Consider the following 104,715-nt stretch of genomic DNA (forward strand, 5'->3'; position numbering starts at 1 on the left):
GCACGACCTTGCCAAGGTCGGGGTCGCGAGTTCGAGTCTCGTTTCCCGCTCCAAATTTTCTTCCATCTCTTATTTATCCACAGTGCAATCCAGCGCCGGGGATGATTTTCGTTTGGTCTGCAGAAATACTGTAAACAGAGTTATCCACAGGTTGTCGTTTCGCTTCTGACGGCGTAAATGCTTCGCTTTGTAAATAATATCTTTATATCTAATTGAAATTTAACAATTAAATTTCATTTCGAAATGTTAATCCGATCACTTGACCTCGGTCTGCGCCTTGAAACTCAATGTGTTTTAGATTTTATTCACAGCCTGTGAATGAATCAGGCGTCGCGCGGCAGGCCTTTCTCTACCACCCTGACCAGACGTAATTTTTTCGGCAGCTGTACTTCGACGGCGTCGACGCTGCGCTTTTTCAGTTGCTGGGCAATCGCCCACTCAATGTGCTCGTCGAGAAGCGGGTGCTCGCCCAGGCGACTCTCCAGTGCGCGAAGATGGGCTTCATCCCAGGGCGCATTGCCCAGCGCGACGGCGATATTACGCAGCCAGCGCAGATGACCAATGCGACGAATCGCCGACCCTTCGGTCACCTTCAGAAACCACGCTTCGCTCCAGGCGAACAGCTCCACCAGCGGCGGGGCATGCAGCGCCTGGCGCGGGCTGAAATCCTCTTCATCGGTGAGCTGTGAGAAACGGTTCCACGGGCAGATAAGCTGGCAGTCGTCGCAGCCATAGATCCGGTTGCCGATGAGCGGACGGAACTCCTCCGGAATAGCGCCTTCCAGTTCGATGGTGAGATAGGAGATGCAGCGGCGGGCGTCGACGGTATAGGGCTCAACGATGGCCCCGGTGGGGCAGATAGTCATGCAGGCGACACAGCGTCCACACTCCTCCGCGACAGGGCTGTCGACCGGCAGGGGCAGGTCAATCAGCAGTTCGCCGAGAAAAAAGAATGATCCGGCGTCGCGGCTTAAGATAAGTGAGTGCTTACCTGTCCAGCCAAGGCCCGCTTTTTCTGCAATGGGCCGTTCCAGGATAGGCGCGGAATCGACAAAAGGTCTAAAATTGAGCGAAGCACACTGTTCCTGAATCTTCTCACCCAGTTTTTTCAGGCGATTACGTAGCAGCTTATGATAATCACGCCCGAGGGCATAACGGCTGACGTAACCCAGCGCGGGATCTTTCAGGGTGCGGGCAAAGGCGGCGTTGGCGGGCAGATAATTCATCCGCACGCTGATGACGCGTAACGTACCGGGCAGCAGTTCGTGGGGGCGGGCGCGCATCATACCGTGACGGGCCATCCACTCCATTTCGCCGTGGTATTGTTTATCCAGCCATGCCTGCAGTTTGGGTTCACTGGCGCTGAGGTCGGTATCGGCGATACCGACCTGCTGGAACCCGAGCTCTGTGCCCCATTGTTTGATTTGTTGCGCTAACTGAACGAGATCGAGGGGCTGTGACATGATGGACCATACAATGACGAAAAACCCTGACAGTATACCATACAACATTTGGCCTGCGGAGGCGCTGCGCCTGGCCGAACGAGAGGCGGCGGACAGCCTGGGACTGACGCTGTTTGAACTGATGCAGCGCGCGGGCGAGGCGGCGTTCCAACTGGCCAGCCGCGCTTTTCCTGACAGCGCGCACTGGCTGATCCTCTGCGGGCATGGCAACAACGGCGGTGACGGATATGTCGTCGCGCGTCTGGCCCAGGCCGCCGGGCGGAGGGTGACGCTGCTGGCGGTAGAGAGTGACAGCCCGCTGCCGGAAGAGGCGCAGGCGGCGCGGGAGGCATGGCTTAACGCCGGCGGCGTGATCCATGCGGCCACTGTCCCCTGGCCAGACGATATCTCACTGATTATTGATGGCCTGCTCGGCACCGGGTTGCGCAGTGCGCCGCGTGAATCCGTCGCGGTGCTCATTCACCAGGCGAACCACCATCCTGCGCCGGTGCTGGCTCTGGATATCCCTTCCGGCCTGAACGCGCAGACCGGCGCGACGCCGGGGGCGGTCATTCAGGCCGACCATACGCTGACGTTTATCGCGCTCAAACCGGGGCTGCTGACCGGCAAGGCGCGGGATGTCGTCGGGCAGCTCCACCATCATGCGCTGGGGCTTGAGCGCTGGCTCGCCGGGCAAAGTACCCCCCTGACGCGGTTTTGCGCCGCCCACCTTGCCGACTGGCTGCCGCCGCGCCGGGCCACCTCCCATAAGGGCGATCACGGCAAGCTGGCGATCGTCGGCGGCGATCGCGGCACGGCAGGCGCGATTCGCATGTGCGGTGAAGCGGCTTTACGCGCCGGCGCAGGGCTGGTGCGAGTACTTACTCACCCGGAGAACGTGGCGCCTATTATCACCGCCCGGCCGGAATTAATGGTGGATGAGCTGACGCCGCAGACCCTGAAAGCCGCGCTGGAATGGGCGGAGGTGGTGGCGATTGGCCCAGGTCTGGGGCAGAACGAGTGGGGACGCAGCGCCCTGCGCATGGTGGAAAGGGTTAACAAACCGATGGTCTGGGACGCCGATGCGCTGAACCTGCTGGCATTCAATCCCGATAAACGTCACAATCGCGTGCTGACGCCGCACCCCGGCGAAGCGGCCCGTCTGCTGAATATCAGCGTGGCAGAAATTGAAAGCGATCGCTTACTTTCTGCGCAGCGTCTGGTAAAACGGTATGGCGGCGTGGTCGTGCTGAAAGGCGCGGGCACGGTGGTGGCCAGTGAAAGCGGGGCGATGGGCATTATCGACGCCGGCAATGCCGGGATGGCCAGCGGCGGCATGGGCGATGTGCTCACTGGCATCATCGCCGCATTGTTAGGACAGCACCTGACGCCGTATGATGCTGCCTGTGCTGGGTGCGTCGCTCATGGCGATGCCGCCGACCGACTGGCCGCCCGCGAGGGCACCCGCGGCATGCTGGCGACCGATCTCTTTTCCACGCTCAAGCGTGTTGTTAACCCGGATGTGATTGACGTAGACCATGATTAACCGAGTGATTCCTTTACCCGATGAGCAGGCCACGCTGGCCCTGGGCGACCGTATTGCGCAGGCCTGTACCGGCGCCACCGTGATTTACCTTTATGGTGACTTAGGCGCGGGAAAAACCACCTTTAGCCGCGGCTTTTTACAGGCGCTCGGTCACTGCGGCAATGTCAAAAGCCCAACTTATACCCTGGTGGAACCGTATACCCTCGACAAGCTGATGGTGTATCACTTCGATCTCTACCGCCTGGCGGATCCTGAGGAGCTGGAATTTATGGGGATCCGCGATTATTTTGCCGACGATGCCATCTGCCTGGTGGAATGGCCGCAGCAAGGCGCAGGTGTCCTGCCTGACCCGGACGTTGAAATTCACCTTGATTACCAGGCACAAGGGCGTGAGGCGCGCATTACCGCGATCTCCTCACGGGGTGAGTCTTTACTGGCACGTTTAGCCATTTAGCCTGAAGGATGACGGGATGAAGTATCGCATAACCACCTGGCTTGCCGCTGCGCTGATGCTGTCGAGTCTTCACGCCACTGCGGCGAGTTTATCCGATATCCAGGTCTCTAACGGAGACCAGCAGGCCCGTATTACTCTTAGCTTTGTCGGTGAACCGGAGTACTCCTTTACCCCGCAGGGCAAACGACTGGTGGCGCTGGATATCAAACAGACCGGCGTATTGCAGGGACTGCCGCTGAAATTTAGCGGCAGCAACCTGGTGAAGAGCATTCGTGCCGGTACGCCGCAGGATTCGCAGACGCTGCGTCTGTTGGTGGATCTGACGGAAGATGGCAAAACCCGGGCGGTGAAGCAGCAGAACGGGGCGAATTACACGGTGGTCTTTACCATCAACGCCGACGCGCCGCCGCCGCCGCCGCCACCTCCTGTGGTGGTGAAACGGGCCGACCCGCCGCCGGTGATGCCTTCCCGGACGGTGACGGCGGGACGCAATCCGTTCAGCTCGTCGGGCCACGATCGGCAGACGGTGATGACCCCCTCTCAGCCGGCGATGACCAACAATCAAACCGGGACCCGTCCGGCGGCCCGCACCGTGTCGGCGCAGGATAAAGTGATTATCGCCATCGATGCCGGGCACGGCGGTCAGGATCCTGGCGCGATTGGCCCGAATGGCACCAAAGAGAAGAACGTGACTATCGCCATCGCGCGCAAGCTGCGTGCGCTGCTGAACGCCGATCCGCAGTTTAAACCGGTGCTGACCCGTGACGGGGATTACTTTATTTCGGTAATGGGACGCTCGGATGTGGCGCGTAAGCAAAATGCCAACTTCCTCGTCTCAATCCATGCTGACGCCGCGCCAAACCGCGACGCCACCGGCGCCTCGGTATGGGTGCTTTCTAACCGTCGCGCCAACAGTGAAATGGCCGGCTGGCTGGAACAGCATGAGAAACAGTCTGAACTGCTCGGCGGCGCGGGCGATGTGCTGGCGAACAGCCAGGCCGATCCCTACCTGAGCCAGGCGGTGTTGGATCTGCAGTTCGGTCACTCCCAACGCGTCGGCTACGATGTCGCGACCAACGTGCTCAGCCAGCTGCAGCGGATTGGCAATCTGCATAAACGCCGTCCGGAGCATGCCAGCCTCGGCGTACTGCGCTCGCCGGACATTCCGTCGATCCTCGTGGAAACGGGCTTCATCAGTAACAACGGGGAAGAACGGCTGCTGGGCAGCGATGATTACCAGGAGCAGATTGCGGAGGCGATTTATAACGGTCTGCGCAACTACTTTATGCAGCATCCGCTGCAGTCGGCGCCTCGCGGCGAGGCGGCGCAGACCGCCAGCGCCGCCTCGCCGGGCGGGATGTTGATTAACTAAGGAGCAGGGGATGCCGATTCAGGTTCTGCCGCCGCAGCTCGCCAACCAGATTGCCGCCGGCGAGGTGGTGGAACGGCCCGCGTCGGTGGTGAAAGAGCTGGTTGAAAACAGCCTTGATGCGGGCGCCACGCGGATTGATATTGATATCGAACGCGGCGGCGCGAAGCTTATTCGCATTCGCGATAACGGCTGCGGCATCAAAAAAGACGAGCTGGCGCTGGCCCTGGCTCGCCACGCGACCAGCAAGATCGCCTCGCTCGACGATCTCGAAGCCATTATCAGCCTCGGTTTTCGCGGCGAAGCGCTGGCCAGTATCAGTTCGGTGGCGCGCCTGACGCTCACTTCGCGGACGGCGGAACAGCAGGAAGCCTGGCAGGCGTATGCCGAAGGCCGCGAGCAGGCGGTGACGGTGAAGCCGGCGGCGCACCCGGTCGGTACGACCCTTGAAGTCCTCGATCTGTTCTACAACACCCCGGCGCGGCGCAAATTTATGCGCACCGAAAAGACCGAGTTCGGCCACATTGACGAGGTGGTCCGCCGCATTGCGCTGGCGCGCTTCGACGTCACCATCAACCTCAGCCATAACGGCAAGGTGATGCGCCAGTATCGGGCAGTCGCTCAGGATGGCCAGCGGGAGCGGCGGTTGGGAACCATCTGTGGCGCCGCCTTTCTTGAACATGCCCTGGCGATCGAGTGGCAGCATGGCGATCTGACCCTGCGCGGCTGGGTCGCCGATCCGCTGCATACTAACTCTGCACTGGCGGAAATTCAGTATTGCTACGTTAACGGGCGGATGATGCGGGACCGGTTGATCAACCACGCTATCCGCCAGGCCTGTGAAGACAAACTGGGGGCCGATCAGCAGCCGGCGTTTGTACTGTATCTGGAGATCGATCCCCATCAGGTGGATGTGAACGTCCATCCGGCCAAGCATGAGGTGCGTTTCCATCAGTCGCGCCTGGTGCATGACTTTATCTACCAGGGCGTCCTGAGCGTGCTGCAGCAGCAGCTTGACGCGCCGCTGGCGGAAAAAGACGACCTGCCGGCGCCCCGTGCGATGCCGGAGAACCGGATCGCGGCGGGCGGCAACCAGTTTGCGCGGCCGTCAGAAGCGCGTGAACCGGCAGCCCGTTTCAGCATCACGCCATCGCGTGAGCCTGCGGCCCCCAGCGGCAGGCCGGGCGGCGCGAGCTGGCCGCACGCGCAACCGGGTTACCAGAAGCAGCAAGGGGCGCTTTATCGTCAGTTGCTCGACACGCCGACGGCGCCAAAGCCCGCGTTACAGACCCCGGGCGCGGCGGAACTGGCCGGGCACAGTCAGAGCTTTGGCAGAGTGCTGACGATTGTTAGCCGCGACTGCGCGCTGCTGGAGCGCGAGGGCGGCCTGGCGCTGCTGTCGTTGACCGTTGCCGAACGCTGGCTGCGCCAGGCGCAGTTGACCCCGGGAGCAGAGGCCGTCTGTGCCCAGCCACTGTTGATCCCCCTGCGGTTAAAAGTTACGGAAGGGGAAAAGCAGGCGCTGGTCGCCGCGCAGTCGGCGCTGACGCAGTTGGGGATCGATATGCATACCGATGCCCTGCACGTGACGGTGCGCGCGGTCCCTTTACCCTTAAGACAACAAAATTTACAAATCTTGATTCCTGAACTGATAGGCTACCTGGCGCAGCAAAACGCATTCGACGTCGGCAATATCGCCCAATGGATGGCGCGTAATCTGACGAGCGAACAGACGTCATGGAATATGGCGCAGGCGATTGCGCTGCTGGCGGACGTTGAGCGTCTTTGCCCGCAGCTGGTGAGAACGCCGCCGGGTGGCCTGTTACAACCTGTAGATCTCCATTCGGCGATGAATGCCCTGAAAGATGAATGATGTAACCGAGGCGAGCCTGCCCAAGGCAATTTTTTTAATGGGCCCGACGGCCTCCGGCAAAACCGCGCTGGCGATAGCCTTACGTAAAGTTTTGCCAGTAGAGTTGATTAGCGTTGATTCCGCCCTCATTTATCGGGGAATGGATATTGGCACCGCCAAACCGGATGCCGCAGAGCTTAGCGCTGCGCCACACCGACTGCTGGATATTTTGGATCCGGCAGAGGCCTATTCCGCGGCGGATTTTCGCCGCGATGCGCTGGCGGCGATGGCGGAAATTGTCGCCGCCGGGCGAATTCCGCTGTTAGTCGGCGGGACGATGTTGTATTTCAAAGCGTTGTTGGAAGGATTGTCGCCCTTACCGTCCGCTGACCCAGAGGTCAGAGCGCGGATTGAGCAACAGGCCGCAGAGCAGGGGTGGAACGCGTTACATCAGCAGTTACAGGAGATCGATCCCGTAGCGGCTGCGCGTATTCATCCAAATGATCCGCAAAGGCTTTCCCGGGCACTGGAAGTTTTTTTCATTTCGGGTAAAACTTTAACGGAACTGACGCAAACGTCAGGAGACGCTCTGCCATATCAGGTGCATCAGTTCGCCATCGCCCCGGCGAGCCGTGAACTGCTCCATCAACGCATAGAACAGCGTTTTCATCAGATGTTAGCTTCAGGTTTTGAAGCAGAAGTACGGGCGCTTTTTGCCCGCGGAGATTTGCATACGGATATGCCTTCCATCCGTTGTGTCGGATACCGCCAGATGTGGTCATATCTCAATGGCGAGATCCCATATGATGAGATGGTTTATCGAGGTGTTTGCGCCACGAGACAGTTAGCCAAACGTCAGGTCACCTGGCTGCGCGGTTGGGAAGGTGTGCATTGGTTAGACAGTGAACAACCTGAACAAGCGCTCAACAAAGTATTACAGGTTGTTGGTGCGAGCCAGAACTGAACGTGTACAATTAAACGGTATCGTGCGTAATTTTTTTTGAGAATCGTAAGGTTCTGAGTACAAAACAAGCATACATATAAGGAAAAGAGAGAATGGCTAAGGGGCAATCTTTACAAGATCCGTTCCTGAACGCTTTGCGTCGGGAACGCGTTCCGGTTTCTATTTATTTGGTGAATGGTATCAAGCTGCAAGGGCAAATTGAGTCTTTCGATCAGTTCGTGATCCTGTTGAAGAACACGGTCAGCCAGATGGTCTATAAGCACGCAATTTCTACTGTTGTCCCGTCTCGCCCGGTGTCTCACCACAGCAACAATGCTGGCGGCGGTTCCAGTAACTATCACCACGGTGGTAGCGCGCAGGGCTCTTCTGCGCCGCAACAAGACAGCGACGACGCCGAATAAGGCTAGTGCTGTTTTTCCACGCCGGGGAGCCAGGTTTTCTGCGTTCCCCGCTGGTATTTTATAAGGGGTTTACGCTTGTTTGACCGTTATGACGCCGGTGAGCAGGCGGTACTGGTACACATCTATTTTTCGCAAGACAAAGATATGGAAGACCTCCAGGAGTTTGAAACTCTGGCCTCTTCCGCCGGTGTCGAAGCAATGCAGGTGATTACCGGTAGCCGTAAAGCACCGCACCCGAAGTATTTTGTTGGTGAAGGTAAGGCAGTCGAAATTGCGGAAGCCGTTAAAGCGACCGGCGCTTCGGTCGTGCTCTTCGATCATGCCCTGAGTCCGGCGCAAGAACGCAACCTGGAACGCCTGTGCGAATGCCGGGTTATCGATCGTACCGGTCTTATTTTAGATATTTTCGCTCAGCGCGCGCGCACCCATGAAGGGAAACTGCAGGTCGAGCTGGCGCAGCTGCGCCATATGGCGACCCGCCTTGTCCGCGGCTGGACCCACCTTGAAAGACAAAAGGGCGGGATCGGTTTGCGTGGCCCGGGTGAAACCCAGCTCGAAACTGACCGTCGTTTATTGCGTAACCGCATCATGCAGATCCTGTCGCGGCTGGAAAAAGTCGAGAAACAGCGTGAGCAGGGGCGGCGGTCGCGCGCGAAAGCCGATATTCCAACCGTGTCGCTGGTGGGCTACACCAACGCCGGAAAATCAACGCTCTTTAACCAGATCACCGCCGCCGAGGTCTATGCCGCGAACCAGCTGTTCGCCACTCTGGACCCGACGCTGCGCCGCATTGACGTCCCTGACGTCGGCGAAACGGTGCTGGCCGATACCGTGGGCTTTATTCGCCACTTGCCGCACGATCTGGTGGCCGCGTTTAAAGCGACGTTGCAGGAGACGCGTCAGGCGACGCTGCTGCTGCATGTGATTGACGCTGCGGATGTCCGCGTGCAGGAAAACATTGATGCGGTAAATACGGTTCTCGCTGAAATTGAGGCCGATGAGATCCCGGCGCTGCTGGTGATGAACAAAATCGACATGCTGGACGATTTTGAACCGCGCATCGATCGCGACGATGAAAATAAACCGATTCGGGTCTGGCTTTCCGCTCAGACCGGGGTTGGCGTACCACTGCTTTTTCAGGCGTTAACGGAGCGCCTTTCCGGTGAAGTGGCCCAGCATACGCTGCGCTTACCGCCGAAAGAAGGGCGACTGAGAAGCCGTTTCTATCAGCTTCAGGCGATAGAAAAAGAGTGGATGGAGGATGACGGCAGCGTGAGTCTGCAGGTGCGCATGCCGATCGTTGACTGGCGGCGCCTCTGTAAGCAAGAGCCAACGCTTGTTGACTATGTGGTTTGACCTTGCAGCTTGCCTGAAGATATTGACCCCTGTGGGGATATCAAAAACAAATATGGAGCATATACATGGCGTGGAATCAGCCCGGTAATAACGGACAGGACCGCGACCCGTGGGGGAGCAGCAAACCTGGCGGCAACTCTGAGGGAAATGGCAACAAAGGCGGTCGCGAGCAGGGGCCGCCGGATCTGGATGATATCTTCCGCAAGTTAAGTAAAAAACTTGGCGGGCTCGGCGGCGGCAAGGGCGGACTGGGCGGCGGCAATAGCGCGCAGGGACCTCGCGGACCGATGGGCGGGCGTATTGTCGGCATCGTTGCCGCGGCGGCAGTGATTATCTGGGCGGCCAGCGGTTTCTATACTATTAAAGAAGCCGAACGCGGCGTGGTCACCCGCTTTGGTAAGTTCAGCCATCTGGTTGAGCCGGGCCTGAACTGGAAGCCGACCTTTATCGATAACGTGCAGGCGGTGAACGTGGAGTCAGTACGCGAACTGGCGGCGTCCGGCGTCATGCTGACCTCTGACGAAAACGTGGTACGCGTTGAGATGAACGTGCAGTACCGCGTCACCGATCCGGAGCGCTACCTGTTTAGCGTCACCAGCGCGGATGACAGCCTGCGTCAGGCTACCGACAGCGCGCTGCGCGGGGTGATCGGTAAATACACCATGGATCGCATTCTGACCGAAGGCCGTACCGTGATCCGTAGCGATACCCAGCGTGAGCTGGAAGAGACGATTCGCCCGTACAACATGGGTATCACTCTGCTGGACGTCAACTTCCAGACGGCGCGTCCGCCGGAAGAGGTGAAGGCCGCGTTTGACGATGCCATTGCCGCGCGTGAGAACGAGCAGCAGTACATTCGTGAAGCGGAAGCGTATACCAACGAAGTCCAGCCGCGGGCGAATGGTCAGGCGCAGCGTATCCTCGAAGAGGCACGCGCCTATAAGACCCAGACCGTTCTGGAAGCCCAGGGTGAAGTGGCTCGCTTTGCGAAGATCCTGCCGGAATACAAAGCCGCGCCGGAAATTACCCGCGAGCGTCTGTATATCGAAACCATGGAAAAAGTGCTGAGCCACACCCGTAAAGTGCTGGTCAATGACAGCAAAAACGGCAATCTGATGGTTCTGCCGCTGGACCAGATGCTGAAAGGCGCCGCTGCGCCGGCTGCAAAGAGCGATAGCAGTGACGCCAGCGATCTGCTGCGCCTGCCGCCTGCATCCAGCACTGGCAGCGCCAGCACCTCATCAACCTCGAGCTCAACCGGGGGTAGCATTATGGACCAACGCCGCGCTAACGCGCAGCGTAACGACTACCAGCGTCAGGGGGAATAACGATGCGTAAATCTGTTATCGCGATCATTGTCATCGTGCTGGTAGTGCTCTACATGTCAGTCTTTGTCGTGAAGGAAGGCGAGCGCGGTATCACGCTGCGTTTCGGTAAAGTTCTGCGCGACGACGAAAATAAGCCGCTGGTGTATGCGCCAGGCCTGCACTTCAAGATCCCGTTTATCGAATCGGTGAAGATGCTGGATGCGCGTATTCAGACCATGGACAACCAGGCTGACCGTTTCGTTACTAAAGAGAAGAAAGACCTGATCGTCGACTCCTATATCAAGTGGCGTATCAGCGACTTCAGCCGTTACTACCTGGCCACCGGCGGCGGCGACGTCTCCCAGGCCGAGGTGCTGCTGAAGCGTAAATTCTCGGACCGTCTGCGTTCTGAAATTGGTCGTCTGGATGTGAAAGACATCGTCACCGATTCCCGTGGCCGCCTGACGCTGGAAGTGCGTGATGCGCTGAACTCAGGGTCGGCCGGTACGGAAGACGAGGTTAGCACGCCGGCGGCTGACGATGCGATTGCCAAAGCGGCAGAGCGCGTGGAAGCGGAAACCAACGGCAAAGTGCAGGTGATCAACCCGAACAGTATGGCGGCGCTGGGTATTGAAGTGGTCGACGTGCGTATCAAACAGATCAACCTGCCGGCGGAAGTGTCGGAAGCGATCTATAACCGTATGCGCGCGGAGCGTGAAGCGGTTGCCCGTCGTCACCGTTCACAGGGCCAGGAAGAGGCAGAAAAACTGCGCGCGACCGCGGACTATGAAGTCACCAAGACGCTGGCGGAAGCCGAGCGGCAGGGTCGTATCCTGCGTGGTGAAGGCGATGCGGAATCGGCAAAACTGTTTGCCGACGCGTTCAGTCAGGATCCGGGCTTCTATTCCTTTATTCGTAGCCTGCGCGCCTATGAGAAGAGCTTCCAGAGCAATCAGGATGTCATGGTCCTGAGCCCGGATAGCGATTTCTTCCGCTATATGCGTTCACCGGATTCGGTGCGTAAATAAGTCGAAGATGACAGTAACCTACAGTGGTTAATGCAAAAAGGCGCCTGAGACAGGCGCCTTTTTTTATGCTACGACGGCGTGAATTAGTTGCCGAGCAGCTTGTTTAGCAGGCCACCGATCACCGGCAGGCTCGCCAGCGTACTCTCGATGGTGCCGCCGATAGATGAGCCAACGCTTTCGCCCAGGGTTTTGCCCAGGTCCGGCGCCAGATCGGCCAGATTAATGGTGCCAATCAGCGGCAGGTTGATGCTCAGGGCATCGGTGCCCATCGTCCATACGGCGGCACCAACCTTACTGCCTAAGGTTGCCAGGCCATCCTGTAACCAGCCAGCGCCGCTCACATTTTCGATTTCAACTGCGGTTAATTCTCTCATGATAATCTTCCTGATTATGTAGACGTACCGGGTTGTAGTACGCGACGGCATAGTTGCAATTTAAAAAATAGACAGCAATACAACTGGTTATGAATTTTGTTTCACCTTTCCGGTTCATAATGAAGAGGAAATACGGGACAATGTGAATTGAGTGAATGCATTCACTATGCTGGCCGATGACGCCTGCGAAGGCGGCGATAATAATTTTCAATTAGGGTTGACGATGAACTCCACCATTTGGCTGGCGCTGGCGCTGGTTTTAGTACTCGAAGGGCTTGGCCCGCTACTTTATCCGCGAGCCTGGCGCAAGATGGTCGCCAGCCTGAGCCAGCTTCCGGATAATTTATTGCGGCGCTTTGGCGGCGGACTTGTGGTTGCCGGGATTGTGATCTACTACATGTTGAGGAAATCGATTGGCTGATCAAAAAGTGGTCGGATTTGCCTTATTTTGGATGCAAAAAGTGCTGTAACTCTGAAAAAGCGATGGTAGAATCCATTTTTAAGCAAACGGTGATTTTGAAAAATGGGTAACAACGTCGTCGTACTGGGCACCCAATGGGGTGACGAAGGTAAAGGGAAGATCGTCGATCTCCTGACAGAACGGGCTAAATATGTTGTGCGCTACCAGGGTGGTCACAACGCCGGCCATACTCTCGTAATCAACGGTGAAAAAACCGTTCTCCATCTTATTCCATCAGGCATTCTGCGTGAAAACGTCACCAGCATCATCGGTAACGGCGTCGTGCTGTCTCCGGCTGCGCTGATGAAAGAGATGAAGGGCCTGGAAGACCGTGGTATCCCGGTTCGCGAGCGTCTGCTGCTCTCTGAAGCCTGCCCGCTTATCCTTGACTATCACGTGGCGCTGGACGTGGCGCGTGAAAAAGCGCGCGGCGCGAAGGCGATCGGCACCACCGGTCGCGGCATCGGCCCGGCTTACGAAGATAAAGTCGCTCGTCGCGGTCTGCGCGTTGGCGATCTGTTCGATAAAGCAACCTTCGCCGATAAACTGAAAGAAGTGATGGAATATCACAACTTCCAGCTGGTGAACTTCTACAAAGCAGAAGCGGTTGACTACCAGAAAGTGCTGGACGATGTGATGGCGATTGCCGACATCCTGACCGGCATGGTGGTGGACGTTTCCGACCTGCTGGATCAGGCGCGTAAACGTGGCGACTTCGTAATGTTCGAAGGCGCACAGGGCACGCTGCTGGATATCGACCACGGTACCTATCCGTACGTAACCTCTTCCAATACCACCGCGGGTGGCGTGGCGACCGGCTCCGGCCTGGGCCCGCGTTATGTGGATTACGTTCTGGGTATCATCAAAGCTTACTCGACTCGCGTCGGCGCGGGTCCGTTCCCGACTGAGCTGTTTGATGAGACCGGCGAGTTCCTCTGCAAGCAGGGTAACGAATTCGGCGCCACCACCGGTCGTCGTCGTCGTACCGGCTGGCTGGACGCTGTCGCGGTTCGTCGCGCGGTGCAGATTAACTCCCTGTCCGGCTTCTGCCTGACTAAACTGGACGTCCTCGACGGCCTGAAAGAAGTGAAAATCTGCGTCGGCTACCGTATGCCGGATGGCCGCGAAGTGACCACCACTCCGCTGGCAGCCGACAACTGGGAAGGTATCGAGCCTATCTACGAAACCATGCCGGGCTGGTCTGAAACCACCTTCGGCGTGAAAGAGCGCAGCGGCCTGCCGCAGGCAGCGCTGAACTACATCCAGCGTATTGAAGAGCTGACCGGCGTTCCGGTTGATATCATCTCTACCGGTCCAGACCGTACCGAGACCATGATTCTGCGCGACCCGTTCGACGCATAATCACTCGCAAGGGGCGCCGTTCTGGCGCCCTTGTTTTTGCTGTTCGCCCGCCCCATTTTAAATAAATTAGCGGCCTGAGCGCTGGCTGGTTTATCATCAATAATAATGATGTCGCTCGACATACCCTGTTTTCTTTTCCCTGAGGTTTATGTGCAGTTAACGAGTTTCACCGATTACGGACTACGGGCGCTGATTTATATGGCGTCGCTGCCGGAAGGACGGATGACCAGTATCTCGGAAGTGACCGAGGTCTATGGCGTCTCCCGTAATCATATGGTTAAAATAATCAATCAGTTAAGTCGCATGGGCTACGTAACTGCCGTGCGGGGGAAGAACGGGGGCATTCGCCTCGGCAAACCAGCAGGACAGATCCGCGTCGGTGACGTGGTGCGCGACCTTGAACCCTTATCGCTGGTCAACTGCAGCAGCGAGTTTTGTCACATTACACCAGCCTGTCGTTTGAAACAGGCGCTAGCTGAAGCCGCGCAGAGTTTTCTCAAGGAACTGGATAACTATACGCTGGCTGATTTGGTTGAGAAGAATCAACCGCTTTATAAATTATTGCTGGTGGAGTGACGCCACTCTGCCGGAGATGACAACGGAGGAACCGATATGTCACAAGATCCATTCCAGGAACGCGAAGCTGAGAAGTACGCGAACCCAATCCCGAGCCGGGAATTTATCCTCGAACATTTAACCAAACGGGAAAAGCCTGCCAGCCGCGATGAGCTGGCCATCGAGTTAAATATCGAGGGCGAAGAGCAAACCGAAGCGCTGCGCCGCCGCCTGCGCGCGATGGAGCGCGACGGTCAGCTGGTCTTCACCCGCCGTCAGTGCTATGCGCTGCCGGAGCGCCTTGATCTCCTCAAAGGAACCGTTATCGGCCACCGTGATGGCTATGGTTTCCTGCGCGTTGAAGGGCGCAAAGACGATCTCTACCTGTCGTCAGAGCAGATGAAAACCTGTATTCATGGCGACCAGGTGCTGGCCCAACCGCTGGGCGCGGACCGCAAGGGCCGCCGCGAAGCGCGCATTGTCCGCGTCCTGGTGCCGAAAACCAGCCAGATTGTTGGCCGCTACTTTACCGACGCTGGCGTCGGTTTCGTCGTCCCGGACGACAGTCGCCTGAGCTTCGATATCCTGATCCCGCCGGAAGAGATTATGGGCGCGCGGATGGGCTACGTGGTGGTGGTCGAGCTGACCCAGCGCCCGACCCGTCGCACCAAAGCCGTGGGGAAAATCGTCGAAGTGCTGGGCGACAACATGGGTACCGGCATGGCCGTCGATATGGCGCTGCGCACCCATGAAATTCCATACGTCTGGCCGCCGGCGGTAGAAAACCAGGTTTCCGGCCTGAAAGAGCAGGTGCCGGAAGAGGCGAAAGCCGGGCGCGTCGATCTGCGCTCCCTGCCGCTGGTCACCATTGACGGCGAAGATGCCCGCGACTTCGATGACGCGGTGTACTGCGAGAAGAAACGCGGCGGCGGCTGGCGCCTGTGGGTAGCCATTGCCGACGTCAGCTACTACGTGCGTCCGGGGACGCCGCTGGACGCTGAAGCGCGCAGCCGCGGAACCTCGGTCTACTTCCCGTCGCAGGTGGTGCCGATGCTGCCGGAAGTGCTGTCTAACGGTCTGTGCTCGCTGAACCCGCAGGTCGATCGCCTGTGCATGGTATGCGAGATGACGATTTCGTCAAAAGGCCGTCTGACCGGTTATAAATTCTATGAAGCGGTGATGAGTTCACATGCTCGCCTGACCTATACCAAGGTGTGGCATATGCTGCAGGGTGACCAGGAGCTGCGTGAGCACTACGCGCCGCTGGTGAAGCATATTGAAGAACTGCATAACCTCTACAAGGTGCTGGATGGCGCCCGCGAAGAGCGTGGCGGTATCTCATTTGAAAGTGAAGAAGCTAAATTCATCTTCAACGCCGAGCGCCGTATCGAGCGTATCGAACAGACCCAGCGTAACGATGCGCACAAGCTGATTGAAGAGTGCATGATCCTGGCGAACATCTCCGCTGCGCGCTTCGTTGAGAAGGCGCAGGAGCCGGCGCTGTTCCGTATTCACGATAAGCCGAGCACCGAGGCGATTACCGCGTTCCGCAGCGTGCTGGCGGAGCTGGGTCTGGAACTGCCGGGCGGCAACAAGCCGGAGCCGCGCGATTACGCCGAACTGCTGACCTCCATCGCCGATCGCCCGGATGCGGAAATGCTGCAGACGATGCTCCTGCGGTCGATGAAGCAGGCGGTCTACGATCCGGAAAACCGCGGCCACTTTGGCCTCGCGCTGCAGTCCTATGCCCACTTCACCTCGCCGATCCGTCGTTACCCGGATCTGTCGCTGCACCGCGCCATCAAATATCTGCTGGCCAAAGAGCAGGGGCATAAAGGCAATAGCACGGAGACCGGCGGCTGGCACTACAGCATGGAAGAGATGCTGCAGCTGGGCGAGCACTGCTCGATGACCGAACGTCGCGCCGATGAAGCGACGCGCGAAGTCTCCGACTGGCTGAAGTGTGACTTCATGCAGGATCAGGTAGGCAATATCTTCTCCGGGGTTATCGCCAGCGTGACCGGCTTTGGCTTCTTCGTTCGTCTCAACGATCTGTTTATCGACGGCCTGGTGCATGTTTCCTCCCTGGATAACGACTACTATCGTTTCGACCAGGTGGGGCAGCGTCTGATCGGCGAGTCCGGCGGGCAGACCTATCGCCTGGGCGACCGCGTGGAAGTCCGTGTGGAAGCGGTCAACATGGACGAGCGTAAAATCGACTTTACCCTGATCTCCAGCGAGCGCGCGCCGCGTAATGTCGGCAAAACCGCCCGTGAGAAAGCGAAAAAGAGCACCTCCGGCAAACCGGGCGGCCGTCGTCGTCAGGTTGGTAAGCAGGTGAACTTCGAGCCGGACAGCGCGTTCCGCAAAGAAAAAGACCAGGCGAAAGCGAAGCCGAAAGGCGAGAAGAAAGCGAAAAAACCGTCGGCGAAAACGCAGAAAATCGCCGCCGCGACCAAAGCCAAGCGCGCGGCAAAGAAGAAGAGCGCCGAGTGATTGACCACCCTTCACTCTGAAGTCTGCTGACGCAGAACGGGGTGAAGGGCGGATAACAGAACCTAAAACGAGTACATCAATGAGTGAAATGATTTACGGCATCCATGCGGTGCAGGCACTGCTGGAGCGCGCACCTGAGCGTTTTCAGGAAGTTTATATTCTGAAAGGCCGTGAGGATAAGCGCCTGCTGCCGCTGATCCACGCTCTGGAAGCGCAGGGCGTGGTGATTCAGCTGGCCAACCGCCAGTTCCTCGATGAGAAGAGCGAAGGCGCGGTACACCAGGGGATCATTGCCCGCGTGAAGCCGGGGCGTCAGTATCAGGAGAACGATCTGCCGGATCTGCTGGCGCAGCTCGATCAGCCGTTCCTGTTGATCCTTGATGGCGTGACCGATCCGCATAACCTCGGCGCCTGCCTGCGCAGCGCCGATGCTGCCGGCGTGCATGCGGTGATTGTGCCGAAAGATCGTTCCGCGCAGCTGAATGCGACGGCGAAGAAAGTGGCCTGCGGCGCGGCGGAGAACGTCCCGCTGATCCGCGTCACCAACCTGGCGCGCACCATGCGCCTGCTGCAGGAGGAGAACGTCTGGATCGTCGGAACCGCAGGTGAAGCCGACCATACGCTGTTCCAGAGCAAAATGACCGGGCCGATGGCGCTGGTGATGGGCGCGGAAGGCGAAGGTATGCGCCGCCTGACCCGCGAGCACTGTGATGAGCTGATCAGCATCCCGATGGCGGGCAGCGTCTCCTCGCTGAACGTCTCGGTGGCCACTGGCATCTGCCTGTTTGAGGCGGTACGCCAGCGCAGCTAAGCTGATCCGCTGACGGAACTGAAAAGCCATCCTCCGGGATGGCTTTTTTGTGACCGTTCTCGCGGGCGAGTATCTCCCTGGATAACCATACTTATGGTTATCGCCATTGATGGAGGGAGACACGATGCACTGGCAAACGCACACCGTTTTTAATCAACCGACCCCGCTGAATAACAGCAATCTGTTCCTGTCCGATACCGCCCTGCGTGAAGCGGTGGTCCGTGAAGGCGCCGGCTGGGATGGCGATCTGCTCGCCAGCATTGGCCAGCAGCTGGGGACCGCAGAATCGCTGGAGCTGGGACGCCTGGCCAACAGCAACCCGCCGGAGCTGCTGCGCTATGACGCCACCGGCGCCCGACTGGACGACGTTCGCTTCCACCCCGCCTGGCACCTGCTGATGCAGGGGCTGTGCGCGAACCGGGTGCATAATCTCGCCTGGCAGGAGGAGGCCCGTGAAGGCGCGTTTGTCGCGCGCGCCGCTCGCTTTCTGCTCCACGCCCAGGTAGAGGCCGGAACGCTGTGTCCGATTACCATGACCTTCGCCGCGACGCCTCTGCTGCAGCGCGCCCTGCCTGCGCCTTTTGGCGACTGGCTGTCGCCGCTGCTGAGCGACCGTTACGATCCCCACCTCGCGCCGGGCGGCCAGAAGCGCGGCCTGCTGATTGGCATGGGGATGACCGAGAAGCAAGGGGGCTCCGATGTGCTGAGCAATACCACCCGCGCGGAGAAAACGGCGGAAGGGTTTTACCGGCTGGTGGGACACAAATGGTTCTTCTCGGTGCCGCAGAGCGATGCCCACCTGGTGCTGGCCCAGGCGCCTGCGGGCCTGTCGTGCTTCTTTGTGCCGCGCCTGCTGCCCGACGGACAGCGCAACGGCGTGCGGCTGGAGCGCTTAAAAGAAAAGCTCGGCAACCGCTCCAATGCCAGTAGCGAAGTGGAGTTTTATGACGCCTGCGGCTGGCTGGTGGGCGACGAGGGCGACGGCGTGCGGCAGATCCTCAGGATGGGCGGCCTGACCCGCTTTGACTGCGCGCTGGGTAGCCATGCCCTGATGCGCCGGGCCTTCTCGGTGGCGCTGTATCATGCGTTACAGCGCCAGGCGTTCGGTAAAAATCTGGTCGATCAACCGATGATGCGCCAGCTGCTGGGGCAAATGGCGCTCCGTCTTGAAGGACAAACCGCGTTCCTGTTTCGTCTGGCGCGGGCCTGGGACCGTCGGGATGATGCCCGGGAAAGCGCCTGGGCGCGTCTGTTTACGCCTGCGGCCAAGTTTGCCATCTGCAAGGCAGGCATCCCGTTCGTCGCTGAGGCGATGGAAGTCCTGGGAGGGATCGGTTATTGCGAGGAGAGTGAGCTGCCGCGGTTGTATCGCGAGATGCCGGTCAACAGCATCTGGGAAGGCTCCGGCAATATTATGTGCCTCGATGTGATGCGGGTGCTGAGCAAGCAGCCGGCGGCGATGGAGCTGCTGGCCGCGGAGTGTGCGGAGGTGAAAGGACAGAACCGCCATCTCGACCGCGCATGGCGTCAGCTGCAGCAATTGCTGAAACGACCCGCCGAAGAGCAGGGCAGAGAGATTGCCCGGCTGGTCTATCGTCTGGGGGCGGGAGCGCAGATGCTGCGTTTCGCTTCGCCGCCGCTGGCCGAAGCCTGGTGCCGGATGATGCTCGACACGCGCGGCGGCATACGTCTTGACGCGCCGACCCTCGACGACCTGCTGCTGCGGGCCATGGGGCGGGGGCGCCAGGCGCCTCAGGCGTAGAGAATGGCCTGCACGCGCCAGCTGTCCGGCTGTTGTTCCTCGTACATCTGAATAATGCGATACCAGGAGGCGCCTTGCTCGTCCGCTTTGCGGGCAATGGCGTGCTCCACATCCTGTTGGCTGCCGGAAAGATTAGCGACGGAGATCAGACCGATTTCATTCAGGCCGGTGACGCAATCCGCGCTGGCGAATTCGGCTGACTGCGCGGAGGTGTTGGCCGTCGCAGTGGTTAACAGCAGGCTGGATAGGGTAAAAGATCGTTTCATCGTCAGCTCCATTTCACGTAGTCCCAAGGGCAGTCCGTTGCTAACGTCCTGCCAGGTGGCTGGCCGAACGTTATTATGCACAGGAGAACGTGAATGGACGCAAAGCTGTGTAAAGCAGATTTAAAGACGCCGCCTCGTCATCGACGATAGAGGATCGCCTGCGAATACCACTGGCCGGGTACCATGGTGTCATCGATCATGATGATGACGTAGTAATCGGCTTTGGCCGCTTCTGCTTTGGCCTTCAGCGCCGCTTCGACATCCATCGGCGAACCGTACATCAGTACGCTCACCGTGGCCATTTTCTGCAGGCCAGCCGTCTGGTTGCGCTGGATCTCCTGCGGATGGTCGGTGGCGGGCGGCGGGGCTTCCGGCGTTCCCTGCAGAGCGCTACACCCGCTGAGGACGATAGCCAGTAACCACGGACAAAACCTGCGCATAACCATATCTCGTTTCCTGATAGTGATAGTGTAGTGGTAGCCTTAACAGGATTTCCGGGGAATGTTCCCGAACTGTTATCTCTGACGCGATTTTCGAATGAAAATGTTGTGAAAGCGTAACCGGGTTCTCAACATTATGAATCGTAGCAAACGGGGTTGCCTGGTGAATGCATTTTCCCATGCCGCCTAACCACAATAGAGAAGGGAGACGATAAATGATTGCACTCGAAATGCGCAACCTCGGTGGTGGGGAAATTTTGCATGCCTGCCCGCAGGAAAGTCTGGATAAGCCACTGCCCTGTATCGTCTTTTATCATGGCTTTACCTCGTCAAAACTGGTTTACAGCTACTTTGCAGTGGCGCTGGCCCAGGCGGGTTTCCGGGTGATTATGCCGGACGCGCCGGAGCATGGCGCGCGCTATCACGGTGATGAGACCGGGCGGATGCAGCGCTTCTGGCCGATCCTGCAGCAGAATTTCAGAGAGTTTCCCGCGCTGCGCGAGGCGATTATCGCCGAAGGCTGGCTGGAAGGAGAGCGACTGGCGGTGGCGGGGGCGTCGATGGGGGGAATGACGGCTCTGGGTATCATGACGCATCATCCCGAGCTGAACAGCGTCGCCTGCCTGATGGGGTCGGGTTATTTTCGTTCGCTGTCGCAAACCCTGTTTCCCTCGCCTGGCTTTGATGGCGACAGCCTCAGCGAGTGGGATGTCAGTCATCAGCTGGCGTCGCTCGCCCGGCGGCCGCTGCTGCTCTGGCATGGCGATGCCGACGACGTGGTGCCGCCGGCAGAGACCTTCCGGCTTGAGCAGGCGCTCAGGCAGAGCGATCTTGCCGCCAGGCTGACCTGCGTCTGGCAGAAAGGCGTCCGCCATCGCATCACCCCGGAGGCGCTGGCCACGACGGTCGCCTTTTTCCAGCAGCATCTTTAAACGCGGATCACGCTGACGTCCCTCCTCTGATACCGCTACCCATCTGGCGCTCTATCGCCGTTATCCCGGCCTTGGCGGGGTAGTGCATACCCATTCGACGCACGCTACCGCCTGGGCACAGGCGGGGCTGGCGGTCCCGGCGCTCGGCACCACCCATGCGGACTACTTTTTCGGCGATATCCCTTGCACCCGGGCGCTTAGCGCGCAGGAGGTGGATGAGGCCTACGAGCTGAACACCGGAAAGGTGATTATCGAAACGCTGGGCGAGGCAAACCCGTTGCATACGCCGGGGATCGTCGTCTATCAGCACGGGCCGTTCTCCTGGGGGAAAGACGCCCACGAGGGGGTGCACAACGCGGTGGTGATGGAAGAGGTGGCGCGCATGGCGTGGATTGCCCGCGGCATTAATCCGCGGCTGCAGCCGATTGACAGCTGGCTGATGGAAAAACATTTTCTGCGTAAACACGGGCCGAACGCCTACTACGGGCAGAAGTAAACGACGCGCTCCGGGGCTTTCACCGTCACGGTAAAGCAACTGGTCTGGCCCCGGAGCCGTTTTTAGCCCTGACGATAAGCCGACGGCATAGCGCGCATGCCGATGAGCGTGACCACGCAAATTATCGCGCCAGCGTAAAACGTCGAAGCGGCACCGAAGGTTTCCCACAGCACGCCTGCGCCGGTACTGGCCAGCAACAGCGCCAGGCCGCTCATCAGGTTGAACATACCGAACGCCGTGCCGCGTAGCGCCGGCGGCGCCGTATGGGCGACCATCGCCGCCAGCAGCCCCTGGGTCATCCCCATATGAATTCCCCACAGCGCGACCCCGACCAGCAGCGTGCTCCAGTGGGCGCTGAGGGCCAGCACGATATCGGCGAGGATCAGCACCAGCAGTCCCCACTGCAGCAGTTTGCTGTGGCTCATGCTGTCAGAGAGCTTGCCGAACGGGTAGGCCGTAACGCTGTAGACCAGGTTCATCGCCACCATTACCAGCGGAATGGTAAACAGCGGGATCTCCATCTGCTGGGCGCGCAGCACCAGAAAGGCTTCGCTGAAGCGGGCGAGGGTGAAGATGCTGCCGATGGCGACCACCCACCAGTAGGCGGCGGAGAGCTTTTGCAGATTTTCGCGCTTCAGCGGATTACTGCGTTGATGGTCGATGGCGGATTTTGGCTCCTGCAGGCCAAAACCCAGCAGGAGAATAGAGAGCACGGCGGGAATAACCGCCACCCAGAATATAGCGTGAAAATCGTTGGCCCAGATAAACATCAGCAGCACCGCCAGCAGCGGGCCGAGAAAGGCGCCAACGGTATCCAGCGCCTGACGTAGCCCGTAGGCGGCGCCGCGGATCTCCGGTGGGGTGACGTCGGCGACCAGCGCGTCGCGCGGCGCGCCGCGAATGCCTTTGCCTACGCGGTCGATCATGCGGGCGCTAAACACCACGCCGGCGGTCGGGGCGATGGCAAACAGCGGCTTGCTGAGCGCGCCCAGGCCGTAGCCCAGCAGCGCCAGCCCTTTGCGCTTACCGACGTAGTCGCTAATCGCGCCGGAGAAGATTTTCAGGATCAGGGCGGTGGCTTCCGCCAGCCCCTCGATAAGACCGATGATAATCACGCTGGCGCCGAGGGTGGTGGCCATAAACAGCGGTAAGAGACTGTGGATCATCTCGGACGACACATCCATCAGCAGGCTGACGCCGCCGAGTACCCAAACGCCTTTGGGGATGCGGCCTAAGGTGGCGAAACGCGGAACCATCAATCACTCCTGAATATCAAATGGCGAGTGGCTGATTAAATCAGGTTGCGATGACGCTGATAAGTTGATTTATAAAATTATTCTCAATTGCGTTTAGCCGCTGGCCTTGCTTCGCCCCTCGCGAGGAGAGGCGAAGAATGGACCCGACATTAGCGGTAAATCACCGCGCTGGCGCGAAGCGGGCCGTTGGTTTCTGGTTCGTGCATCAGGATGGGCTGAAAATATTTCGCCCCCTGCGCATCGCTCAGCTGGCTAAGGGCCTGTTCGGCCTCGTGCTCAGTGGCCATATTGTGATTGATATAGATAACGCCGAGGCTCTGCACATCGTCCATGTTGCGGGCCTGTCGTTCGGTGATTTGGATAGCTGCCAACGCGTTGGCGCTGAAGAAAAGCGCAGCCATCATGGCGATGATTTTCAGTTTCATATACTACGCTCCTGACTGACAGTCCTGACGCTGACTCGGGGCTCTCCTGTGGTCATTGGGTTTCTGATTTAAGTGTAATCGCTGATTGAACGGCGTATCGCGACCTTTTCTGATGCAGTTGTTCAAAAAAATGCCGCTTCCTTTGCTGGTTAATTTTAAATCACCCACTTAGCGCCACTTGGCGCTTAGTGCGAATTATTTGTGCAAATGCGCTTGTGTTCCTGGGGGGCCGCCATTAGAATGACGCGTCAATTTTTCAGCCGCCCTTTAACACGTTCCTTGCCTCCATGGGCCGCGGCTGACCCAGACAGGAGGCTGAATAATCCGTAAGGAGCAATTCGATGCGTCATTACGAAATCGTTTTTATGGTCCATCCTGACCAGAGCGAACAGGTTCCGGGCATGATCGAACGTTACACTGGTGCAATCACTGCAGCAGCAGGTACGATCCACCGTCTGGAAGACTGGGGCCGCCGTCAGCTGGCTTATCCGATCAACAAACTGCACAAAGCTCACTACGTTCTGCTGAACGTTGAAGCGCCGCAGGAAGCGATCGATGAGCTGGAAACTAACTTCCGCTTCAACGACGCCGTTATCCGCAGCATGGTAATGCGTACTAAGCACGCTGTTACCGAAGCATCTCCGATGGTTAAAGCGAAAGACGAGCGCCGTGAGCGTCGCGAAGATTTCGCCAACGAAACCGCAGATGATTCTGAAGCTGGGGATTCTGAAGAGTAATCCTGATGACCAACCGTCTGGAGCTGTCCGGCATTATTTGCAGGACTCCACTTCGTAAGGTCAGCCCGTCAGGAATTCCTCACTGCCAGTTCGTGCTTGAGCATCGTTCAGTGCAGGAGGAAGCCGGTTTTCACCGGCAGGCATGGTGTCAAATGCCCGTTATTATTAGCGGTCACGAGAACCAGGCCATTACTCACAGTATAACGGTCGGTAGCGCAGTAACCGTTCGAGGGTTCATCTCTTGCCATAAGGCAAAGAACGGCTTGAGCAAAATGGTTCTGCATGCCGAGCAGATTGAATTGATAGATTCTGGAGACTAGCCATATGGCACGTTATTTCCGTCGTCGCAAGTTCTGCCGTTTCACCGCGGAAGGCGTTCAAGAGATCGACTATAAAGATATCGCTACGCTGAAAAACTACATCACCGAAAGCGGTAAGATTGTCCCGAGCCGTATCACCGGTACCCGTGCAAAATACCAGCGTCAGCTGGCTCGCGCTATCAAACGCGCTCGCTACCTGTCCCTGCTGCCGTACACTGATCGTCATCAGTAATCGGTCACGGTCCATTAATACGACTTTGAGAGGATAAGGTAATGCAAGTTATTCTGCTTGATAAAGTAGCAAACCTGGGTAGCCTGGGTGATCAGGTTAACGTTAAAGCGGGCTATGCTCGTAACTTCCTGGTCCCGCAGGGTAAAGCTGTTCCTGCTACCAAGAAAAACGTTGAATTCTTCGAAGCACGTCGCGCTGAACTGGAAGCCAAACTGGCTGACGTTCTGGCAGCTGCTGAAGCTCGTGCTGCGCAGATCAACGCCCTGGAATCCGTAACCATCGCGTCTAAAGCTGGCGACGAAGGTAAACTGTTCGGTTCCATCGGTACTCGCGACATCGCTGACGCTGTCACTGCAGCAGGCGTTAAAGTTGCTAAGAGCGAAGTTCGCCTGCCGAACGGCGTTCTGCGTAACGTTGGCGAGCACGAAGTGGACTTCCAGGTTCACAGCGAAGTTTTCGCTAAAGTTATCATCAACGTGGTTGCTGAGTAATCGGCCTCTGACGTTCTGGTAACAACAAATCGCCGGCCTTGTGCCGGCGTTTTGCTTTTTAGCGTCTTTCATTTTGCGGCGGCGTAACGCTCGCTGTCGTCTTCGCTGCTAGCGCGCACGCACAAAGCTGCCGTTCGACTGGCGGGTAAACAGCACCTGCTGGCCGTTGCCGGTATCAATAGTGAGCCCGGTGACCACGCCGTTGGCGTTCTGCCGAATCTGCACCGTCTGTCCGCTCTGCAACGTGCTTAATGGTTTACCTGCGCCTTCAACCTGCGCCATGGCGTAAACGTCGGTGGCCGGCAGCCCATGATCGCGGAACAGCTGGGCCAGGGTTTTGCCTGACTCGATGCGATAGGTCCGCCATTGCTGCTCAATGCCCGGCGCGGACTGCTGCGATGAGGATTGATAGGGCTGGGAGGCGGCGGGCTGCTGCGTCTGCGCCTGATCCGGCTGCTCATCCTGAATCGGCTCCGGGGCGACCGGCGCCATCTGGTCGGCATCGCTCACGGTAGGCGTATTGGTGATCGGCGGCAGCGGAACGGCCTGATTGCCGCCAGCTTGCGGTTGGGACTGCGACTGCAGATTCAGGTTTGCTTCACGGCTGGTGGACGCCGGGTTTTGGCTATCGTCTGAGGGAAGCAGAATGCCGATAATCACCAACAGGAAGCCAGCGATAATTCCCCGGCGGTGCATCGGGGGCAGTGGGTCCAGGAGGCGAAAATGATCCGGGGCGTGCCAGATTTTCGCCAGGGTAGATGTCAGTTCAAAGCGCCCGGGCATGGCTTTCCTCCTGCTCCGCATATTTTTATCCTGCCTATGAGTATAGATGGCTAACGTCCTGATGACCGGAACAAAGTGAAGTTAACCTGATGCCGCCTATTGTTTCTTTTTCGCTGAGATTTGTCATCATCCGCCGACAAAGTTTTACCCATTTCGCTATGGCTGTTATGCTTCCGGACGCTTTTCTCTTGATGTTTATCACCCAAAAAAGGAACAAAGATGGCAACCCCAACTTTTGACACTATCGAAGCGCAGGCAAGTTACGGTATCGGCTTGCAGGTTGGACAACAGCTGAGCGAATCCGGCCTGCAGGGGCTGCTGCCGGAAGCGTTGGTGGCGGGTATCGCCGATGCGCTGGAAGGTAACCAGCCGCAGGTGCCGGTAGAAGCCGTCCACCGTGCGCTGCGTGAAATCCACGAGCGCGCCGACGCCGTGCGTCGCGAGCGTTTCCAGGCGATGGCCGCTGACGGCCAGAAATACCTTGATGAAAACCGCGAGAAAGAGGGTGTGAACAGCACCGAGTCCGGTCTGCAGTTCCGCGTGCTGACCCAGGGCGAAGGCCCGATCCCGGCCCGTACCGACCGCGTACGCGTGCACTACACCGGTAAACTGATCGACGGCACCGTCTTCGACAGCTCCGTCGCCCGCGGCGAACCGGCAGAGTTCCCGGTGACCGGCGTAATCGGCGGCTGGATTGAAGCGCTGACCCTGATGCCGGTAGGTTCCAAATGGGAACTGACCATCCCGCACAACCTCGCCTACGGCGAGCGCGGCGCTGGCGCGTCGATTCCTCCGTTCAGCACTCTGATCTTCGAAGTTGAACTGCTGGATATTATCTAAACAGCAGAGGCTTCCTCTTCCCCGGCGGCGGGGGAAGCCACAAAAATAGCGTAAAATCCTTAAGTTAAAAATTAATTGGAATTATGTTTTGCATTCATCGCGTATGGGTGTATTTTTGTGAGCTATTTCGCGTTAGATGAGTGATATAACACTCACTTTAAACATAAAATTAACATTATATCTAAATCATAGTATTCATCCCTCCGATTCTTACCTAATATCGACTAGCCCTTGCTGGGGTTAATGACAGACGACAGGCCATCAGAGCCTGAACAACACAGACAGGTACAACAGGAAGAAATCACATGGTAGATCAGGTTAAAGTCGCTGCTGTCGAGCAGGAGCCGACTGAACAATCGCTACGGCGAAATCTCACAAACCGACATATTCAGCTGATTGCAATTGGCGGGGCGATCGGCACTGGATTATTTATGGGTTCTGGCAAAACCATCAGCCTTGCCGGGCCATCCATTATTTTTGTTTATATGATTATCGGTTTTATGCTGTTTTTCGTTATGCGAGCCATGGGCGAATTACTGCTGTCGAACCTCGAATATAAATCCTTCAGCGACTTCGCGGCCGATCTGCTGGGCCCCTGGGCGGGCTACTTTACCGGCTGGACCTATTGGTTCTGCTGGGTGGTGACGGGGATGGCGGACGTGGTGGCGATCACTGCCTACGCGCAGTTCTGGTTTCCCGGACTCTCCGACTGGGTCGCGTCGCTGGCGGTGATCCTGCTGCTGCTGGGCCTGAACCTTGCCACCGTCAAAATGTTTGGCGAAATGGAGTTCTGGTTCGCGATGATCAAAATCGTCGCCATCGTGGCGCTGATCGTGGTCGGCCTGGTGATGGTCATGATGCATTTTAAATCGCCGACCGGCGTCGAAGCCTCTTTCGCGCATCTGTGGAATGACGGCGGCTGGTTCCCGAAAGGGCTGAGCGGCTTCTTCGCCGGCTTCCAGATTGCGGTATTCGCCTTCGTGGGGATTGAGCTGGTCGGTACCACCGCGGCCGAAACCAAAGACCCGGAAAAATCCCTGCCGCGGGCGATTAACTCCATCCCGCTGCGTATCATTATGTTCTACGTCTTCGCGCTGATTGTGATTATGTCGGTGACGCCATGGAGCTCCGTGGTGCCGAGCAAGAGCCCGTTCGTTGAGCTGTTCGTGCTGGTCGGTCTGCCGGCGGCGGCGAGCCTGATTAACTTCGTGGTGCTGACTTCCGCAGCCTCCTCAGCCAACAGCGGCGTCTTCTCCACCAGCCGTATGCTGTTCGGTCTGGCGCAGGATGGTCAGGCGCCGAAGATGTTCGCCAAGCTGTCGAAGCGTGCGGTGCCGGCGAAGGGCTTAACCTTCTCCTGCATGTGCCTGCTGGGCGGTGTGGTGATGCTGATGGTCAACCCGAGCGTGATCGCCGCGTTCACCATGATCACCACGGTGTCGGCGATCCTGTTCATGTTCGTCTGGACCATCATCCTTTGCTCTTATCTGGTCTACCGTAAAAAGCGTCCGCAGCTGCACGAGAAGTCCAAATATAAGATGCCGCTGGGCAAATTAATGTGCTGGGTGTGCATGGCCTTCTTCGTCTTCGTACTGGTGCTGTTGACCCTCGAAGATGACACCCGTGAAGCGCTGATGGTCACCCCGCTGTGGTTCGTTCTGCTGGGTGCGGGCTGGCTGTTTGCCGGCAAAAAACGTCTGGCGAAATAAAAGAGCATTTTAACGTTGCTTGCAACGGACCGTCATAAAAAAGGCCACCCGGAGTGGCCAAATAAGACGGACAATGTCGAGGGCGCCTGCGGGCGCCTTTTTCGTTATTCTCCTGCGAGGGCACGCGGGAACAGCACGTTATTTTCCAGGCTGATGTGCTCCATCAGATCGTCAATCATCTCGTTGATACCGTTATACATCGCTTTCCAGGTGGTGCACGCTTCCGGCGGCGGCGTCACGTTATGGGTGATATGTTTGATCACCTCCAGCAGTTCACCCGCTTCGTCATGCTCGCTTTCCATCACGCTGATGGGGCCCCCGGCCTGGGCGCCCATCCCCTGTTTGATCATCGGGAACAGGATCTGCTCCTCTTTCATCATGTGGCTGGAGAGCTCCTGCTGCAGCATGGTCAGGTACTTCGTCAGCCCTTTCGGCACGTTCGGTTTATCGGCATGGACCCGTTCCACCTTGGTGGCCTGCAGGATCAGCTCCGGCAGCTGTTCGCGGTGCCGATCATGATAGCGAACGATGATATGATCGATAATCTCCGCAAGAGGCGCCGCGCGCCAGTCGTGGGTGACGGGCTGCTCGGCCAGTTTCGCCAGCTCGGCTTCGATCACCGCGACATCCAGCGCTTTACGCGATGCGGCGCGCGCCAGCGTCTGTTTGCCGCCGCAGCAGTAGTCCATATCGTATTGACGGAACAGGGCGGAGGCGCGCGGGATGGTCAGCGCCAGCTCGCCTAAAGGTTGGTCACGGAAAGCCATAGCAGTTACCTCGTCATCAGGAATATAAGATGCATTTTAAATGCATCTTTATGGCGAGGGAATACCCCTTAAGAGGGCCCGGCTACTTTTTTTCGTGCGTCAGCGGTTGCAACGTCGGTTTGTCCGGCCTGGCGCGTACGGCGGAGACCACGCCGAGCACCAGCAGCAGGATACCGCTCAGGGTCAGCAGCGGCGGTAAGCTTTGTCGCAGCAGAAAGGTATACAGGAGCCCGGCCAGGGTTTCGAAAACGATAAGCGGCCCGAGGATCACCGTCGGCAACCGTTGACTGGCAATATTCCAGCACAGCGCGCCGACCCATGAGCAGAGCACCGCGATGGCCAGCATCAGCGTAATGAACACCGCCGGGCGCGGGCCGAAGGGCAGGGGGAACCCGGCCTGCTGACCGTGCAGCCAGGCGCAGGCGGCGAGATAACCGGCCAGCGAAACCGGAAGCGTCACCAGCGCCTGAGCGGTAGCCCACATCATCGGCGGTTGATGCGGATTCTCCCGCAGCCAGCGGGCGTTGCGCAGCGCATACCAGGCCCAGCAGACCACCGACCCCAGCGCCAGCGCAATGCCGGAGCCGTAGCGCCACGGACTAAAATCAGGCAACCCCTGGCGCAGTTCCGCGACGTTAACGCAGATCAGGCCGACGGCGATGCAGACCAGCGCCGGAAACAGGCGCCGCCACGGCAGCTTTCCGTCGCGCTGGCTGTAGAGCAGATTGGCGAAGACCGGCAATACCACCGGCAGCGTGCCGATAATCATGGTGGAAACCGGCGCCCCGGTGCGCTGAATGGCGCTGGCCAGACAGACGTAATAGATAAGATTTCCCATCATCGTCAGACCCAGCGCGGTCCACCAGTCGTTCCGGCTCAGCTGGCGCAAACGCGCACGCCCGAGCCATGCCAGCGGCAGGGCGATCAGACCCAGCGCCAGATAGCGTCCCATCGACTGGAGCATCGCCGGATACTCGGGCACCAGCAAAGGCCCGACAAAGATTAATCCCCACATCAGCCCCGCCAGCAGGGCGTACAACACACCACTAATCATCATTGCATCCATTGTCATCACGGTTGTCTGCAGTGTAGAAGGAGAGCGGGCGGGAATATTGTATGAGATTGCGCATCAGCGCCTGGCGACCTGCTTCTGATAGCGTACCGGCGTAATGCCGTAACGCTGGGTAAAGGCGCGGGTCAGGTGAGACTGGTCGGTAAGGCCGACGGCTATCGCCACTTCGGCGGCGGGCATGCCGTGGGTGAGAAACGCCTTGGCGCGCCACAGGCGGATGGCCATCAACATCTGATGGGGCGTCACATGATAGTGGGCTTTAAACTGGCGCTGAAAGTGGTACGGGCTAAGCGCCGCCACCTGAGCCAGCTCGTCGAGGGTGATGGGGCGCATATAGTTATCGTGCAGGTAGTCGCGCACGCGGTCGAAGCGATGTCCTGTCTCGCCCTGCGCCGAGGCATGGTGGGCCAGAGGGCGGAAGGTGTCGATGAGGTCGAGCAGCATTCCCTGCTGGGCCAGCGCATCGTCGCTGTGCCACAGGCCATATATTAGCTGGCCAATCCGCCGGGACCGCAGGGGATCCTCGCGGACCACCTCGCTGAACCACCAGTTGCGCACCCCGGTGATGGCTTCCAGACGGTCCGGCTCCAGATAAATCATCCGGTAGCGCCAGCCGTCGGCGGTTTCCGCTTCGCCGGTGTGCAGCTCGTCGGGATTCATGGTGACAATAGCGTTGGCGGCGGCGATATGCTGGCTGCCACGGTAGCGAAAGCGCTCGGCGCCTTGCTCAATCACGCCGATGCCGAAGGCTTCGTGAGTATGGGGTTCAAAGGCGTAGCGGGAGATATGGGCGTGGTAAAGCTCCACCCCGGGAAGCTGTTCGAGATGGCGAAAGCGCGCACGATCTTTTTCATCACTAAATTGGGGTGGTACGCCCTGCATGCCTGCCTCCCGACGGTTGATCTCTTCAATATGAGAGAGGAACCGCCGGGACGCAACCGCAAAAGCTGAGAGGGGCGGTTACAGCATGCCTTTCACGCTTTCGGCAAGGGAAGTGGTCGGACGGCCAATCAATGTACTCAGGGTGTGGCTGTCGTCAAACAGCCCGCCTTTCGAGGCGCCGACGTCGGAGTCCGCCAGCATATCCGCCAGACCCGCCGGCAGGCCGACGCTTTTCAGCGCGGCGGCGAAGTCGGCTTCGCTGAGGTTCTGATAGACCACGTTTTTCCCGCTGTGCGTGCTCAGCTCGGCAGCCAGGTCGCTCAGCGTCCAGGCGTTATCGCCCGCCAGTTCGTAAACTTTCCCTGCATGGCCTTCACCGGCGATAACGCGGGCGGCCGCGGCGGCATAATCCGCGCGGGTAGCGGAGGCAATTTTACCTTCGCCGGCGGCGCCGATAAACACGCCGTGCTCCAGCGCCGGCGGCGCGCTGGCCAGATAGTTTTCGGTATACCAGCCATTGCGCAGCAGGGCGTAAGCGATGCCAGAGTCGGCCAGCATCTGCTCGGTTTCAATATGCTCTGCGGCCAGGCCCAGCGGCGAAGTGTCGGCGTGCAGCAGGCTGGTATAGGCGATGAATGTCACCCCAGCGGCTTTGGCGGCGTTGATGACGTTGCGGTGCTGTACGGCACGCTGGCCGACTTCGCTGGAGGAGATTAACAGCAGTTTATTCACACCCTGCAGCGCGGCGGTCAATGCCGCTTCGTCGCTATAGTCGGCCTGGCGGACGACAACGCCCTGCTGGCTGAGCGCCTGGGCTTTGGCCGGGTTGCGGACAATCGCCACAATCTGGCTGGCAGGAACGGTTTTAAGCAGGTCTTGCAGAACGTAGTGGCCAAGCTGGCCGGTGGCACCGGTAAGGGCGATCATGGGGCTTCTCCTTCGTGTTTATTGGCAGTTGTGGTAAGCTAACACCTTAACTAACTTTTAGTAAGTACGTACAAAAAGGTAAGTATGAAAATGGCCGAACCGACGCTGAGCGATAAACTGCGCAACGGCAATCTGTTTGCGGAACAGTGCCCGTCGCGCGATGTGCTTAAACATGTCACCAGCCGCTGGGGCGTGTTGATTCTGGTGGCGCTGCGCGAGGGGACCCATCGCTTCAGCGATCTGCGGCGCAAAATGGGCGGGGTCAGCGAAAAGATGCTGGCGCAGTCGCTGCAGGCCCTGGAGCAGGATGGTTTTATCGACCGCGTCTCTTATCCGGTGGTGCCGCCGCACGTTGAATATAGCCTGACGCCGCTCGGTCTGCAGGTGAGCGATAAGGTGGCCGCCCTGGCGGACTGGATCGAGGTTAATCTGCCCGCGATGCTGGCGAGCCACGGGGAGTGAAAATGTATCACTCCCTGTAGCCCCGCCACCGGGGAGATGTACCCGGATAGCGGCTGGCGCCTTATCCGGGCTACCCGTCAGCTCCGGTTTGTAGCCCCGGTAAGCGCAGCGCCACCGGGGAACAGGCATTACTGACTCAAATCCAGCTGATAAATGGCGAAGCCGATATCATCGGCGGCCACCTGGCGCATCGGATACTGGGCTTTCTCTTTGATAAACGCCGCGGCTTTGTCGCCAGGCGAGGTCTCAAAACGAATATCCAGCGGCGTCTTACTGTGGATCGGCGCCAGGCGCCAGTTGTTATCCGCCGCCGGATGGATCGCGCCATCCTTCTTCGATTGCGCGCCAATCCACGCCGCCAGCACCGAACGGTTTTCATCCGGTGAGGCAAAGGCGATATGGCTTTCGCCGGTGCCGGCGAATTTACCGCCGTAAGCGCGATAGTTATTGGTGGCGACCAGGAAAGTGGCCTGCGGATCGACCGGTTTGCCATTGAAGGTCAGGCCCTTGATGCGCTCTGCCTGCGGATGGATCATCTGGCACTCGCCGTCGTAGCGGGCCGGCTGGCTGACGTCGATCTGGTAGTTCACCCCGTCAATCACGTCGAAGTTATAGGTGCGGAAGCCGTCCCAGTTGATCAGCGACTGCGGCTTGCTGCTGGCCGGGTCTATCTGGTTAAACTGCCCGGCCGAGCACTCCAGCCACTCCTTGACCTCCTTCCCGCTGACCTTCATCACCACCAGGGTGTTCGGGTAGAGATAGAGGTCGGCGGCGTTGCGGAAGGTGAGCTGGCCTTTTTCCACTTCCACGAAGCTCGCCGGATCGTTTTTACGCCCGCCGACTTTAAACGGCGCGGCGGCGGAGAGCACCGGCAGTTTCGCCAGATCCGGGTCGCCCTGAATGTAGTGTTCGACGTAGGCTTTTTGCGCCATGTTGACCACCTGCACCGTCGGGTCGTCCTGCACCAGCGCCAGATAGCTGTACATGTTGTCGGCGGACTTGCCGATCGGCTGACTGACGAACTCGCGAGTGACGTCGTGATCGGCTTTCAGCACCGCCACCAGCTTGCCGTCTTCCGCCGCCAGCGATTTCTTCGCCACCGCGTCGTAGATTGGCCGCGCTTCCGCTTTACTCTGAGTCACCTGCCATTTTCCGCTGTCGTTGTTCAGCACCAGATCGACCACCCCGAGGTGATCGCCCCACATTCCCGGCATTACCGCCGGCACGCCGTTCAGCGTCCCTCTGGCGATATCCGCGCCTTTAATGTTGGCGAAGTCTTTGCCGGGGAACACCGCGTGGGCGTGGCCGAACATGATGGCGTCAACGCCGGGCACCTGGCTTAAGTAGTAGACCGAGTTCTCGGCCATCGCCTGATACGGGTCGGCGGAGAGGCCGGAGTGCGCGACCACCACGACCACGTCAGCGCCTTTCGCCCGCATCTCCGGGATATATTTGCGCGCGGTTTTGGTAATGTCGTTGACCGTCACTTTGCCGCTAAGATTGGCTTTATCCCAGGTCATGATCTGCGGCGGCACAAAGCCGATATAGCCGATGCGCAGGGTGTGGGATTGACCGTCGCTGTCCTGAACCGGGGTATCCTGAATCAGGTAGGGGGTGAACATCGGTTTGCCGGTTTTGGCATCGATGATATTGGCGTTCACGTAAGGGAATTTCGCCCCCGCCAGCGCTTTGTGCAGGAAGTCGAGGCCGTAGTTGAATTCATGGTTGCCCAGGTTGCCGACGGCATAATTCAGGGTGTTCATCGCCTTATACACTGGATGAACATCGCCCTCTTTCAGCCCCCTGGCGGCCATGTAGTCGCCCAGCGGGCTCCCCTGGATCACATCCCCGTTATCTACCAGTACGCTGTTTTTCGCTTCTGCCCGCGCCTGTTCGATCAGGGTGGCGGTACGCACCAGGCCGAATTTCTCCGTGGCGGCATCTTTGTAATAGTCAAAGTCCATCATATTGCTGTGCAGATCGGTGGTTTCCATGATCCGCAGGTCGACCGTTGCGGCGCTGACGCTGGCGGCGATCAGCGTGGCCAGGAGCGTTGCGCTAAACTTAATCATCAGAGGCGTCCTTTTTTTATGAGCGATAGCACAGAAGAAAATGTATTTATATTCTGTTGCTTACAGAAATGTGAATATTGCCAGAAAAGTGGGCAGCGAAACCGCCATCGTTATCACAGATAGCGGAACTTGCGGTGATGCGATATAAATAAAACAACGAGTTAACGCCACTGTAACCAGACGAGGTGGAGAATGTTAGAACAAGTATGTCAGCTTGCACGGAACGCGGGCGATGCCATCATGGAAGTTTACGATGGAAACCAACCGATCAACGTCGCCAGCAAGAAAGATGATTCTCCGGTCACGGCGGCGGATCTCGCGGCGCATAAAGTCATTGTCAGCGGCCTGCAGGCGCTGGATGCCACCATTCCCATTCTGTCGGAAGAGGACCCGCCGGCCTGGGAAGTGCGCCAGCACTGGCAGCGCTACTGGCTGGTCGACCCGCTGGACGGCACCAAAGAATTTATTAAGCGTAACGGCGAGTTCACCGTTAATATCGCGCTGATTGAAAACGGCAAGCCGACGCTGGGCGTGGTCTATGCGCCGGTGATGAAGGTGATGTACAGCGCGGAAAAAGGCAAAGCCTGGAAAGAAGAGTGCGGCGTGCGCAAGCAGATCCAGGTCCGCGATGCCCGTCCACCGCTGGTGGTGATCAGCCGCTCCCATGGCAACGATCCGGAGCTGCAGGAGTACCTTGAGCAGCTGGGCGAGCACCAGACCACTTCCATCGGCTCCTCGCTGAAGTTCTGCCTGGTGGCGGAAGGCCAGGCCCAGCTCTATCCGCGCTTCGGGCCGACCAGCACCTGGGACACCGCCGCCGGCCATGCTGTCGCGGTCGCCGCCGGGGCGCATGTTCACGACTGGCAGGGCAAAACCCTCGACTACACGCCGCGTGAATCCTTCCTCAATCCCGGCTTCCGGGTCTCTATTTATTAAGCAATTTATGCAGCAGGTCGATCACCTGCTGCACCTCTTGCTGAGTGAGCGCGCCGTCTTTGGCCCACTGGATGCGCCCGCTCTTATCCAGCACCACAATCGCCGAGCTCTTCTCGTCCAGCTGCCAGGCTTTTCGCACCAATCCATTGCTGTCGACGATAAATTGCGACCATGGGAAGAGCTTTTTATTGCTTTCGATACTGTTGCGCACAAACATACCGGTGCCCGGGATGGCATCGTCGGTATTGACGATGGTGGTGGTCTGATAGCGATCGTGCGGGAAGCCCGCCGCTTTAATCGCCTCGATCAGATTGGCATTTTTCTCTTTTGCTGACGAGCGTCCGGCGATGTGCTGGACGACGCGCACTTTTCCCGCCAGCTGCGAGCTATTCCAGTTTTTATAGCTAAACTTATCATTATCCAGAATTAATTCGCCCCGATCCGCGACGCCGACCGGCGCCACGCGCTGGCCATCGACAAAGTTATGCGCTGAGGCCAGCAGCGGCACGAGGAGTAACGAGGCGGCCAGTATGCTACGTAGGGTCATACGGTTTCCTTAATCATTTTTTGTGCAGGTGATCCGACCACTTGGTCTCGTTTAATCATAAGTGCGATTGGTGGTGATTACCCGCAATGAGGATGCCAGTTTGCGTGTTGACGCACAAATTAGTCGAAAAACGGCGACTTATACTTACTTCATCGTATGTCTGAAACGAAAATTCTGAATTATTGTCATCAAAGGGTAAATAAACTTATACATACTGGGTCCCTCTGAGATTCTGGACTATAGTTTTAGGGCATTAAAATTTGCGCTCCCGATACGTGGGCTAACTGTGGCACCACAGGAGCGTAACCCTGGCAGGAGAGAAGAATGAAAATTTTCCAACGCTACAATCCGCTGCAAGTGGCGAAGTACGTGAAGATCCTGTTTCGTGGACGGTTGTACATCAAGGACGTTGGCGCATTTGAATTTGATAAGGGCAAAATCCTTATCCCGAAGGTCAAGGACAAGCTGCATCTGTCAGTGATGTCCGAAGTCAATCGTCAGGTGTTGCGTCTGCAAACTGAGATGGCATAACCTGAAACGTAGCAGTACGTAGTAGGTAAAAGACGGCTCCCGATGGGAGCCGTTGATGTTTTTAGCCCTTCATTTCCGCATAGCGTTTGCGATATTCGCCCGGTGGAATACCGTTATGTTTACGAAACAAGCGGGTGAAATAGACCGGATCGCTGTAGCCTACCGATAAAGCAATTTTGTTAAGCGGGAGCGAGGTGCTCTGAATAAGCCACCTGGCGCGGTTGATGCGTTGCGTTTCCCGCCATGCATAAACCGTTTGCCCCAGTTCATTTTTGAAAAGGTGCGCCAGACGTGAAGGGGAGATAAATACCATCGCCGCCAGGGTCTCGATTTTTACCTCCTGCGCAATATGGGCGTTGAGGTAGTCGCAGACGGCGTTAATCCGTGGGTCGTGGGCGTGACGGTTGCTGATGGGCTGTCGCTGAAAACAGTGAAGGATCAATCTTTCCAGGGCGTTCATCGCCAGCGCTTCCGACAGCGGCGCGGATGCCGAGTGATGGCGTATCACTTCGTAGAACAGATCGCGCAGCTGCTGGAGCTGTTCGGGATCGTTAATGGTTGTTTTGCCGATACCGTGAGTAGTTTGGTCCCACTTTAGCCAGTCTATCCAGTAGGGGCGGGGGATAAAGTAGATCCAGAGATGGTCCCAATACTCGCTGTGCTCGTCCCTGCCGTAGTGATGGGGCACCCCGGGAGGAAACAGCAGCAGATCGTTTTCCCGGCACAGAAGGAAGCCATCGCCCGCCTTCGCCCGCGCCTGGCCGCGCAGGGTCAGATTAATGATGTAACCTTTCATCCCCTGCGGGCGGTTAATGTAGTAGTCCAGCGTGGAGCCGCGGGTAATCGGCGTGAAGCCTGCGACGACCCAGGCATTGAAGGTAAAGGTCTTCATCAATGGCGAGAAATTGAGTAGCTCATTGATATCCAGTTCCATTCTCTCTCCCACCTGAGCGCCGCCGCGTCGTTAGCTTTCGATGATAGTAAATTCCCAGGCCCTGAGGCGCAACGGCTGGCCGACGTATACTGTCTCCCCGCTCAGCAGCGCGCTACCCGCGGTCTCGCTGACAAATTCCAGCGTCTCGCCGGAGTAATTGAACAGGAAGTGGGTGGTTTTCCCGGCGCGATTACGCATTTTTTTGACCACTAATGGGAAGCGATAGGCGGAAGTGCGCGAGCGCAATGCGATATCGGCGGTTAGTACATCAAACAGCTGGCTAATCAATCCCTTCTGCGGCAGGAAGCCAACATACATCGCTCGTCCCCGGCCATAATCCGCTTCGGTGGCGGCGGCGTATTCGCCCCATGCCGGATGCTGATAGCGCAGCAAGGTGCGGGTCCCATCATCGGGCGTCAGCAATTCCATCCACAGCTCAGCCTGATTGTCATTGCGGCAATCAATCTCTGCACAGCAAGAGCTTACCGTCGCCCCTTCCGGCAGGGTGAACTGGCTGTAGCTGACGCCGCAGCTCTGCCGCAGGATCCCAGGCTGCGCGCTGCGGCGTACCTTGACGTTTTCATCGCTAAAGCCCGATTTAAAGCCGATAAGCGCTCTGCCGCCCTCGGCGATATAGTGATTGATCCGCGCCAGCAGGCCATCATCGGCAGCGTACAGGCCGGGAACGATCAGCACTCGGTAGCGCGAGGTTTCCTCGTTTACATCGTGGATGATGTCGAGGCTGATATTGTGGTCATACAGCGCATCGTGGAAGCGGCGAAAGATATCGTTATAAATGTTGCCCTCGGCATCGCCAGGACGGAAGTGATTGAGGGCGTCCATTGCCTCATTGCTTATCAGCAGCGCAACGTCGTTTTCGGCCTTCAGCTCCGCCAGCTGCGGCGACAGGCGGGCAAAGTCAGCCCCGATAGTGGTGGCCTCCTGCCAGGTCGGGTTACGCGAGAAGTCGTGGCTGAGCAGCCCCTTCCAGTAGGTTTCGAAGGCGTTATGAATCGAATGCCAGTGCCAGTAGGAGACCATGGCGGCGCCGGAGGCGATATGGCTGAACGCCTGCAGGCGCAGCTGGCCCGGGTAGGGAGTCCACTGGGCGAAGCCCTGCGCCTGGGTTTCCAGCACGAAGTAGTTCTGGCCCGGCTTAAGCGAGCGGGTGATGGCGCCGCCAAAGGCGATTTCCCGCCCGGTCAGGTGTGCCTGGCTCGGGTGATAGATATCGACGCCGGCGATATCCAGCGCCTGCGCCGCCGCAAAATGGTCGACCCGCGGCTGCACGCCGTAAGAGTAACCGCGCCATTCAAAATCGAAGTTGTGGGTGACGAACTGGTGCGGTTGGGCGTACTCGCGCACAATCTCCGCCTGCCAGGCCAGATACTCGGTGACCTGCTGGCGCTGATAGCGGGAGAAGGCGCAGGCGAGGCTGGCGTTGATGGTGTTTTCCACCGGCGGAAAATCCTGCCAGCGTTCAATGCGGTTGCTCCAGTAATCCAGACCGAAATCGTGATTCAGTTGTCGGAGGTCTGGATATTTCTCCTGCAGGCTGCGCACGAAGCCCTCCTGCATATAGCGGCCAATATTGTCGTAATGCTTGGTTTCGTTATCCAGTTGCCAGCCGATAATCGCCGGATGGTGTTGCACATGGGCCATCAGCGTGCGGATAATTTTTTCGGCATAGCGGCGAAAGGTCGGGTTGACGATATCCATGATCTGCCGCGGACCATATTTTTGCTGCCCCGCGACGGTGGTGACCAGAATATCGGGATGTTTCGCCGCCAGCCAGGCCGGGACCGCGTAGGTGGGCGTCCCGACGATGACCGCAATGCCGGCCTCATGCATCGCCTCGAGCACCCGGTCGATATGGTAGAAATTGTACTGGCCCTCTTCGGGCTCCAGTGTACTCCATGTGGACTCGGCGATACGCACCACGTTAATGCCGGTTTCGCGCATTAAGGCGATATCGCTGGCCAGCCGATCTTCCGGCATATATTCATCGTAATACGCCACGCCATAAAATAACTGAGACATGCAGACTACCTCCTGACATTAATTCGCGGGCACAGGTTGTGAAGAGAACACGCGTGCTTTATCCAGCGTGATAAACGAAATGAGCGTGAAGCACAGGGCGATACTACCGAGCACGATATAGCTGCTGGTAAAGCCCATGCTCTGGTACATATGGCCGATGCCGGTGGAGAGAAAAATAGAGCTAAAGCTTTTTGAAAACTGGAAGCCAATTAAGTAAACCGTCGCGGAAAGCAGGGGGTTAAAGTTAGCGGTAATATATTTAAGCGCCGCGACGAGTAACACCGAGCTTTCAAATCCATGGAGTAGTTTAATCAGGCTGATGGATACCGGGCCAATAGCCCACGCGGAACCGATAATGCGCAAGCTCATAATCAGCCCGCAGTATAACAGCGCATTTTTCGGGCCGATTTTATTCACAAACCATGGTGCAAAGAACATCACGATAGCATCAAGGAAAATCTGACCCGTGGTTAAATAACCGAAGACTTCTGCACCCCGGGCTTTACTCTCAAAGAAATGGCTGTAGTAGATAGCGAACTGCTGGTCATAGGTTTCATAGACCGCCCCGACACCAATGACATAGAGGGCGAAGAACCAGAATTTTTTAATTTTTAACAACGAGACGGCATCGCGGAGGGTAACCGGCGACGTTTTGCCGGACAGCAGCCCCTGCTTTTGATGGGTGCTGATCTGCATTTTCCAGACAATCACCAGCAGGCAGACGCCTGCTGCGCTGGCCAGCCAGAAAATCATGTTCTGATCGATGCCGTAGAGCTTTCCTGCCGCAAAGGTGCCGATCGCGGCGCCGATGCCGCCGAACATCCGCGCCCGACCAAATTCGAAGCCGGAGGCGCGGCTGACCTTATCGATGTAGGCTTCGCAAATCCCGCAGCCTGCGCCGTAGGCCATGCCAATATAGAGGCCGCCAGCCAGCGCGCCAAGGAACACATTTATTTTTAACAGAGGCGCGAAGACATAGATCCAGTATGGAGCGAATAAGGTGATAATGATCGCCAGCATCCACATCAGATTCTTACGATACACCAGCTTATCCGATATAAAACCGAATAATGGCTGAACGCAGACGGCCACAATGGCGGTGAAAGAATAAACCAGACCGACGTCCGTGTAGTTAATACCGATGGTTTCCGTTAACCACAGTGATAAATAGGGGTAGCAGCATCCCCAGCCTATAAAGAAAAACAGGAAAAACAGACAGCTGATAAAGTAATTTTTATTCGACGTTATCATGGTAACCCTCGCTTCCTTTATTCAGGAATATGATCGTGTAGACGCGAGCAACGTTACCTTTTTGCGCACGGGGGAGTCATAAACGTTTCGCTATCGAGCAGTAATAATCTGCTATCGGCAGAGGGGCGTGAGCCGCTTCACATTCGGGCAATAAAAAGGGCGGATGATCATCCGCCCTTAAGAGAGAGAAAGGATTACGCTCAGGCGTTCTGGCTTTCCGCCGCTTCCGCCTGCTTGGGCACCAGCACCGTGGGCTTGTTATCGATGCGGGTCACCAGCAACTGGTCGATACGGTAGTTATCGATATCCACGACCTCGAACTTATAGCCGGAGAACTTCACCGCGTCGGTGCGTTTGGGGATTTTACGCAGCATAAACATCATAAAGCCGCCGATGGTCTCGTAGTTCCCGGACTGCGGAAACTCGTCGATATCCAGCACGCGCATCACGTCATCAATCGGCGTACCGCCATCGATTAGCCACGAGTTTTCATCGCGGGCGACGATCTGCTCTTCCAGCCCCTGGCCGACGAGGTCGCCCATCAGAGTTGTCATCACGTCGTTAAGGGTGATGATCCCGACCACCAGCGCATATTCATTCATGATCACCGCAAAGTCTTCCCCGGCGGTTTTGAAGCTTTCCAGCGCTTCGGACAGGGTCAGGGTATCCGGGACGATCAACGTGTTGCGGATCTGTACGCCGCCGGTCAGCACCAGGCTCTGGTTCGCCAGCACGCGGTTCAGCAGATCTTTGGAATCGACGTAACCGATAATGTGGTCGATATCTTCATTACAGACGAGGAACTTCGAGTGCGGGTGTTCGGCCACTTTATTCTTCAGGCTCTGCTCGTCTTCATGCAAATCAAACCAAATGACGCTTTCACGCGGGGTCATGGAGGAAGGAACGGTGCGGGACTCCAGCTCGAACACGTTCTCAATCAGCTCATGCTCCTGCTTGCGCAGCACCCCGGCCAGCGCGCCGGCTTCGACCACGGCATAGATATCGTCGGAGGTGATATCGTCTTTCCGCACCATCGGCAGTTTGAAGATGCGGAAGATCATGTTGGCCATGCCGTTAAACAACCACACCAGCGGGCGGAAGACTAACAGGCAGAAGCGCATCGGGTTGATGATGCGCAGGGCCACGGTTTCGGGCGCAATCATACCGATGCGTTTCGGAGTCAGGTCAGCAAACAGGATGAACAAGCTGGTGACCAGGGTAAAAGAGATGATGAAGCTCAGTTGCTCGGAGAGCTCCGGTGACAAATACCCGCTGAGCAGGCTATGAAACGCCGGTGAGAAAGCCGCGTCGCCCACGATACCGCCAAGAATGGCGACGGCGTTGAGGCCAATCTGCACGACGGTAAAGAAGGTGCCCGGGTTCTCCTGCATCTTCAGCACCCGCTGTGCGTTGACGTTGCCTTCATCGGCCAGCAGTTTCAGTTTGATTTTACGTGAGGCGGCCAGTGAGATTTCCGATATCGAAAAAAACGCACTGACGGCTATCAGACAGAGTATTACTAAAATACTGTTTAACATATCTTTTCTGACCGTTGAGGTCAGATCCTCGGAAGGGAAGTTGATAACTTAAATGTGGAATACATAAAAAACCGGTCCGAAGGCGCTGGACCGGCTGTCACACTGGGTAGTATAGCGTAAGGGAATGTAAAGCCGCCAGAGCGTTCATTAACCGCCTCGCTGTTGAGGCGGAAATCAGAATTACGCCTGAGGCGGCAGGCAGACGCCAATGCCGCCAATGCCGCAATAGCCATGCGGGTTCTTATACAGATACTGCTGGTGATCGTCCTCGGCATAGTAGAACGGTTTGGCGGTGGCGATCTCGGTGGTGATGTGACGGGTATCGTGCGCGTCGTTCATCGCCGCCTGGAAGCGCGCGAGGCTGGCCTTTGCCGCTTCCGTCTGTTCCGGCGTCAACGGATAGATCGCCGAACGGTACTGGGTGCCGAGGTCGTTACCCTGTCGCATGCCCTGCGCGGGGTCGTGATTTTCCCAGAACACCTGCAATAACTGCTCATAGCTGATGACCTGCGGATCGTAGACCACGCGCACCGCTTCCGCGTGACCGGTCTGGCCGCTGCACACTTCGCGATAGGTCGGATTGGGCGTATAGCCGCCAGTGTAGCCGGCGGCGGTGCTGTAAACCCCCGGCAATTGCCAGAACAGACGTTCAACTCCCCAGAAGCAGCCCATGGCGAACAGTGCCACTTCCATCCCCGCCGGGACGTTGGTCATCGAGTGGCCGTTAACTGCGTGGAGCGTCGCCACTGGCATCGGGGTATTGCGTCCAGGCAGCGCATCCGCCTGGGCGACAAGATGCGTTTTATCAAATAGACTCACGGTGGGCCTCTCAATACAGAAATCGTCGTTAAGGTTGTAACGAAGCGTGTCTTTTAACACAATAAATACGCGTAATACGTCTAGATTAATACATAAGAATTATTTGGGTTATTGCCACTTTTTCAACCCTAAGTTGTTAGGGTTTTGTTAAGCCGTGGAGCGGCGCCAGTGTTTCCTGTAGGGGGAAACAGGGATATTCAGGAGAAAATGTGCTAAAAATCCGCCAGTTATGTGTCACCAGCCTTTTGCTGGTCAGCGGGGTCGCCAGCGCAGCGAATGTGCGTTTGCAGGTTGAGGGATTATCCGGAGAGCTGGAGAAAAACGTTCGCGCCCAGCTTTCCACCATCCAGAGTGATGAGGTCACGCCGGATCGTCGCTTTCGCGCGCGCGTCGATGACGCCATTCGCGAAGGTCTGAAAGCGCTGGGGTATTACGAGCCGACGATTGAATTTGATCTGCGTCCGCCGCCGAAAAGGGGCCGTCAGGTGCTGATCGCCAAAGTGACCCCGGGTGAGCCGGTGCGCATTGGCGGAACCGAGGTGATTCTGCGCGGCGGCGCCCGCACCGACAGCGACTATCTGGCGCTGTTGAAAACCCGCCCGGCCATCGGGACGGTGCTCAACCACGGCGATTACGACGGTTTCAAGAGCTCATTGACCCGCGTCGCCCTGCGCAAAGGCTACTTTGACAGCGAGTTCAATAAAAGCCAGCTTGGGGTCTCCCTCGACCGTCATCAGGCGTTCTGGGATATCGATTACGACAGCGGAGAACGCTATCGCTTTGGCCACGTCACCTTCTCCGGATCGCAAATTCGCGATGAATACCTGCAAAACCTCGTGCCGTTTAAAGAGGGCGACTACTACACCTCGCAGGACCTGGCTGAGCTAAACCGCCGCCTGGCGGCGACCGGGTGGTTCAGTTCGGTGGTGGTGGCGCCTGATTTTGCTAAGTCACGGAAAACCAAGGTGCTGCCTCTGCAGGGCGTTGTCTCGCCACGCAAAGAGAACACCGTGGAAACCGGGGTAGGGTACTCCACAGACGTCGGTCCGCGGGTGAAAGCCACGTGGAAAAAACCGTGGATGAACTCCTATGGCCACAGCCTGACCTCCAGCGTCAGCCTCTCCGCCCCGGAGCAGCAGTTTGACTTCACCTATAAAGTCCCGCTGCTCAAGAGCCCGCTCGAGCAGTACTATCTGATGCAGGGCGGCTTTAAGCGTACCGATCTCAATGACACCCAGGCCGACTCCACCACCCTGGGGGTCTCGCGTTTCTGGGAGATGTCGAGCGGCTGGCAGCGGGCGATTAACCTGCGCTGGAGCCTGGACCACTTTACCCAGGCGAACGTCACCAACACCACCATGCTGATTTACCCCGGGGTCTCGGTGAACCGCACTCGCTCCCGCGGCGGCCTGATGCCTACCTGGGGCGATTCGCAGCGCTACTCGGTGGACTACTCCAACACCATGTGGGGCTCGGACATCAACTTTATCGTGATGCAGGCTCAGGACGTCTGGATCCGTACCCTCTATGACCGCCACCGCTTTGTGGTGCGTGGCAACCTGGGCTGGATCGAAGCGGACAACTTTGACAAGGTGCCGCCGGACCTGCGTTTTTTCGCCGGGGGCGATCGCAGTATTCGCGGCTATAAATACAAATCCATCTCGCCGAAGGACGATGACGGCAAGCTGATCGGGGCCTCGAAGCTGGCCACCGGCTCGCTGGAATATCAGTACAACGTCAGTGGCAAGTGGTGGGGCGCCGTGTTTGTCGATAGCGGCGAAGCGGTCAGCGATATTCGCGAGAGTGATTTCAAAACCGGCGCCGGGGTAGGCGTGCGCTGGCAGTCGCCGGTGGGGCCGATCAAGCTGGATATCGCCCGGCCAATCGGCGACAAAGAAGAGCATGGTTTACAGTTTTACATCGGTCTGGGGCCTGAATTATGAGTTTATGGAAGAAGATAAGCCTCGGCGTATTAATCGTGTTGGTTCTCCTGCTGGGCACCGTCGGGTTCCTGGTGGGCACCACCACCGGCTTGCATCTGGTGTTCAAAGCGGCGGATCGCTGGGTACCGGGGCTGGAAATCGGCAAAGTGACCGGCGGCTGGCGTGATTTAACCCTCGATAATGTCCGCTATGAGCAGCCCGGCGTGGCGGTGACCGCCGGCCAGTTTCATCTCAGCGTCAGGCTGCGCTGTCTGTGGGACAGCAGTCTGTGCGTAAACGACATCTCGCTGCGCGATATTTACGTCGCCGTCGATACGAAGAAGATGCCGCCCTCTGCGCCGGTCGAGGAAGAGGACAGCGGGCCGCTGAATCTCTCCACCCCTTATCCGATCGCCCTCAGCCGCGTCGCGCTGCATAACGTCAACGTCAAAATCGACGATACCGCGGTCTCCGTGCGCGATTTTTCCACCGGCCTGAACTGGCAGGAGAAAAACCTGACCCTGACGCCGACCTCGCTGCAGGGGCTGCTGATCGCCCTGCCGAAGGTGGCGAAAGTGGCGCAGGAGCAGGTGGTCGAGCCGAAAATCGACAACCCGCGACCGCAGGAGAAACCGCTCGGCGAGACGATGACCGACCTCTTCTCGCAGCCGGTACTGCCGGTAATGACCGATGTGCACCTGCCGCTGAACCTCAATATTCAGGCGTTCCGCGGCGAGCAGCTGCGCCTGACCGGCGATACCGATATCACCGTGTACAACCTGCTGCTGAAAGTCAGCAGTATCGACGGGCAGATGAAGCTCGACGCCCTCGACATCGACTCCGATCAGGGCAAGGTCAGCGCTTCGGGCAGCGCCCAGCTACAGGATAACTGGCCGGTAGACATCACCCTCGCCGGAACGCTGAACGTCGACCCGATGAAAGGGGAGAAGGTGCAGCTGAAGGTGGGCGGCGAGATACGTAAAACGCTTAAGGTCGGGGTGGACTTAAGCGGGCCGGTCGCGGCCACGCTGCGGGCGGACGCGCAGCTGGCGGAGGCCGGGCTGCCGCTCAATATGGAGCTGAAAAGTAAGCAGCTCGCCTGGCCGTTCAGCGGCGAGAAGCAGTTCCAGGCCGACGACGTCCAGCTGAAGTTCAGCGGCAAAATGACCGACTATGCGCTGGCCTTCTCCACCGCGGTGAAAGGCCAGTCGCTGCCGCCGGCGAAAATCGCCCTCAACGCCAAAGGCAATGAGCGGCAGATCAATCTCGACAAGCTGACGGTCAATGCCCTGGAAGGGAAAACCGAGCTGAAAGCGCTCCTCGACTGGCAGCAGGCGATCAGCTGGCGCGGCGAGCTGACCCTCGACGGCATCAACACCGCCAAAGAGGTGCCGGACTGGCCATCGAAGCTCAATGGCAGGATCAAGACCCAGGGCAGCCTGTACGGCGGCAGCTGGCAGATGTCGGTGCCGGAGCTGAAAATTACCGGCAACGTGAAACAGAACAAGGTGGATGTTTCGGGCTCGCTGCAGGGCAACAGCTATCTGCAGTGGAAAATCCCGGGGCTGCATCTGGCGTTAGGCCCGAACAGCGCCGATATCAAAGGCGAGCTGGGGGTGAAGGATCTGAATCTCGACGCCACCATCGATGCGCCGCACCTGGATAATGCGCTGCCGGGGCTCGGCGGGACGGCGAAGGGGCTGGTGAAAGTGCGCGGCACTGTCGATGCGCCGCAACTGCTGGCGGACATCACCGCCCGGGCGCTGCGCTGGCAGGAGCTGACCATCGCCCAGGTCAACGTCAAAGGGGATGTGAAATCCACCGATCAGATCGGCGGCAACCTGGACGTACGGGTGGACCGCATCAGCCAGCCGGGGGTGAATATCAGCCTGGTGCAGCTCAATGCCAAAGGCACTGAGAAGCAGCATGAGCTGCGGCTGCGGGTGCAGGGCGATCCGGTTTCCGGCCAGCTGGCGCTGGCGGGCAGCTTCGATCGTCAGGCCGAGCGCTGGAGAGGCGCGCTAAGCGATACCCGCTTCCAGACGCCGGTGGGGCCGGTGGCGCTGACGCGCAGTATCGCGCTGGACTACCGCAACCAGGAGCAGAAAATCAGCATCGGGCCACACTGCTGGACCAACCCGAACGCCGAGCTCTGCGTGCCTGAGACCATTGACGCAGGCGCCAGCGGGCGGGCGCGGGTGAATCTCAACCGCTTCGACCTGGCGATGCTCAAGCCGTTTATGCCGGAGGCGACCCAGGCCAGCGGCGTCTTTACCGGTAATGCCGATGTCAGCTGGGACACCACCAAGGAGGGGCTGCCGCAGGGTAAAGTGACCCTCAGCGGGCGCAACGTCAAAGTGACCCAGGTGGTCAATGACGCCCCGCTGCCGGTGGCGTTCGATACGCTGAACCTCAGCGCCGATCTGCACAACAATCGCGCGGAGCTGGGCTGGCTTATCCGCCTGACCAACAATGGCCAGCTGGATGGGCAGGTGCAGGTCACCGACCCGCAGGGGCGGCGTAACCTCGGCGGCAACGTCAATATCAGCAACTTCTCGCTGGCGATGATCAACCCGATTTTCGCCCGCGGTGAAAAGGCGGAGGGACGGCTCAACGCCCGTCTGCGCCTGGGCGGCAACGTGAAAAGTCCGCAGCTGTTCGGCCAGATGCAGTTAAGCGGGGTGGATATCGACGGCAACTTTATGCCGTTTGATATGCAGCCGAGCCAGCTGGCGATGAACTTCAACGGCACGCGCTCGACCCTGCAGGGGACGGTGAACACCCGTCAGGGGCAAATCGCCCTCAGCGGCAACGCCGACTGGACGCAGATCGATAACTGGCGGGCGCAAATTGCGGCGAAAGGCAGCCGGGTGCGGATCACGGTGCCGCCGATGGTCCGTCTCGATGTATCGCCGGACGTGGTGTTTACCGCCACGCCAAGCCTGTTCAACCTCGATGGCAAGGTGGATGTGCCCTGGGCGCGGATCGTGGTCAATGAGGTGCCGGAGAGCGCGGTTGGCGTGTCTTCTGATGAAGTGATGCTCGACAAAAACCTCAAGCCGATTAATCAGCAGAGCGCCGGGATCCCGATCAACAGCAACCTGACGATCCACGTCGGCAACAACGTTCGTCTGGAAGCCTTCGGTCTGAAAGCGCGTCTGACCGGCGATCTGAAAGTGGCGCAGGACAAGCAGGGGCTGGGACTCAACGGGCAGATCAATATTCCGGACGGCCGCTTCCACGCCTATGGCCAGGATTTGATTGTGCGCAAAGGGGAACTGCTGTTCTCCGGTCCGCCGGATCAGCCATTACTGAATATCGAAGCAATTCGTAACCCGGATGCCACCGAAGACGACGTGATCGCCGGCGTTCGCGTCACCGGCTCCGCCGATCAGCCGAAAGCGGAGATCTTCTCTGACCCGGTTATGTCCCAGCAGGAAGCGCTGTCTTATCTGCTGCGCGGCCAGGGTTTGAGCAGCGGACAGAGCGATAGCGCCGCGATGACCTCAATGCTTATTGGTATGGGGGTTGCACAAAGTGGTCAGGTTGTGGGTAAAATCGGCGAGACGTTTGGCGTAAGCAATTTGGCGTTGGACACCGAAGGGGTAGGCGACTCTTCCCAGGTGGTGGTCAGCGGCTATGTACTGCCGGGTCTGCAGGTAAAATACGGGGTCGGTATCTTCGATTCCCTGGCGACGCTGACTTTACGTTATCGCCTGATGCCTAAGCTATATGTGGAAGCGGTGTCTGGCATCGACCAGGCGCTCGATTTGCTCTATCAGTTTGAGTTTTAGCAATGCGAATATTTGTTTACGGCAGTTTACGACGCAAACAAGGCAACAGCCACTGGATGACCAACGCCCAGTGGCTGGGCGCTCATAGTGTCGACGATTATCAGCTGTACAGCCTGGGCCACTATCCAGGCGCGGTGCCCGGCGAAGGCACAGTACATGGTGAAGTTTATCGTATTGATGCATCGACGCTGGCCGAACTGGATGCGCTCCGCACCAAGGGGGGCGAGTATGCGCGCCACCTGATTCAGACGCCTTACGGCAGCGCATGGATGTATGTCTATCAACGTTCCGTTGAGGGTTGTACGTTGATAGCGAACGGCAACTGGTTGGATCGCGACCAGTATTAACCATGACAGCGCCACCTTCGGGTGGCGTTGTTTTTTTCTGCGCCTACCTCTTACCAGAGCGGAAGATAATCCTTCGCCAGCCACGCTGTGGAAGCCAGCGTCGTCAGCGCGAGGAATAATAATCGTCGTGTTGGGGTGCTAAACATTACATGACCTCCTCGAGCGTGGTAGGAGGGGCAGCCCCCCGCAGGTAACGCCGCATCGCCGATCGCAGCTTCAGCCAGTCAGCCACCCGGTGTGACAATAACCAGGCCGTTGGGCCTATCAGCTCCAGCACCGCCAGTACCCCGCCAAAACAGAGTAACAATAAGGACAGCATGTCCAGCGAATCCTGAACCTGCCACCAGACGCGCCGGCCTGACTGAAGGGCGCTGACGAGTTCTACTCCGAGAAATAACAGATACATCACCAGCGCGAGGCCGTAAAACAGGTAATAGAGCAGCGACAGCTGTCGGCGTCCAGGATAGAGCGGATGGTTTTTTATATAAGCCGCGCCGTCGCTGGCATTGTATAGCGCATGGATCGCCCGGCTGTCGCGCTCGTATACGGCGAGGATGCGATCGCCGGTGGCAAGAAACGGCGGCTGACGACGGTAAAATACCGGATGCAGCGCGAAATTAGCGCAGCCTGCCTGCCACCAGAAGGCCAGCGGCAGGGAACCGCATTGTATCCCGAGGCCGTGATATTCCCGGGTTGGATTGCCTGCGTACCACTTCTTAAAGTGGGTGTCGGTGATGATGTCTGCCTGAGTGGCATAGCGTTCCGGCAGGGCTTGCGTAAAAGGCATTGCCGACTGGCGGAGGGCTTGCGTCGTGGCGGGTAGCGGCTGGCAAAAGGAGACGTCGCGTCGGCGGGCCAGCGCCATCTTCGCCAGCAGATCGCGCATGGCGGGGTGCCGTTTTAGCGCCGGGTGGAACAGTCGCTCGTAGAGCCCGGTTAACAGCGCGATGAAGGCCAGTATCGCGATAATGCCGCAGCCGAACCTACCCCATTCCGAGGCGCTCACCAGGAGCGGGATAAGGGTGACGATGAGCGTCAGCAGGCTGATAAACAGCAGTGGCCGGGCCCAGCGCTTTACGTGTTGACTGGGCTCAAGGTGCGTTTCGCCATCGCTGAGCCAGTGGATCCAGTAACTGCCGTTGTCCAGGCGGCGGGCGCCAAGATGCAGGGGCTGATTGATCTTCAGACGGTCAAAAAGTGCGGGGTCGTTAAAATAGCGTTTATCGGTGTAAAAGACATGCTCGCCGGCGATAAGGCGCAGATACCCCTGTTTTTCAGAGGCGGCGGTCGTGAAGCCAGAAAAGTTAAGAGTGAAATAGCGAACGCTTTTCACGGGACACCCTCCATGGTGTTATCGCGGCAATCCGTGCCGCAATCAGGCAGGGATGACCCTGCCTGAGACAGAATTACTTCTGCTTAGCGCGCTCGAAAGAGGCAACGATTTCGGCTTTCGCCGCTTCCGCGTTGTCCCAACCGTCGACTTTAACCCATTTGCCTTTTTCCAGATCTTTGTAGTGCTCAAAGAAGTGAGTGATCTGGGCTTTCAGCAGTTCCGGCAGGTCGTTCACATCATTGATGTGATCGTATTCTTTGCTCAGCTTGGTGTGCGGTACGGCAACCAGTTTCGCGTCTTCACCGGATTCGTCGGTCATCTTCAGAACGCCAACCGGACGGCAGCGGATCACGGAGCCCGGCTGCAGCGGGTACGGGGTCGGGACCAGCACGTCAACCGGGTCGCCGTCCAGGGACAGGGTGTGGTTGATGTAGCCGTAGTTGCACGGATAGAACATCGCTGTGGACATGAAACGGTCAACGAACAGTGCACCGCTCTCTTTGTCGACTTCGTATTTGATAGGATCTGCGTTCGCCGGGATCTCGATCACGACGTAGATGTCTTCCGGCAGATCTTTGCCCGCAGGTACGTTGAGTAAGCTCATGTCTGTTTCCTTTAAAATGTATGGCAAACAAGTGCTCGGTATTATAGCCAACTCACATCGAATGTCTTCGCTTCTTTTTCCCGATCTCGCCGTGGAGTGCTCTGAATTTTGCGCGCAATAATGGCATGAAAATCCATAAACATAGCCACATCATGAATAAATTTATGTAACCGTTTTCATTGCATGTGATTGATTTATCAAACCGCTTAAAAAAACGTCATAAACCGCAACAGCCGCGCTCCCTGCGAAGCCTTATCGGCTCTCCGCTGGGCAACGGGGCCGTCATTAACATCTCATTTACTTTTTTGAAGTGTGATGTAACGCATTCAGTTACATCACCGATTGTCTATAGTTTGTCCGCAGGTGAGACTTTAACCAACAATAACCCTACGAGGATACCCTTATGTGGAAGCGCTTACTTCTTGTCACAGCAGTTTCCGCAGCTATGTCGTCTATGGCGATAGCTGCCCCGCTAACCGTAGGTTTTTCGCAGGTCGGTTCTGAATCCGGCTGGCGTGCGGCAGAAACCAGCGTCGCGAAAGAGGAAGCCGCCAAGCGCGGTATCACGCTGAAGATCGCCGATGGTCAGCAAAAACAGGAAAACCAGATCAAAGCGGTGCGCTCCTTTATCGCCCAGGGGGTAGACGCGATCTTCATTGCGCCGGTAGTGGCTACAGGCTGGGAGCCGGTACTGAAAGAGGCGAAAGAGGCCAAAATCCCGGTCTTCCTCCTCGACCGTTCTATTGATGTGAAAGATAAAGATCTCTACATGACCACCGTGACCGCCAACAACGTACTGGAAGGTCAGCTGATTGGCGACTGGCTGGTGAAAACTGTCGACGGTAAGCCGTGTAACGTCGTGGAACTGCAGGGCACCGTCGGGGCCAGCGTGGCCATCGACCGTAAGAAAGGCTTCGCTGACGCCATCGCCAAAGCGTCGAATATCAAAATCATCCGCTCTCAGTCCGGCGACTTCACCCGCAGCAAAGGGAAAGAGGTTATGGAGAGCTTTATCAAGGCTGAGAATAACGGCAAAAACATCTGCATGGTATTCGCTCATAACGACGATATGGCCATCGGCGCCATCCAGGCCATTAAAGAAGCTGGCCTGAAGCCGGGCAAAGATATTCTGACCGGCTCCATCGACGGCGTGCCGGATATCTATAAAGCGATGATCGCCGGCGAAGCCAACGCCAGCGTCGAGCTGACGCCAAATATGGCCGGCCCGGCGTTTGATGCGCTGGAGAAATACAAAAAAGACGGCACCCTGCCGGAGAAGCTGACCATTACCAAATCGACGCTGTATCTGCCGGATACGGCGAAAGAAGAGTTAGAGAAGAAGAAAAATATGGGCTACTGAGTGGATAGCCCCTCATCCCGCCCCTCTCCTCAGCCGGAGAGGGTAACAGGCAGCGTTCCAGAAACCCCGGCAAGCACAGCGCGAGCCGGGGCAACCTGACATCATTTGAAGGTGATATCGATTATGAGCGCCGAGGCACACCAGGAGATCCTTCGCACCGAAGGACTCAGTAAATTCTTCCCCGGCGTTAAGGCGCTGGATAACGTCAACTTTAGCCTGCGGCGCGGCGAAATCATGGCCCTGTTGGGCGAAAACGGCGCCGGGAAATCGACGCTGATCAAAGCGCTTACCGGCGTTTACCATGCCGATCGCGGCACTATCTGGCTGGAAGGCCAGGCCATTTCCCCGAAAAATACCGCCCATGCCCAGCAGCTGGGGATCGGCACTGTCTACCAGGAAGTGAACCTGCTGCCCAATATGTCGGTGGCGGATAACCTGTTCATCGGCCGTGAGCCGCGGCGGTTTGGCCTGCTGCGGCGGAAAGAGATGGAGGCCAGGGCGACGGCGCTGATGGCCTCCTACGGCTTTTCCCTCGATGTGCGCGAGCCGCTGAACCGCTTTTCAGTGGCGATGCAGCAGATCGTCGCTATCTGCCGGGCCATCGACCTGTCGGCCAAGGTGCTGATCCTCGACGAGCCCACCGCCAGCCTCGATACCCAGGAGGTGGAGATGCTGTTTACCCTGATGCGCCAGCTCAGGGATAACGGCGTCAGCCTGATCTTCGTCACCCATTTTCTCGACCAGGTCTATGCGGTCAGCGACCGCATTACCGTGCTGCGCAACGGCAGCTTCGTCGGCTGCCGCGAGACCCGCGAACTGCCGCAGATTGAGCTGGTGAAAATGATGCTGGGCCGCGAACTGGACCACAACGCCCTGCAGCGGGCGGGCCGAACCCTGCTGAGCGATAAGCCGGTGGCGGCATTTGAAGGCTACGGTAAAAAAGGCACCATCGCCCCGTTCGACCTGCAGGTGCGTCCGGGCGAAATCGTTGGCCTCGCCGGCCTGTTGGGTTCCGGCCGCACGGAAACCGCCGAGGTGATCTTCGGTATTAAAACGGCGGACAGCGGGAAGGCGTGGATCAAAGGCAAACCGCAAACCCTGCGTTCTCCGCATCAGGCCTCCTGCCTCGGGATCGGCTTCTGTCCGGAGGATCGCAAAACCGACGGCATTATCGCCGCCGCCTCGGTGCGGGAAAATATCGTCCTCGCTCTGCAGGCGCAGCGCGGCTGGCTGCGGCCGATACCCCGGCGCGAACAGAACGAGATCGCCGAGCGCTTTATTCGCCAGCTGGGGATCCGCACCCCCAGCGCGGAGCAGCCGATCGAGTTTCTCTCCGGCGGCAACCAGCAGAAGGTGCTGCTTTCCCGCTGGCTGCTGACCAAACCGCAGTTCCTGATCCTCGATGAGCCGACCCGCGGCATCGACGTTGGCGCCCATGCGGAAATCATTCGCCTGATTGAAACCCTCTGCGCCGATGGCCTGGCGCTGCTGGTCATCTCCTCTGAACTGGAGGAGCTGGTGGGTTACGCCGATCGGGTCATTATCATGCGCGATCGCCGGCAGGTGGCCGAGATCCCGCTCGCCGAGCTCTCTGTACCGGCGATCATGAACGCAATTGCGGCATAAGGAGTAACCCATGATGCCTCGATCTCTTTCGCAAACCGGCCCGGAGAAGCGACGCTTCACCTGGCCGAAGGGCACCCCGCAGATCATTGCCCTGCTGCTGGTTCTGCTGGTCGACAGCCTGGTGGCGCCCCATTTTTATCAGGTGGTGCTCCAGGATGGCCGCCTGTTTGGCAGCCCAATCGATATTCTCAACCGCGCCGCCCCGGTGGCGCTGCTGGCCATCGGCATGACGCTGGTGATCGCCACCGGCGGCATCGACCTGTCTGTAGGGGCGGTGATGGCGATAGCCGGCGCGACGGCCGCCTCGATGACCGTCGCCGGTCACAGCCTGCCGGTGGTGCTGCTGGCCTCGCTGGCGGCGGGCGCGCTGGCCGGGCTGTGGAACGGCATTCTCGTGGCGGTCCTTAAGATCCAGCCCTTTGTGGCGACGCTGATCCTGATGGTGGCCGGACGCGGGGTGGCGCAGTTGATCACCGCCGGGCAGATCGTCACCTTTGATTCCCCGGCGCTGGCGTGGCTCGGCAGCGGATCGTTCCTCCTGTTTCCGACGCCGGTGATTATCGCCGCCGCGACCCTGCTGCTGTTCTGGCTGTTTACCCGCAAAACGGCGCTGGGCATGTTTATCGAAGCGGTAGGGATCAATATCCGCGCGGCGAAAAACGCCGGCGTCAATACCCGCATCGTGGTGATGCTGGCCTATGTCCTGAGCGGCGTCTGCGCGGCGATCGCCGGGATCATCGTGGCGGCGGACATTCGCGGCGCGGATGCCAATAACGCCGGGCTATGGCTTGAGCTGGACGCCATTCTGGCGGTGGTCATCGGCGGCGCTTCGCTGATGGGCGGGCGCTTCAACCTGCTGCTGTCGGTGGTGGGGGCGCTGATTATCCAGGGAATGAACACCGGGATTTTGCTCTCCGGCTTCCCGCCGGAGCTCAACCAGGTGGTGAAAGCGGTGGTGGTGCTGTGCGTACTGATTGTCCAGTCGCCGCGCTTTATCGGTTTACTGAAAGGGGTACGCGGCCATGATAAAACGTAATTTACCGTTGATGATCACCCTCGCGGTGTTTGTGCTGGGCTATCTCTACTGCCTGACGCAATTCCCCGGCTTTGCCTCGACGCGGGTGATCTGCAATATCCTGACGGATAACGCCTTCCTCGGGATCATCGCCGTGGGCATGACCTTCGTGATCCTCTCCGGCGGGATCGATCTGTCTGTCGGGTCGGTGATCGCCTTTACCGGCGTCTTTCTCGCCAAAGCGATTGGCTTTTGGGGAATATCACCGCTGGTGGCGTTTCCGCTGGTGCTGGTGATGGGCTGCGCCTTCGGCGCGTTTATGGGGCTGCTGATTGACGCCCTGAAGATCCCGGCCTTTATCATCACCCTCGCCGGCATGTTCTTCCTGCGCGGCGTGAGCTATCTGGTGTCAGAGGAGTCGATTCCGATTAACCACCCGGTGTACGACACCCTGTCCGGGCTGGCATGGACCATTCCCGGCGGCGGACGCCTCAGCGCCATGGGGCTGCTGATGCTGCTGGTGGTGGTGGCCGGTATTTTTGTCGCCCACCGCACCCGCTTCGGCAACCAGGTGTATGCCATTGGCGGCAACGCGACGTCGGCGAATTTAATGGGGATTTCCACCCGCAGCGCCACGATCCGTATCTATATGCTCTCCACCGGGCTGGCGACGCTGGCCGGGATCGTCTTTTCCATTTATACCCAGGCGGGCTATGCGCTGGCGGGCGTCGGCGTGGAGCTGGACGCCATTGCCTCGGTGGTGATCGGCGGCACGCTGCTTAGCGGCGGCGTCGGCACTGTGCTGGGAACCCTGTTCGGGGTGGCGATCCAGGGGCTGATTCAGACCTACATCAACTTCGACGGTACTCTCAGCTCATGGTGGACCAAAATCGCCATCGGCATTTTGCTGTTTATCTTTATCGCGCTGCAGCGTGGGCTGACCGTGCTGTGGGAAAACCGGCAGAATGCGGCGGTCACGCGGGTGAGCGGGGCGGGGAGTCGCTAAGAGAGAGGCTCCTCCCGCAGGCGCGGGAGGAGCGGGCAGGGCGCTTAGGCGTCCGGGAACGACTTAATAAAGTTCTCGACGTCTTCCACCATGTGGTTGTTGCCGACGAAGAAGGAGCGGCGCTGGTGCAGGCTTTCCGGAACAATATCCAGAATACGCTCTTTACCATCGCTGGCCTTACCGCCCGCCTGTTCGGCGAGGAAGGCCATCGGGTTGCATTCATACAGCAGGCGCAGCTTGCCGTCCGGGTGGCTGGCGGTGCTTGGATAGAGGTAGATGCCGCCTTTCAGCAGGTTGCGGTGGAAGTCCGCCACCAGCGAGCCGATATAGCGTGAGGTATAAGGACGCTGCGTCGCTTTGTCCTCTTCCTGGCAGTACTTAATGTACTTCTTCACGCCCTGCGGGAATTTGATGTAGTTGCCTTCGTTAATGGAGTAGGTATTGCCCTTCTCCGGGAAGCGCATGCGCTCCTGGCACAGACAGAAGACGCCGAGGGACGGGTCGTAGGTGAAGGCGTGGACGCCGCAGCCGGTGGTATACACCAGCATCGTCGAAGAGCCATAGACCACATAGCCCGCTGCCACCTGTTTGTTGCCCGGCTGCAGGAAATCTTCTTCTGTCACCGGCGTGCCAACAGGCGTCACGCGGCGGTAGATAGAGAAGATCGTACCAACAGAGACGTTAACGTCGATGTTAGAGGAGCCATCCAGAGGGTCCATCAGCACCACGTATTTGGCGTGTTCACACCCTTCGAAGACGACAATCTCATCTTCTTCTTCAGAGGCGATCCCGGCAACAATATCGCGTGCTCGCAGTGCGGCTTTTAATTTTTCATTAGCGAACAGATCGAGTTTTTGCTGAACCTCGCCCTGAACGTTTTCAGCACCGCTGGCACCCAGGATATCGACCAGACCGGCCTTGTTGATATCGCGGTGGATGATCTTGGCGCCCAGCTTTATTGCTGACAACAAAGCAGTCAGCTCACCGGTGGCGTGGGAGAACTCGTGCTGCTTTTCAACAATAAACTCACCTAACGTTTTCATAACTCGTTCCCTGCATTTTTATGTTGAGTAAAACGAACGCAACAATCTTAACAAAGAATCAAAAAAGTGCGCACTGGTGAATCGCGCCAGCAAAATACAGATTCGCCTGAAATGCATTTCGCCAGGGCCCGGGATATGGGTAAAATGTGCCCCGGATAAGAGAAGGAAATGACGAATGCGCATTCATATTTTAGGAATCTGTGGCACGTTTATGGGGGGCCTGGCCATGCTGGCGCGCTCCCTCGGTCATGAGGTAACGGGGTCGGATGCTAACGTCTATCCGCCGATGAGCACCCTGCTGGAAAACCAGGGGATTGATTTAATTCAGGGCTATGACCCCAGCCAGCTGGAGCCCCGGCCGGACCTGGTGATCATCGGTAACGCCATGACTCGCGGCAACCCGTGCGTTGAAGCGGTGCTGGAAAACAATATTCCCTATATGTCCGGTCCACAGTGGCTGCACGACTTCGTGCTGCGCGATCGCTGGGTGCTGGCCGTCGCCGGGACCCACGGCAAAACCACCACCGCCGGCATGGCGACCTGGATCCTTGAAGCCTGCGGTTACCAGCCGGGCTTCGTGATCGGCGGCGTGCCGGGCAATTTTGACGTCTCTGCGCGCCTGGGCGACAGCCCTTTCTTCGTCATTGAAGCGGATGAATACGACTGCGCCTTCTTCGACAAGCGCTCCAAATTTGTTCACTACTGCCCGCGGACGCTGATCCTCAACAACCTTGAGTTCGACCACGCGGATATCTTTGACGACCTGAAGGCGATTCAGAAGCAGTTCCACCATCTGGTGCGCATCGTGCCGGGCAAAGGCAAAATTATCCTGCCGGAGAACGACATCAACCTGAAGCAGGTGATGGCGATGGGTTGCTGGAGCGAGCAGGAGCTGGTGGGCGAGCAGGGCCACTGGCAGGCGAAGAAGCTGAACGCTGACGCCTCGCAGTGGGAAGTGCTGTTCGACGGTGAAAAGGTCGGCGAGGTGAAGTGGGCGCTGGTCGGCGAGCATAATATGCATAACGGCCTGATGGCCATTGCCGCGGCGCGTCACGTCGGGGTACTGCCGGCGGATGCCGCGAACGCGCTGGGCAGCTTTATCAACGCCCGCCGTCGCCTGGAGCTGCGCGGCGAAGCCAACGGCGTCACCGTGTATGACGATTTCGCTCATCATCCGACGGCCATCCTCGCTACGCTGCAGGCGCTGCGCGGCAAAGTGGGCGGCACCGCGCGCATTCTCGCCGTGCTGGAGCCGCGCTCTAACACCATGAAAATGGGCGTCTGCAAGGACGATCTGGCGCCGTCTCTTGGCCGCGCCGATGAGGTGTTCCTCCTGCAGCCGCAGCATATCCCGTGGCAGGTGGCGGAAGTGGCGGAAGCCTGCGTCCAGCCGGCTCATTGGAGCGCCGACGTCGATACCCTGGCGGAGATGGTGGTCAAAACCGCCCATCCTGGCGACCATATCCTGGTGATGAGCAACGGCGGCTTCGGCGGCATTCATCAAAAGCTGCTGGATAAACTGGCGCAAAAAGCGGCCGCGACAGAGTAACGTCCCGCCTCCGGTCACTGCCCTCCGCGTGAGGGCAGTTTTGTTTTTACCAACAGGGATGGTGTGATGCTTACCCGCGAAAGCGTACTTTCTACCGACTCGCCCCATTTCGCCATGCTGGACGCGCTCTACGCGCGCGCCTTTCCTTGGCACGAGCAGCGCGAAAGCGAGGCCAAGCGTCAGGCGCTGAGCAACGCGCACTACGCGCTGGAGGCGTGGTTCGATGAGGACGTATTTATCGGCCTCAGCGGCTGCTGGCAGTTTGCCGGCTACTGTTATGTCGAACATTTGGCGATCGACGATACGCTGCGCTCCCGCGGCTATGGTAAACAGCTGCTGGCGCAGATCCTGACGCGCGCGCCGCTGACCATTCTGGAAATCGATCCGCTGAGCAGCGAGATCGCCCATAAACGGCTGCGCTTTTATCAGTCGATGGGATTCCACGCTAACCCCTGGGCGCATCGTCATCCGACCTATCATCAGGGCATCGCGGATCATGAGCTGCTGGTGCTGAGCTACCCGCAGCCGATCGATGAGCGACAGTATCAGCAGTTTGCCCGGGATCTCGGGCGCGAGGTGATGGGGCGGGCGTAGCCCGGCGCGGCGTACCGCTCCGGGCGTTCGGCTGGGGTATTTTTACTCTTTGGCGATCGGCGTGTCGTTCTCCGCCACTTTATTGTCGCCCTGAATCTGCGCGATTTTCTGCTCGACGGCGGCCACCTGGGCACTGTCATGCAGCAGAGTGTAGGTCAGATCAAACTGCGCGCTGGCGCCCGGCTGCAGCTGTTTTACGCGTTTTTGCTCGCGTTCAATGGTCACCGGATAGGCGTAGCTGGTCCCCGGCTCGATACCGGTGACATAGCCCTGTTTGACGGTGTCGGTGTTTTTCCACAGCGTCAGGACCGGCAGCTGGCGGGTGTCGAACTGAATGGAGGCTCCTTTATCGCCCGCTTTGTTGACCACGGCGGCCAGCGTCTGGTGATTTTCATCGGCCAGCGGCTGAATATTAAACACCATCTCGTCAAAGTCTTTGGTCGGCCCCTGATAGGTTTGCCAGGTTTTTAATCCGCTCTTAGCGTAATCATTGAACGGGCTGATGCTGGACATCGGGGCGAGGAAACGCGCGCCTTCTTCCAGGATCGGGGTGCCGAAGTTGCTGTGGTAGATGATCTGGTAATCATGCGGATAGTCGGCGTGATTGGTTAAGACATCGTGCAGGCTGAAGCTGTTGCTGCCCGGGATATAGCGCAGCTCGGTCATGGTTTGCAGATCGGCTTTTTTGAAGGTGCTCTCTTTCACCAGCCCGCGGACGCGAATTTCATACGGCGCGCTGTCGGCCACCTCAACCTCCACCAGAGAGGCCGGCGTGTTGCCTGCCTTGCCGTGCAGGGTATAAATTTGCCCGTCCGCGGTCACCGGATGGCCGGTCCACTCATAGCCGCAGCGGACCATCATCTCGTTGAACCCTTCCAGCCAGCCGAGCCCGTTGCGACTCTCCAGGTTGATAAACGCCGGGTTAACAACCTCTTTGACCGGCGAATCCCAACCCATCCGGCTGCCGAAGCCTTCCACTCGCAGCAAGTTCATGCCGCGCGTCGGGCTGAGGGTGATAGTCAGGCCGTCTTTACTGCGAATGGTGAGGATTTTGCTGCCTTCCTGCTTGCCGCCGTGCAGGACTTTCTGCTCAATGCTGAACGTATGGTCTTTCACCTTCAGCTGATCGCTGCTGATCTGCCAGTTTCCTTTATCCATGCCCTCTTCAGCACTCGTCAGCACCCATGTTTTTGCCGCGGCGGAGCCAGAAACCAGCAGAGCGATAGCCGTCAGAACCAATGTCTTTTTCATTTTTATTCCCTTTTTGCTGAATCGATTGTGTCATTGACGTGTGAAATCTACCGGCATGGGGGTGATTAAAATGTGAAGCGCCTCACCTGGTGAGAAAGTGGCCGTTTTGAAGATGTTAAATGCGATAAGTGTCGTATTATTGTGCTAAGACTTGATTAATTATCACCACAATATGTGATCTGCATTGCTTTTAGCTTTAACGATTCAGCGGTGTTGAGGCAATAAACAAAAGTATCGTTGTGCGGATTAGGGGGACTCAGGAGATGCAGCGGGAACCCCCTGCTGGCGCGATGCTTGCGTTGAAGAAGGGGAAGGTGGGCCGGATAAGGCGTAGCCGCCATCCGGCACAACGACGGGAACGCGCCGGATACAGCCTGCCCGACGGCGCGGCGAGGCGCTTGCGCGGGCCTGCGGAGTTGAACAACTGTTTGATAACTCAGGTTCAGCAGCCTTCCGTAGGCCGGATAAGGCGTAGCCGCCATCCGGCAAAACGAGGGGAATAGCGTTGGATACAGCCTGCCCGGCGGCGCTGCGCTTGCGCGGGCCTACAGAGTTGAGCAACTGTTTGATAACTCAGGTTCAGCAGCCTTCCGTAGGCCGGATAAGGCGTAGCCGCCATCCGGCAAAACGAGGGGAATAGCGTTGGATACAGCCTGCCCGGCGGCGCTGCGCTTGCGCGGGCCTACAGAGTTGAGCAACTGTTTGATAACTCAGGTTCAGCAGCCTTCCGTAGGCCGGATAAGGCGTAGCCGCCATCCGGCACAACGACGGGAACGGCGTTGGATACAGCCTGCCCGGCGGCGCGGCGCTTGCGCGGGCCTGCGGAGTTGAGCAACTGTTTGATAACTCAGGTTCAGCAGCCTTCCGTAGGCCGGATAAGGCGTAGCCACCCCCAGAAAAAGCGGAGTAGCCCGGATAAGGCGCAGCGCGCCGCCATCCGGGTGACTTGTGCGGCAAAAGCGACGGGAATTAGCCTTCGTTTTCCGCCAGTTCGCGCAGATACTGGAAGATCAGGCGCGCGGATTTCGGCGGTTTGTTGCCTTCTTTCTCTTTCTTCGCATTGCGGATCAGGGAACGCAGCTGCTGACGGTCAGCATCTGGCCACAGGTTCAGCACTTCAGCTACGGCGTCATCCCCGTCGTCAATCAGTCGGTCACGAATCTGCTCCAGCTTGTGGAACAGCGCAACCTGCTGGTTGTGGCGGTTTTTTAGCTTATCCAGCGCCTGACGAATCGGATCGACATCGCGATTGCGCAGCATCTTACCGATAAGCTGCAGCTGGCGGCGGCGACCCTCTTTTTTGATTCGCTGGGCGAGTTCGATGGCGTCGCGCAGGTCAGTATCCAGCGGAATTTTATCCAGCGCGTTTTTCCCCAGGTCAACGAGTTCAGCGCCAAGACGCTTCAGTTCTTCAGCGTCGCGCTTAATTTCACTCTTACTGACCCAGATAATTTCATCGTCTTCATCCTCGATATCATCACCGGGAACGTCGTCGAGCCAGTCTTCGGGCTGCTTTGTCATCTCAGGCTCCTTAAAAAAAGAGGCTAATGTTACCAGTTAAGGCGCGCACTGAAAAACGGTTCTCTGTTAGACTTCAGTTAACTCCTTCTTACATTATGGCATTAGCAATGAAAGTGATCTCTCAAGTTGCCCAGCAACGTAAGACGCTGGAAGAGGCCGTGACCACGGCGCTGGAACTGGCGGCAGGTAAATCCGATGGCGCAGAAGTCTCCGTCAGCAAAACGACAGGCATCGGCGTCAGCACCCGCTATGGCGAAGTGGAGAATGTAGAATTCAATAGCGATGGGGCGTTAGGCATCACGGTTTACCACCAGAACCGCAAGGGCAGCGCCTCTTCCACCGATCTCAGCCCGGACGCCATCGCCCGTACCGTGCAGGCGGCGTTGGATATCGCGCGCTATACCTCCCCGGACCCGTTTGCCGGTGTGGCCGATAAAGAGCTGCTGGCCTTTGACGCTCCGGATCTGGACCTGTTCCACCCGGCGGAGGTCTCCCCGGACGACGCCATTGAACTGGCCGCCCGCGCGGAGCAAGCGGCGCTGAAGGCCGATAAACGCATCACCAACACCGAAGGCGGCAGCTTTAACAGCCACTACGGCATCAAAGTGTTCGGCAACAGCCATGGCATGCTGCAGAGCTACTGTTCGACTCGCCACTCCCTTTCCAGCTGCGTCATTGCGGAAGATGACGGCGATATGGAACGCGACTACGCCTATACCATTGGCCGGGCGATCGAGGATCTGCAGTCCCCGGAATGGGTCGGGGAAGAGTGCGCCCGCCGCACCCTGTCGCGCCTGGCGCCGCGTAAGCTGTCGACCATGAAGGCGCCGGTGATTTTCGCCAATGAAGTGGCGACCGGGCTGTTTGGCCACCTGGTCGGAGCGATTGCCGGTGGTTCGGTATACCGCAAATCCACCTTCCTGCTCGATTCGCTGGGCAAACAAATTTTGCCGGAGTGGCTGACCATTGAAGAGCATCCGCACCTGCGTAAAGGACTGGCCTCCACGCCGTTCGACAGCGAAGGCGTGCGCACCGAGCGTCGCGATATCGTCAAAGACGGCGTGCTGACCCAGTGGCTGCTGACCAACTACTCCGCCCGCAAGCTGGGGATGAAAAGCACCGGCCACGCCGGGGGCATCCATAACTGGCGCATCAACGGCCGCGGCCTGAGTTTTGCAAAGATGCTTAAAGAGATGGGCACCGGTCTTGTGGTTACCGAACTGATGGGGCAGGGTGTCAGTGGCGTCACTGGCGACTACTCACGCGGCGCATCCGGCTTCTGGGTAGAAAATGGCGAAATTCAATATCCTGTCAGTGAGATCACCATTGCAGGAAATCTGAAAGAAATGTGGCGTAATATCGTGACCATTGGCGATGATATTGAAACGCGCAGCAACATTCAGTGTGGTTCTGTGCTGCTGCCGGAGATGAAAATCGCCGGACAATAACACCTGTTTGCTTAAATAATAAAAAGGAAGTGAGCAATGCGTAAAAAACTGTTAGCGATGCTGGCTGTCTCTGCTTTTGCGCTCGGTTCAGCGTCGGCCTTCGCCGACCTGGGCGAAGACATGGACACTCTGGCAGAAAACCTGCAAGTGGTACAGAAAACCTCTGACGCCGGCGAGCTGAAAGCGGCGCTGAATAAGATGCGTACCGCCGCGGTTGATGCCCAGAAAGAGACCCCGCCGAAGCTGGAAGGCAAAGCGGCCGACAGCGCTGAGATGAAAGATTACCGTCACGGTCTGGATATTCTGATCGGCCAGATCGACGGCGCGCTGAAGCTGGCGAATGAAGGCAAGGTGAAAGAGGCGCAGGCCGCCGCGGAGGAGTTTAAAACCACCCGCAACACCTACCATAAGAAGTACCGCTAACTGTTCTTTTCGGGAGGCATCAGCCGATGTCTCCCGCCTGAAAACCTACCTGTATCACATTTTTCCCTTTTCTTTTTCCGCCCTTTCCGCAGCCGCGGGCGGCTCATTCGCGCGCATTGTTGTGATACGTCTCACGCCATAATTGCTGTTTTTTCATTTTTCCAGTGAATATGTGGTGTCGATCACGCCTGCCGTCTCCCTTTCCACTTCGAAGTGGAAAACAACTCGCTACAAACTCCCACCCCCCGGCGCTACTTTGATTCCCAGAGACATCAGCGGGGTATCAGAAGTGAATAACGGAGCGGTAATACACGACGTAGGGGAGCAGGCAGCGCAGACCGAACGCCTGGCTGACAAGATGCTGCAGCAGGTTTTTGCCCTGTTAAGCCGTCACGGCATCGTCCCTAACGACGTTCAGGAGCAAATGCTGACTTCCCACGTGCGGGCGATGGCCCACCGGTCAATCAGCGGCGAACCGCTGCCGGAAGTGGATGCCAGCCTGTTCGAAGAGATTTCACCAGATTCAATGACGTTGGCCCGCGAAGTGGTCGCGCAGTTCGGCAACCTGCCCGATGAAGAGGCCTGGCTGCTCTCCGTCCACTTCGAAGTCGCAAAAGAAAACCTGTAAGGAGCAAAACATGGAACAAATCACCGTAGTTATTGGCGACCGTCTGGGTAAAGGCCAAAAGGTCGCCGCAGGCGCAGAGAAAGCCGGCGCACGCGCAGTGGTCGTCCCTGGCGTTGCTGCCGACATGAAGCTTGGTGACATGATGAAAGCGGAAAACGCCACCTTCGGCATCTCCTTCTGCGGCAGCGGCGGCGCCGGCGCCATCACCGCCCAGACCAAATACGGCTACAAAGCGAAATACGGCATGCGTTCTGTTGAAGAGGGCGTCACCGCCATCAACGAAGGCTGCAACGTGCTGGGCTTCGGCTTTATGGATAAAGAAGAGCTGGGTGAGCGCCTGGTAGAAGCCTGGAAAAAGAAATACGGCGCATAAGTATGAAAGAGCAATTCACCACCACGGTGAGGGTTGCCGGCAAAGGCGAAAGCAAATCACGGGCCTTCGCCGATGCCCTGAACCATGTGCAGGCTGCGGTGATGAAAACCTCATCGCACATTCTGCTGCGTATTGAGCCACAGGACGTGACGGTTGTTCATGCGCGCGAAGCGGTACGAAAAGAGGCCTTCCTGTTTTTCTTTTTGCGCCGTGAACGACGGACCTACAGCGTGGAGCTGGACGTCACCGTCAACGTGACCGCCATCGATCTCGATAAAGTGGATTTCGTCACGCAAACCTGATTGTTAGCAAAGGGTCTGACTATGTTCCTGATAATTTTAATAAAATCGCTTATCATCGGCGGCCTGGTCGGCGTCGGCGTGGGCGCCGGAGCGGCACGCATGTTTCATGCCCCTACCACCCAGGGGATGGGGGCGTTTCGAACCCTGGGCGAGCTGAACTCCTGTGAGGGCGATCCGGCTTCCCACTTCTCCTTTGGCCTCGGTTTCTTCTTTAACGCCTGGGCCTCTTCCGTTGCTGCAGGCTCCTTCACCCAGGATGTTGACCACCGCATTATCCCCAACTGGGGCGCGGCGGCGCTGATGCTGAAAAATCGTAACGTCGGCGAAACGCTGCACGATCCGAAAAAAATGGCCATCTCCTGCGGCATCATCGGCATGATTGTCGTCGCCTTCCTCAACCTTACCGCCTCGTCCGTACCGGAAGCGCTGCAGGTGACCGCGGTTAAGGTACTGGTACCGGCGGCAAACCTGCTGGTGAACACCGTGATGCCGGTGATCTTCTGGCTGGCGGCGATCGACGCCGGTAAAAAATCAGGCTTCTGGGCGACCATCTTCGGCGGCGCGGCGCAGCTGATTATGGGCAACGCCGTACCGGGGCTGGTGCTGGGTATTCTGATCGGCAAAGGCGTTGAAGAGAGCGGCTGGAACCGGGTCACCAAAGTGATGATGGTGGCCATTGTCGCCCTGTTCGTCCTCAGCGGCTTCTTCCGCGGCTTCGACATGAAGATGATCGAATCCTTCCATCTGACCGTGCCGAACTGGCTGGACATGATCCACAACTCACTCAGCGGCAAATAACGGGAGCCTGATAATGGAACAGAATAAAGGTTTTTGGTATGCCGACTGGTCGTTCCCGATCTTCGTTGGCCTGCTCTCCTCCGGCGTCTTCGCCGGGACCCACATGTACTACCTGTACGGCATCGGCGCCTTTAACGAAGTCGCCTTCGTGGCGATGCTGAAGTCGGGGATTGATACCGGCGTTTACGGCGCGGTGGCGGCGTTTGGCGCCAGCTTCCTGTTCGCCCGCATCATCGAAGGGTCGCTGGTGGGGATCCTCGATATCGGCGGCGCTATTCAGACCGGGATCGGTCTTGGCGTCCCGGCGCTGCTGCTCGGCGCGGGCTTTGTCTTCCCGGTGGCGAACTTCGCCGCCTCGCTGGCAACCGGCCTGATCCTCGGCCTGGCGGTGGGCTACATCATCATTCTGGCGCGTAAGTTCACCATCAACCAGAGTGACTCCACCTACGGCGCCGACGTGATGATGGGCGCAGGTAACGCCTCCGGCCGCTTCCTGGGGCCGTTGATTATCCTCAGCGCAATGACCGCCTCGATTCCTATCGGGATCGGCTCGCTGGTTGGCGCACTGCTGTTCTACATCTGGCAGAAACCGATCACCGGTGGCGCCATCCTCGGCGCGATGATCCTTGGCTCGATCTTCCCGGTGGCGATTAGCTAATCGCCCGATGGCGCGGCGCTTATCGGGCCTACAGGTCAGCGCGATGTGTAGGCCGGATAAGGCGGTACGCCGCCATCCGGCAACAGATTCACTCTTTCATCAGGAGATAGCTATGTTTGATTTACTCCTGCGCCGCGCGCGCCTCGTCGACGATACCCTGACTGATATCGCCATTCAGGACGGGAAAATCGCGGCGCTGGGCGAGATTAGCGCGCCCTCCCGTAAAACCATCGATCTGCAGGGCAACAGCTACGTCAGCGCCGGCTGGATTGACTCCCACGTTCACTGCTACCCGAATTCGCCGATATATCACGATGAGCCGGACAGCGTCGGCATCGCCACCGGCGTCACCACCGTGATTGATGCTGGCAGCACCGGCGCCGACGATGTGGACGACTTCTACCAGTTAACCCGCAAAGCGGTGACGGAAGTCTATGTCCTGCTCAATATTTCCCGCGTCGGGCTGATTGCCCAGAACGAACTGGCCATTATGGCCAATATCGACGCCGAGGCGGTGAAGCAGGCGGTGCAGCGCCATCCCGACTTTATCGTCGGCCTGAAGGCGCGGATGAGCAGCAGCGTGGTGGGGGAAAACGGCATTACGCCGCTGGCGCGCGCCAAGACTATGCAGCAGGAAAACGGCGATCTGCCGCTGATGGTACACATCGGCAATAATCCGCCGAACCTCGATGAAATTGCCGAGCTGTTGAGTCGCGGCGACATCATTACCCACTGCTATAACGGCAAGCCGAACCGCATTCTGAATCCTGCCGGCGAACTGCGCAGTTCGATTACCCGCGCCCTGCACCGCGGCGTGCGCCTTGACGTCGGCCACGGTACCGCCAGCTTCAGCTTTGAAGTGGCGCGCCGGGCGATTGCGCTGGGCATTCTGCCGCACACCATCAGCTCGGATATTTACTGCCGCAACCGCATCGACGGCCCGGTACGTTCGCTGGCGCTGGTGATGTCGAAATTCCTCGCTATCGGCATGACCCTGCCGCAGGTGATTGACTGCGTGACCGTCAGCGCCGCCGAGGGGCTGCGCCTGTCGCGTAAAGGGCGGCTGGAAGTGGGTTTCGACGCCGATCTAACGCTATTTCGCCTGGAGCGCCAGCCAACGCTGCTGGTGGATGCCGAAAAAGAGAGCCTCCAGGCAGACAACATTCTGGTGCCGCTGGCCGCGATCCGCGCGGGCAAAGGCTATCTGACCGAACAAGGGAGCGCGGAACATGCCTTCGATTTTTGAAAAATACCATTTAAAACAAGTTATTAACACTTCCGGCCGGATGACGGCGCTGGGCGTTTCCACGCCGCGTCCGGAAGTGGTGGACGCCGCGATGGCCGGCATGAACCAGTACTTTGAAATGAAAGATCTGGTGAATAAAACCGGCGAGTACATCGCCAGGCTGTTGGACGTGGAAGGGGCGACCGTGGTCTCCTGCGCCTCGGCAGGGATTGCCCAGTCGGTGGCGGCGGTGCTGGTGAAAGACAGCGACTGGCTGCTGGAGAACCTGCACGTCACGCCGATAGAGCATAACGAAATCGTCCTGCCGAAGGGCCACAACGTCAACTTCGGCGCGCCGGTCGGCACCATGGTGGCGCTGGGCGGCGGCAGGCTGGTGGAAGCGGGCTACGCCAACGAATGCTCTGCCGAACAGCTGGCGGCGGCGATCACCCCGCGCACCGCGGCGATCCTCTACATCAAATCCCACCACTGCGTGCAGAAAAGCATGCTCAACGTGGCGCAGGCCGCGGAAGTGGCGCGTCAGCATCATTTACCGCTGATCGTCGACGCGGCGGCGGAGGAAGATCTGCAGGGCTACTACCGCATGGGCGCCGACCTGGTGATCTACAGCGGCGCGAAAGCGATTGAAGGGCCGACCAGCGGGCTGGTGATCGGCAAAACGCAGTACGTCGAGTGGGTTAAACGCCAGTCGATGGGGATTGGCCGGGCGATGAAAGTGGGTAAAGAGGGGATCCTCGGCCTGACCTGCGCCATTGAACACTACCTGACGGCAAGCAAAGAGAGCGGTGAAGAGATGGTGGCGAAGATGACGCCGTTTATCGAACAGCTCAATATCCTCAACGGCGTCACTGCCCGCGTGGTATGGGACAGCGCCGGCCGCGATATCGCCCGCGCCGAAATCAAATTCGACGAAGCGGTGACCGGCGTGAAGACCGGCGATCTGGTTAACGCGCTGAAGCAGGGCGAATACGCCATCTACTTCCGCGGCTATAAAGCGAATGAAGGCATTATCGAAGCCGATGTCCGCAGCGTTGACGCCCAGCAGCTGGCGGTAGTCGCCCGCCGTATCGCGGAAGTTCTGAACAAGGAAAAACAAGCATGAAACTGACCCCAAACTTTTACCGTGACCGCGTGTGCCTGAACGTCCTGGCGGGTAGTAAAGACAACGCCCGGGAAATCTACGACGCGGCGGAAGGTCATGTCCTGGTCGGCGTGCTCTCCAAAAACTACCCGGACGTCGCCAGCGCGGTGGCCGATATGCGCGACTACGCGAAGCTGATTGATAACGCCCTCTCCGTCGGGCTGGGCGCAGGGGATCCGAATCAGTCGGCGATGGTGAGCGAGATTTCGCGCCAGGTGCAGCCGCAGCACGTCAATCAGGTCTTCACCGGCGTGGCCACCAGCCGCGCGCTGCTCGGGCAGAACGAGACGGTGGTCAACGGCCTGGTCTCGCCCACCGGCACCCCGGGTATGGTGAAGATCTCCACCGGCCCGCTGAGCAGCGGCGCGGCGGATGGGATTGTGCCGCTGGAAACCGCCATCGCGCTGTTAAAAGATATGGGCGGCAGCTCCATCAAATACTTCCCGATGGGCGGCCTGAAGCACCGCGACGAGTTCGAGGCGGTGGCCAAAGCCTGCGCCGCGCACGATTTCTGGCTGGAGCCGACCGGCGGTATCGATCTGGAAAACTACAGCGAGATCCTCAAGATCGCCCTCGATGCCGGGGTGAGCAAAATCATCCCGCATATCTACAGCTCGATTATCGATAAGGCCAGCGGCAACACCCGCCCGGCCGATGTTCGCCAGCTGCTGGAGATGACCAAACAGTTAGTGAAGTAGTGCCCTTGCCCCTCACCCTCAAAGGGTGAGGGGCAGCTTATCCCACTGAACCATCAAGGAGTTGCTATGCCTGTCGCTCGTCATCTGCTTGTCGCTTCACTGTCCCTGTTTGCCGCCGCCGCCGCCGCGCAAACTCACTATGCCTGGGTAGGCACCTATAATCCCAATGGCGAAGGTCTGTACCGCTTTACCGTTGATAGCCAAACCGGCGCGCTACGTGACAGGACGCTGGTGAGCTCGTTGCCGAACGCCGCGCAGCTGACCGTCTCGCGCGATGGCAAGACGCTGTATGCCGCCAGCGAGGTGGAGAAAGGCGTGGTGCAGGCGTGGCGCATTGAGAAGAACGGCGAGCTGACCGCACTCAATCAGGTCGCCTCCGGCGGCGCCGGGCCGGTTTATCTCTCCCTGACGCCGAACGGTAAACAGCTGCTGGTGGCCAACTACGTCAGCGGCAGCATCGCCGTGCTACCGGTGAAAGAAGACGGTAGCCTGGGTGAGGCGGTGGACAGGCATCAGGATGAAGGCCCGGCAGGGGCCGAACGCCCGGCGGCGGCCGTCGAGGGCAGTTTCGCCATCAGCGATCACAATGGCCCGCACGCCCATATGATCGCCGCCGATCCCAGCGGAAAATACGTTTACTCTACCGATCTGGGGCTGGATCGGATCTATCAGTACCGGCTGGATAGCGCCAGCGGCAAGCTGACGCCGAACGATCCGCCGTTTATCGCCGCTTCGTCGCCGGGCGCCGGCCCGCGCCACTTCGTCTTTACGCCAAAGGGCGACGGCCTGTGGCTGATTAACGAAGAAGCGTCGACGCTGACCTTCTATCATCTGGATAAGCAAAGCGGCCTGCTGCGCGAAGGCAAAACCGTCTCCGCGCTGCCGAAAGAGTATAAGGGCACCAGCTTTGCCGCCGGTCTGGCGCTGAGCAACGACGGCAAACAGCTGTACGTCGCCAACCGTCTGCATAACAGCATCGCCCACTTTACGGTGCAGGCCGATGGCCGCCTGAGCCACCAGGAGGATATCTGGACGCGCGGAGATTACCCCCGCACGCTGACCCTGGATACTCAGGGGCAGTGGCTGTACGTCATGAACCAGCGTAGCGATAATATTACCCGCTTCAGCGTGGCGCCGAAGGATGGCAAATTGACCTTTGTCTCAGACTACACGCCGGTCGGCAGCCCATCGCAGATGGTGATATCCGCCCAACCCTGAGCCGTAACCACAAGGAACTGACATGCGATTTCCCAACCAACGCTTAGCGCAACTCTTCACCCTGCTGCGGAATGAAACGCTGCCGCAGGATGAGCTGGCGCAACGCCTGTCGGTTTCCACCCGTACCGTGCGCGCCGATATTACCGCCCTGAATGCGCTACTGGCGCAGTATGGCGCGCAGTTTATCCTCAACCGCGGCAGCGGTTATCAGCTGAAAATTGATAACCCGGCGAGCTTTCAGACACTGGAGGAGGCGTCGCCGAAGGCGCAGCATGTCCCGCGTACCGCCCAGGATCGCATCACGTTTCTGCTGGTGCGTTTTCTGACGTCGGCGTTCTCCATCAAGCTGGAAGACCTGGCGGATGAGTGGTTCGTCAGCCGCGCCACGCTGCAGAACGATATGGTCGAGGTGCGCGAGCGCTTCCAGCGCTATCAGCTCACCCTTGAAACCCGCCCGCGCCACGGTATGAAGCTGTTTGGCAGCGAGGTATCGGTTCGCGCCTGCCTCACCGACCTGCTGTGGGAGCTGGCCCAGCAGGGCGGTATCGCGCCGCCGATCGGCGCCGAGGCCTTTGCCGCGGAGGTGCCAGCGCTGCTGGAGCCCGTGCTGCAGGAGACGCTCACCCGGCACCATATTCGCCTCACCGACGTCGGCGAGCGCTTTATCTGCCTGTACGGGGCGGTGGTGGTGCGCCGCGTCAGCGAAGGCTACCCGCTGGCGGATTTCAGTGCTGAAGATGTGGCGCAGAACGTCCGTGATGCCGCGCGCGATCTGGCGGGCGAACTGCAGCGGCTGGCCGGTAAACCTTTATCACCCGCGGAAGAAGAGTGGCTGTGCGTGCATATCGCCGCCCGTCAGGTACAGGACGTGGACCCGGAAACCATCAGCGCCGACGATGACGAAGCGCTGGTCAACTACATCCTGCGCTACATCAACAGCCAGTATAACTACAATCTGCTGGACGATGCCCAGCTGCACGCCGATCTGCTGACCCACATAAAGACCATGATCACCCGCGTACGCTACCAGATCATGATCCCCAATCCGCTGCTGGATAACATCAAACAGCACTACCCGATGGCCTGGGATATGACCCTCGCCGCGGTCTCCAGCTGGGGCAAATACACGCCTTATACCATTAGCGAAAACGAAATCGGTTTTCTGGTGCTGCATATCGGCGTCGGGCTGGAGCGCCACTACAACATCGGCTACCAGCGTCAGCCGCAGGTGCTGCTGGTGTGTGATACCAGCAATGCGATGGTGCGGATGATTGAGGCGATCCTGCAGCGCAAATATCCGCAGCTGGAGATCGCCGCCACTATTTCCCAGCGCGAGTACGAACAGCGGGACGCGATCGAGGCGGATTTTGTTATCTCCACGGTGCGGATCAGCGAAAAAGACAAGCCGGTAGTGACCATCGCGCCGTTCCCCACTGACTATCAACTGGATCAGATCGGCAAGCTGGTGCTGGTGGACCGCACCCGTCCGTGGATGCTGAATAAGTACTTCGATGCCGCCCATTTCCGGGTGATCGACACGCCGATGGATCAGCAAACGCTGTTTGCCGGACTGTGTCAGCAGCTGCTGGAGGAAGGCTTCGTCGATGCGGAGTTTCATGCTTCGGTGGTGGAGCGTGAAGCGATCGTCAGCACCATGCTCGGCGACGGTATTGCGCTGCCGCACTCCCTGGGTCTGCTGGCGAAAAAGACGGTGGTCTATACCGTTATTGCCCCGCAGGGCATCGCCTGGGGGGACGAAACCGCCCATATCATCTTCCTGCTCGCTATCAGCAAGCGCGAGTATGAAGAGGCGATGGCGATCTACGATATTTTCGTGACTTTCCTGCGCGAGCGCGCCATGAGCCGCCTCGCCACGACCCGCAGCTTCGATGAGTTTAAAACGGTGGCGATGGAATGCGTCAGCCGGTTTTGAGAGGCGTTTTCCAGATTCGAGTGTAATTCAAATGTAATGCTATAATGCATTACAAAATATCCCTTTCTGGAGGCATAATGGCCACGCTCAACGTTCGACTGGATGATAAACTCAAAAAAGAGGCTTATGCCGTGCTGGAGAAACTCGATATGACGCCAACGGAGGCGGTACGCCTGCTGTTTCAATACATTGCGGAAAATGGCCGCATGCCGGTGAAAAGTATGACCATCAGCGATGGCGAAGCGGCGTTGTTACGCACCGTTCGCGAGCGGCTGGAAAACCCACGGCCGGGGGTTAAGGTGAGTCTGGATGACCTATGAACTGGAGTTTGATCCACGAGCCTGGCGCGAATGGCAGAAGCTTGGCGAGACGGTCAAAAAACAGTTCAAAAATAAGCTCCAGCAGATTGTGCAGAATCCGCGAATTGAGTCGGCCAGGCTGAGCGATTTGCCGGATTGCGACAAAATCAAGCTTAAGGCGTCAGGTTATCGGCTGGTGTATCAAGTACGAGATAGTGTGGTGGTGGTTTACGTTATTGCCATTGGCAAAAGAGAGAAAGCGGCCGTTTATCATCAGGCGAATAAACGGCTCTAAACGCTATCGCAAATGATGCACGACCTGGTTGCTGCTGCCGCGCCAGATCAGCGCCGGGTCTTTTAAATCCTGCACAAACTTACCGTCGACCAGCACGTTGATCAGGTTCACCACCTGCATCTGCGCCTCATTCAGCTCTTCCAGCTTATAGCCGGTCCAGACCCAGATATCTTTGCCGGGGCATTCGGCGCGCACGCGCTGAACCAGCTTTAAGATCTCCGCGACGTTCTGTGGATGCAGCGGATCGCCGCCGGAGAGCGAAATCCCCTGGCGCTTGATGCGGGTGTCGTTGAGGTCGGCGATGATGCGGTCGGCCATCTCAGCGGTAAACGGCATACCGGAGTTCACCCGCCAGGTGCTTTTGTTGTAGCAGCCTGGGCACTCGTGGACGCAGCCGGAGACAAACAGGGTGCAGCGGGTGCCGGGGCCGTTGACAATATCTACCGGGTAGTACTGATGGTAATTCATTTTTCGCTTCTCAATTAACGCCATAGCGGCGTTGGCTGCGCTCGCTCGCCCCAGTCACGTACTGAATGTACGCTCCCGGGGATTCCCTCGTTTGCCGCCTTGCTCTGACGTTATTTGCTTTGCGAAAACGGAGGAGTGCGGCCATTTCCCGGCGTCGCTGCGCGCCGCTATCCGGGAAAAGCGCATTGTTCTTTAACCGATCTGCCCATTGCCCAGGTGCTTCACGCGGCGCTTCACTTCTTCCTGCTTGCCGGCGTTGAACGGACGCGCGTCCGGGCTACCGAGGTAGCCGCACACCCGGCGGGTAACGGAAACGCGGGAGGCGTCGTGGTTACCGCATTTCGGGCAGGTAAAACCCTTGCTGGTGCACTCGAACTCGCCGGTGAAACCACACTCGTAGCATTCATCGATCGGCGTATTGGTTCCGTAATACGGCACATGCTGATAGCTGTAATCCCACACGTCCTCCAGCGCCTTCAGGTTGTGCTGGATGTTCGGGTATTCGCCGTAGCAAATGAAGCCCCCGTTGGCCAGCGGCGGATACGGCGCTTCAAAATCGATCTTGTCGTACGGGTTGACCTTCTTCTCCACGTCGAGGTGGAAGCTGTTGGTGTAGTAACCTTTGTCGGTTACCCCTTCCACCACGCCAAACTCGGCGGTATCGAGACGGCAGAAGCGATCGCACAGGTTTTCGCTCGGCGTGCTGTACAAGCTAAAGCCGTAGCCGGTCTCTTCCTTCCACAAATCGACGGCGTCGCGCAGGCGCTGGACGATGGCCACACCCTTCTCGCGCAGCGCCTCGCTGTCGTACATGTGCTGATTGCCGTACAGTGCATTGATGGTTTCATGGATACCGATATAGCCCAGCGAAATCGACGCCCGGCCGTTTTTGAAAATCTCGGAGACGTCGTCGTCGGCTTTCAGTCGCACGCCGCAGGCCCCTTCCATATAGAGGATCGGCGCCACGCGCGCTTTTACCCCTTCCAGGCGGGCAATACGGGTCATCAGCGCTTTGCGCGCCAGCTGCAGGCGCTCGTCCAGCAGCGCCCAGAAGGCGGCTTCGTCGCCTTTCGCTTCCAGGGCGATGCGCGGCAGGTTGAGGCTGATAACGCCGAGGTTATTGCGCCCATCGTGCACCTGCTCGCCGTTCTCGTTTTCCCACACCCCGAGGAAGCTGCGGCAGCCCATCGGCGTTTTAAACGACCCGGTAACCTTCACCACCTGGTCGTAGTTGAGGATATCCGGGTACATGCGCTTGCTGGCGCACTCCAGCGCCAGCTGTTTGATGTCGTAGTTCGGATCGCCGAACTTATGGTTCAGGCCGTCACGGATCGCGAACACCAGTTTCGGGAACACCGCGGTCTTACGGTTTTTACCGAGGCCGGCAATGCGGTTACGCAGAATCGACTGCTGGATCAGCCGCGATTCCCAGCTGGTGCCGAGGCCGAACCCGAAGGTGACGAACGGCGTCTGGCCGTTGGCGGTATGCAGCGTGTTAACCTCATACTCCAGCGACTGGAAGGCGTCGTAGCACTCTTTTTCGGTACGGGCGCGGGCATAGCCTTCGGCATCCGGGATCTGCCACTCTTCGGCGATTTTGCGATGCTTGTTAAAGCTTTCGCTGACGAACGGCGCCAGCACTTCATCGATGCGGTTAATAGTGGTGCCGCCGTAAATATGGCTGGCGACCTGGGCGATGATCTGCGCTGTCACCGCGGTGGCGGTAGAGATAGACTTCGGCGGCTCGATCTCCGCGTTGCCCATCTTAAAGCCCTGGGTCAGCATGCCTTTCAGGTCGATCAGCATGCAGTTAAACATCGGGAAAAAGGGCGAGTAATCGAGGTCATGATAGTGGATCATGCCGCGTTCGTGGGCCATCACCACATCGTGAGGCAGCAGGTGCTGCCGGGCGTAGTGCTTGGCGACGATACCGGCCAGCAGGTCGCGCTGGGTCGGGATGACTTTACTGTCCTTGTTGGCGTTTTCGTTGAGCAGCGCGGAGTTGGTCTGCTCGACGAGACCGCGGATCTCCTGATTGAGGCGGCCGCGCTTCTCACGCTGGCTATCGCGGTCATGGCGATACTCAATATAGGCGCGCGCCAGCTGCTTATAGGGGCCGGACATCAGCTGGTTTTCCACCGCGGTCTGGATCTCATTGATGTCGACCTGGGCGCGGCCCTGCATTTGTTGGCTAACGACTTCTGCGACGGTGGCGCAATAGTCTGCGTCATCGACTCCCGCTGCTTTAGCTGCACGAAGAATTGCTTCCTGAATGCGCTCTGACTTGAACGGCACTTTACAGCCATCACGTTTCATCACATGCGGTGTCATGATCACTCCATATATAGAACAGGTTATCCACAGAGGCGGAGGTTATCCCGAAGGCGCTGCGCGCTACGGCTCGTGCTGTTTGCCTTCAGATCCGGCCCGTTTTATCCACATCTCATCACCGCCAGACATCGACAAGATATGGTGACATAATAGACGATTAATACAACATGTAGGGCCGGGACGCATTTTAAGTTCTATATGTAGTGATTTGCATCAAAGATGTTTGCGATTTTATTGACCCAGAACAAGGTAAAAAGGTGAGAGTACGGATGATGGGCGCTGGCGATAAATGTAAATTTATCTGGCTGGAAAATAAGCAAAAATGCCTGGCGTTCGCCACCGGCGCCAGGCATGACCTTCTCATCTCGGGAGGGGAGGGGATACCTTACGCCTGCAGCCACCATACCGCTTCGAACGGCCGCAGCGTCAGCCCGGTCGGGCGGGGCGTGGTCTCGGCATAGTTGCTGATAATCATCTTCCAGTCGCCTGGGGCCTCCTCTGGCTGCCAGGTCTGCAGGTCGCGGCTCAGGTTGGCGGCGACCACCAGCGTTTGTCCCTGCCACTGACGGCGATAGCACCACAGCGACGGATGGTCAGGCAGGAGATCCTGATAATCACCCCAGGTCAGCAGCGGCAGGGTTTTACGCAGCGTAATCAGCTGCTGATAGGCATAAAACACCGAATCGGGGTCCGCCAGCGCCGCCTCGACGTTGATCTCCCGGTAGTTATCGCCAAGGCCGATCCACGGCTCACCGTCGCTGAAGCCACCGTTCTCGCCGGCGTGCCACGGCATCGGCGTGCGGCTGTTGTCGCGCGACTTGCTGGCAAGGATTGCCAGCAGTTCGTCCGGGCTTTGCCCCTGCGCCGCACGTTCGATAAACATATTGTGGCTCTCGACGTCGCGATAATCGCTGATGCTGTTGAAGTGCGGATTGGTCATACCGATCTCTTCGCCCTGATAAATATAGGGCGTGCCCTGCATGCCGTGCAGCACCATCGCCAGCATCTTCGCCGCCGGCACCCGGTACTCGCCTTCGTCGCCAAAGCGCGAGACGATGCGCGGCTGATCGTGATTACACCAGAACAGCGCGTTCCACGCCCGGTTGTGCATCCCCTGCTGCCAGTGGCGGAACAGCGCCTTCAGCGCCACATAGTCCGGGCGGGCGAGGGTCCACTTCTCCCCACCGGGATAATCGACTTTTAAATGGTGGAAGTTAAAGGTCATCGACAGCTCGCGGCCGTCCAGCGCGGCGTACTGCTGGCAGTGTTCCAGCGAGGTGGAAGACATCTCGCCGACGGTCATCAGATGACGCGGCTTGAAGACATCGCGGCTCATCTCCTGCAGGAACTCATGCACCCGCGGGCCGTCGGTGTAGAAGCGGCGGCCATCCCCGTCCGCATCGCCGGGAAAGGCCTGATCTTTCGAGATCAGGTTGACCACGTCGAGGCGCAGGCCGTCGACGCCGCGGTCGGCCCAGAATTCGCAGACCTTTTTCAGCTCGGCGCGCACCGCCGGGTTCTCCCAGTTGAGATCCGCCTGCTCAATGGCGAACAGGTGCAGATAATACTGACCGCTGTCGGCATGCCACTGCCAGGCGTTGCCGCCAAACTTGGAGCGCCAGTTGTTCGGCAGGGCGTCCGGTTCGCCGTCGCGCCAAATATAGAACTGACGGTAGGGGCTCTCCTTATTCAGCGACTGACGGAACCACTCGTGTTCGGTCGAGGTATGGTTCAGCACCATATCCAGCACGATGCGGATCCCGCGGGCCTTCGCTTCCGCCACCAGGGCGTCAAAATCGTCCATCGTGCCGTAGGAGGGATCGATGGCGGTGTAGTTTGCCACGTCGTAGCCGTTATCCACCTGCGGTGAAACGTAGAACGGCGTCAGCCAGATGGCGTCGACCCCAAGCTTTTGCAGATAGTCGAGGCGGGAGGTGACGCCGCGCAGGTCGCCGGTGCCGCTGCCGGTGGTATCCTGAAAACTCTTCGGATAGATTTGATAAATAACGCCGTTTTGCCACCAGTGGGGGAGATGATTCATAGTACTTTCCTGCTGCAACGAGGGGCGCCAAAGGCGCCCCGAAAGAAGAAGTTAGACAATCTGCAAGGTGCCCTGACGGTACTTGCGCTGATACACCACGGTGGTGAGGATAATCGGCACCACCACCGCGATGGCCATCGCCATGGCGTACACCTGCCAGTAGCTCGGCTGGATGGAGAGGATCCCCGGCAGGCCGCCGACGCCGATGCCGTTCGCCAGCACGCCGTTCAGGCCGCACAGCAGGCCGGCGAGGCCGGAGCCGATCATTGCGCACAGCATCGGGAAGCGGTACTTCAGGTTGATACCGTACATTGCCGGCTCGGTGACCCCGAGATAGGCGGAGATCGCCGCCGGTACTGAGATTTCACGTTCATTCTGCTTGCGGCTGGCGATGATGATGCCGACCACCGCCGACGCCTGGGCAATGTTGGACAGCGCAATCAGCGGCCACACCGGGGTCCCGCCCATGCTCTGGATCATCTGCATATCGATGGCGAGGGTGGTCTGATGGACGCCGGTAATCACCAGCGGCGCGTAGAGGAAGCCAAACAGCGCGGCGCCGATCGGCGCGAAGCTGCCGGTTAACAGATGGCGCACTGCGAAGGCCACGCCGTCGCCGATCAGGCGGCCGAACGGACCGATAATGGCGTGCGCGAGGAATACCGCGAGGATCAGCGAGCAGACCGGCACAATGACCAGATAGAGGTAGTCAGGCACAATGCGCTTGAGGCGCGTCTCGATAAAGCCTAAGGTCAGGCCCGCCAGCAGGGCCGGGATGACCTGCGCCTGGTAGCCGACTTTAGCAATGGTAAACAGGCCGAAGTTCCACACCTCCGGCACCTGCTGGCCGAGGAGATAGGCGTTCATCAGCTGCGGGGACACCAGGGTCACGCCCAGGACGATCCCGAGGATCGGCGTACCGCCCATCTTCTTCACCGCCGACCAGCAGATCCCCACCGGCAGATAGAAGAAGATCGCCTCGCCAATCAGCCACAGGAAGTCATAGATGGTTTTCAGCGACGGGTGCATCTGGGCCAGCGTCTGGCCATTGCTCATGGGTAAGTCGCCGATGACGTTGCGGAAACCAAGGATCAGACCGCCGCTGATCAGTGCCGGCAGCAGCGGGAAGAAGATCTCGGCGAAGTGCGAGATCAGCTGTTCATGCCACTTCATATTTTGCCGCGCGGCCTGTTTGACCTGCTCTTTATCGGCGGAAGTCTGACCGGTGGTCGCCAGCAGGGCCTTGTAGTAATCACCCACCTCGGTGCCGATGACCACCTGGAACTGACCGGCGTTAGTGAAGCATCCCTTCACCATGCGCAGCTGCTCAATCTCTTTTGGTCTGGCGATGGCCGGGTCGTTCAGCACAAAGCGCAAACGGGTAATACAGTGGCTGACGGTGGCGATATTGCCGCGCCCGCCCACCAGTTCGATCAGTTTATCGATGTCCTGCTGGTTTACTTTGCTCATGATGAAGCCTCAAAAACAGAGGGGAGAGATGCCGTTTTTACCTTGAGGGCATCCTAACCGTTCCGCTTGATTTGCAAAATGGGAACGTTCCCGAAACCCGGCGACGATCACATAAATCGCCCGAACGAGATTAATTGAGGGCGGCGGGAATCACGATCTGGCGGGGATCGACGCTGCCGGCGATCTGCTCGATCAGCTGCCGGGCGGCCCGGCGTCCGGACTCGGCATAGCCAGGATCGACGGTCAATATTTCCGGGTGGAGAAACTTCATCAGCGGCGTGCTGCCGACGCTGGCGAGCTGCAGCGCATCGCGGCCCTGCTGCTGGAGATATTTGCTGGCGCCGAGGGCGAGGGTATCGGTGGCGCAGACCAGGGCGCTGGTCTCGGCCGTCAGCACGCTGGCGACGGTGTCATACCCCTGCTTCATGCCCAGCCCTGGCAGGGCGGCGGTGGGCGTCAGGCGATGCTTTTTACAGAAGGCGAGGTAGGCGAGATGGCGGCGTTCGCCGGTGGTGACGTCGCTGTGCGGTACGCCAAGGAAGCTGATGTGGCGATGTCCGCGCTCGTAGAGCCGCTGCATCAGCAGCGTGATGGCCCCCTCGTCGTCATAGCACACCGAGGCGAAGCCGGGGGCGTCGCGGGCCATCAGCACCAGGGTGTCGCGCCAGGGAGCGAGCATCGCCTCGTCGATGCCGGTAAAACCGAACAGCACCACGCCGTCAATATTACGCCGGGCGAGCATGCCGAGATGCTCCTCCACCAGCCCAGGGGAGAACTGACTCTCCATCATAATCGGGTCGTAACCCTGCTCATAAAAGGCGGGCAGCATGGTCTGCACGGCGAGGTTTTCCGACAGCGAATCGAGACGGGTGACGATAATCGCCACCACTTTATCGCTCTGGCCGCGCATGGCGCGGGCGGAGCGGGAGGGCGAGAAACCGTGCTGCTGCATCACCGCTTCGACGCGCTCGCGGGTCCGTTCGCTGACCCCGCTCTCGTTGTTGAGGACGCGGGATACCGTTGATTTCCCTACGCCGCTTAAGCGCGCGATATCTTTGATGGTCAGCCGGTTCTGCATGCGGAATTCTCGTCAGGGTGGGTAGAAGTGAGCCTAATGCTACTCAACCAAACCGCAATGAGCAAAGTCTGGTTTACGTTCGGTTTAGTTGCGCGGGTTTATCATCGCCATTATTGCCACACAATCCTCAACGAGGGCGCTATAATCCGCGCCGTTTAAATTAACTTACCGGAGATAGTTATGGACCCCGATCCCACTCCTCATCCTCGATGGAGCAACCTTTCTTTCCGGTAAGCCTGTTTAACACTGCTTTACCGGAAAGCGTAAAGCAGTGACGTCCTTGATGTCCCTGCCATAAAAATAACATGCCTGACAGGTAGGTTTTGCTACGCCCGTCGGCAACGCTGCGTTCGCTTGCGCGAGCGCGGAGGGACTGTTTATGCTGAAAAATTATACCCGGCAGCTGTTCGCACAGCTTAGCCGCCATCTGCCACGCCGTTTAGTCCAGCGCGATCCGCTGCCGGACGCCCGCCATCTGGCGAGCGGCCCCATTCCTGAGTCGCTGGGCAAACAGTGCCTGGACGTGGCGGCGATGGACGACCAGGAGATCTGGCGCGCCTTTGACAGCCACCCTGAAGGGCTCAATGAAGGCGAAGTGGCGGCGAAAATCCTTAAACACGGCGACAACCAGATCCCGGCGCAGAAGCCCTCGCCGTGGTGGGTGCATCTGTGGACCTGCTATCGCAACCCGTTCAATCTGCTGTTGACGGTGCTGGGTATCGTCTCCTATTCCACCGAAGATCTGTTCGCCGCCGGGGTGATCGCCCTGATGGTGGGGATCTCGACGCTGCTCAACTTCATCCAGGAGGCGCGCTCGACCAAAGCGGCGGATGCGCTGAAGGCGATGGTGAGCAATACCGCCACCGTGCTGCGGGTGGTCAACGAGCAGGGGGAGAGCCGCTGGCTGGAGCTGCCTATCGACCAGCTGGTGCCGGGCGACATCATCCGGCTGTCGGCGGGGGATATGATCCCGGCGGACCTGCGTATCCTGCAGGCGCGGGATCTGTTCGTCGCCCAGGCCTCGCTGACCGGCGAATCGCTGCCGGTGGAGAAAGTGGCCCGCAGCCGCGATCCGCTGCAGCAGAACCCGCTGGAGTGCGACACCCTGTGCTTTATGGGCACCAACGTGGTGAGCGGCTCGGCGCAGGCCATCGTCTTCGCCACCGGCGGCCACACCTGGTTTGGTCAACTGGCCGGCCGCGTCAGCGAGCAGGAGAGCGAGCCGAACGCCTTCCAGAAAGGCATCAGCCGGGTGAGTATGCTGCTGATCCGCTTTATGCTGGTGATGGCCCCGGTGGTGCTGCTGATCAATGGCTACACCAAAGGCGACTGGTGGGAGGCGGCGCTGTTCGCGCTGTCGGTGGCGGTCGGCCTGACGCCGGAGATGCTGCCGATGATCGTCACCTCGACGCTGGCGCGCGGGGCGGTAAAGCTGTCGAAGCAAAAGGTCATCGTGAAGCACCTCGACGCCATTCAGAACTTTGGCGCGATGGACATCCTCTGCACCGATAAAACCGGCACCCTGACTCAGGATAAGATTGTGCTGGAGAACCATACCGACGTCTCCGGCAAGGTCAGCGAGCGCGTACTGCATGCCGCCTGGCTGAACAGCCACTACCAGACCGGGTTGAAAAATCTGCTCGACACCGCGGTGCTGGAGGGCGTTGAGCTGGAGGCCGCCCGCGGGCTGGCGGCGCGCTGGCAGAAAGTGGATGAGATCCCCTTCGATTTCGAACGCCGCCGCATGTCGGTGGTGGTGAAAGAGGAGGACGCCGCGCATCAGCTGATCTGCAAAGGGGCGCTGCAGGAGATCCTCAACGTCTCAACCCAGGTGCGCTACAACGGCGATATCGTGCCGCTGGACGACACCATGCTGCGCCGCATTCGCCGGGTCACTGACACCCTCAACCGGCAAGGGCTGCGGGTGGTGGCGGTGGCGACCAAGTACCTGCCGGCCCGCGAAGGCGACTACCAGCGCGCCGATGAGTCGGACCTGATCCTTGAAGGCTACATCGCCTTCCTCGATCCGCCGAAAGAGACCACCGCCCCGGCGCTGAAAGCGTTAAAAGCCAGCGGCATCACGGTGAAGATCCTCACCGGCGACAGCGAGCTGGTGGCGGCGAAGGTGTGCCATGAAGTGGGGCTGGATGCCGGCGAAGTGGTGATTGGCAGCCAGATTGAAGCCATGAGCGACGACGAGCTGGCGGCGCTGGCGAAACGCACCACGCTCTTCGCCCGCCTGGCGCCGCTGCATAAGGAGCGCATCGTGACGCTGCTGAAACGCGAAGGCCACGTGGTGGGCTTCATGGGCGACGGCATCAACGACGCCCCGGCGCTGCGCGCGGCGGACATCGGCATCTCGGTCGACGGCGCGGTGGATATCGCCCGCGAGGCGGCGGATATCATTCTGCTGGAGAAGAGCCTGATGGTGCTGGAGGAGGGGGTGATCGAAGGCCGCCGCACCTTCGCCAACATGCTTAAGTACATCAAAATGACCGCCAGCTCCAACTTCGGCAATGTCTTCAGCGTGCTGGTGGCCAGCGCCTTCCTGCCGTTTCTGCCGATGCTGCCGCTGCACCTGTTGATTCAGAACCTGCTGTACGATGTCTCCCAGGTGGCGATCCCGTTCGATAATGTAGACGATGAACAGATCCGCAAGCCGCAGCGCTGGAACCCGGCCGACCTCGGACGCTTTATGGTCTTCTTCGGCCCGATCAGCTCGATTTTCGACATCCTCACCTTCGGCCTGATGTGGTGGGTGTTCCACGCCAATACCGTGGAGATGCAGACCCTGTTCCAGTCCGGCTGGTTTATTGAAGGGCTGCTGTCGCAAACGCTGATCGTGCACATGATCCGCACCCGGCGCATTCCGTTCGTCCAGAGCCGCGCCGCCTGGCCGCTGTTCGCCATGACCCTGGTGGTGATGGCGGTGGGGATCGCGCTGCCGTTCTCGCCGCTGGCGGGCTATCTGCAGCTGCAGGCCCTGCCGCTGAGCTACTTCCCATGGCTGGTGGCGATCCTGGCGGGCTATATGGTGCTGACCCAAACGGTCAAAGGCTTTTACAGCCGCCGCTACGGCTGGCAGTGAGGGGAAGGTTTGCGGATGACCCCCGTAAAAAAGGCAGCCTGCGGGCTGCCTTTTTTCATGCCGGGGTTCGCGATCAGCGGCGTACGGCGATGGCTTCGATCTCGATCTTCACGTCTTTCGGCAGACGCGCCACTTCAACGCAGGAGCGCGCCGGGAAGGTGGCGTTGTGCTCGGTGAAGAACGCTTCGTATGTGGCGTTAACGGTAGCGAAATCGTTGAGATCTTTGACGAAAACGGTGGTCTTGACGATATCGCCGACGGTGAGGCCTGCGGCTTCAACGATGGCTTTCACGTTGTTCAGCGACTGGCGCGCCTGCGCGGATACGTCTTCCGGAACGCTGCCGGTTTTCGGGTCGACCGGGATCTGGCCAGAGGTGATGATCATGCTGCCCAGGTCAACGCCCTGAACGTAGGGGCCAATCGCTGCTGGTGCATTTTCCGTCGCAATAGTTTTGCTCATGTTATCTCCAGATGAACTGAGTAATGTTACGCAAAATCATTCAGGTGGCCGCCAGGCGGTAAGCGCTGTGCCGCCGGGCGCAGACGCCGCCTGAAGGACGAAGCGTAGGGTGGTAGCCATTATAGGGAGGCCTACCACCAATACCAACCGCATTTAGTTGGCCAGCACCACATAATGAGAAAACTCTTTTTCGCAGTATTTACATTTGAGTGCGATGTCATCAGCGCGTTTTTTCACTGCAAAACTGGAAGAAACCGGTTCGGCGTGGCTGATACAGTTGCTGTTCGGGCAGACCAGCACGCTGTCGATGCGATCCGGCAGGCTCGGGCGGGATTTGCCCACCACTTCGTAATCATCAATGCGGTTTACCGTCGCCTGCGGGGCGTACAGCGACAGCTGGTTAACCTGCTCGTCGGTCAGGAAGGTGTTCTCGATTTTAATCAAATCTTTGCGGCCCATCTCGCCGGAGGGCAGGTTCAGGCCGATGGTGATGCGCTGGTCGGTTTCGGTCAGTTTGAACAGGGTGAGCAGCTTAAAGCCGACCTGCGCCGGAATGTGGTCGATCACGGTGCCGCGTTTGATCGCTTCTACCTGCAGTTTATTGTCGTGTGTCATCTCTCATTTCCCCTTACAGTGCCAGCTCGCTATTCAGTACCAGTGCCAGTAACGCCTGGCGGGCGAAGATGCCGTTACCGGCCTGCTGGAAGTACCAGGCGTGCGGCGTTTTATCGACATCGGTGGTGATTTCGTCAATGCGCGGCAGCGGGTGCAGCACCTTCATATTGGCGCGCGCCCCTTCGAGGTCGGCGGCGCGCAGGACGAACTGCGCTTTGACGTTGGCGTATTCCGACGGATCCAGACGCTCTTTCTGCACGCGGGTCATGTAGAGAATATCCACTTCCGCCATCACGTCGTCGATGGCGCTATGCAGGCTCCAGGCGATGCCTTTTTCATCCAGCATATCGAGGATGTACTGCGGCATGGCCAGCGCGTCCGGGGCGATAAAGTAGAAGCGGTTGCCGCTGAATTTGGCCAGCGCCTGGGTCAGGGAGTGGACGGTACGGCCATACTTCAGATCGCCGACCATCGCCACGTTGAGGTTTTCGAGGCGGCCCTGGGTCTCCTGAATGGTGAACAGGTCGAGCAGGGTCTGGGTCGGGTGCTGGTTGGCGCCGTCGCCGGCGTTCAGTACCGGCACGCCGCCGGAGAATTCGGTTGCCAGGCGGGCGGCGCCCTCCTGCGGATGACGCATCACGATGGCGTCAACGTAGGTGCTGATGACGGAGATGGTATCCGCCAGCGTTTCCCCTTTTTTGCCCAGCGAGGTGTTGGCGCTGTCGGAGAAGCCGACCACGCTGGCCCCCAGGCGGTGCATCGAGGTTTCAAAAGAGAGGCGGGTGCGGGTCGAGGCTTCAAAGAAACAGCTGGCGATAACCTTATGCTTCAGCAGCTCGGGTTGTGGATTAGCTTTCAGCTTTGCCGCCGTCGCCAGCACCAGTTCGAGGTCTTCGCGGCTGAGATCGTTTATGGAAATGATATGTTTTTGATATAGCGGGTTAGCCATGCTTATCTCCTGACGCCTGGGCAAAAAAAAAGCCCCTTAAATAAGGGGCTTCGGGAATCCAATGAGCAACGGAAAGAAAAACGGCAGGCCAGCGTCTGCATTGAGACGCGCTAAGACAGAATGTCGTACGCAATTGGCCATGCTTCCTCCCGGCAAAACGACTGGCATTATACGCAGACCGTTATGACGATCAAGCGATTCATTCACAAACAGGTAATCGTTTGCCTGCAGAAAAGTGCGCCAGCGCAAAGAACCGTGAAACTGCACTGGTATGGCAGCGACGATGGGGGTATAAAACGCAAAAATGAAATGTTGTTTTATATTTGAGGTAAGCGATGATTATTGGCAATATCCACCATCTGCAGCCATGGCTGCCTGCCGCGCTGCGCGAGGCTATCGAACACGTTATCGCCCATGTCAGCGAGGCGACGCCGCTGGGTAAACATGATATCGACGGCAAAAACCTGTTTTATCTGATTTCCGAGGACACCACCGAGCCGCAGGCCGCGCGTCGCGCGGAATATCATGCCCGCTATCTCGATATCCAGATTGTGCTCCGCGGCAGCGAGGGGATGACCTTCAGCACCCTGCCGGCAGGAGAGCCGCAGACCGACTGGCTGGCGGAGAAAGACATCGCTTTCCTGGCGGAGGGGGCGCAGGAGCAAACGGTGATCCTTAACGAAGGGGACTTTGTGGTGTTTTATCCCGGCGAAGTGCATAAACCGCTGTGCGCCGTGGGCGCCCCGGCGAAGGTGCGCAAAGCGGTGGTGAAGATGCTGATGGCGTGACAAAGCGCCCTGACGAGCGGTATCCCGGATACGCGCCGAGCGATCCGGGATTTGACGGCGAGCGAAGGATTATTTGCTCAGCGTCGCCACCATCACCGCTTTGATGGTGTGCATCCGGTTTTCCGCCTGGTCGAAGACCACGCTTGCCGCCGACTCAAACACCTCGTCAGTCACCTCCATGCCGCCGTGCAGGCCGTATTCGGCAGCCATCTGTTTGCCCAGCGTGGTCTGGTCATCATGGAACGCTGGCAGGCAGTGGAGGAATTTGACCTGCGGGTTGCCGGTCAGCGCCAGCATCGCACTGTTAACCTGATAGTCGCGCAGCAGGGCGATACGTTCGGCCCATTTTTCCTTCGCCTCGCCCATTGAGACCCAGACGTCGGTATAGATAAAATCGGCGCCTTGCACCCCCGCGGCGATATCTTCCGTCAGGGTGATGTTACCGCCCTGCTGTTTCGCCAGCGCGGTACAGGTTTCCACCAGCGCGGCCTCCGGCCAGCAGGCCGAGGGCGCCACCAGGCGCAGATCCAGACCGGTCAGCGCCGCGGCTTCCAGCATCGAATTACCCATGTTGTTGCGCGCGTCGCCGGCGTAGACCAGCGTCATATGGTTAAAGGCTTTGCCCGGCAGGTGCTCTTTCATGGTCAGCAGGTCCGCCAGCAGCTGGGTAGGGTGGAACTCGTTGGTGAGGCCGTTCCACACCGGCACGCCGGCGTATTGCGCCAGGGTCTCCACCACTTCCTGGCCGTGGCCGCGGTACTGAATGCCGTCGTACATCCGTCCGAGCACGCGGGCGGTGTCCTTGATCGACTCTTTATGGCCAATCTGGCTGCCGCTGGGCCCCAGGTAGGTCACGCGGGCGCCCTGATCGTATGCGGCAACTTCGAAAGAGCATCGTGTACGGGTTGAGTCTTTTTCGAAGATGAGCGCGATGTTTTTCCCTGCCAGTTTCTGGACTTCGATACCGTTTTTCTTATCGGCTTTCAGCTTTGCCGCCAGCTCGAGCAGGTCGGTGATTTCTGCAGGCGTAAAATCGAGTAACTTTAAAAAATGCTTCTGGTAAAACGCAGACATGGTTCCCTCACCTGGCATAGGCCACTAATTGAATTAAAATTCAATTTATATGTATGAATATTCATTTGCAAGTCTGTGATCGAAATCTTTCACTGAGAAGTGGAGGCAATGACGGCGGTATGTGACAATAGGGATAACTGCCGCACATTATGAGGAACGAGCCATGGCAAACCCGGAACACCTGGAAGAACAGCGTGAAGAGACGCGTCTGATTATCGAAGAGCTGCTGGAAGATGGCAGCGATCCGGACGCACTGTACACGATTGAGCATCACCTCTCTGCAGACGATTTCGAAACCCTGGAGAAAGTGGCGGTGGAAGCGTTTAAGCTGGGCTACGAAGTGACCGAGCCCGAAGAGCTGGAAGTGGAAGAGGGTGAAGTGGTCATCTGCTGCGATATTCTGAGCGAATGCGCCCTGAACGCAGAACTGATCGATGCCCAGGTGGAACAGCTGATGACGCTGGCAGAAAAATTTGACGTCGAGTATGACGGTTGGGGCACCTACTATGAGGACCCGAACGGCGAAGAAGACGGCGAGGATGACGAAGATTTTGTCGATGAAGACGACGATGGTGTTCGTCACTAAGTCGCAGAAGATGTAGATGATACGGCGGCGCCAGCCGCCGTATAGCAAGGAACCTCCATGGATTACCCGCAGATACTCTCCCCGATTATCAACTTCCTGCACTGCCCGACGCCGCAGGCGTGGATTGACGAAGCCCGCAAGCCGGAAAACCTGCCGCTGCTGCTGACCGACCATATGGTGTGCGAACTGAAAGCGGCGCAGAACGCCATGCTGCTGGTGCGTCGCTACGTCGCGGATAAAGCCGACGCCGACGAGCTGCTGGCCTGCCTGAAGCCGTATGAAGACTTCACCTACCGCCGGGGGCCGGAGCCGGATTTTGTCGCCCTGCATAAGCGGATCAACAAAAGCGCCATGCCGCAGACCGACGACCCGTGGGGCCGTCAGCTGCTGGACAGCATGATTTTGCTGATTAAAGAGGAGCTGCATCACTTCTGGCAGGTGCGGGAGATGATGCTGGCGCGCGATATCCCCTACGTCAAAATCACCGCCAGCAACTATGCCCGCGGCATGCGACGGGAGGTGCGCTCACATGAGCCGGTGATGCTGATCGATAAGCTTATCTGCGGCGCCTATATCGAGGCCCGCTCCTGCGAGCGCTTTGCGGCGCTGGCGCCGTGGCTGGACGACGATCTGCAGAAGTTCTATCTGTCGCTGCTGCGCTCGGAAGCGCGTCACTATCAGGACTACCTGGATCTGGCGCAGAAGATTGCCGGAGAAGATATCAGCGAACGGGTCCGCCAGCTCGGCGAGGCGGAAGCGGCGCTGATCCTCCGTCCGGAGGCCGAGTTCCGCTTTCACAGCGGCGTGCCGGCGGCGGCGTAGCCCACGCTGTTCGGCTCCCGTCGCCCCGGTCGCCACTCACGCCGGCAGTCTCAGTAGCCATGGGGAGAGAGATAGCGTTGAGAGCTTCAGCTCGCCATGGTACGGGCCGTAGGTCGGGTGAGGCGTTAGCCGCCACCCGACAAAAAAACGGCACCGCGAGCACGGGTAAGGTGCTAGCGGTGCCATCCGGGACATACCCCGGCTCGCGCTACGCTTAGCCGGGCTACCGAACTGTAGCCCCGGTAAGCGTAGCTCTACCGGGGACGCCTGGGATATCGAGGCGTTACAGCATTTTCAACATCCGCACTTCGCAGTCCACGTGGCCGGTGCAGCCCAGCGGACCGTCAATATGTTCGAAGCCAAGATGCTCATATAAGCCGATCGCCTCCGTCAGGAAGGCGGTGGTTTCCAGATAGCAGCGTTTAAACCCTTGCTCGCGGGCGTAGTCCAGCGCCAGCAGCGCCAGCTTCTTCGCCAGCCCCTGGCCGCGGGCGCTGGTCATGAAATACATTTTCTGCAGCTCGCAGATATCCGGCTCGCTGCAGGCGAGCGGCGCGACGCCGCCGCCGCCAACCACTTCTCCCCCTTTCTCCACCACCCAATAGGCCGAGCCCGGCTGGCTGTACAGCTCATACAGCTCATCGAGATTCGGGTCGGCGACCGTATAGCCTTTATCGGCGGTCAGGCCATATTCTGCGGATACCTGGCGGATGACGGCCGCTATCGCAGCGTTATCCTGTACCGCGATACGGCGTAAAGTAAAGGTCTGTGGCGCGGCAAGATTCATAGAATCACTCAATTTTAGCTTAAATAACCATATATTTCTTTAATACCATTATTCGTTTACAGGCGCAAGGTGCGCGTGAAATGTATTGCCGGGAAAATTCAAAATAATATATTCTGCTCGCTTAATGCCGATGCGCATTATTTATTATTTTTATATATGGTTTAAAGTACAAGGACGACTTTTTTATGAGTATGATTTCAGGGCAATTGCAGCGTTCTGGCCATTCTTTTGTTTTTCATGGTCAGGTCGGGCGCTATTTTATTATTTGTCTGGTTAATATTATTTTTTCTGTAATAACTTGTGGGTTATTTATTCCATGGGCATGGGTACGGAGTCGCCGTTATCTTTGTGAGAATATGGAGGTTAATGGCGCCCGCTTTGCCTATCACGGGCGCGGTATCACGATTTTACTCAGCTGGCTATTGATATTTGTCGTGCTGGTTTTACTCAGCTTAGCGCTTGCCATTTTCTCTCCCGGTAGCGAAGGGCTGGAGACGCTGACATTTCTTATCCTGCTGCCGGTAATGATAATTAAGGGGTTAAGCTACCATGCGACGATGACCTCTTTCGCGAATATTCGCTTTGGGGTTCAGTGTCATCTGCTGCGCGGATGGTGGATTATGCTCGGCTTACCTTTGCTGATATACGTGCTAACAGCGGTGGTGTTCGCCATGCTGGGAAGTCGGCTCTTTTACAATGGCCTAAATAGCATGCTGCTGGGGATCGTTGTTCTGCTTTTGCTGGCGCTAGTTATTATGGCAATAACCAGCGGTGTGGTTTACAGCCACTGGCTTGATCTCATCGGCAAAGGCGCAACCTTAGGCAAAAATAAATTTAATATTTATGTGAGTACTAAGCGTTGTGTGGTGATTTTTTTATGGGCAACGGCGATTTTGTTGCCGTTTATCATCATTTTTATTGGCTTTTTATTTTCCGCATTCGCTCAACTGCTGACGGGCTGTATGTTTGGTCTGTGCAGTGAAGGTTCGGCACTGTTTATGGCATTGCGGCATCTTGGGGCGATATTAGGGGGATATATATTCCTCACTATCGGTATCGTGTTATCCATGGCATACCTTCGTGTGGCTTTACGTAATCACGCGATGAATAACCTGGTGCTGGGGGACAGCGTTCATTTTCGTTCCACCCTGACGTTTTTCGGTCTTGCTCCGCGTTTACTGGCGTTGACGTTTCTCACGCCGCTGACGCTGGGGCTGGCCTATCCCTGGTTTAAGATTGATTTGCTACGCTATATTGCTGAAAACACGACGATGGTCGGTGAGCTCGATTCGCTCGATCTACAGCCGGCGGCGCCACCGCAGCCGACGGTATCTGACAAACTATGCGGCGGTTTTTTTCCGATGCTGCCGTTCCTGTAATGTAAAAAGGCCGGAGCAAGCTCCGGCCTTTTTTCTATCGCGAGCAATTACAGCGCGGCGATCACCGCCTGCTGCTCAATCAGCTTCGCTTTCGCTTCCGCGTAGCCTTCCAGCTTCTCGCGCTCTTTGGCGATCACCGCTTCCGGCGCGCGGGCGACAAAGCCTTCGTTAGCCAGCTTGCTTTCGATGCGGCCAATTTCGCCTTCGATTTTGGCCACCTCTTTCGCCAGACGCGCCAGCTCATCTTCTTTGTTGATGAGGCCCGCCATCGGGATCAGCAGCTCGGCGCCGTCGACGATCTTGGTCACGGAGACCGGACCTTTATCATCGGCAGGCAGCACGGTAATGCTTTCCAGACGCGCCAGATTCAGCAGGAAGCTGCGGTTGTCGTTCACGCGACGCTCGGCCTCTTTGCTGCAGCCGCGCAGCAGCAGTTCCAGCGGTTTGCCCGGGGCGATGTTCATTTCCGCACGGATGTTACGTACGGCGACGATCGCCTGCTTCAGCCATTCGGTGTCGGCCAGCGCCGCGTCATCCACCTGAGAGGCATCATACTGCGGGAACGGCTGCAGCATGATGGTGTCGGCGGTGATCCCGCAGATGACCTTCACGCGCTGCCAGATGGTCTCGGTGATGAACGGAATGATCGGATGCGCCAGGCGCAGCAGACCTTCCAGCACGGTCACCAGCGTATGGCGAGTGCCGCGCAGTTCCGCTTCGCTGCCGCCGTTCATCACCGGCTTGGTCAGTTCCAGGTACCAGTCGCAGAACTGGTTCCAGGTGAACTCGTACAGGATGCCGGCGGCGATATCGAAGCGGAAGTTATCCAGCGCTTCGCGATACGCTTTGACGGTGTGGTTGAATTCCGCGAGGATCCAGCGGTCGGCCAGAGAGAGCACCCTTTCACCGCCGTTGAAGCCGCAATCCTGATCTTCGGTGTTCATCAGCACGAAGCGGCTGGCGTTCCACAGTTTGTTACAGAAGTTACGGTAACCTTCCAGACGCTTCATATCCCAGTTGATGTCGCGGCCGGTAGAGGCCAGCGCCGCCAGGGTGAAGCGCAGGGCGTCGGTGCCGTGCGGCTCGATGCCGTTCGGGAACTGTTTCTCGGTGCGCTTACGGATTTTCTCCGCCAGCTGCGGCTGCATCATGTTGCCGGTACGTTTCTCCAGCAGCTCCGGCAGGGTGATGCCGTCAACCATATCCAGCGGGTCGATAACGTTACCCTTGGATTTGGACATCTTCTGGCCTTCGTCATCGCGGATCAGACCGGTCATGTAGACGGTCTTAAACGGCACCTGCGGTTTACCGTTTTCATCTTTGATGAAGTGCATGGTCATCATGATCATGCGGGCGATCCAGAAGAAGATGATGTCGAAGCCGGACACCATCACGCTGGTCGGGTGGAACTGACGCAGGGCGTCGGTGTTTTCCGGCCAGCCGAGAGTGGAGAAGGTCCACAGCGCGGAGGAGAACCAGGTATCCAGCACGTCTTCGTCCTGGCGCAGCGCCACGTCGGCGCCGAGGTTATTTTCCTGGCGTACTTCGTCTTCGGTGCGGCCCACGTAAACGTTGCCGTCGTTGTCATACCATGCCGGGATGCGGTGACCCCACCACAGCTGACGGGAGATACACCAGTCCTGAATATCGCGCATCCAGGAGAAGTACATGTTTTCGTACTGCTTCGGCACGAACTGAATGTCGCCGTTTTCAACGGCTTCCACCGCCGGCTTGGCCAGCACGTCCGCGCGCACGTACCACTGGTCGGTCAGCATCGGTTCAATAACCACGCCGCCGCGGTCGCCGTAAGGCACGGTCAGGTCGTGCGGTTTGATCTCTTCCAGCAGGCCGAGGGCGTCAACCGCCGCAACGACGGCTTTACGCGCCGCGAAGCGTTCCAGTTTCTGGAACTCCGCCGGGATCTCGCTGGAGTAGACGTCGGATTCATTGCCTTTGGTGTCGTACACTTCCGCGCTTTCGCGGATGTCGCCGTCAAAGGTCAGGATGTTGATCATCGGCAGCTGGTGACGACGACCCACTTCGTAGTCGTTAAAGTCGTGCGCCGGGGTGATCTTCACGCAGCCGGTGCCTTTCTCCATGTCGGCGTGTTCGTCGCCCACAATCGGGATGCGGCGGTTAACCAGCGGCAGCACCACGAATTTGCCAATCAGATCTTTGTAACGCGGATCTTCCGGGTTAACGGCCACGCCGGTATCGCCCAGCAGGGTTTCCGGACGGGTGGTGGCGACCACCAGGTAGTCTTTACCGTCAGCGGTTTTCGCGCCATCGGCCAGCGGATAGCGGATATGCCACATGGAGCCTTTCGATTCGCGGTTTTCCACTTCCAGATCGGAGATGGCGGTACGCAGTTTCGGGTCCCAGTTAACCAGGCGTTTGCCGCGGTAGATCAGGTCTTCCTTGTACAGGCGAACGAAGACTTCTTTCACGGCATTGGAAAGGCCTTCGTCCATGGTGAAGCGCTCGCGCTCCCAGTCAACGGAGTTGCCGAGACGGCGCATCTGACGGGTAATGGTGCCGCCGGATTCCGCTTTCCACTGCCAGATTTTGTCGATAAAGGCATCGCGGCCGTAGTCGTGACGGGTTTTCCCTTCTTCAGCGGCAATCTTACGCTCAACCACCATCTGGGTAGCGATACCTGCGTGGTCGGTCCCCGCCTGCCACAGGGTGTTTTTGCCCTGCATGCGCTGGTAGCGAATCATGGTATCCATGATGGTTTGCTGGAAGGCATGACCCATATGCAAACTGCCGGTGACGTTCGGCGGCGGGATCATGATGCAGAAGCTCTCCTGGCTTTCATCACCATTCGGTTTGAAATAGCCCTGCTTTTCCCAGTGCTCGTAAAGCGGCTGTTCGATATCTTGTGGGTTGTATGTCTTTTCCATTATTTCCAGGTTGCCGTGTTCAGGTTGAAACCAGCCATGCGGTACGCCTTATAGCGTTCGCGCGCCAGTTGTTTCAGATTTTCTTCGTAAGGGACAAAGTCTATCACTTCTGTGAAAGCGGTGGCAAAATCTGCAAAGTTAAGCCGCAGGCTGATCAGAATGTCCCGCGGGCTGCTGTTGCGCTTTTGCGGCCAGGCAATCTCTACCGGCGCGCCGCCTCGCGGGCCTTCGCCCGCCAGATTGTGCGGCACAAAGCTCTCCGGTGGTCGCGACCACAGCGCCTCATCGAGACGAATCGCCTGCTGCTCATCTTCACAGGCGATCAGGACGCGCTTGCCGTTGCGCCAACGTTCTGCGGCAATGTCACACACCAGCTGCTCGACGGCGCTCAGGCCTTCGACGGTGTCTTCGTTGTCCAGAAGATAGAACGTTGCGTTTTTCATATATGGGGCTTCTTGTTGTGGATTTAAATGTAAAGCCGGGCGGCGCTACGCTTACCCGGCTTACAAACGGCATCTTTCCGTAGGCCCGGTAAGCGTAGCGCCACCGGGCATCAGACGGCAATCACTCTTCGCCGTTAAAACCCGCGCGATTGAGCAGGAACTGCGACAGCAGCGCGACCGGACGACCGGTGGCGCCTTTGGCCTTACCGGAACGCCAGGCGGTGCCGGCGATGTCGAGGTGCGCCCAGTTGTACTTGCGGGTGAAGCGCGACAGGAAGCAGCCGGCGGTGATCGCGCCGCCAGGACGGCCGCCAATATTCGCCATATCGGCAAAGTTGGATTCCAGCTGATCCTGGAACTCGTCGGCCAGCGGCAGACGCCATGCGCGGTCGCCCGCCAGTTCAGAGGCGCCGATCAGCTCATGGGCCAGCGGGTTATGGTTCGACATCAGGCCGGTGATGTGATGGCCGAGGGCAATCACGCAGGCGCCGGTCAGCGTCGCGACATCGATAACCGCTTCCGGCTCGAAGCGCTCAACGTAGGTCAGCACGTCGCACAGCACCAGACGGCCTTCGGCGTCGGTGTTGAGCACTTCCACCGTCTGGCCGGACATGGTGGTCAGAACATCGCCCGGGCGATAAGCGCGACCGCCAGGCATGTTTTCACAGCCCGCCAGCACGCCGATCACGTTCAGCGGCAGCTGCAGCTCAGCAACCATCCGCATCACGCCGTACACCGCCGCGGCGCCGCACATGTCGTACTTCATCTCGTCCATGCCTTCGGCCGGCTTGATGGAGATACCGCCGGAATCGAAGGTCAGGCCTTTACCGACCAGCACGATAGGGCGCGCGTCTTCCGACGGGTTGCCTTTATACTCGATGACCGACATCAGCGACTCGTTCTGCGAACCGTTGCCGACGGCGAGGTAGGCGTTCATTCCCAGCTCGCGCATCTGCTGTTCGCCGATCACCCGGGTGATGACGTTTTTGCTATAGGTATCGGCCAGCTGGCGCGCCTGGGAGGCCAGATAGGCGGCGTTACAGATGTTCGGCGGCATGTTGCCGAGATCTTTCGCCGCTTTGATGCCGGCGGCGATCGCCAGCCCGTGCTGAATGGCGCGTTCGCCGCTGGTCAGCTCGCGACGGGTCGGCACGTTAAAGACCATTTTACGCAGCGGGCGACGCGGCTCGCTTTTGTTGGTCTTCAGCTGGTCGAAGCTGTACAGCGTCTCTTTGGCGGTTTCCACCGCCTGGCGAACTTTCCAGTAGTTGTTACGACCCTTGACGTGCAACTCGGTCAGGAAGCAGACTGCCTCCATTGAACCGGTATCATTCAGGGTATTGATGGTTTTCTGGATGACCTGCTTGTACTGACGCTCATCCAGTTCGCGCTCTTTGCCGCAGCCAATCAGCAGAATGCGCTCAGACAGAATGTTCGGCACATGGTGCAGCAATAACGTCTGGCCAGGTTTGCCTTCCAGCTCGCCGCGACGCAGCAGGGCGCTGATGTAGCCGTCGCTGATTTTATCGAGTTGTTCGGCGATGGGGGAGAGGCGACGTGGTTCAAAGACGCCGACCACGATACAGGCGCTCCGCTGCTTCTCCGGGCTACCGCTTTTTACACTGAACTCCATGCACTATGCTCCTGAATCTTAAAGACAACAGTGGTGGCTACGGCTATACTCGTCGCCTTTCAAGTTGCAGATGCGCCGGCTGCGCCTGCTTACCCTGACGTGGCACATTGTGCGCGCCAGGGGCCACAGCCCTGCTGCCTTCTTACAACTCGAAATCCATTGAGTATATAATTGCAAGCTTTCGTAACTCATGTCCGCTGTTGCGGTGACTTCGTGTTAATCTTAACGTTAATAAGGCCTGGGTTCGTCAGAAAAGATCCTGACATGCAGAACCGATGAGTCATTTAATCTTAGCGACGTTTTCGACGACCAAAGAGAATAAATGACGTTTAAGCCATGAAACAAGCAATTTTCCTGCACTAAAACGGGTTTTTACGGGCGTATTTATAGTGATAATCATAAGATATCTGGTTCGTGAGACGCTGAAAAGCCAGTTGGCGATCCTATTCATCCTGTTACTGATTTTCTTTTGCCAGAAATTAGTCAGGATCCTCGGCGCTGCGGTGGATGGCGATATCCCAACCAATCTGGTGCTCTCGCTGCTGGGGCTCGGCATCCCGGAGATGGCGCAGCTTATCCTGCCGTTAAGTCTGTTCCTTGGCCTGCTGATGACCCTCGGCAAGCTGTACACCGAAAGCGAAATTACGGTGATGCACGCCTGCGGCCTGAGTAAAGCCGTATTGATCAAGGCGGCGATGATCCTCGCGCTGTTCACCGGCGCGGTGGCGGCGGTCAACGTGATGTGGGCAGGGCCGTGGTCGTCGCGCCATCAGGATGAAGTGCTGGCGGAAGCCAAGGCCAACCCCGGCATGGCCGCGCTGGCCCAGGGCCAGTTCCAGCAGGCCAGCGATGGTAACGCGGTCATGTTTATCGAGAGCGTGAACGGCAACCGCTTCCATGACGTCTTCCTTGCCCAGCTGCGCCCGAAAGGCAACGCGCGCCCCTCCGTGGTGGTGGCGGATTCCGGCGAGCTGTCGCAGCAGAAAGACGGTTCGCAGGTGGTGACCCTCAATAAGGGCACCCGCTTTGAAGGCACCGCGATGCTGCGCGACTTCCGCATCACCGACTTCAATAACTATCAGGCCATTATCGGCCACCAGGCGGTGGCCGCCGATCCGGACGACACCGAACAGATGGATATGCGCACCCTGTGGCAGACCCACACCGATCGTGCGCGCGCCGAACTGCACTGGCGCTTCACGCTGGTGGCGACCGTCTTCATTATGGCGCTGATGGTGGTGCCGCTCAGCGTGGTCAACCCGCGCCAGGGCCGCGTGCTGTCAATGCTGCCGGCGATGCTGCTCTACCTGGTGTTCTTCCTGCTGCAGACCTCGATTAAGTCGAACGGCGGCAAAGGCAAAATGGACCCGGCTATCTGGATGTGGGCGATTAACCTGCTCTATTTTGCGCTGGCGGTGCTGTTAAACCTGTGGGACACGGTGCCGATGCGCCGCTTCCGCGCCCGTTTTAATAAAGGAGCGGCCTGATGCAGGCGTTTGGCGTACTTGACCGTTATATCGGTAAGACGATTTTCAACACCATCATGATGACCCTGTTCATGCTGGTGTCGCTCTCCGGCATTATCAAGTTTGTCGATCAGCTGAAAAAGTCCGGGCAGGGTAGTTACGATGCGCTGGGCGCTGGCCTCTACACCATCCTCAGCGTGCCGAAAGACATCCAGATCTTCTTCCCGATGGCGGCGCTGCTTGGCGCGCTGCTGGGGCTGGGGATGCTGGCCCAGCGCAGCGAGCTGGTGGTGATGCAGGCGTCCGGTTTCACCCGGCTGCAGGTGGCGCTGGCGGTGATGAAAACCGCGATCCCGCTGGTGCTGTTGACCATGGCGATCGGCGAGTGGGTGGCGCCGCAGGGCGAACAGATGGCGCGCAACTACCGCGCCCAGCAGATGTACGGCGGTTCGCTGCTTTCCACCCAGCAGGGGCTGTGGGCGAAAGATGGCCATAACTTTGTCTATATCGAACGGGTAAAAGGTAACGATGAGCTGGGGGGCGTCAGCATTTATGCCTTCAACCCGGAGCGTCGTTTACAGTCGGTGCGCTATGCCGCCTCGGCAAAATTCGATAGCGAGAATAAAGTGTGGCGCCTGTCGCAGGTGGATGAATCCGATCTGACCGATCCGAAGCAGGTGACCGGGTCGCAGATGGTGAGCGGCACCTGGAAAACCAACCTGACGCCGGACAAGCTCGGCGTGGTAGCCCTGGATCCGGACGCGCTGTCGATCAGCGGGCTGCACAACTATGTGAAATACCTGAAGTCCAGCGGCCAGGATCCGGGACGCTACCAGCTCAATATGTGGAGCAAAATCTTCCAGCCGCTGTCGGTGGCGGTGATGATGCTGATGGCGCTGTCGTTTATCTTTGGCCCGCTGCGTAGCGTGCCGATGGGCGTCAGGGTGGTGACCGGGATTAGCTTCGGCTTTATCTTCTACGTGCTGGATCAGATTTTCGGCCCGCTGACCCTGGTGTACGGCATACCGCCGATCATCGGCGCCCTGTTGCCAAGCGCCAGCTTCTTCCTGATAAGCCTCTGGCTGATGATGCGCAAGGCCTAGCGGTCTCGGCTACGGAACGTAAGCCCCCTCAACGATGAGGGGGCTTTTTTTTAGCGCTTGCGGCCGCCCAGCAGACTGCCCAGCATGCCGCGGACGATCTGATTGGTGACCTGGCGAACCGCGCTTTTCGCCGCGGTCTGCACGATACCGTCGCGTTTGCCGCCGCGCGGGCCGGTGCTGCCGAACAGGATATCTTTCAGGCCGCCGAGCAGCCCATCGTCATCCCCGCTCTGCTGACCCTTCGCCGGCGGAGCCGACTGCTGCTCGGTAGTGACCTGCACCCCTTGCTGCAGCATTTCGAAGGCCGACTCGCGGTCCACCTCTTCTTCATACTTGCCGTACAGCGGCGAGTGATTCAGCAGGCCATTGCGCTCATCATCGCTGACCGGCCCCATTCGCGAGCAGGGGGCGATAACCATCGCCCGCTCGACCACCGAGGGGCTGCCTTTCTCATCGAGGAAGGAGATCAGCGCCTCGCCGGTGCCCAGCTCCTGGATCGCCTGCTCGGTACTGAAGGCCGGGTTGGCGCGCATGGTCTGGGCGGCGGTTTTCACCGCTTTCTGATCCTTCGGCGTAAAGGCGCGCAGCGCGTGCTGTACGCGGTTGCCCAGCTGGCCGAGCACGGCGTCGGGTATATCCGCCGGGTTCTGCGAGACAAAATAGACGCCGACGCCCTTGGAGCGAATAAGACGGATCACCTGTTCGATTTTATCCAGCAGCACCTGCGGCGCGTCGTTGAACAGCAGATGCGCCTCATCGAAGAAGAACACCAGTTTGGGCTTGTCGAGATCGCCCGCCTCCGGCAGACGCTCGTACAGCTCGGAGAGCATCCACAGCAGGCTGGCGGCGTAGAGCTTCGGCATCTGGTAGAGCTTTTCGGCGCTGAGGATATTGATTATCCCTTTGCCGCAGGCATCGACGCGCATCCAGTCGGCAATATCCAGCATCGGCTCGCCGAAGAAGTGCCCGGCGCCCTGTTGCTCCAGGGTCAACAGTCCGCGCTGGATGGCGCCGACCGAGGCGCTGCTGATATTGCCATACTGGTTCTGGAAAGATTTGGCGTTGTCGCCGATAAACTGGGTGATGGCGCGGAGGTCTTTGAAGTCAAGCAGCAGCAGACCGCGGTCGTCCGCGATGCGGAAAATAATGTTCAGCACGCCGCTCTGCACCTCATTGAGATTGAGCAGGCGCGCCAGCAGCAGGGGGCCAAGATCGGAGACCGTCGCCCGAACCGGGTGGCCCTTCTCGCCAAAGATATCCCAGAGTACCACCGGGTTGGCGTGCGGCTCCCAGTCGCTGACGCCGATCTTCTCCAGCCGCGCCTGCAGTTTCTCTGAGCTCTGCCCCGCGGCGGCAATGCCGGTCAGGTCGCCCTTAACGTCCGCCATAAATACCGGCACGCCAATTTCCGAGAACGACTCAGCCAGCTTTTGCAGGGTGACGGTTTTACCGGTGCCGGTCGCACCGGTGATCAGCCCATGGCGGTTGGCCATCGCGGGCAGCAAATAGAGCGCGTTATCCAGCGTGCGCGCAATCAACAGGGGTGAGCTCATGATCGATTCCTCCATTTATCCTGCGACGATTATAGGCAACCTCGTCGTCCGGCGTTGGGGAAATCGTCACGCGCCGCGCACGCTGTCGCGAGAGGCCTCAGGCGCAGTGGCGTTGGATAAGCGCAATGCTCTGCTCAATTTCGCGCTCGATATCCGCTTCGCTCCACTGCGCCAGCTCGGGAGCGAAGGGTTCAAAAGCGTATACCCCCTGATACCCGCGGGCTTCCAGCGCTTTAACCTGCTCGCAGGTGCCGAGGCGATCCTGCGGCGTCAGCATGATGCGCTCGGCATCGGTGAGCTGCTCGCGCGGACGGGTATCGTCCACCCCGGAGAGGTGCACCAGACCGATGTCCGCCACCTCCACCTGGCTGAACTCGTCCGCCGCCTGCGGGTAGAGATGGTGATGGAAGGTGTCGATCAGCAGCTTAAACGGCACGCGGGCGTCATGGATCAGCGTCTGCGCCTGGTGCGCCGATCGCAGTGAGCTTTGCGGGAAGCCCAGCGGCTCCACCAGGCCGTGGATGCCGTAGAAGGCGAACAGCGGCGCCAGGTCGCGCAGGGCGCTCAGAGTGTCGCTGGCCGGCACCTCGCTGCCGTCGTTGAGCGGGCAGAGCACCAGCGATTTAGCGCCGATGGCCTGGGCCTCTTTCAGCAGCGACTCGGTCAGCTGCCGCACCTCTTCGCTACGGCGGTTAAAGGGATAGACCGCGTTAATCGTCAGGATCTCGATGTGGTAACGCGCCGCCAGCTCGCGCACCTGCTGATGGCTCAGATCGTCGGTCACTTTCCCGCTGGGTAAATCGTTGCGCAGCTCGACTTTATTCAGGCCCAGACGGTTCACCAGACGGAAAAACGCTTCAATGCTGAGCGCTGGCGCGATTTTGCGGTTAATACAAAAACGTTGCATTGCGATGGCCATAGGACACTCCTGACGGAAGAGGGTTGGGTTCGTTCAATTGGCTAACAGTCAAAACGTTTATTCCAAAATAAGCAAGAATGAAAATGATGATTGTTTGAGCTGCCTCGCAAAATATTCCCGGCTGCCGCGGCGGGAGCTACCGGGACCGGGAGCCAGGTATCGCGAGGCGGCGCGGCTCGATGGGGGAAGCGCGTAAGCGATGCGTGAGCGCAAAATGCGACTGTTATCACCAAAATGAAATTTCATTTCACAACAATGTTGAAATATAAATTTCATTTTACTACGGTTATAGCACAGCAGAATCAGCGACGGGCCGGCGTGCGCTGGCCCTCTTCACTATGAGGCGAGAACATGACGATCACAGGAAACTTTATTGGCGGGAAAACCGTTATCAGCAGCAGCAACGAAACGATGCCGGTGTACGATCCGGCGACGGGCAAAGCGGTGCGCGAAGTCACGGTATCGACCGCGCAGGAAGTCTCTGAGGCGATTCAGGTTGCTCGCGATGCGTTTGACAGCTGGTCTCGCACCACGCCGCTGCGCCGCGCCCGCGTGCTGTTCAACTTTAAAATGTTGCTGGAACAGCACGTGGAAGAGCTGGCGGGGATCATCGTCAGCGAGCACGGCAAAGTGTGGTCGGATGCGCTGGGCGAGCTGACCCGCGGCATGGAAGTGGTCGAATTCGCCTGCGGGATCCCGCACCTGATTAAAGGCGAATACTCCTCTGACGTCGGCACCGGCGTCGACAGCTACTCGTTGATGCAGCCGCTGGGCGTGGTGGCCGGGATCACCCCGTTCAACTTCCCGGCGATGGTGCCGATGTGGATGTTCCCGCTGGCGCTGGCCTGCGGCAACAGCTTCGTCCTCAAGCCGCCGGCGCTGGCGCCGACGGCCGCCGTGCGTCTGGCAGAGCTGCTGAAAGAGGCCGGTCTGCCGGACGGCGTGTTTAACGTCGTGCACTGCAGCAATGAAGATGCCGAGCAGCTGTACACTGACCCGCGCATTGCGGCGGTGAGCTTCGTCGGCTCCTCCGGCGTGGCGGAGTATATCTATAAGACCGCCAGCGCCCACGGCAAGCGCGTGCAGGCCTTCGGCGCGGCCAAAAACCACGCGATAGTGATGCCGGATGCCGATCTCGACGCCACCGTTAACGCCATTATGGGCGGCGCCTTCGGTTCCGCAGGCGAGCGCTGCATGGCGCTGCCGGTGGTGGTAGCGGTGGGAGATGAAACCGCCGACAAACTGATCGCTCGCCTGAAGCCGCTGGTGGAAGCGCTGAAAGTGGGCCCGGGCTGCATGCGCGGCCAGGAAGAGAACGAGATGGGGCCGGTGGTGTCTGATACTCACCAGAAAAAAGTGCTCGGCTATATTGATAAAGGCGAAAGCGAAGGGGCAAAACTGGTGGTCGATGGCCGCAAACTGCGCGTGCCGGGCTACGACGCGGGCTATTATATCGGCGGCACCCTGTTCGATCACGTTACCCCGGAGATGACCATCTGGCGCGAAGAGATCTTTGGCCCGGTGCTGGGGATTGTGCGCGCGGCGGACTATGACAGCGCCCTCGAACTGGTCAACAGCCACGAGTTTGGCAACGGCAGCGCCGTCTTCACCAGCAACGGCCACACCGCGCGTGAATTCGTCCACGACGTGCAGGCGGGGATGGTCGGGGTGAACGTGCCGGTCCCGGTGCCGATGGCGTTCCACAGCTTCGGCGGCTGGAAGCGCTCAGTGTTTGGCGCGCTGAACGTCCACGGGCCGGACGGCGTGCGCTTCTACACGCGCATGAAGACCGCCACCGTACGCTGGCCGGCAGGGCAGCAGACCGTATCTGAATTCAGCATGCCGACGTTAGGTTAATCGGCGAAGGAGAGCGCCATGTCGTTACTGGCTAAATCGCGAAAAGAGGGACAGATCCAGCACATTACGCCGCAAAGCGCCGGTTGGCGCTATATCGGCTTTGATGTCTGGATGTTGAAAAAAGGGCAGACCGTGACGCTGGAGAGCGGCGATCGCGAGCTGTGCCTGGTGCTGGTCGCTGGCCTGGCGTCGGTGAAAACGCAGCAGGCCGATTTCCCGAATCTCGGTAAACGGATGTCGCCGTTTGAACGTACCCCGCCGTGGTCGGTATACGTGCCGCCGCAGGATCGGGTCGAGGTGACCGCCGATTCCGATCTGGAGCTGGCGGTGTGCAGCGCGCCGGGCAAAGGCAGCTTCCCGGCACGACTGATTCGGCCGGAAGACGTCGGCGTGGAGCACCGCGGGAAAGGGCGCAACCAGCGCCGGGTGCATAATATTCTGCCGGACAGCGCCGAGGCGGATTGCCTGCTGGTGGTCGAGGTCTACACCGACGAAGGGGCCACCAGCTCGTGGCCGTCGCATAAGCACGATACCGCCCAGCCGGGCAAAGAGACGCAGCTGGAAGAGACCTACTATCACCGCTTCGATCCGCCGCAGGGCTTTGCCTTCCAGCGGGTCTACACCGACGACCGCAGTCTGGACGCCTGCATGGCGCCCTATAACCACGATGTGGTGATGGTGCCGCGCGGTTACCATCCGGTGGCGGCGATTGCCGGTTACGACAGCTACTATCTGAACGTCATGGCCGGGCCGGATCGGAAATGGCTGTTCACCTGGGAAGAGGACCACGCCTGGATCAACACCCCGGAATATCCGCGCCACGACTAACGTGACGCGCAGACGCCGATAAAAAAGGCCGGTTAGCGATGCTAACCGGCCTTCTTGTCTATGGGCTGCGGGTGTTTTTTCGCGAAAGGCTCCGCGGAATCCCACTCCCAGGCCCGGCAAGCGCAGCGTCGCTGGGCAGTCAGGCACCGTACCCGTGGCCGTGCCGGATGGCGCTACGCTTATCCGGCCTACGGGGTCCTCTCACAGGCTCATACCTCGTAGGCCCGGCCAGCGCAGCGCCGCCGGGCAAGATATCAGGCTCGATACCCGTCATGTTGCCGGGTGGCGGCTGCGCCTGACCCGGCCTGGAGGGTTCGTGCGACCTGTCCTTGATTTACCCACTTGCGCGACTGAAACTGCCGGTGCTGACGGCCTCAAAATCGCTGAGACGTTCCCGGAAGGCCG

Annotated in this window: 97 protein-coding genes and 1 pseudogene; 58 read left to right on the forward strand and 40 right to left on the reverse strand. The window is 58.6% G+C overall.

All coding sequences use genetic code 11. From position 1 onward, the window contains the following. Positions 1-323 precede the first annotated feature (323 nt). Positions 324-1,463 carry a tRNA epoxyqueuosine(34) reductase QueG gene (gene queG, locus ABLV54_RS00545; protein WP_017900602.1) on the reverse strand — a complete coding sequence of 380 codons (1,140 nt, stop codon included), beginning with the start codon at positions 1,461-1,463 and terminating at the stop codon, positions 324-326. A 13-nt stretch (positions 1,464-1,476) separates the two neighbouring features. On the opposite strand from queG, the gene nnr reads away from it, so the two are divergent. The 9 genes from nnr to hflC all read left to right on the forward strand — a co-directional run bounded on the left by nnr (position 1,477) and on the right by hflC (position 11,719). Further along, complete coding sequence (gene nnr / locus ABLV54_RS00550; RefSeq protein WP_025999274.1) at positions 1,477-2,988, forward strand: bifunctional ADP-dependent NAD(P)H-hydrate dehydratase/NAD(P)H-hydrate epimerase; 1,512 nt, start codon at positions 1,477-1,479, stop codon at positions 2,986-2,988. Next, positions 2,981-3,442, forward strand: a complete 462-nt coding sequence (gene tsaE, locus ABLV54_RS00555; RefSeq protein ID WP_050533660.1) for a tRNA (adenosine(37)-N6)-threonylcarbamoyltransferase complex ATPase subunit type 1 TsaE — start codon at positions 2,981-2,983, stop codon at positions 3,440-3,442. The genes nnr and tsaE overlap by 8 nt, the downstream gene beginning before the upstream one ends. 16 nt (positions 3,443-3,458) lie before the next feature. Further along, the gene (gene amiB / locus ABLV54_RS00560; protein ID WP_049114994.1) at positions 3,459-4,814 is read left to right on the forward strand and encodes an N-acetylmuramoyl-L-alanine amidase AmiB; all 1,356 of its coding nucleotides are present in this window, start codon (positions 3,459-3,461) and stop codon (positions 4,812-4,814) included. A gap of 10 nt (positions 4,815-4,824) precedes the next feature. After that, a complete protein-coding gene (gene mutL / locus ABLV54_RS00565; protein WP_049114993.1) occupies positions 4,825-6,684 on the forward strand; it encodes a DNA mismatch repair endonuclease MutL in 1,860 nt (619 codons plus the stop codon). Further along, positions 6,677-7,627 (forward strand): tRNA (adenosine(37)-N6)-dimethylallyltransferase MiaA, encoded by a 951-nt coding sequence (miaA, locus tag ABLV54_RS00570; protein WP_004206442.1) that lies wholly within the window; start codon positions 6,677-6,679, stop codon positions 7,625-7,627. Before mutL ends, miaA begins: the two co-directional genes overlap by 8 nt. Before the next feature lie 92 nt (positions 7,628-7,719). Further along, the gene (hfq, locus tag ABLV54_RS00575; RefSeq protein WP_002885659.1) at positions 7,720-8,028 is read left to right on the forward strand and encodes an RNA chaperone Hfq; all 309 of its coding nucleotides are present in this window, start codon (positions 7,720-7,722) and stop codon (positions 8,026-8,028) included. A 75-nt stretch (positions 8,029-8,103) separates the two neighbouring features. After that, positions 8,104-9,384, forward strand: coding sequence for a ribosome rescue GTPase HflX (hflX, locus tag ABLV54_RS00580; protein ID WP_004146725.1), 1,281 nt, complete (start codon positions 8,104-8,106; stop codon positions 9,382-9,384). 65 nt (positions 9,385-9,449) lie between these two features. Then, on the forward strand, positions 9,450-10,712 hold the full coding sequence (gene hflK, locus ABLV54_RS00585) for an FtsH protease activity modulator HflK (RefSeq protein WP_004206443.1): 1,263 nt from the start codon (positions 9,450-9,452) through the stop codon (positions 10,710-10,712). A gap of 2 nt (positions 10,713-10,714) precedes the next feature. Further along, positions 10,715-11,719, forward strand: coding sequence for a protease modulator HflC (hflC, locus tag ABLV54_RS00590; RefSeq protein ID WP_004192484.1), 1,005 nt, complete (start codon positions 10,715-10,717; stop codon positions 11,717-11,719). A gap of 83 nt (positions 11,720-11,802) precedes the next feature. On the opposite strand, the gene ABLV54_RS00595 is transcribed toward hflC, so the two are convergent. Beyond that, positions 11,803-12,093, reverse strand: a complete 291-nt coding sequence (locus tag ABLV54_RS00595) for a hypothetical protein (protein WP_004206444.1) — start codon at positions 12,091-12,093, stop codon at positions 11,803-11,805. A gap of 223 nt (positions 12,094-12,316) precedes the next feature. Here ABLV54_RS00595 and ABLV54_RS00600 point away from each other — a divergent pair, with 223 nt between their 5' ends. The 6 genes from ABLV54_RS00600 (at position 12,317) to ABLV54_RS00625 (ending at position 19,539) form a co-directional block, all read left to right on the forward strand. Then, positions 12,317-12,514: a DUF2065 domain-containing protein gene (locus tag ABLV54_RS00600; protein ID WP_002885664.1), complete on the forward strand. Its 198-nt coding sequence runs from the start codon at positions 12,317-12,319 to the stop codon at positions 12,512-12,514. Positions 12,515-12,616: 102 nt separating this feature from the next. After that, entirely contained in the window at positions 12,617-13,915 is a 1,299-nt protein-coding gene (locus ABLV54_RS00605; RefSeq protein ID WP_012543110.1) for an adenylosuccinate synthase, read from the forward strand. 150 nt (positions 13,916-14,065) lie between these two features. Next, positions 14,066-14,491, forward strand: coding sequence for a nitric oxide-sensing transcriptional repressor NsrR (gene nsrR / locus ABLV54_RS00610; protein WP_002885667.1), 426 nt, complete (start codon positions 14,066-14,068; stop codon positions 14,489-14,491). A 36-nt stretch (positions 14,492-14,527) separates the two neighbouring features. Beyond that, positions 14,528-16,966: a ribonuclease R gene (rnr, locus tag ABLV54_RS00615; protein WP_023291716.1), complete on the forward strand. Its 2,439-nt coding sequence runs from the start codon at positions 14,528-14,530 to the stop codon at positions 16,964-16,966. Positions 16,967-17,045: 79 nt separating this feature from the next. Next, positions 17,046-17,777, forward strand: a complete 732-nt coding sequence (gene rlmB, locus ABLV54_RS00620; protein WP_002885669.1) for a 23S rRNA (guanosine(2251)-2'-O)-methyltransferase RlmB — start codon at positions 17,046-17,048, stop codon at positions 17,775-17,777. A gap of 124 nt (positions 17,778-17,901) precedes the next feature. Next, entirely contained in the window at positions 17,902-19,539 is a 1,638-nt protein-coding gene (locus ABLV54_RS00625) for an isovaleryl-CoA dehydrogenase (protein ID WP_050533661.1), read from the forward strand. Here ABLV54_RS00625 and yjfN read toward each other — a convergent pair. Both yjfN and bsmA read right to left on the reverse strand, forming a co-directional pair. Continuing rightward, positions 19,530-19,805: a DUF1471 family protease activator YjfN gene (gene yjfN / locus ABLV54_RS00630; RefSeq protein WP_004206450.1), complete on the reverse strand. Its 276-nt coding sequence runs from the start codon at positions 19,803-19,805 to the stop codon at positions 19,530-19,532. The genes ABLV54_RS00625 and yjfN overlap by 10 nt on opposite strands. 137 nt (positions 19,806-19,942) lie before the next feature. Further along, entirely contained in the window at positions 19,943-20,251 is a 309-nt protein-coding gene (gene bsmA / locus ABLV54_RS00635; protein WP_023291718.1) for a biofilm peroxide resistance protein BsmA, read from the reverse strand. A 209-nt stretch (positions 20,252-20,460) separates the two neighbouring features. Between bsmA and yjfP the strand changes: the two genes are divergently transcribed. Further along, the gene (yjfP, locus tag ABLV54_RS00640) at positions 20,461-21,177 is read left to right on the forward strand and encodes an esterase (protein ID WP_023291719.1); all 717 of its coding nucleotides are present in this window, start codon (positions 20,461-20,463) and stop codon (positions 21,175-21,177) included. A 16-nt stretch (positions 21,178-21,193) separates the two neighbouring features. Further along, a pseudogene (locus ABLV54_RS00645) lies at positions 21,194-21,673 on the forward strand (class II aldolase/adducin family protein); the annotation flags it as partial. A 62-nt stretch (positions 21,674-21,735) separates the two neighbouring features. On the opposite strand, the gene ABLV54_RS00650 reads toward ABLV54_RS00645, so the two are convergent. Together ABLV54_RS00650 and ABLV54_RS00655 are read right to left on the reverse strand one after the other, a co-directional pair. Further along, on the reverse strand, positions 21,736-22,929 hold the full coding sequence (locus ABLV54_RS00650; protein WP_023291728.1) for an MFS transporter: 1,194 nt from the start codon (positions 22,927-22,929) through the stop codon (positions 21,736-21,738). Between the two features lie 149 nt (positions 22,930-23,078). Further along, the gene (locus ABLV54_RS00655; protein WP_004206463.1) at positions 23,079-23,354 is read right to left on the reverse strand and encodes a DUF1471 domain-containing protein; all 276 of its coding nucleotides are present in this window, start codon (positions 23,352-23,354) and stop codon (positions 23,079-23,081) included. Between the two features lie 341 nt (positions 23,355-23,695). Here ABLV54_RS00655 and rpsF point away from each other — a divergent pair, with 341 nt between their 5' ends. Genes rpsF through rplI form a run of 4 tightly spaced genes read left to right on the forward strand, consistent with a single transcriptional unit; the run spans position 23,696 to position 25,134 of the window. Then, positions 23,696-24,091, forward strand: a complete 396-nt coding sequence (gene rpsF, locus ABLV54_RS00660; RefSeq protein ID WP_008807174.1) for a 30S ribosomal protein S6 — start codon at positions 23,696-23,698, stop codon at positions 24,089-24,091. A 5-nt stretch (positions 24,092-24,096) separates the two neighbouring features. Next, the gene (gene priB / locus ABLV54_RS00665; RefSeq protein ID WP_002885722.1) at positions 24,097-24,411 is read left to right on the forward strand and encodes a primosomal replication protein N; all 315 of its coding nucleotides are present in this window, start codon (positions 24,097-24,099) and stop codon (positions 24,409-24,411) included. Between the two features lie 4 nt (positions 24,412-24,415). Beyond that, positions 24,416-24,643 carry a 30S ribosomal protein S18 gene (rpsR, locus tag ABLV54_RS00670; protein WP_000135199.1) on the forward strand — a complete coding sequence of 76 codons (228 nt, stop codon included), beginning with the start codon at positions 24,416-24,418 and terminating at the stop codon, positions 24,641-24,643. Positions 24,644-24,684: 41 nt separating this feature from the next. Then, the gene (gene rplI, locus ABLV54_RS00675; protein WP_004206464.1) at positions 24,685-25,134 is read left to right on the forward strand and encodes a 50S ribosomal protein L9; all 450 of its coding nucleotides are present in this window, start codon (positions 24,685-24,687) and stop codon (positions 25,132-25,134) included. A 108-nt stretch (positions 25,135-25,242) separates the two neighbouring features. Here the strand turns inward: rplI and ABLV54_RS00680 are convergent, their stop codons facing one another. Next, the gene (locus ABLV54_RS00680; protein ID WP_023291729.1) at positions 25,243-25,917 is read right to left on the reverse strand and encodes a LysM-like peptidoglycan-binding domain-containing protein; all 675 of its coding nucleotides are present in this window, start codon (positions 25,915-25,917) and stop codon (positions 25,243-25,245) included. A 219-nt stretch (positions 25,918-26,136) separates the two neighbouring features. Between ABLV54_RS00680 and fklB the strand changes: the two genes are divergently transcribed. Together fklB and cycA are read left to right on the forward strand one after the other, a co-directional pair. Next, on the forward strand, positions 26,137-26,757 hold the full coding sequence (gene fklB / locus ABLV54_RS00685; protein ID WP_002886687.1) for an FKBP-type peptidyl-prolyl cis-trans isomerase: 621 nt from the start codon (positions 26,137-26,139) through the stop codon (positions 26,755-26,757). A 305-nt stretch (positions 26,758-27,062) separates the two neighbouring features. After that, the gene (gene cycA / locus ABLV54_RS00690; RefSeq protein ID WP_023291730.1) at positions 27,063-28,466 is read left to right on the forward strand and encodes a D-serine/D-alanine/glycine transporter; all 1,404 of its coding nucleotides are present in this window, start codon (positions 27,063-27,065) and stop codon (positions 28,464-28,466) included. 104 nt (positions 28,467-28,570) lie between these two features. Here cycA and ytfE read toward each other — a convergent pair whose 3' ends face one another. The 4 genes from ytfE to ABLV54_RS00710 all read right to left on the reverse strand — a co-directional run bounded on the left by ytfE (position 28,571) and on the right by ABLV54_RS00710 (position 32,114). Next, on the reverse strand, positions 28,571-29,233 hold the full coding sequence (ytfE, locus tag ABLV54_RS00695; RefSeq protein ID WP_032454637.1) for an iron-sulfur cluster repair protein YtfE: 663 nt from the start codon (positions 29,231-29,233) through the stop codon (positions 28,571-28,573). Between the two features lie 82 nt (positions 29,234-29,315). Then, entirely contained in the window at positions 29,316-30,287 is a 972-nt protein-coding gene (locus ABLV54_RS00700) for a DMT family transporter (protein ID WP_044525189.1), read from the reverse strand. Between the two features lie 75 nt (positions 30,288-30,362). Continuing rightward, positions 30,363-31,187, reverse strand: coding sequence for an AraC family transcriptional regulator (locus ABLV54_RS00705; protein ID WP_348813503.1), 825 nt, complete (start codon positions 31,185-31,187; stop codon positions 30,363-30,365). Between the two features lie 78 nt (positions 31,188-31,265). After that, a complete protein-coding gene (locus tag ABLV54_RS00710; protein ID WP_023291734.1) occupies positions 31,266-32,114 on the reverse strand; it encodes an SDR family oxidoreductase in 849 nt (282 codons plus the stop codon). Positions 32,115-32,204: 90 nt separating this feature from the next. On the opposite strand from ABLV54_RS00710, the gene ABLV54_RS00715 reads away from it, so the two are divergent. Further along, a complete protein-coding gene (locus ABLV54_RS00715) occupies positions 32,205-32,576 on the forward strand; it encodes a helix-turn-helix domain-containing protein (RefSeq protein WP_348813520.1) in 372 nt (123 codons plus the stop codon). Positions 32,577-32,704: 128 nt separating this feature from the next. Here ABLV54_RS00715 and cpdB read toward each other — a convergent pair whose 3' ends face one another. Continuing rightward, the gene (gene cpdB, locus ABLV54_RS00720) at positions 32,705-34,648 is read right to left on the reverse strand and encodes a 2',3'-cyclic-nucleotide 2'-phosphodiesterase (RefSeq protein WP_050533662.1); all 1,944 of its coding nucleotides are present in this window, start codon (positions 34,646-34,648) and stop codon (positions 32,705-32,707) included. A 192-nt stretch (positions 34,649-34,840) separates the two neighbouring features. On the opposite strand from cpdB, the gene cysQ reads away from it, so the two are divergent. Beyond that, positions 34,841-35,584 (forward strand): 3'(2'),5'-bisphosphate nucleotidase CysQ, encoded by a 744-nt coding sequence (cysQ, locus tag ABLV54_RS00725; protein ID WP_004206477.1) that lies wholly within the window; start codon positions 34,841-34,843, stop codon positions 35,582-35,584. Here the strand turns inward: cysQ and ABLV54_RS00730 are convergent. Next, positions 35,574-36,131, reverse strand: a complete 558-nt coding sequence (locus tag ABLV54_RS00730; protein WP_004206478.1) for a YtfJ family protein — start codon at positions 36,129-36,131, stop codon at positions 35,574-35,576. The two genes, cysQ and ABLV54_RS00730, sit on opposite strands and share 11 nt — an antisense overlap. A gap of 324 nt (positions 36,132-36,455) precedes the next feature. Here ABLV54_RS00730 and ABLV54_RS00735 point away from each other — a divergent pair, with 324 nt between their 5' ends. Then, positions 36,456-36,662: a DUF1107 domain-containing protein gene (locus tag ABLV54_RS00735; RefSeq protein WP_002886707.1), complete on the forward strand. Its 207-nt coding sequence runs from the start codon at positions 36,456-36,458 to the stop codon at positions 36,660-36,662. Between the two features lie 61 nt (positions 36,663-36,723). Here the strand turns inward: ABLV54_RS00735 and araC are convergent, their stop codons facing one another. The 5 genes from araC to msrA all read right to left on the reverse strand — a co-directional run bounded on the left by araC (position 36,724) and on the right by msrA (position 43,244). Then, complete coding sequence (gene araC / locus ABLV54_RS00740; protein ID WP_004206480.1) at positions 36,724-37,596, reverse strand: arabinose operon transcriptional regulator AraC; 873 nt, start codon at positions 37,594-37,596, stop codon at positions 36,724-36,726. Between the two features lie 30 nt (positions 37,597-37,626). Further along, entirely contained in the window at positions 37,627-39,636 is a 2,010-nt protein-coding gene (locus tag ABLV54_RS00745) for a beta-galactosidase (protein WP_050533663.1), read from the reverse strand. Positions 39,637-39,654: 18 nt separating this feature from the next. Further along, a complete protein-coding gene (locus ABLV54_RS00750; protein ID WP_017900583.1) occupies positions 39,655-40,887 on the reverse strand; it encodes an oligosaccharide MFS transporter in 1,233 nt (410 codons plus the stop codon). A gap of 200 nt (positions 40,888-41,087) precedes the next feature. Further along, complete coding sequence (locus ABLV54_RS00755; protein WP_004206485.1) at positions 41,088-42,425, reverse strand: hemolysin family protein; 1,338 nt, start codon at positions 42,423-42,425, stop codon at positions 41,088-41,090. Between the two features lie 180 nt (positions 42,426-42,605). Continuing rightward, a complete protein-coding gene (gene msrA / locus ABLV54_RS00760; RefSeq protein ID WP_032456893.1) occupies positions 42,606-43,244 on the reverse strand; it encodes a peptide-methionine (S)-S-oxide reductase MsrA in 639 nt (212 codons plus the stop codon). A 209-nt stretch (positions 43,245-43,453) separates the two neighbouring features. Between msrA and tamA the strand changes: the two genes are divergently transcribed. Genes tamA through ABLV54_RS00775 form a run of 3 tightly spaced genes read left to right on the forward strand, consistent with a single transcriptional unit; the run spans position 43,454 to position 49,307 of the window. Beyond that, complete coding sequence (gene tamA / locus ABLV54_RS00765; RefSeq protein WP_023319583.1) at positions 43,454-45,187, forward strand: autotransporter assembly complex protein TamA; 1,734 nt, start codon at positions 43,454-43,456, stop codon at positions 45,185-45,187. Further along, positions 45,184-48,960, forward strand: a complete 3,777-nt coding sequence (gene tamB, locus ABLV54_RS00770) for an autotransporter assembly complex protein TamB (RefSeq protein WP_050533664.1) — start codon at positions 45,184-45,186, stop codon at positions 48,958-48,960. The genes tamA and tamB overlap by 4 nt, the downstream gene beginning before the upstream one ends. A gap of 2 nt (positions 48,961-48,962) precedes the next feature. After that, the gene (locus ABLV54_RS00775) at positions 48,963-49,307 is read left to right on the forward strand and encodes a gamma-glutamylcyclotransferase (RefSeq protein WP_002886724.1); all 345 of its coding nucleotides are present in this window, start codon (positions 48,963-48,965) and stop codon (positions 49,305-49,307) included. A 145-nt stretch (positions 49,308-49,452) separates the two neighbouring features. Here ABLV54_RS00775 and ABLV54_RS00780 read toward each other — a convergent pair whose 3' ends face one another. Continuing rightward, complete coding sequence (locus ABLV54_RS00780) at positions 49,453-50,640, reverse strand: hypothetical protein (RefSeq protein WP_050533665.1); 1,188 nt, start codon at positions 50,638-50,640, stop codon at positions 49,453-49,455. A 73-nt stretch (positions 50,641-50,713) separates the two neighbouring features. Next, a complete protein-coding gene (gene ppa / locus ABLV54_RS00785) occupies positions 50,714-51,244 on the reverse strand; it encodes an inorganic diphosphatase (protein ID WP_002886766.1) in 531 nt (176 codons plus the stop codon). 403 nt (positions 51,245-51,647) lie between these two features. Here ppa and ytfQ point away from each other — a divergent pair, with 403 nt between their 5' ends. The 4 genes from ytfQ (at position 51,648) to yjfF (ending at position 56,251) form a co-directional block, all read left to right on the forward strand. Continuing rightward, on the forward strand, positions 51,648-52,604 hold the full coding sequence (ytfQ, locus tag ABLV54_RS00790) for a galactofuranose ABC transporter, galactofuranose-binding protein YtfQ (RefSeq protein ID WP_002886769.1): 957 nt from the start codon (positions 51,648-51,650) through the stop codon (positions 52,602-52,604). Positions 52,605-52,727: 123 nt separating this feature from the next. Then, complete coding sequence (ytfR, locus tag ABLV54_RS00795; RefSeq protein ID WP_008807146.1) at positions 52,728-54,230, forward strand: galactofuranose ABC transporter, ATP-binding protein YtfR; 1,503 nt, start codon at positions 52,728-52,730, stop codon at positions 54,228-54,230. A 10-nt stretch (positions 54,231-54,240) separates the two neighbouring features. Next, positions 54,241-55,266 carry a galactofuranose ABC transporter, ATP-binding protein YtfT gene (gene ytfT, locus ABLV54_RS00800; RefSeq protein ID WP_023291747.1) on the forward strand — a complete coding sequence of 342 codons (1,026 nt, stop codon included), beginning with the start codon at positions 54,241-54,243 and terminating at the stop codon, positions 55,264-55,266. Then, positions 55,253-56,251, forward strand: a complete 999-nt coding sequence (gene yjfF / locus ABLV54_RS00805; RefSeq protein ID WP_002886825.1) for a galactofuranose ABC transporter, permease protein YjfF — start codon at positions 55,253-55,255, stop codon at positions 56,249-56,251. The genes ytfT and yjfF overlap by 14 nt, the downstream gene beginning before the upstream one ends. Positions 56,252-56,295: 44 nt before the next feature. Here yjfF and fbp read toward each other — a convergent pair whose 3' ends face one another. Then, the gene (fbp, locus tag ABLV54_RS00810; protein WP_004206493.1) at positions 56,296-57,294 is read right to left on the reverse strand and encodes a class 1 fructose-bisphosphatase; all 999 of its coding nucleotides are present in this window, start codon (positions 57,292-57,294) and stop codon (positions 56,296-56,298) included. 175 nt (positions 57,295-57,469) lie between these two features. On the opposite strand from fbp, the gene mpl reads away from it, so the two are divergent. Beyond that, positions 57,470-58,843 carry a UDP-N-acetylmuramate:L-alanyl-gamma-D-glutamyl-meso-diaminopimelate ligase gene (mpl, locus tag ABLV54_RS00815; RefSeq protein WP_048296492.1) on the forward strand — a complete coding sequence of 458 codons (1,374 nt, stop codon included), beginning with the start codon at positions 57,470-57,472 and terminating at the stop codon, positions 58,841-58,843. Between the two features lie 66 nt (positions 58,844-58,909). Then, positions 58,910-59,437: a GNAT family N-acetyltransferase gene (locus tag ABLV54_RS00820; protein ID WP_023291749.1), complete on the forward strand. Its 528-nt coding sequence runs from the start codon at positions 58,910-58,912 to the stop codon at positions 59,435-59,437. Between the two features lie 42 nt (positions 59,438-59,479). On the opposite strand, the gene ABLV54_RS00825 is transcribed toward ABLV54_RS00820, so the two are convergent. Next, complete coding sequence (locus tag ABLV54_RS00825) at positions 59,480-60,688, reverse strand: aldose 1-epimerase family protein (protein ID WP_050533666.1); 1,209 nt, start codon at positions 60,686-60,688, stop codon at positions 59,480-59,482. A gap of 969 nt (positions 60,689-61,657) precedes the next feature. Next, entirely contained in the window at positions 61,658-62,209 is a 552-nt protein-coding gene (yjgA, locus tag ABLV54_RS00830; RefSeq protein WP_004206498.1) for a ribosome biogenesis factor YjgA, read from the reverse strand. A 95-nt stretch (positions 62,210-62,304) separates the two neighbouring features. On the opposite strand from yjgA, the gene pmbA reads away from it, so the two are divergent. The 14 genes from pmbA to ABLV54_RS00900 all read left to right on the forward strand — a co-directional run bounded on the left by pmbA (position 62,305) and on the right by ABLV54_RS00900 (position 73,669). Then, positions 62,305-63,657: a metalloprotease PmbA gene (pmbA, locus tag ABLV54_RS00835; RefSeq protein WP_050533667.1), complete on the forward strand. Its 1,353-nt coding sequence runs from the start codon at positions 62,305-62,307 to the stop codon at positions 63,655-63,657. 36 nt (positions 63,658-63,693) lie between these two features. Beyond that, positions 63,694-64,080 (forward strand): cytochrome b562, encoded by a 387-nt coding sequence (cybC, locus tag ABLV54_RS00840; protein WP_002886893.1) that lies wholly within the window; start codon positions 63,694-63,696, stop codon positions 64,078-64,080. Between the two features lie 289 nt (positions 64,081-64,369). Beyond that, positions 64,370-64,708: a PRD domain-containing protein gene (locus ABLV54_RS00845; RefSeq protein ID WP_004206500.1), complete on the forward strand. Its 339-nt coding sequence runs from the start codon at positions 64,370-64,372 to the stop codon at positions 64,706-64,708. A gap of 10 nt (positions 64,709-64,718) precedes the next feature. Beyond that, positions 64,719-65,081, forward strand: a complete 363-nt coding sequence (locus ABLV54_RS00850; RefSeq protein WP_004206501.1) for an SFCGS family glycine-rich protein — start codon at positions 64,719-64,721, stop codon at positions 65,079-65,081. 2 nt (positions 65,082-65,083) lie between these two features. Next, positions 65,084-65,383: a DUF4312 family protein gene (locus ABLV54_RS00855; RefSeq protein ID WP_004206503.1), complete on the forward strand. Its 300-nt coding sequence runs from the start codon at positions 65,084-65,086 to the stop codon at positions 65,381-65,383. 21 nt (positions 65,384-65,404) lie between these two features. Beyond that, the gene (locus ABLV54_RS00860; protein ID WP_002886897.1) at positions 65,405-66,181 is read left to right on the forward strand and encodes a DUF4311 domain-containing protein; all 777 of its coding nucleotides are present in this window, start codon (positions 65,405-65,407) and stop codon (positions 66,179-66,181) included. A gap of 13 nt (positions 66,182-66,194) precedes the next feature. Then, complete coding sequence (locus tag ABLV54_RS00865) at positions 66,195-66,839, forward strand: DUF4310 family protein (RefSeq protein ID WP_004206504.1); 645 nt, start codon at positions 66,195-66,197, stop codon at positions 66,837-66,839. 112 nt (positions 66,840-66,951) lie between these two features. Further along, positions 66,952-68,085, forward strand: coding sequence for an amidohydrolase/deacetylase family metallohydrolase (locus tag ABLV54_RS00870; RefSeq protein ID WP_348813511.1), 1,134 nt, complete (start codon positions 66,952-66,954; stop codon positions 68,083-68,085). After that, positions 68,069-69,187, forward strand: a complete 1,119-nt coding sequence (locus tag ABLV54_RS00875; protein ID WP_050533670.1) for a DgaE family pyridoxal phosphate-dependent ammonia lyase — start codon at positions 68,069-68,071, stop codon at positions 69,185-69,187. The genes ABLV54_RS00870 and ABLV54_RS00875 overlap by 17 nt, the downstream gene beginning before the upstream one ends. Next, positions 69,184-69,924 carry a KDGP aldolase family protein gene (locus tag ABLV54_RS00880; RefSeq protein ID WP_004206507.1) on the forward strand — a complete coding sequence of 247 codons (741 nt, stop codon included), beginning with the start codon at positions 69,184-69,186 and terminating at the stop codon, positions 69,922-69,924. Before ABLV54_RS00875 ends, ABLV54_RS00880 begins: the two co-directional genes overlap by 4 nt. A 66-nt stretch (positions 69,925-69,990) precedes the next feature. After that, the gene (locus ABLV54_RS00885; RefSeq protein WP_050533671.1) at positions 69,991-71,142 is read left to right on the forward strand and encodes a lactonase family protein; all 1,152 of its coding nucleotides are present in this window, start codon (positions 69,991-69,993) and stop codon (positions 71,140-71,142) included. 22 nt (positions 71,143-71,164) lie between these two features. After that, entirely contained in the window at positions 71,165-73,075 is a 1,911-nt protein-coding gene (locus ABLV54_RS00890; protein ID WP_050533672.1) for a PRD domain-containing protein, read from the forward strand. Positions 73,076-73,152: 77 nt separating this feature from the next. Continuing rightward, the gene (locus ABLV54_RS00895) at positions 73,153-73,395 is read left to right on the forward strand and encodes a type II toxin-antitoxin system RelB/DinJ family antitoxin (RefSeq protein ID WP_002886901.1); all 243 of its coding nucleotides are present in this window, start codon (positions 73,153-73,155) and stop codon (positions 73,393-73,395) included. Then, a complete protein-coding gene (locus ABLV54_RS00900) occupies positions 73,385-73,669 on the forward strand; it encodes a type II toxin-antitoxin system RelE/ParE family toxin (protein WP_050533673.1) in 285 nt (94 codons plus the stop codon). Before ABLV54_RS00895 ends, ABLV54_RS00900 begins: the two co-directional genes overlap by 11 nt. A 3-nt stretch (positions 73,670-73,672) precedes the next feature. On the opposite strand, the gene nrdG is transcribed toward ABLV54_RS00900, so the two are convergent. From nrdG to treR, 5 genes are all read right to left on the reverse strand, one after another. Beyond that, positions 73,673-74,137, reverse strand: a complete 465-nt coding sequence (gene nrdG, locus ABLV54_RS00905; RefSeq protein WP_050533674.1) for an anaerobic ribonucleoside-triphosphate reductase-activating protein — start codon at positions 74,135-74,137, stop codon at positions 73,673-73,675. A 192-nt stretch (positions 74,138-74,329) separates the two neighbouring features. Beyond that, complete coding sequence (nrdD, locus tag ABLV54_RS00910; protein WP_004206513.1) at positions 74,330-76,468, reverse strand: anaerobic ribonucleoside-triphosphate reductase; 2,139 nt, start codon at positions 76,466-76,468, stop codon at positions 74,330-74,332. Between the two features lie 385 nt (positions 76,469-76,853). After that, positions 76,854-78,509 (reverse strand): alpha,alpha-phosphotrehalase, encoded by a 1,656-nt coding sequence (treC, locus tag ABLV54_RS00915; protein ID WP_050533675.1) that lies wholly within the window; start codon positions 78,507-78,509, stop codon positions 76,854-76,856. 51 nt (positions 78,510-78,560) lie between these two features. Next, on the reverse strand, positions 78,561-79,979 hold the full coding sequence (gene treB, locus ABLV54_RS00920; protein WP_023291762.1) for a PTS trehalose transporter subunit IIBC: 1,419 nt from the start codon (positions 79,977-79,979) through the stop codon (positions 78,561-78,563). 130 nt (positions 79,980-80,109) lie between these two features. Further along, positions 80,110-81,057: a trehalose operon repressor TreR gene (gene treR, locus ABLV54_RS00925; RefSeq protein ID WP_004206520.1), complete on the reverse strand. Its 948-nt coding sequence runs from the start codon at positions 81,055-81,057 to the stop codon at positions 80,110-80,112. Positions 81,058-81,436: 379 nt separating this feature from the next. Between treR and mgtA the strand changes: the two genes are divergently transcribed. After that, the gene (gene mgtA / locus ABLV54_RS00930; RefSeq protein WP_023291764.1) at positions 81,437-84,145 is read left to right on the forward strand and encodes a magnesium-translocating P-type ATPase; all 2,709 of its coding nucleotides are present in this window, start codon (positions 81,437-81,439) and stop codon (positions 84,143-84,145) included. A 73-nt stretch (positions 84,146-84,218) separates the two neighbouring features. On the opposite strand, the gene ridA is transcribed toward mgtA, so the two are convergent. The 5 genes from ridA to ABLV54_RS00955 all read right to left on the reverse strand — a co-directional run bounded on the left by ridA (position 84,219) and on the right by ABLV54_RS00955 (position 86,310). Next, positions 84,219-84,605 (reverse strand): 2-iminobutanoate/2-iminopropanoate deaminase, encoded by a 387-nt coding sequence (gene ridA, locus ABLV54_RS00935; protein ID WP_002886926.1) that lies wholly within the window; start codon positions 84,603-84,605, stop codon positions 84,219-84,221. Between the two features lie 153 nt (positions 84,606-84,758). Continuing rightward, a complete protein-coding gene (gene pyrI, locus ABLV54_RS00940) occupies positions 84,759-85,220 on the reverse strand; it encodes an aspartate carbamoyltransferase regulatory subunit (RefSeq protein ID WP_002886927.1) in 462 nt (153 codons plus the stop codon). A 13-nt stretch (positions 85,221-85,233) separates the two neighbouring features. Next, positions 85,234-86,169, reverse strand: coding sequence for an aspartate carbamoyltransferase (gene pyrB / locus ABLV54_RS00945; RefSeq protein ID WP_004206522.1), 936 nt, complete (start codon positions 86,167-86,169; stop codon positions 85,234-85,236). A gap of 2 nt (positions 86,170-86,171) precedes the next feature. After that, entirely contained in the window at positions 86,172-86,231 is a 60-nt protein-coding gene (locus ABLV54_RS00950) for a pyrBI operon leader peptide (RefSeq protein ID WP_227650304.1), read from the reverse strand. Further along, positions 86,206-86,310, reverse strand: a complete 105-nt coding sequence (locus ABLV54_RS00955) for a pyrBI operon leader peptide (protein ID WP_002886930.1) — start codon at positions 86,308-86,310, stop codon at positions 86,206-86,208. The genes ABLV54_RS00950 and ABLV54_RS00955 overlap by 26 nt, the downstream gene beginning before the upstream one ends. A 194-nt stretch (positions 86,311-86,504) precedes the next feature. Between ABLV54_RS00955 and ABLV54_RS00960 the strand changes: the two genes are divergently transcribed. Next, positions 86,505-86,957 carry a YhcH/YjgK/YiaL family protein gene (locus tag ABLV54_RS00960; RefSeq protein ID WP_050533676.1) on the forward strand — a complete coding sequence of 151 codons (453 nt, stop codon included), beginning with the start codon at positions 86,505-86,507 and terminating at the stop codon, positions 86,955-86,957. 69 nt (positions 86,958-87,026) lie between these two features. On the opposite strand, the gene argF is transcribed toward ABLV54_RS00960, so the two are convergent. Then, a complete protein-coding gene (gene argF, locus ABLV54_RS00965) occupies positions 87,027-88,031 on the reverse strand; it encodes an ornithine carbamoyltransferase (protein ID WP_050533677.1) in 1,005 nt (334 codons plus the stop codon). Between the two features lie 163 nt (positions 88,032-88,194). On the opposite strand from argF, the gene rraB reads away from it, so the two are divergent. Beyond that, positions 88,195-88,617 (forward strand): ribonuclease E inhibitor RraB, encoded by a 423-nt coding sequence (rraB, locus tag ABLV54_RS00970; protein WP_023291768.1) that lies wholly within the window; start codon positions 88,195-88,197, stop codon positions 88,615-88,617. A 57-nt stretch (positions 88,618-88,674) separates the two neighbouring features. Continuing rightward, positions 88,675-89,439, forward strand: coding sequence for a tRNA isopentenyl-2-thiomethyl-A-37 hydroxylase MiaE (miaE, locus tag ABLV54_RS00975; protein ID WP_023291769.1), 765 nt, complete (start codon positions 88,675-88,677; stop codon positions 89,437-89,439). A 283-nt stretch (positions 89,440-89,722) separates the two neighbouring features. Here miaE and ABLV54_RS00980 read toward each other — a convergent pair whose 3' ends face one another. Further along, positions 89,723-90,226, reverse strand: a complete 504-nt coding sequence (locus ABLV54_RS00980; RefSeq protein ID WP_050533678.1) for a GNAT family N-acetyltransferase — start codon at positions 90,224-90,226, stop codon at positions 89,723-89,725. Positions 90,227-90,411: 185 nt separating this feature from the next. On the opposite strand from ABLV54_RS00980, the gene ABLV54_RS00985 reads away from it, so the two are divergent. Continuing rightward, on the forward strand, positions 90,412-91,605 hold the full coding sequence (locus ABLV54_RS00985) for a DUF898 family protein (RefSeq protein WP_156835338.1): 1,194 nt from the start codon (positions 90,412-90,414) through the stop codon (positions 91,603-91,605). Positions 91,606-91,652: 47 nt separating this feature from the next. On the opposite strand, the gene ABLV54_RS00990 is transcribed toward ABLV54_RS00985, so the two are convergent. The 3 genes from ABLV54_RS00990 to pepA all read right to left on the reverse strand — a co-directional run bounded on the left by ABLV54_RS00990 (position 91,653) and on the right by pepA (position 96,584). Continuing rightward, positions 91,653-94,508 carry a valine--tRNA ligase gene (locus ABLV54_RS00990; protein ID WP_044525210.1) on the reverse strand — a complete coding sequence of 952 codons (2,856 nt, stop codon included), beginning with the start codon at positions 94,506-94,508 and terminating at the stop codon, positions 91,653-91,655. Next, positions 94,508-94,951: a DNA polymerase III subunit chi gene (gene holC, locus ABLV54_RS00995; protein ID WP_048296514.1), complete on the reverse strand. Its 444-nt coding sequence runs from the start codon at positions 94,949-94,951 to the stop codon at positions 94,508-94,510. Before holC ends, ABLV54_RS00990 begins: the two co-directional genes overlap by 1 nt. A 121-nt stretch (positions 94,952-95,072) precedes the next feature. Next, positions 95,073-96,584 carry a leucyl aminopeptidase gene (gene pepA, locus ABLV54_RS01000; RefSeq protein ID WP_004206531.1) on the reverse strand — a complete coding sequence of 504 codons (1,512 nt, stop codon included), beginning with the start codon at positions 96,582-96,584 and terminating at the stop codon, positions 95,073-95,075. Positions 96,585-96,973: 389 nt separating this feature from the next. Between pepA and lptF the strand changes: the two genes are divergently transcribed. Together lptF and lptG are read left to right on the forward strand one after the other, a co-directional pair. Continuing rightward, the gene (gene lptF / locus ABLV54_RS01005; protein WP_023291773.1) at positions 96,974-98,071 is read left to right on the forward strand and encodes an LPS export ABC transporter permease LptF; all 1,098 of its coding nucleotides are present in this window, start codon (positions 96,974-96,976) and stop codon (positions 98,069-98,071) included. Next, positions 98,071-99,153, forward strand: coding sequence for an LPS export ABC transporter permease LptG (gene lptG, locus ABLV54_RS01010; protein ID WP_002886956.1), 1,083 nt, complete (start codon positions 98,071-98,073; stop codon positions 99,151-99,153). The genes lptF and lptG overlap by 1 nt, the downstream gene beginning before the upstream one ends. 50 nt (positions 99,154-99,203) lie before the next feature. Here the strand turns inward: lptG and ABLV54_RS01015 are convergent, their stop codons facing one another. Both ABLV54_RS01015 and ABLV54_RS01020 read right to left on the reverse strand, forming a co-directional pair. Continuing rightward, positions 99,204-100,706, reverse strand: coding sequence for a helicase HerA-like C-terminal domain-containing protein (locus ABLV54_RS01015; protein ID WP_050533680.1), 1,503 nt, complete (start codon positions 100,704-100,706; stop codon positions 99,204-99,206). A 97-nt stretch (positions 100,707-100,803) separates the two neighbouring features. After that, on the reverse strand, positions 100,804-101,625 hold the full coding sequence (locus ABLV54_RS01020; protein WP_044525212.1) for a TIM barrel protein: 822 nt from the start codon (positions 101,623-101,625) through the stop codon (positions 100,804-100,806). Positions 101,626-101,976: 351 nt separating this feature from the next. Between ABLV54_RS01020 and ABLV54_RS01025 the strand changes: the two genes are divergently transcribed. Together ABLV54_RS01025 and iolB are read left to right on the forward strand one after the other, a co-directional pair. Then, a complete protein-coding gene (locus ABLV54_RS01025) occupies positions 101,977-103,482 on the forward strand; it encodes a CoA-acylating methylmalonate-semialdehyde dehydrogenase (RefSeq protein WP_023291776.1) in 1,506 nt (501 codons plus the stop codon). Between the two features lie 18 nt (positions 103,483-103,500). Continuing rightward, positions 103,501-104,310, forward strand: coding sequence for a 5-deoxy-glucuronate isomerase (gene iolB, locus ABLV54_RS01030; protein WP_023291777.1), 810 nt, complete (start codon positions 103,501-103,503; stop codon positions 104,308-104,310). Positions 104,311-104,715: the final 405 nt, after the last annotated feature.

The sequence above is a fragment of the Klebsiella sp. JB_Kp042 genome, from assembly GCF_040065275.1.
Classification (GTDB): domain Bacteria; phylum Pseudomonadota; class Gammaproteobacteria; order Enterobacterales; family Enterobacteriaceae; genus Klebsiella; species Klebsiella quasipneumoniae.

Coding starts and splice junctions, on each gene's coding strand:
- lptG (WP_002886956.1), top strand. CDS start 98,071: ATGCAGGCGTTTGGCGTACTTGACCGTTATATCGGTAAGACGATTTTC.
- miaE (WP_023291769.1), top strand. CDS start 88,675: ATGGATTACCCGCAGATACTCTCCCCGATTATCAACTTCCTGCACTGC.
- rpsR (WP_000135199.1), top strand. CDS start 24,416: ATGGCACGTTATTTCCGTCGTCGCAAGTTCTGCCGTTTCACCGCGGAA.
- rplI (WP_004206464.1), top strand. CDS start 24,685: ATGCAAGTTATTCTGCTTGATAAAGTAGCAAACCTGGGTAGCCTGGGT.
- ABLV54_RS00595 (WP_004206444.1), bottom strand. CDS start 12,093: ATGAGAGAATTAACCGCAGTTGAAATCGAAAATGTGAGCGGCGCTGGC.
- ABLV54_RS00745 (WP_050533663.1), bottom strand. CDS start 39,636: ATGTCTCAGTTATTTTATGGCGTGGCGTATTACGATGAATATATGCCG.
- ABLV54_RS00955 (WP_002886930.1), bottom strand. CDS start 86,310: ATGGCCAATTGCGTACGACATTCTGTCTTAGCGCGTCTCAATGCAGAC.
- mpl (WP_048296492.1), top strand. CDS start 57,470: ATGCGCATTCATATTTTAGGAATCTGTGGCACGTTTATGGGGGGCCTG.
- rraB (WP_023291768.1), top strand. CDS start 88,195: ATGGCAAACCCGGAACACCTGGAAGAACAGCGTGAAGAGACGCGTCTG.
- ABLV54_RS00625 (WP_050533661.1), top strand. CDS start 17,902: ATGCACTGGCAAACGCACACCGTTTTTAATCAACCGACCCCGCTGAAT.
- ABLV54_RS00715 (WP_348813520.1), top strand. CDS start 32,205: ATGGCCGAACCGACGCTGAGCGATAAACTGCGCAACGGCAATCTGTTT.
- holC (WP_048296514.1), bottom strand. CDS start 94,951: ATGAAAAACGCAACGTTCTATCTTCTGGACAACGAAGACACCGTCGAA.
- ytfQ (WP_002886769.1), top strand. CDS start 51,648: ATGTGGAAGCGCTTACTTCTTGTCACAGCAGTTTCCGCAGCTATGTCG.
- argF (WP_050533677.1), bottom strand. CDS start 88,031: ATGTCTGCGTTTTACCAGAAGCATTTTTTAAAGTTACTCGATTTTACG.
- miaA (WP_004206442.1), top strand. CDS start 6,677: ATGAATGATGTAACCGAGGCGAGCCTGCCCAAGGCAATTTTTTTAATG.
- pyrI (WP_002886927.1), bottom strand. CDS start 85,220: ATGACACACGACAATAAACTGCAGGTAGAAGCGATCAAACGCGGCACC.
- ABLV54_RS00710 (WP_023291734.1), bottom strand. CDS start 32,114: ATGATCGCCCTTACCGGTGCCACCGGCCAGCTTGGCCACTACGTTCTG.
- ABLV54_RS00895 (WP_002886901.1), top strand. CDS start 73,153: ATGGCCACGCTCAACGTTCGACTGGATGATAAACTCAAAAAAGAGGCT.
- yjfF (WP_002886825.1), top strand. CDS start 55,253: ATGATAAAACGTAATTTACCGTTGATGATCACCCTCGCGGTGTTTGTG.
- ABLV54_RS00980 (WP_050533678.1), bottom strand. CDS start 90,226: ATGAATCTTGCCGCGCCACAGACCTTTACTTTACGCCGTATCGCGGTA.
- rpsF (WP_008807174.1), top strand. CDS start 23,696: ATGCGTCATTACGAAATCGTTTTTATGGTCCATCCTGACCAGAGCGAA.
- ABLV54_RS00990 (WP_044525210.1), bottom strand. CDS start 94,508: ATGGAAAAGACATACAACCCACAAGATATCGAACAGCCGCTTTACGAG.
- ABLV54_RS00960 (WP_050533676.1), top strand. CDS start 86,505: ATGATTATTGGCAATATCCACCATCTGCAGCCATGGCTGCCTGCCGCG.
- ABLV54_RS00735 (WP_002886707.1), top strand. CDS start 36,456: ATGAAAATTTTCCAACGCTACAATCCGCTGCAAGTGGCGAAGTACGTG.
- treR (WP_004206520.1), bottom strand. CDS start 81,057: ATGCAGAACCGGCTGACCATCAAAGATATCGCGCGCTTAAGCGGCGTA.
- cycA (WP_023291730.1), top strand. CDS start 27,063: ATGGTAGATCAGGTTAAAGTCGCTGCTGTCGAGCAGGAGCCGACTGAA.
- cysQ (WP_004206477.1), top strand. CDS start 34,841: ATGTTAGAACAAGTATGTCAGCTTGCACGGAACGCGGGCGATGCCATC.
- mutL (WP_049114993.1), top strand. CDS start 4,825: ATGCCGATTCAGGTTCTGCCGCCGCAGCTCGCCAACCAGATTGCCGCC.
- pyrB (WP_004206522.1), bottom strand. CDS start 86,169: ATGGCTAACCCGCTATATCAAAAACATATCATTTCCATAAACGATCTC.
- yjgA (WP_004206498.1), bottom strand. CDS start 62,209: ATGACAAAGCAGCCCGAAGACTGGCTCGACGACGTTCCCGGTGATGAT.
- ABLV54_RS00650 (WP_023291728.1), bottom strand. CDS start 22,929: ATGGTTCCGCGTTTCGCCACCTTAGGCCGCATCCCCAAAGGCGTTTGG.
- ABLV54_RS01025 (WP_023291776.1), top strand. CDS start 101,977: ATGACGATCACAGGAAACTTTATTGGCGGGAAAACCGTTATCAGCAGC.
- iolB (WP_023291777.1), top strand. CDS start 103,501: ATGTCGTTACTGGCTAAATCGCGAAAAGAGGGACAGATCCAGCACATT.
- nrdG (WP_050533674.1), bottom strand. CDS start 74,137: ATGAATTACCATCAGTACTACCCGGTAGATATTGTCAACGGCCCCGGC.
- bsmA (WP_023291718.1), bottom strand. CDS start 20,251: ATGGTTATGCGCAGGTTTTGTCCGTGGTTACTGGCTATCGTCCTCAGC.
- ABLV54_RS00775 (WP_002886724.1), top strand. CDS start 48,963: ATGCGAATATTTGTTTACGGCAGTTTACGACGCAAACAAGGCAACAGC.
- amiB (WP_049114994.1), top strand. CDS start 3,459: ATGAAGTATCGCATAACCACCTGGCTTGCCGCTGCGCTGATGCTGTCG.
- hfq (WP_002885659.1), top strand. CDS start 7,720: ATGGCTAAGGGGCAATCTTTACAAGATCCGTTCCTGAACGCTTTGCGT.
- ABLV54_RS00890 (WP_050533672.1), top strand. CDS start 71,165: ATGCGATTTCCCAACCAACGCTTAGCGCAACTCTTCACCCTGCTGCGG.
- ABLV54_RS00755 (WP_004206485.1), bottom strand. CDS start 42,425: ATGTTAAACAGTATTTTAGTAATACTCTGTCTGATAGCCGTCAGTGCG.
- yjfP (WP_023291719.1), top strand. CDS start 20,461: ATGATTGCACTCGAAATGCGCAACCTCGGTGGTGGGGAAATTTTGCAT.
- ytfR (WP_008807146.1), top strand. CDS start 52,728: ATGAGCGCCGAGGCACACCAGGAGATCCTTCGCACCGAAGGACTCAGT.
- ABLV54_RS01015 (WP_050533680.1), bottom strand. CDS start 100,706: ATGAGCTCACCCCTGTTGATTGCGCGCACGCTGGATAACGCGCTCTAT.
- araC (WP_004206480.1), bottom strand. CDS start 37,596: ATGGAACTGGATATCAATGAGCTACTCAATTTCTCGCCATTGATGAAG.
- ABLV54_RS00875 (WP_050533670.1), top strand. CDS start 68,069: ATGCCTTCGATTTTTGAAAAATACCATTTAAAACAAGTTATTAACACT.
- ABLV54_RS00700 (WP_044525189.1), bottom strand. CDS start 30,287: ATGATTAGTGGTGTGTTGTACGCCCTGCTGGCGGGGCTGATGTGGGGA.
- ABLV54_RS00825 (WP_050533666.1), bottom strand. CDS start 60,688: ATGAAAAAGACATTGGTTCTGACGGCTATCGCTCTGCTGGTTTCTGGC.
- cybC (WP_002886893.1), top strand. CDS start 63,694: ATGCGTAAAAAACTGTTAGCGATGCTGGCTGTCTCTGCTTTTGCGCTC.
- hflK (WP_004206443.1), top strand. CDS start 9,450: ATGGCGTGGAATCAGCCCGGTAATAACGGACAGGACCGCGACCCGTGG.
- hflC (WP_004192484.1), top strand. CDS start 10,715: ATGCGTAAATCTGTTATCGCGATCATTGTCATCGTGCTGGTAGTGCTC.
- ABLV54_RS00705 (WP_348813503.1), bottom strand. CDS start 31,187: ATGCAGGGCGTACCACCCCAATTTAGTGATGAAAAAGATCGTGCGCGC.
- cpdB (WP_050533662.1), bottom strand. CDS start 34,648: ATGATTAAGTTTAGCGCAACGCTCCTGGCCACGCTGATCGCCGCCAGC.
- ABLV54_RS00885 (WP_050533671.1), top strand. CDS start 69,991: ATGCCTGTCGCTCGTCATCTGCTTGTCGCTTCACTGTCCCTGTTTGCC.
- ABLV54_RS01020 (WP_044525212.1), bottom strand. CDS start 101,625: ATGGCCATCGCAATGCAACGTTTTTGTATTAACCGCAAAATCGCGCCA.
- ABLV54_RS00870 (WP_348813511.1), top strand. CDS start 66,952: ATGTTTGATTTACTCCTGCGCCGCGCGCGCCTCGTCGACGATACCCTG.
- pepA (WP_004206531.1), bottom strand. CDS start 96,584: ATGGAGTTCAGTGTAAAAAGCGGTAGCCCGGAGAAGCAGCGGAGCGCC.
- ppa (WP_002886766.1), bottom strand. CDS start 51,244: ATGAGCTTACTCAACGTACCTGCGGGCAAAGATCTGCCGGAAGACATC.
- fklB (WP_002886687.1), top strand. CDS start 26,137: ATGGCAACCCCAACTTTTGACACTATCGAAGCGCAGGCAAGTTACGGT.
- ABLV54_RS00680 (WP_023291729.1), bottom strand. CDS start 25,917: ATGCCCGGGCGCTTTGAACTGACATCTACCCTGGCGAAAATCTGGCAC.
- ABLV54_RS00820 (WP_023291749.1), top strand. CDS start 58,910: ATGCTTACCCGCGAAAGCGTACTTTCTACCGACTCGCCCCATTTCGCC.
- ABLV54_RS00860 (WP_002886897.1), top strand. CDS start 65,405: ATGTTCCTGATAATTTTAATAAAATCGCTTATCATCGGCGGCCTGGTC.
- priB (WP_002885722.1), top strand. CDS start 24,097: ATGACCAACCGTCTGGAGCTGTCCGGCATTATTTGCAGGACTCCACTT.
- pmbA (WP_050533667.1), top strand. CDS start 62,305: ATGGCATTAGCAATGAAAGTGATCTCTCAAGTTGCCCAGCAACGTAAG.
- yjfN (WP_004206450.1), bottom strand. CDS start 19,805: ATGAAACGATCTTTTACCCTATCCAGCCTGCTGTTAACCACTGCGACG.
- nrdD (WP_004206513.1), bottom strand. CDS start 76,468: ATGACACCGCATGTGATGAAACGTGATGGCTGTAAAGTGCCGTTCAAG.
- treC (WP_050533675.1), bottom strand. CDS start 78,509: ATGAATCATCTCCCCCACTGGTGGCAAAACGGCGTTATTTATCAAATC.
- ABLV54_RS00850 (WP_004206501.1), top strand. CDS start 64,719: ATGGAACAAATCACCGTAGTTATTGGCGACCGTCTGGGTAAAGGCCAA.
- ABLV54_RS00730 (WP_004206478.1), bottom strand. CDS start 36,131: ATGACCCTACGTAGCATACTGGCCGCCTCGTTACTCCTCGTGCCGCTG.
- ABLV54_RS00900 (WP_050533673.1), top strand. CDS start 73,385: ATGACCTATGAACTGGAGTTTGATCCACGAGCCTGGCGCGAATGGCAG.
- mgtA (WP_023291764.1), top strand. CDS start 81,437: ATGCTGAAAAATTATACCCGGCAGCTGTTCGCACAGCTTAGCCGCCAT.
- ABLV54_RS00985 (WP_156835338.1), top strand. CDS start 90,412: ATGAGTATGATTTCAGGGCAATTGCAGCGTTCTGGCCATTCTTTTGTT.
- ABLV54_RS00855 (WP_004206503.1), top strand. CDS start 65,084: ATGAAAGAGCAATTCACCACCACGGTGAGGGTTGCCGGCAAAGGCGAA.
- queG (WP_017900602.1), bottom strand. CDS start 1,463: ATGTCACAGCCCCTCGATCTCGTTCAGTTAGCGCAACAAATCAAACAA.
- ABLV54_RS00865 (WP_004206504.1), top strand. CDS start 66,195: ATGGAACAGAATAAAGGTTTTTGGTATGCCGACTGGTCGTTCCCGATC.
- ytfE (WP_032454637.1), bottom strand. CDS start 29,233: ATGGCTTTCCGTGACCAACCTTTAGGCGAGCTGGCGCTGACCATCCCG.
- ridA (WP_002886926.1), bottom strand. CDS start 84,605: ATGAGCAAAACTATTGCGACGGAAAATGCACCAGCAGCGATTGGCCCC.
- rlmB (WP_002885669.1), top strand. CDS start 17,046: ATGAGTGAAATGATTTACGGCATCCATGCGGTGCAGGCACTGCTGGAG.
- ABLV54_RS00600 (WP_002885664.1), top strand. CDS start 12,317: ATGAACTCCACCATTTGGCTGGCGCTGGCGCTGGTTTTAGTACTCGAA.
- nnr (WP_025999274.1), top strand. CDS start 1,477: ATGACGAAAAACCCTGACAGTATACCATACAACATTTGGCCTGCGGAG.
- ABLV54_RS00605 (WP_012543110.1), top strand. CDS start 12,617: ATGGGTAACAACGTCGTCGTACTGGGCACCCAATGGGGTGACGAAGGT.
- ABLV54_RS00655 (WP_004206463.1), bottom strand. CDS start 23,354: ATGAAACTGAAAATCATCGCCATGATGGCTGCGCTTTTCTTCAGCGCC.
- rnr (WP_023291716.1), top strand. CDS start 14,528: ATGTCACAAGATCCATTCCAGGAACGCGAAGCTGAGAAGTACGCGAAC.
- ABLV54_RS00750 (WP_017900583.1), bottom strand. CDS start 40,887: ATGATAACGTCGAATAAAAATTACTTTATCAGCTGTCTGTTTTTCCTG.
- ytfT (WP_023291747.1), top strand. CDS start 54,241: ATGATGCCTCGATCTCTTTCGCAAACCGGCCCGGAGAAGCGACGCTTC.
- treB (WP_023291762.1), bottom strand. CDS start 79,979: ATGAGCAAAGTAAACCAGCAGGACATCGATAAACTGATCGAACTGGTG.
- tsaE (WP_050533660.1), top strand. CDS start 2,981: ATGATTAACCGAGTGATTCCTTTACCCGATGAGCAGGCCACGCTGGCC.
- ABLV54_RS00880 (WP_004206507.1), top strand. CDS start 69,184: ATGAAACTGACCCCAAACTTTTACCGTGACCGCGTGTGCCTGAACGTC.
- fbp (WP_004206493.1), bottom strand. CDS start 57,294: ATGAAAACGTTAGGTGAGTTTATTGTTGAAAAGCAGCACGAGTTCTCC.
- tamB (WP_050533664.1), top strand. CDS start 45,184: ATGAGTTTATGGAAGAAGATAAGCCTCGGCGTATTAATCGTGTTGGTT.